A 98415-nucleotide genomic window follows, 5' to 3' on the forward strand; every position below is an offset into this window, starting at 1 on the left:
TCTTTTTATCATAGCACGAAAAAAACTGCCGACAAGCTCTAAAATGAGAGTCATTGTCGACAGTCTGAGCCACCTTCTGCCAGGCAGAGGGTGGTTTTGTTATACTATAAAAAAACAAAGATTGGCGGCGGTACGATGAACATGTTTCCTCTATTGTATACTCCGATCATGCAGTCGGTGGAAAAACAATTTCTTTATGCACTCCGGCAACAACACATTCCCTCTCTCTCTGGCCACGTACTCGAGATCGGCTCCGGTCCCGGAGCAAATTTTCCTTACTACCGGGCAGCCGCAAAAGTAACTGCCATCGAGCCGAATGACCGGATGCGCAAGCAGGCTATTCCCGCGCAGCTCCATGCGCATGCCCCCATTCGCACACTCGGTTCTTCAGCTGAACGGCTGCCCTTTGAAGACAATACCTTCGACAGTCTTGTCTGTACACTCGTGCTCTGTTCTGTCGAAGACCCCATCCAGGTACTCGAGGAATTAAAACGGGTATGTAAACCGGGTGCCGCGGCCTATTTTCTCGAGCATGTCCAGCTGCCCCAACCAGCGGCAGCGCGTGTCCAGCATAATATAACTCCGGTATGGAAGCACTTTTGCGACGGCTGCCACCTCGATCGTCCCACCCGTTCGCACATTGAAAAGGCCGGATGGAGCATCACCGGAACCGACAGTTATTTTCAGGGATTTTTACTATCCATGCAGGCTGTTCTTCCTCCAGACCCGTCATCCTAAAAACAAAATGCCGTAGATGATGGCAAGCACAACGACCAGCGCGGGATGCAGCTTCGTTTTTTCAAGCAGCAGGTAGCTTGCCACAAGCATCCCGGCTGTCTGCCAGCCGCCCGCTCCTTCCCAGGCATTGGTGAAAAACTGCAGCGTTAATATGCCGAGCAGTACTCCAATGACCGGACGGACGTAGGCGGTGAGCCGTTTCACCTTCGGGGAGTGACGGTATTTGTACAAAAAGCCCATTAGAACGATCATTAAAATTAACGACGGGGCAACGGTCGCAAACAGACCGGCAGCGAGCCCCGGCCAGCCGGCGACTTCATACCCTATGTAGCCGGCCATTTTTGTGGCAATCGGTCCGGGCAGGGCGTTACTGATGGCCAGCACTTCGCTGAACTCACCCACGCTCATCCATTCGTACCGGTTCACCACTTCATGCTGAATGAGCGGAATGGAGGCCGGTCCGCCGCCGTAGCCGAGAATACCCGGGATAAAAAACGCCATAAAAACCTCTAAGTAAATCACGTGGAGGTTTCCTCCTCTCGTTTAGCAGGATCCTTCTGAATCAGTGCTGCAATCAGAAGCACCGCGATAACGATCGCCGGATGCACGCCGAGCACGCCAAGCACCACAGCGGCCCCGATAATAAATGCTATTGTCTTCGTCCAGCCCAGGTCGCCGCCGGATTTTTTAATAAATCCCCATGTCAGCACTCCCATCAGTACCGTCACTACGGGCAGTACTCCGTTTGCAAGTCCGCTCACCCACGAAGCGTCCCGGTATTGGGACAGGATGCTGAAAAACAAAATCATTAACAGTGCCGTGGGGGCGACAATCGCCGCCACTCCGTTCAACGCCCCAAGAACACCGCCGCGGCTGTAGCCGATGTAGCCAGCAAGCTTTGTGACGATTGGTCCCGGAAGCGTATTGGCAATCGCGAGTGTATCGCCGAATTCCTCGTCGGTCATCCATTTGTAGTGCTCCACCACTTCTTTTTGCACGAGTGGAATCGACGCCGGGCCTCCCCCGTAGCCAAAAATGCCGACCCGGAAAAAGGCGAGAAAAATTTTCCACTGCATCACTTCCACCTCTTCTCTCTTTATTACCAGGCAGCTACGTTGCCGTCTGTGCGGGATTCGCTTCCCCCGCAGAGTACTCCGGTTTCCGGATCTCTCCATATAATCTGTCCACGGCCAAAGCTCGAGGATTCTGTTTCTATTTTCACCGTATGTCCTTTCCGGTTCAGCGCCTGAGCGGCTGCCGCAGAGAAGTCAGGCTCCACCGTAACCAGCTTATCCCGCTTCCACTGCCATCTCGGTGCATCCAGAGCAGCCTGCGGATGAAGGCCGAAATCTATGGTATTCATAATCATCTGCATATGGCCCTGGGGCTGCATGAATTCCCCCATCACCCCGAACGGTCCCACGGGTTCACTGCCCTTAGTCAAAAAGCCGGGAATAATCGTATGATACGGGCGTTTTCCGGGCATCAGCCCATTGGCGTGCTTTTCATCCATGGAAAAATTGTGCGCCCGGTTATGCAGGGCAATTCCGGTTTCCGGCACGACCATTCCCGAGCCGAAGCCCATGTAATTGCTCTGGATAAATGAAACCATATTGCCTTCTTCATCAGCCGCTGCCAGGTACACTGTGCCTCCGCTGCTTGGATCCCCTGCTTCGGGTACCTTCGCTTCGTTTCCAATTTCACCGCGCCGGGCCTCCCCGTAAGTATCCGAGAGCAGCTCTTCGGTGGTCCGGGTCATGGCATCCGGCTGGGCGACATATTTCTCTCCGTCCGCAAATGCAAGCTTCATCGCCTCCATCTGATGATGAAGGGTGTTGATGCTGTCGCGATCCTGAAAATCATATCCCTTCAATATATTCAGTGCCATTAAAGCAACAATCCCCTGGCCATTCGGCGGAATTTCCCAGACGTCATATCCTTTGTAATGCACCGAAATCGGCTTCACCCAATCCGGCTTGTACAGCGCCAGATCCTTGGAGCGCAGATAGCCACCCTCTTCCCTCATGTAGGTGTCTATTTTTTTCGCCAGGTCTCCGCGGTAAAACGATTCTGCATTTGTTTCAGCAATTTCCTTTAACGTCTCCGCATGCTCCTTGGAGCTCCACAGCTCTCCCGCTGTTGGCGTGCGGCCCTCCGGCGCGAATACCCGGCTCCAGTCGGCAAATACTGTCGGATCAAGCTCTTGTTCCAGTGTTTCAAAGGCAGACGCCCACAGCGTTGCAAGCGTGGACGCTACCGGATAGCCTTCCTCAGCGTAAGCCACAGCTGGAGCGATCAATTCGGAAAATGGAAGCTTACCGAAAGCACGCGACAGCTCGGCCCAGGCGGCCGGAGCCCCGGGCACGGTAATCGGAACCGGCCCCCGTTTTGGCATCTCGTCGTAGCCGTCTTTGTACAGCCCGTCGATGGAAAGCTCCTCCGGTGCGTAGCCGCTGGCATTCAGGCCATGGAGCTCGCCGTCCACCCAGACGAGCGCAAAGGCGTCACCTCCGATGCCGTTGGATGTCGGCTCGAGTACGGTCAGGCTTGCCGCTACAGCAACAGCTGCATCCACAGCGTTGCCTCCTTTTTTTAAGATGTCGAGACCTATCTGGGAAGCAAGCGGCTGCGATGTTGCCACCATACCTTTTTTACCATATGTCGGTGTACGGTAGGATGCATATGGATGATGGTGCGGATCAAATGAAATCATGATAATCGCTCCCTTTTATGAATCATTGTATTGAAGATTTCGGACGACATGCTGGATAAATGAAAGCAGCCGGCGGTCATCGTTCCGATTGGCGATAATTGAAATCGAGATTGGGGCTTTCCCCGACATTTCCACTGGAATGGTCACCTGGGGCAGCCCGCCGATACCCGCAATACAGGTCAGCTGCATCGTTCGTTTCCGCACCGCCTGGATCTCGTCTTCCCCGGCCTGAATTTTCGGAGCCGGCCCGGGCACGGTCGGAATAACCATCACCGTGTCTTGTCCGAGCCTTTGCTGCAATTCATCTCGCAATTGTTTCCGTTTTTCAAATATGTGGCGATAATCCTCCCTCCGGGTGCCTGCGGCAAATGCAAACCGGTCCCGGACGCCGGGTCCAAACGTCGGTTTATGCTCCCTGATCCATTCCCGATGCATTTCTCCAATTTCCACTGCCTGCTGCAGTCGAAAAACCTCGGCCCATTCTGCGAGCGAGTTTGCCGCCAGTCTGTTTTCATTCAGCGTTTCTGCCTGCGCCTGCACGGCGGAAAACACCTTTCCAAGCGCCTGCTTGTATTCATTGGCATATTCCGTCCACGCCTCTTCTTCCCACCAGATCGTCCGGTACGGGGCCTCTTCCTCCCCCGCTGGAAGCAGCGCATCTCCTACCTGCTGTAAAACCTTGGGGTCTCTGCTCATCCAGCCGACAGTGTCAAAGCTCGGAGCGAGCGGAACGACGCCTTCAAGCGATACAGCCCCGTGTGTCGGACGTATGCCGTACAAACCGCAATAGGATGATGGCACGCGCACCGAGCCGCCTGTATCGGTGCCAAGGGCAAAATCAGTGCTGCCGGCCGCTGCCGCTGAGGCCGAGCCGCTCGATGATCCGCCTGGTATTGCTTCTGGATCGGCCGGATTGACCGGCATGCCGTAATGCACATTGTCACCGTGCAGGCTGTACATTAACTCGTCGCTGATGGTCGTTCCCGTCAGCGCAGCCCCGCTCCGAAGCAGGCGTTCAATCGCCGGCGCAGTAGCTGTGTTTTCCGGGTGAGTTCGAAGCCATTCCGGATGGCCTGCAGACGTTTTTTCGCCGTGAATCGCGAACACGTCCTTCACTGTAAACGTATAGTCGGAAAGATTCCCACTCATCGTAGGTTCGAGCCGCAGGTTCTTATTCATAAATGCTTCCTGTTTATTCATTTGTCGAATCCTCCTCGGAAATGGCCTGGATAATGGCTTCGGCCGTTTTTTCCGCATGCTTTCCGTTCAGCCGAAGCAGTTCTTCACGCTTGTTCTCCTGCAGCAGCACAAGCATCTGCTTGTGTTCCTGCTGAGACATATGGATCGAGTGTATGTCTGAATCAATATTTGTATAGATATTCATGTACGCTTCAATTCGACTCCATACGTATTCGAGTGATTTTAGCAGCGGTTCGGAGCGGGAAGCCTCGTACCAGATCTGGTGAAACAACCGATTCTGCTTTCTCCACTCCACCGGCTCCGAAGCGTACTGGTCCATTTCGGCAATTCGTTCCTGAAGCCTGCGCAGGCTCTCTTCATTCATCTGTTCAAAGGCCCAGGCTACCGCCAGTTCTTCGAGTTTATTACGGATCGCAAACAGCTCTCGGACTTCACTGACAGACAGCGAACTCACATAGACACTTCGTTTTTCTTCGAACAAAAAGCCTTCTGTTTTCAGCGTCGTAATCGCTTCCCGTACCGGCATTGTGCTTACCCCGAAATCCCCCGCAATCTGCCGGATGGTCACCTTCTCCCCAGGCCTCCGCTCTCCCTGAATGATCTGCTGCTTCAGCAGTTTGTATACTTCTGTGCGTAACGTTGAGACATGCAAAGACGGTTGATTCACAGCACTCGCTCCTTTGTGATCTGTGATCACAAACATTTTTTATTATTTTAGCAGAAAAATCCTCTTCTGCAAACTAGTTTTTAGTTTACTTTATCGACGCCTTTCCTTCATATTTAAATGAAGAGAAGCTCAAGGAGGACGATACAATGACAACACTAGTAACCGGAGTGAGCCATGATCAGGGAATAGGTGCTGCCGTCTGCCGTCTGCTTGCCGAGCGGGGGGAAAATATTATTTTCACTACCTGGGGCTCAGACATCGACTGGGCTGCAGAATTTAAACTGCATCTCGAAAACCGTGGCATCGAAATTTATTATATCGAAGCTGATTTCTCGAACCCGGGCGCACCGGATGAGCTCCTCGAACAGCTGAACGAGCTGCCTCTGTTTCCGACCGCACTCGTCAATAACGCTGCCTATTCAGCCAACGACAGCTACGAGCGCCTGAACGGGGAATCGCTTGATGAGCATTATTACGTTAATATGCGTACCCCTTTTCTGCTTACCACGAAAATTGCCCAGCGGTGGATTGATTTTGGTATCACCGGAAAAATCGTAAACCTGACCTCCGGGCAGGATCTCGGACCGATGGTAAATGAGATTGCCTACGTATCTACGAAAGCAGCGGTTCGGGCATTTACCGAATCCCTTGCTGCCGAGCTCGCCCCGTATGACATCAACGTTAACGCCGTCAACCCGGGTCCGACCAACACCGGATGGATGGACCCGGCTATGGAAAAAGAGCTGTCGAAAAAGTTCAGTAAAGGCCGGATTGGGCAGCCGGAAGACGCAGCCAAAGCAATCGCCTTTCTGCTGTCAGACGAGTCGGAATGGATCGTCGGACAGGTCATTCACTCCGAAGGCGGATTTTTACGCAGCTAAGGCCCGCACGACGCGGGTCAGTTCGACGTTGCTACAGGACGTAGCGGTTTTAGTCGAACATCCTTATAAAACCTAAGCTTTTCTATTGTCCAGCTCCGGGTGTTACCATCCCACTCCGTTCGTGATTTCAGAGCATTTGTGACTTCGTCTCAACTGCCTGAAACCGACGAGCCGTCGGAGATGGTGATCAAACACCCTTCGCATTTCTATTCACCTTGCACAACATTTCTTTTGTTAACTTTGTTCAGTTTGTCTATATTAATCTGTAAGCGTTTTCTTTAATATGAACAACAGATAACATAAACCTTCTTCAAAAGGAGCGAACATATTATGGCTGGTATCCGTATGAATCACATTACAAAAACTTACGATGGTAACGTTACTGCAGTAGATGACTTTAATCTTGATGTCGAGGACAAGGAATTTATCGTATTCGTCGGCCCATCCGGTTGCGGGAAATCCACTACCCTCCGCATGATTGCCGGGCTCGAGGATATTACGGACGGCGATTTATACATCGGGGATGAGCGCGTCAACGACGTTTCCCCAAAAGACCGCGATATCGCGATGGTGTTCCAGAACTACGCCCTGTATCCGCACATGAACGTATACAACAATATGGCTTTTGGCTTGAAGCTCCGTAAGTTCAAAAAAGAGGACATTGATCAGCGTGTGAAAAACGCAGCCGATATCCTTGGATTAACGGATTATCTTGACCGTAAACCAAAGGCGCTCTCCGGCGGTCAGCGTCAGCGTGTTGCTCTTGGACGTGCCATTGTCCGTGACCCTAAAGTCTTCCTGATGGATGAGCCGCTTTCCAACCTCGATGCGAAGCTGCGTGTGCAGATGCGTACAGAAATCATTAAGCTTCACCGCCGCTTAAATAGTACAACAGTTTATGTAACACACGACCAGACAGAGGCTATGACCATGGCGACCCGTATCGTTATTATGAAAGACGGCGTTGTACAGCAGGTCGGCTCCCCTAAAGAAGTATATGATCACCCTGCGAATGTTTTTGTAGGCGGTTTCATCGGTTCCCCGGCGATGAACTTCCTCGAAGGACAGATCAACGGCAATATTCTTGAACTCGGCGAGCACAAACTTGAAATCCCGGAAAACAAACTACAGACGCTGCGCGACCGTGGATTCGCAGATGAAAAAGTAACCTTCGGCATTCGTCCGGAAGACATCCACCATGTAATGGGCGGAACAACTTCCTCGAAAAATAAACTTACTCTTGATATTGAAGTAGCTGAAATGAACGGGGCAGAGTCTATGCTCTACACCAACGTTAACGGCAAGCAGGTTATTGCCCGGGTCGATGCAAACAGCAGTATCCATGCCGGCGATAAACTCGATCTTTTCTTCAACATGGACCGCTGCCACTTCTTCAGCCCGGAAACGGAAGAGGTCCTAACTCCGGAATTAAAAGAACTTTCCGCCACTTCCGCCACTCAGTAAAGCAGAATCAGGCATCTGTTCCCATTCGGAACGGGTGCTTTTTTATGCTTTTTTAGAAAAATTTTGCTCCCATTAAGCACAGTTTTATGTTTCCGGCTGTATAATGAAGGGAACGTGTACAAACGTCTTGATTTTCGTTTATTCCTTATTTATTTAAGAAAAGAGTGGTGATCGTAAAACATGTATCAATACAAATGGTTTCGTGTCTGCTTAGGTATTTTAGTCGTTTTAGCCATCGCCTTTATGGCTCGGCAGGTAGAATATATTTTTCAGCCATTATTCGTATTAGTAGGAACACTTGCTGCACCCATTATTATTTCGGGCATTTTAAGCTATTTGTTCCGGCCTTTTGTGACCCTTCTCTCCAAGTACATACCCCGTTCATTGTCTATTCTGCTATTGTACGGCGTGCTTGTTGGCGTCATAGTTCTGATTGTAAATCTGGTCGGCCCGATTATTGCCAGCCAGTTTAATCAGCTGATTAACCAGATTCCAAGGTACTTTGAACAGGTTCAGTCCTTTATCATGAACAATCAGAATCATCCGGCTGTGCAGCCGATCATGCAGGGGAACAATATTTCCATGGATTCTCTAGGCTCCCAGCTTCAGAATCAGGCCAGCACTATCACGGATTCTCTTGTTTCCACTATTGTTTCAATCGGAAGCGCCATTGTCAGCTTCTTCGTCATCCTGTTTGTTATTCCGTTTGTGCTTTTCTATATTCTGCGCGAAGGCCACAAGCTTCCAGGCTTTATGCTGAAATTTGTAGACCGTGAGCATCGTCCAGAGGTACACAAAATCCTACAGGACATGGACCGAGCCCTTGCCAACTATATTCAGGGACAGATTACCGTCAGCTTTATCGTAGGTATTCTTTCCATGATCCTTTTCTGGATTATCGGTCTCGACTATGTGCTCATTCTCGGTATCATCTGCATGCTGACGAATCTTGTACCTTTCGTTGGGCCGTTTATCGGCACTATACCAGCAGTAATCGTCGGCTTTTTCCAGTCGCCGGTAACCGCACTTCTGGTTATTATCGGTGTCATTGTGATACAGCAGTTTGAATCCAACCTGATCTCGCCGCAGGTCATGGGACGAGTGCTGAAGGTACATCCCGTCACCGTCATTTTCGTTTTGCTGTTTGCAAGCGGCATGTTCGGCCTGCTCGGGCTCATTCTCGCAATACCAGCGTACGCCCTCATAAAAGTGGTCGTTACCAACCTGTACCGGATTTGGCAGATCAACCGGCGCGGGCACAAGCACCGCCGCGAAGAAATGATTTAACCATAAGAAGCCGGCAGCCGCATGATTGTGCGTGCTGCCGGCTTTTTTCTGCCGTTACATATTAAAACCAGCCGAGTCCGAGCTGCATCGATCCGGCAATGGCAATGCCGTAAATTAGAATACTAGTACTGGTGGAGAGAAACAAGGTCCGCTTTGACATGCCGATAGCTTTAGCAATCACGGAAATGGCCCAGACGCCTGCAATAGGCGTCAGAAGCAGAATAACCCAGCCTCCGTACTGCTCTATTTTACCCCGAAACCGGTTCGTAGCTAATTTTTCCATCCAATTGGAGAAAAAGCTGACTCTCTCCAGCTGGCGGTAAAAAAATGTCACAGTCGGCACCGCCATAAAGTTTCCCACAGCCGCCCACAAAACAGCCGATACAGGATCAAACCCTGCCCCCATCGCTACGGGTACTGCAATATAAATTTCAAACAGTGGAAAAAACCCCATAAACCAGGCCAATGAAGCCATCGAGATGTATTCCATTATTTCTCCCCCCTTCCCTGCCAAAAATTTCACACAAAAATTATATTAACACGCATTATTTCGGTTGGGAAGCGAGAAAACCTGTTAAGATGAAATCATCTCTCTATATGTATTAATATATTCCAATTACTAAGTATAACTATATATATCGATCACATGAAAGCTTCTTATGAAATACTCTGCTTTTGATGCTGCTCTTTTACAGCTTACTCTTCTAAAGTACTAATATTTGTAAATTTTTTGCACATTTTAACTAAATCAGACCTTTTTCAATTAAAAGTATGCAAAAAACCTTCAACTATCGTTTTTTTCAATAAAGAAAAAGATAAAAACAGGCGAATAGTCCTTTAAAATGCATATTTAATACTTTTTACTTTCTTTATCTCAAAATTACTTATATACCAGTATTTTCTCATTTCACTATGCTTTAACATGTTTTTCATATGCCTGAGAAAAGATAGGGCTTTATTCTTGAAAGCGGGACCTAGTTCCCGCCTGCGCTTTTTTACGATTACTGTATTCCGTTTTTCTTCCAAAACAGTAAAGTGTTGATACTAAAGCATTTAACGCATGCATTTTATTACAATATTATAAAAGCGGGCTGCATCTGCTATCTCTCTTAACAGACCGTAACCCCTTAAAGCACGCTATCTGTAATTAGAATTGTTACTTATTTAGCATTTCTTCCAAATCTGGATCATGGTACGGTAAGTGTAACGAACTTTTCCTTTCGACAATGGTGTAAAAAGTGTTAAGAGGGGGCGAATGGCAGTGTCGGAGAAAAATGAGACGCTTTATGTAGAATTGCTTGAATCTTCTGATGATCCTCATCAGAGTTTCATGGATTTATCCCGTACGATTCTGGATCAGGGCGTCGACTCGGAGAAGAAAGTGGAAGTGATGCGAAGGCTTTTGCAGGCGTATGATACTGTGTCAAGCAGATACAAGACCGTCATACCACTCCGGAAAGTAACGTAAATAAAGATATAACAGGGGGAAGCCGGCAAGCTTTTGAATGTCGGCTTTTTGTATGGTTTTTTAATCTATGCAGGCATGCAAAAAGCCCGGGCGCACAGCCCGGACCTGATTTATTACTGGAGATTGGCAGCGGCAGCTTTTACCGCCCGGATGATGCCGCTGTAGCCGGTACATCTGCATATGTTTCCGGACAGTCCTTCCCGGATTTCTTCATCGTCCGGGTCCGGCGTATGCCTGAGCAACGACTCTGCGGCCATAATCATGCCCGGCGTGCAGTAGCCGCACTGAAAGCCTCCTTCGTTCATAAATGCTTCCTGTACTATACTGCATCGCTCCTCTGTGCCCATGCCCTCGATAGTCGTCACTTCTTTTCCTTCCACCTGGTAGGCAAGCAGCAGACAAGAGCTTGTTAGCCTGCCGTCCACCCAGATCGAACATGCACCGCACCGGCCGATGCCGCAGGAAATTTTCGTGCCTGTTTCGTGCAGCCGGTCTCTTAAAAGATCGACGACCCGGTCCATCGGGGAAGCATCGACACTCACCTCTTCTCCGTTGACTCGAAAGGTACACGCGTATGTGCCCTGCCGGTGCTCTATCCCCCGGGAATCTTTTCTGGTTTGTTCCAAGGCAGAAGCCCCCTTTGCTGAATCTGTTGTAGTACCCATTCTCTTGAAACAGGAAGCTTTTCCGGACGGGCTCCAATAGCCTGGTAAATAGCTTCCGCAATGGCCGGAGCCACTGCAATGGTCCCTATTTCACCGACGCCCCTCGGTCCGTGAATGTCCCCTTCCATCACTTCTTCACGCGGTTTTACCGTCACATTATCCGGCAGGTCCTTTACTCCCGGCATCAAGTACGTATCGAAATTTTCCGTCTGATAGTGTCCTCCGTTCATCACGGCGTCCTCCATCAACGTGTACCCGAGCGCCATGATGCCGCCACCTTCAATCTGTCCCCTGTACCCCTGCGGATACATGACCGGACCCGCGGATACTGACTGTTTCAAATCAAGCACCCGCACGGTGCCGGTTAAAAGGTTTACCTCCACCTCTGCGCTCACACCGCCGAAGGAATACAAATAATGACCGGAGTCAATTTCATCCGGGGTCACCGGAAAATCAAACGACGTGTGCGTCTCAATATCCCCGTCCTGTACATATTCCGCCAGTGCCCTGTAGCTTAAAAAGAGCGAAGGCTCTGCGCCTCTTTTATGAATGCCTCCGGCCTCCAGGTATAAATCTGCTGCAGTCGTCCCGGTTACTCTCGATGCTTCGCTAAGCAGCTGTCTGCGAAAAGAGGCCTTCATGTTTTCCACCGCTGTCCACACCATACTCGTGCCGCGTGAAGCGGTCGTTGAACCCGAAACCGGCACTTTATTTGTATCACCGATTGTTATTTCAATATCCTCTTCATTGCAGGAAAATGTGTTTTTCATCACCGTTTCAATCACGGCTACAATGCCCTGGCCGCATTCTTCAAATCCAAAAGCAGCTTCAAGCTTTCCATCCTTCGTAAGAGCAAGCCGCCCGCCGGAAGGGTCCAGCCGTCCATAGCCAAGACCTCCCCCATGCATGGATACAGCCCCGCCCCGGCCGTTTTTCACCCACGGGGTTTCTTCCGCATTACTCAGCGGCAGCTGCTGCCAGGCGGTGACGTCTTCAAGTATATTTCGTCCACCGTCCGTCGGAGCAATTCCCTGACCGAGCGGGCCGGCGTCTGTAGGCTTTCTCATATTTTTGGCCCGCAGCTCCATTCCTTCCATTCCAAGCTTTGCCGCCAGCCGGTCCATCTGCCCCTCAAGCGCAAACGTTACCTGATTGCCCCCAAAACCGCGAAACTCCCCAGCTACACCGTTATTTGTAAACACGGAAACACCGGTGGTCGTAATGTTTGGGATGGGATACAGCCCGCTGGCATGCTCGACAGCAAAGTCCAGAATCGCCGGACCGAGCGTGGCATACGCCCCGGTATCCGCATAAATGGTCGTTTCATGTGCGAGTACGCGTCCGCTTTCATCAGCGCCTGTCCGCATCGTAATTGCCATCGGGTGGCGCTTTAATCCTGCTCGTATCGACTCCTCCCGGGTGTTATGCACCCGTATCGGATGGCCTGTTTTCAGTGCCAGCAGCGCTCCGTACGGCTGGAGGTTCAGCTCGTCCTTACCGCCAAACGATCCTCCGATTGGACTTGAAATGATGCGTATCTTCTCTTCCGGAGCGTTCAGAATTCTCGACAGCTGAAAACGATCCTTAAACCCGTGCTGGGTAGCCATGTATACGGAAATACCCCCATCGCTTTCCGGGACTACAACTCCGCCCTCCGTTTCCATGTAGCCATGCATCTGACGGGGCAGCTGATACTTCTCTTCGACAATACAGGCGCAGCCCGTAAAGCCCTCCTGCAGATCCCCACGTGTATAGGAAGCTTCATGCAGAATGTTCCCATTTTCGTGCAGCTGTTCCGCTTCGGGAGCCAGCGCTTTCCCGATCGAATCAAGCACAGCCAGCGGCTCGTATTCCACCACTACAGCTGCCAGCGCCTGATCTGCCGTTTCCTTTGAGTCTGCTGCCACCGCGGCTATTGCATCCCCCGTGTAGCGTACTCTGTCTTCACAAAATACGGGCTGGTCCGGCATAACGATGCCAAAGCGGTTTAGCCCCGGCACGTCGTGATGGGTCAGCACCGCGTAAACGCCTGGCAGCACTTTGGCCGCTGACGTATCGATTCTTTTAATACGGGCATGCGGGTATTCGCTTCGCAGCACTTTACCGATCAGCATATTTTCTTCAAAGCGGTCAGTTAAATACTTCAAGGAACCGGTTACTTTCGGCACAGCGTCTGGCCGGCGCTGATGTTCTGGCTGTTTCATGTTTTATGCACGCCTCCCTTTTCTGCGTTATCTTCAAGCCACAGGTGGGACAAAAATAAGTGAGCGGCCGCCTGCAGACGGTAGTTTCCTGAAGAAAACGGTTCATCCTCCGGCTGATAATCAGCTGCAAGAGCCTCAAAGAATGCTTCCGGCGTCCATTTGGGTTCGGCCACACATGCTTCTGCATAACGAAGCCGCACCGGGGCGTCTTTTCCGCCTACTAACGCAAGCCTCGCCCTCACGCTTCCGTCTCCCTGCCTGCGGGCACAGCCGCTTACAGCAAGAAGCGATGCGGTAAATGCTTCCCGGCGTCCGATTTTTTCAAAAAAATGTACTTCGTCCGGGTCTTTTTCCAGCGTTTTTGGCAGCAGCACAGCTGTTAATAGAAACACACCGTCATAGGAAGCTGCTTCTTCCACCGGAATACGGGCATACGACTCGCCGTTCCAGATTTCCAGCTCAGCCTGCAGCGCAATCAGTGCCGGCAGGGTGTCTCCGTGTCCATACATAATGTTGCCGCCGATAGTTCCGCGCGTACGTACAGCCGGAGCGGCAATCCGCCGCAGCGTTTCCCCCAGTATTTCCCGGGAAATGACCGGCTCCTCTATTAACTGTTCGAGTGTCATGCAGGCTCCGATCCGTACGTACTTTTCTTCCTCCTGCAGAGAAGCGAGCCCGAATATACGCTCAAGCACGATCACATTGCCGTTAAACGCCCTTCCTTTTTCCCGCTCGACCTGCCGCCATGTGCCTCCGGCGATCCATTCGGCATCAGGGTAGTAGTCCTGATACAGAGCAAAAGCTTCCTGTACCGTCTCCGGCATCCATACCACCGGCGTTACTGGTGTGTGTGCAGCATCCATCTGTATTCCTCCTCGGTATCGACGTCAAGCTGCTCGAATTGCCTAAAGCTTACGTAAGGGCTTCCTGTCCACGTATGAGTACTCCGCAGAATAGAAGCAGCCCCGCGGTCGCCCTCCACACTCTGCAGAGCAGCAAACATCTGTTTTTTAAACAGCATAGGCGGCTGGTAATACCTGCCGGTCCACATCCCGGTGAAATCGCATGTCTGAGCCTGGGACTGCGCTATTAACCGGTCAATTGTCTCCGCTGTCAGGCCGGGCTGATCGGCAAGTACAACGAGGACCGCCTCCGCTCCGATACGTACCGCTTCGTTCACTCCGGCCCTGAGGGAATATGCCTGCCCTTTCATTGCCTGTGGACTGGCGGCAAGACGCACCGAACGTTTATTTTGTTCGAATATTCTGTTATCTATCCATACAGACTGGTTCGTCACGACGATAACTTCCTCTGCGCTGCTCTTTAGCACCTGCTGCAGCGCACTGCTCCCGAGCGTCGTATTTTTCCACGGTTTTTCGAGTTTGTTGTGGCCCATTCGGGAGCTTTTCCCTGCTGCTAAATAAATCACCGCCGTTTTCATGCCATCACCTCTCCAGTTTTTGCGGCGTTTTGAAGAGCAATCAGCTCGCCGACCACGCTCACCGCAATTTCTTCAGGGCCTTCGGCTCCGATCGACAAACCGATTGGAGTTGTAACAATCTCCGGCAGTGCCCCTGTCTGCAGCAGACGTTTCGTTCTCGTCTTTGATCCGAGTACACCAATATACGCCATTGGCTGCTGCAAAAGATGCGTCAGCGCTTCTCTGTCCCTCTCAAAATGATGAGTCATAATCACCGCCATATCTCCGCGACGAAACGCCGTTTCCGCCCACCATTCATTCGGAAATCCGAGCACCCTTTCGGCCTCCGGCACCTCATTTCTGACTGTTTCCAGGGCGGCCGGGCGCCAGTCGAGAACTGTTACCTCGTACCGGCACCGCAACGCCATTTGTGCTAGCGGCAGGGCATCCGTCCCGGCACCGAAAATAAACAGCCTCGGTCTTGGGCGGATCGTCTGGACAAATATTTTTTCGCCCCCGCTATCTGAAACAGAAGAACGGCCGCTCCCACGCTTCATCACGGCCGCCTGCCCGACTAACTGTTCTGCCTTTTCGTCCGGTCCCCCGCCGCAGACGAACCATCCGCTCTCAGTAGTCGTTGCCCACCTCAGCACTGCTTCTCCCTGATTTACAAAAGCTTGCATACTGCGCATAGATGCGGCCAGTTCTTCCGTTATTGGTTCAAGCAGTACTTCAATTACCCCGTTGCATCCTGTCCCTTCTCCCCAGGAAAGCTCTTCGTAGCCCCGCATGTCATAAGAAACCAGTTGCGCCCCCTGTGCATGCACGTCTTCAATCCGGTAATGCAGATCCCCTTCAAGGCAGCCCGAACTCAGCATACCCACGGAGCTTCCGTCTGCCTTTAACAGCATGGACGTGCCTTCCTTCCGGTACGCCGACCCTTCCACATTCGTAATCGTCGCCAGTATTTGTTTTTCGTCTGCAGAAAGCTGCGGAATAATATCATGCAGATGATCCATGCATCTCGCTCCTTTTATAAAAAAAGCCGGAGAAAGGCACAGGTGTCTGCTCCTGCGTTTCTCCGGCCTCTTCATTCCCGTCTAACAGGAATCAAGCTTCCGTCTGGATGGAAAGAGAAGAGCTGCCGTTCTACAGCAGATCTTCTTCTTAACTATTTGTATTTATTTTACTTCTGTCCAGGCAGCTTGTAAGGAAAGATGTCATATAATCTAACGCGATTTTTCTTCCAGGTAAATTACGGTCGCCGCAGCCCCTGATACAGGATCAAAATCCTTCAATACAGTTCTTACCGGCAAATTCAGCTCCTGGACCAGCAGACGATGCAGCCTCTTTTTGAATTCGTCCACCAGCGCCGCATCCACCTGGCCGGTCAGAGCTTCATTGCGCTGTTCGAGCGCCCGCAGCGCGGGCACTCTTTTATGCTCCCCAAAAATAATACACTTGTGCTGTAACAGCTCCACCTTTAACGTTTTTACCCCAACATCATACATCTCCTGGTTCACACTGTTGTACAACTGAGCAATTTGCTGCTTGATCCATTTTTCACTTTCAAACTGTTTTTCCCACACCATTACCCCGTCCTTTCGTTCATGACTTATTATAACTAATAACGCGGTCTTAGCCTATTTTCATGAAAGATTTTTTGTCGCCGGAATTATTAACTAGTAGTTTCGAACTAATTTAGGTTTCTAATCTACTGTTATGCAACAATTTTGGATTTTTTCTGACATTTTCGATTGACGGAAGCGCTTTCATATTATAAGTTTAATTTGTCTCCTTCCTTTCACTGCACGTTGCTCCTGTCGATACTTTTATCATACTTATGAGGAGGAAAAAATATGGCTGTCAAAAAAGAGTCTGATGCAACTAACGAAACGTTCACCTCCGGCGGCGGAGTTAAATATTCCGAAGCCGTGGAAAATCCTGCCTTCAAGGAACTCATGTCGAAAAAGAGAAAATTTATCGCACCTTTAACGGTGTTCTTCCTGCTCTTTTATCTAGCTCTTCCGGTTTTAATTCTTACCTCGGACGTGCTGAACAACCCGGCAATTGGGCCAATTTCCTGGGCATGGATGCTTGCTTTTGCACAGTTTGCCATGACCTGGACGCTCTGTATTCTTTACGTACGCAAATCTGCAAAATTTGATAAAGATGCTGAAGCTATCATCGAAGAAGAAGAACGCAAAGCGAAGGAGGATCATTCATGAATGCAACGGTCATAATCCTATTTCTTGCAATAGTCAGCCTCACCCTCGTCATAACATATTATTCAGCGAAAAAAACCAGCTCGGCCAGTGACTTCTATACAGCCGGAGGCGGCTTGACCGGCTGGCAGAACGGTCTTGCAATTTCAGGGGACTACTTGTCCGCCGCATCCTTTCTCGGGATTGCCGGTGCTATTGCCCTATACGGCTTTGACGGTTTTCTTTTCAGCATCGGTTACTTAGTTGCTTACCTTGTCGTTATGTTTGTGGTCGCCGAGCCGCTTCGTAACCTTGGCCAGTTTACGCTAGCTGATATGCTGAATGCCCGTTTCGATGCGAAAAAAATCCGCGGGGCAGCGGCGTTCAGTACAATTACCATTGTTATTTTCTACATGATTGCCCAGCTTGTCGGTGCAGGGGCCTTAATTCAGCTCCTGTTTGGAATCCCTTACATTTGGGCTGTTATTCTTGTAGGTGTCATGATGACCACATATGTGTTGTTTGGCGGCATGACTGCCACCAGCTGGGTACAGATTACAAAAGCTGTACTACTCATGATTGGTACACTGATTATTTCCATCATGGTGCTATGGCAGTTTAACTTCAATATTCTTGCCATGTTCCGGGAAGCAGGACAGGCAACGCCGGCAGGAGGCAATTTCCTGAACCCGGGTCAGCAGGATAACCTGCCGCTTGATTCATTATCTCTCATGATTGCACTTGTGCTTGGTACAGCCGGCCTTCCACACATTCTCATGCGCTTTTTCACTGTTAAAGATGCGAAAACAGCGCGGAGTTCGGTTGTTACAGCTACTTGGATCGTTGGTATCTTTTATCTCTTAACGGTCTGCTTAGGCTTTGGCGCAGCAATTTTTGTCGGACAGTCAGACATTGTCGCTGCCAACCCGGCCGGAAACATGGCTGCACCGCTTCTAGCTCAGGCACTCGGCGGCGATCTGCTGTTCTCCTTCGTCTGTGCCGTTGCCTTCGCAACGATTCTCGCAGTGGTAGCAGGGCTCGTGCTTTCCGGAGCCAGTGCCTTCGCCCACGACCTGTACGGACAGATCATTAAAAAAGGGAAAGTCTCCGAACGCGAGCAGGTAGTCGCAGCCCGTACTGCTTCACTGACAGTGGCTATTCTCTCCATTGCGCTTGCGATCTTTGCCCAGAACTTAAACGTAGCCTTTCTAGTGGCACTCGCCTTCTGTGTAGCCGCCAGTGCGAACCTGCCGGTTATTGTGTACACAATTTACTGGAGACGCTTTAATACGAATGGAGCTATTACCGCGATTGCGGTTGGCCTCATCAGCGCAGTCGGTCTGGTTGCCATCAGTCCGAACGTTATGAACCCTGACGGAAGCGCATTTATTTCCGCTCAGGCGATCTTCCCGCTCACCAATCCGGCGATCGTATCCGTACCGCTCGGCTTTCTCGGCGGCTGGATCGGAACGCTTGTTTCCAAAGAGTCGAGGTCCGGACGCTACGATAAGGTTCTATTTAAAGCCAACACCGGCTACCGCGAATACGACCTGCAGGGTCGCGCCATTAAAAAAGGTGAAGATTAATCATACAAAAAGCCCCGGAGCGACCGCTCCGGGGCTTTTTTGTATTGATTCTCTATGCGGGGGAGCACCTGAAAGTAAAGACTGTGTTCTTTCATCCAACGATATGCTGCGCGATAAACACGGTGATCGGCAGTAGAAGCAGGCTGACCACCGTGGTCGCAATCAGCGCTACGATACCGAGCTGCTTGGATCCGCCGTGAATGTAGCGTTCAAATAATACAGTCGCAAGTGTAAAGGTGGGCATCGACGCCTGCACGATAATAATTTTACCGAGAAGCTCCGGGATCGGCAGCAGCCAGACCAAAAGACAGGCCACCGCCGGCACGGTGAATACCTTCACTAGTACGGCTGTGCCCATAAAACGCTTGTACCCAGTCTTCACCATTTTCCAGTTCGAAGACGTGATCGTCGGAATCAACAGGCCGATTAAAATCATCGCAAGCGGCGCGGCCAGTCCCGAAATGGTGTTTACCGTTTCGAGAAAAATCATTGGAAGCATCACACCGGCGGAGGCAAGCATCACCGAACTGACAAGCGTCAAAAACGGCGTATTTAAAATGGCTGTCAGCTGCCGGAACGAAAAGCGCCCCGGCTTCAGCAGCAGAATACCAATCGTGAACACACTCGTCATGGTCCCGGCGTCATACACTGCCGCATACGACCCTGCTTCTGTTCCAAACAAAATTGTAATAAGCGGAATACCAATAAACCCAGTATTGCCGCACCCTGACACAATCGCAAGCTGGCGGGCTTCCATGTCAGTATAATGAAACGAGCGCCCAATCGAATAACCAAGAGCCATCCCGGTCCACGTAAGCCCGAGCGCGCACGCATAAACCATCGAAAACGACGCCCAGGTGGAGCTGTTGAATTCGAGCTGAAAAATGCTGTATACGACTACAGCCGGAAGTGCGAAATTAATAGCCACAAAGGAGATAAAACGGCGAGTTTCCACCGATACGTCGATCATTTTAGAGGTGACAAGACCGATTACCACCATCACGGCCATCATAAACACCGGCGTAATTATATCAATAATAGACATCCGTCTCGCCTCGGTTCTTTCATTATTTTCCTGAAGCTGCACGTGTTCTATCTTAATACAAATCGGCTGGAATGAAAACGAATGAAAGCTTGCTGTATCAATAAATTCTATGCAAACGCTTCCCATAGGCCGAAAAAGCTGCCCTCCTATCGGAAGGCAGCGGTCCGTTACGATGAGGTTTTGGGCTCCGGATGTTTTTTGCGGTTTAACAGCCGACGCAGATCGTCCTTTTGCTGTCTGGAAACAAGAATGTACAGAAAATCTCCTTCCTGGATCTCGGTATTGCCGCCCGGCGTTACGAGTTCATTGTTTCGCACCATGGCGCTTACGGTCGCGTCATTGGGAAAATTGATTTCATACAGCTGTTTCCCGACAATCGCCGATTCCTCGCTCGCCTCAAACTGCACCATTTCCGCATTCGCCGAGCCCATGCTGACGAGTTCGATGGAATGGTACGGTATTTCCTTCTTCGGACCAACCAGATGCAGAAGCTTCGCCACATAGGAGATGCTCGAGCCCTGAATAAGCGCGGAAGTCAACACGATAAAAAATACAAGGTTAAAAATCAACTGGGCATTGTCGAGACCGGCGACCACGGGAAACGTTGCAAGCACGATCGGTACCGCTCCGCGCAGGCCCGCCCAGGATAAAAACGTTCGTTCCTTTATCGTATAGCCGAGAAATGCTGTAGATATAAATACGGCGAGTGGCCGTGCGATAAACATCAGGATAAAGGATAAAGCAATACCGGCAAGCATCACATCTGTCGTAAACACCTGCCCGGGAAAAGCGAGCAGACCAAGAATAATAAACATCAGAATCTGGCTCATCCAGGCGAAACCTTCATTAAACTGAAAGATCGAGTAGCGGAACGTAAGCTCAGAGTTGCCGATTACAAGCGCAGCTATGTATACTGCCAAAAACCCGCTCGCTCCAACGGCCGCCGTCACGCTGTAGGCCAGAAGCGCAAAGGCCACCGAAAAAATCGGGTACAGACCACTGGATTCAAGACCGATATGGTTGATCGAAAACGAAGCGAAACGTCCAAACAGCAGTCCGAAAATAATCCCCGCACCAATCTGCCAGAAAAATGACGGAATGAGCATCCAAATGTCAGCATCCGCATTTGTCAGCAGTTCAATAAAAGATATAGTTAAAAAAACAGCCATCGGGTCATTCGTTCCTGACTCGGCTTCAAGCGTTGCCCCGAGCTTAGCTTTAATATTTCTTTCCTTCAGGGCAGCGAAAACGGCCGCCGCGTCGGTAGAGCCGACAATGGACCCAAGCAGCAGCGCTTCGTACCACGTAAAGTCGAGCAGCAGGTACGCCGTGCCTCCCACACATAAGGAGGTGATTACTACTCCCGCAGTCGCGAGCGAAATGGAGGGTACCGCTACTCGGCGTACTGTTGCCCATTTTGTCTGCAGCCCGCCCTCAAACAGAATAATCACGAGGGCAAATATACCGACCAGTTGGGCGACTTCGGCATTATCAAAATAAATGATTTCGAGGCCGTCGCTTCCGATCAGCATGCCGATCAGAATAAACAGCACCAGTGCCGGCAGCCCGAGTCGGTTCGAAAATTTAGCAACAATAATTCCGGCCACCAGCAGTAAACCGACAAGCAGAACGACTCCATCGTTTGCTTCCAAAAAATCCAATGTGTTTCGTTCCTTTCATGGCACATGCATCTGCACGCGTTATGTTTTATAGTTTTACGGTGATTTAATAGGAGAACAGGCGCCGGCTGTAGAAAAGAAGGCCGATGAATCAAACGGGGAAAATGGTACATAATAATATACTCTTTCTATTTTAACATTGATTTTTTATTCTCCATAGCGATCAGCCCTTTTGCGTTTTCATGCGTAACGAAACCATTTACAGGGAAAAGACGTATAGTGGTATATGCATATCAAAAGGAGGCAACCATTCATGGAAATATCCCGGATACTCAAATGGGTTACCGGCGGGATCGAACTGTTTCTCGGCATCCCAATTATCGGTGGACTCATTATTGTTGGCACAGGGTACCTGCCGCTGCAGATTATGCTTGTTGTCCATATTATCGCTCTTATTGCGTCTATTTATGATAAGCAAAAGAAAAGCGGCAACATTCTTGGGATCATTACGTCCGTCGTCGCCTATATCCCGGTTGTCGGTATGTTTATGCACATTCTTACCGGCATCTGGCTGCTTGTGGAAGCCTTTGGATATCAGCGCGAGAAAGAAATTTAAAGCGAGGCACGCCTCACACGGGCGTGTCCTGTTTATTTCTGCCTGAAAACAGGAATATGATTGTTAATACTTTTCAGGAAAGGAAGCAGTTACTTATGACCAAATGGAAAACGTCTACGCAGGCAGCCATGCTGCGCTCTTTTCAAAAACGCGTCAGTCAGCAGTCTCAGTCGTATATTACACCGCCGGCGGCGGATTCGGTCAGCATCTCCTCCTACCTGGTCGAAACGACGCCCGGAGCCACACCGGTACATATTTATTATCCAATTGCGGACGTTTCCAAAAAACTTCCGGTATATATCAACCTGCACGGAGGCGGCTTTGTAATGGGCAGCGCCAGCGAAGATGCGGGCTGGTGCAGATATATTGCCGCTGAAGTACCGTGTGTGGTGGTAAACATTGACTACCACCTGGCGCCGAAAACTCGTTTTCCGGCCCCGGTGCTTGAAGTGTTTGAAATTGTCGAATGGCTAACAGCACATGCTGGGCGCCTCTCGCTGCAGATGGATAACTACGTACTCGGCGGTCACAGCGCCGGAGGCAACCTTGCCGCTACGGGAAGCATGATGCTGCGTGATACCGGTCACACGCTTCCGAAGCTGCAGATTCTTGACTATCCCGTCCTCGATCTGCAGACGGATCCTTATGAAAAACCGGCGTATTCGACTGCCATTCCGCCGTACATTGCGCAGATTTTCAACGACAGCTACCTGCAGACACCGCAGGATGCCCGTCATCCCTACGCTTCACCATTATATGCTGAACAACTCGAAGGCCTGCCTCCGGCGCTCGTCATTACCGCTGAGTATGATTCGCTCGCCCGGGAGGCAACGCAATACGTGAATCGTCTGGAAAAAGCAGGCGTCGCTGTGCAGCATTATCCTTTTTCTACGACCAGCCACGGATTTACCCATATGGGAAATGAAGAAACCGCGCTTGAGGCGTGGGCCACAATCATTCATGCGCTGAAACGTGCCTTCAAATAAAATAAACCGCCCGTTCGTAACGGCCGGTTCATGAGCCGCCCTTCAAAGGGGCGGCTTTTTAGTTACAGATCGTGTCTTCACAGATGTCGCGGTTTTTCATGTCAATCTGAATAGTTGTATGGTGGATGCCGTGCTCCCTGTGCAGCAGCTCGTTGGCATTTTTCAGCGCCTCCTGCTGGCTCGTGCCTTCTTCAACGACCAGGTGACAGCTAAGGGCCGGAAAGTCTGACGTAATCGACCAGACGTGCAGATCATGAATATCTTTGACGTTCTCAACAGTGAGCAGTTGTTCCTTGATCTGCTTCGTATCGATTCCTTCCGGCGTGCCCTCCATGAGTACGTGCACCGAGTCCCGCAGCACCCGGAGACCGCTGATAAAGACAAGCACCGCAACGACCATGCTTGCGATCGGGTCCGCAAGGCTCCAGCCAAACAGCATAATCAGAATGGCAGCTGTAATGGCACCGACCGAGCCGAGCAGGTCTCCGAGTACGTGTAGAAACGCGCTCCGTACGTTTAAATTTTCATGGTTGTCTCCGCTGTGAAGAATGCGGGCCACAATAATGTTGACGATCAGGCCGATAGTGGCTACGATCAGCATCCCTGTGCTGACCACGGAAGGCGGATCCATTAAACGCTGAATGCCTTCATACGTAATATATACAGCAATTACCACCAGCGCAAGACCGTTAATAAACGCCGCCAGCACTTCAAACCGGCGGTAGCCGTAAGTTTTCGACGAGGTCGCCCTGCGGCTGCCGTACCATATGGCTGCAAAGCTGAGGCCGAGCGCTGCTGAATCACTCAGCATATGCCCTGCGTCAGAAAGCAGTGCCAGACTGTTCGTCCACAGACCTCCGATCACTTCGACGACCATGAAAACAGTAATTAAAATAAATGACCATTTCAGGGCCGTCTTGTTTGTCGTTCCGTGATCATGGCTGTGCCCTTCATGCGACATAATGTCTCCTCCCTGCTTCTATACCTTTTATATTCAAATCACCTTTTGATTATATTATACCACTTTCATTTTATTATTCAAACGTCCTTTTGAATAATAAAATGTCTAAATTTTTCTTTAAAAGGGAATACAGTAACGTACGTAGAAGTTAACGTTACAAAACCCACACAAGGAGAAGATGTTTATGCACAAACTCGTCAAACAAGCAGGCCTTGGCGCCTGCGGTCTGATCGCCGCAGCAGCTGCCTATGCATTCTTTTCACCGCGGCCGGCTGCGTGGTATGTAAAGCAGGCCTTCGAAGGCGGCCTCGAAACCGAAGCTCCCGATTTTGCCGAAGCTGCCGAAAATACGGTACAGTATAAGGATATTGACTACGAATCCCAATACCGTAACGGACGGCTTGATATTATTTTGACGACAGAAAAAAAAGAAAAAACGCCGGTTATTTTTTGGATGCACGGCGGCGCCTACGTCGCAGGCGACAAGCAGGATGCTTCCAAATACGTCACCTATCTGGCTGCCTCCGGCTATAATGTGATCAACATTAATTACGCACTCGCACCGGCCGCCGCTTACCCGGCACCGTTAATCCAGCTCGATGAAGCGTACCGCTATATTAAACGGCACGCCGATGAGTATGGGATCGATCTGACCAATATTTTTTTCGCCGGCGATTCTGCCGGGGCGCAGATCGTCTCCCAGTATGCGGCCATCCAGCTGAATGAGGGGTACTCCCCGTGGGTGCCGGTAAGACGGCATATTGACCCGCTTTACATTAAAGGGGTGCTGCTGTTCTGCGGCCCGTACGACCTTCGCCAGATCGCCGGCGCACCGCTCGGCTGGTTCAACCGCTTTCTTTTCAAGCGTATCGGCTGGGCATACATCGGCACTTACAACTGGGAGGACGCTCCGGCACTTACGGAAATATCGATGCTCCAGCGTCCACCGGAAAAATTCGCACCTACGTTTATTACAGACGGCAATAAAAACTCCTTCGACACCCAGGGGCGCCGGCTTGCTGCCCTGTTAAGCCGCCGCGTGCCCGTTCGGGACATCTTTTACGATAAGGACGAAACGCCGGTCGAACACGAATATCAATTTATTATGGATAAGCCTGCCGCCCGGCAGACGTTCCGTTCCCTGACTGCTTTTATTGATACGTACAGCCGTACGTAAACGATGAAAAGGGCCTGCTGCGCATACATGCGATCAGGCCCTTTTTCTGCGCCGGCTGTTATACGTCCAGCAGCGTCCTGAGACGATTCATGATTTCCCCGCCGTGTTCGCCGACAATCACGTCGTCCTCGAGACGAATGCCGCCCCAGCCTTCAATATACATGCCCGGCTCAATGGTGAGTACCATCCCGGCTTTAAGCAGATCGTCGTTTTCGCCGTGAATCGACGGCGCCTCGTGCACATCCATACCGAGACCGTGACCGACGCGGGTGATGAAATAATCGCCGTACCCGGCTGCTGTAAGCACGTCCCGCGCGGCTTTATCAACGTCTCCGATCCGTCCGCCGTCCCGGCATGCCTCTATCGCTGCTGCTTTCGCCTCCGACACAATCTCAAGGCGCCCCCGGGTAATTTCATCAGCTCCGCCGAATACCCAGGTGCGCGTCATATCAGAGCAAAAACGTCCGTAGCGGGCGCCGAGATCCACCAGAATCAGGTCACCCTTTTGCAGCCGGGCTTCTGAAGGAACGCCATGCGGATAGGCGCTTTTTTCTCCGAACAGGACGATCGTATCAAACGCCGCACCATCCGCTCCCTGCTTTTTCATTACCTCTTCAAGCTGATGAACGACCTCCCGTTCAGTCACTCCTTCCCAAAGCCCTTCTGCAACGGTTTCAAGTGCCCGTTCAGTGATATCCACTGCGTGCTGAATCTGCTTCAGCTCCTCCGGCGATTTTACCTGGCGGCTCTGCGCAACCACGTGCTCAAAATCTGTATAGCGGATCCCCGGATAAATCTGTTCCAGCTTTTCGAACCGGGCCACAGATAAATGATTTTTCTCCACTGCGACCCGGAAAGGATTCGGCATCTGTTTATGAAGTGCTTTTTTCACACTTTCCCACGGGTCCTCGCTGTCCGTGTAGGTAACAATGCTTCCATGCCAACCGCTTTTTTTCGCCAGCGCCCCTTCCATTTCCGGGCAGACAAGCAGAGGCTCTCCCTGCCGAAAAAGGATAAGCATTAAAAGCCGTTCATGCGGGTCTGTGTAAAAGCCGCTAGCATAGTAAATATCAGCCGGATTCGTAATAACGGCTGCGTCCTCCTCGCGTTCTATTAACGCTCTCGTCCATGCTTCAATTATCGCATTCATCTTTTGGCCCCCCTTTTCTTTAGTATCGCATAAGTTTTCAGATGCTTTCCAGCCGCTCCTTGTTTTGCCCAAGGTTTGCCTGGAGGCAAAGACGGGAAATAACGACAACAATAAGTGAAACGACGCCCTTTTTGGCTGCGTACAAATATATAGATAAACAGCGTGGTGGTTTCGCGCATATTGCGCAAACCAGGAAGGGGGGACAACATCTATGCAGAACCAGGAATGGGTCTTTAACGATATACTTTTCTTTTCCTCCCACAATTCAGTTCCAGTTTACAACAACGGAGGGGAAACGGTCGGCCTTCTTGAACGGGCCGACGCCACATCCATCGACGTTAACACCGATCATATGCGCACCGGGGACGCTTACCGGTTTAAAGATACGCACGGCCGAACGCGGATGGCCATGGGTGTAAAAAAAGGCAAGATGCACCGGCGCCTCCGCTATCATTATATGTTTCAGCCATGCAGCGAAGAAGAAGAAATTGAGCTGCGTGATCAAATATTTTTCCCTTACTTTCGTTTTCATGTAAAGGGACGCATTAATGATGAACAGCTCGAAATCTACCAGACCCGCCACGAACAGCTGATTGTACGGTGCGAAAAAGTAACTGTCGCTACGATTACCTTTAAAAATTCCGGATGGAAGGTTTCAGCCTCCGTTAATAAAATCCAGGATTCCTGCGTAACAACTCCGGAATTTCTTACTCTCGCCTACTGTATGTTCCGCCTGAACGACTTTGAATCCTCCGATATTAAAACGCTGTAAGCAAAGTCCGCAACAGAAAATTTTCTTCGTTAATATAAGATTGACGCATAGCCCTATATGAAGGCTGATTAACAGGAGCACTGAACGGTGCTCTTTTTTATGGCTTAAGCATATTAAAAAACCGCCTTCCCTTTTGAGGAAGACGGGTTCTGTTCATTTATTAATTAGTCTACTACTGTTACTTCCAGATCCTGACGCCCGAATTCATAAGCATCCGATTTTGTCGGTACGTGGATGTCGATGCGGTCGTTATTGATGGCACCGCCAGTGTCGGCTGCTTCATACGTGCCCATGCCTTCAATTTTCACAGTAGATCCGAGTGGGATCACATCCGGATCTACGGCAATAACATTAGCGTCACGGTCGTTGTTCAGGTTTTTGCCCGTAGCGGTAATGCCGCTGCAGCCGGCACATTCAGCCGTGTAGGCGGTAGCTTCCATCGTCATGGTTTCGCCGCCTGTGCTGGCGTCACCGCTTGTCGATTCTTCCGAAGAGCTGCTGCTTTCGCTTTCAGAGGAGCTGCTTTCCGAGGATTCGGAGGTGGAAGCTCCTTCCACTGCTTCGCCGCCCTCTACGTCATCAAGCGCCGCGCGGGTGTTTGGTCCGATGATGCCATCTACAGTTAAGCCCTGATCACGCTGGAAGCTTCGTACAGCGCTATCAGTGATTGACCCGTAAATGCCGTCAACGGCGTAGTCATAATAGCCTTCATCCTCGAGGACGGACTGTGCTTCGGATACGTCGTCCCCGCGGTCCCCCTTATTTAATAAGTCTGCTGCGTCCGATACGGCCGGTGCTGCTGCAAGAAGTCCCGTTCCGAGTGCGAAACCGCCGGCCCACTTCATCGATTGACTTACAGAAAACATATGTGAATACCCCCAACTGTTTGAATTTCTCTCACAGCAAGAACTATAACGGACCACCATGGGGGTCTTCAAGCTTATTAGTTAATTGTAATTACATTGTAATTTCTATGTAATTATTACTAATGAATGATAAATTCCCGTAACAAAGTCTCTGTTTTTCCGAATGTTCATGAATTTTCCGGGCAGAACGGCTTAGATACACCCTTCTATTTGCTATTCGTTCCAGTCGGCTCCGATCCCATATTACAAAAGCTTTTTAAGTCTGTTACAGGAATTCTGCTTTTTTTCACGAAAGTAGTAAGTAAACGACCCGGAGATTTTCAAACTAAACCGAAGGGGTGCTTCGGCATGTTTACTGGCAGTCTGATTGTCCATATCACTGCAGGGTTTCTGGCTCTCGGCGTGTTTTGGATACCGCTGGTTACGAAAAAAGGAGGACGCACGCACAGGCGCGCAGGCTGGGTGTTCGTTTTTGCTATGATGACCGTCGCTTTTACCGCCTTTCATCTTTCCTTTTACCGCTTGTTTGTCTCTGCCGGCCGCACACCCGGCGAAGACGCCTTTTCCTACTTTCTCTTATTTATCGCTGTATTGAGCATTGCCACCGCCTGGCACGGCATACGGGTGCTCCGTTTCAAAAAACGAAAAGCGATTCACCGTCAACCTGTCGATATCGGCATTTCCTTTCTTCTTCTCGGTTCCGGACTGGCAGCCTGCCTCTACGGCTTAGTGCAGGGCATTGCTCTCATTACCTACTTTCCCCTCATCGGCATCGCTCTTGGCAGTCTGCAGCTGTACTACTGGCTTCGTCCCCCGGCCGAACGCATGCACTGGCTTTACGAACATCTAGGCAGTATGATCGGCTGCTCCATTGCCACGATTACGGCTTTCACGGTATTCGGGGCACCGCAGCTGTTAAACATGGAGGAGGTGTCGTTATTCATCTGGCTGCTCCCGACGTTTTTACTGGTGCCATTAATTATCGGCTTCTCCCGTCACTACCAGCGGAAATTCAACCCACCCGTCAGCAAATAAGTGATTCTTTCCTTTTATGTCTTTATGTCTGCAAAAACCGGGCCGTTCTCACATAAAAAAGCTGATCCTGAAAAGAATCAGCTACTCGTCTGTCTGTTGTCTGATCAGCATACGCCTGATGCGAAGCGTACGGTTTGTCGGCACGTAAAATACCCTAGCCGAACCCTCTTCCTTCAAAAGAGGAAAGGTCGGAAGCTTATCATCAATCTTAATAATGGTCGCAGTGCGTCTATCTGTGAGCTCCACCGTAGCTCCCAGTGGAAAAATCTCCAGGGTTTCACACAATCTCGCCACATATTTCACGTCCACGCTTTCCTCCTGCAGAATAATCCGAATGGCTTTATGGGGACAAACTGCATTTCTGTAAGGCCGGTCGAGCGACAGCGCGGAATATATATCCAGTACGCCGATCAGGCGTGCCTGCTGCGATATCTCATGTCCGGCAATGCCATAAGGATATCCCCTGCCATTTAAACGCTCATGATGATCACGAGCCATCACAGCAATATTTTCCGAAAATTTAAACTCTTTAAGCAATTCGTATCCGGCCAACGGATGCGTCTGAACCATTGCCATTTCCGAGCCGTTCAGTGCACCTTTTTTCCATAGAATCTCCTGTGGTACCTTCAGCTTGCCCACATCATGAAGCAGACAGCCGATCGCTGTCTCCCGTAAGTTCGGAAAATCCGATTCGTAAGCCAGCAGCGACCCTAGAATAAATACATCAAACGAGTGCTGATAAGTATACGGATCCCAGTCTTCCAGCTTATCCATCAGCGCCTTCACTTTCGTTTCTTTCATAATAGAGCAGAATAAGTTTTCCAGCCATTCATAGCGCCTCTGGTCATTCAGCGCAAAGCCAAAACGATATTCATTGCCCAGGCCAATCACGTTTTCCAAAAACAGGCGTTTTAACTCCTGCTCACTCATCTGCGCTCCTTTTTCCACTGGTTCGTTACCGTGTTGAATTTCCACTGCTTCAATGCCCCATCTGTGTAGCCTGTCGATCCATTCCTTCGTTAATACCTTTCCCCTTTTCAACGCCAGAGCGTTTCCTTTGTACACATCCTCCCCTAAGACGTCTTCCGGCCGTAAGTCTCTAACTAATACCTCTGCCATTCCGTCCACCGCCCATCCTCGTATTTAAAATAAAGTATTCCAAGTACTTATTAGGTATATAATCATAGTACTTTAGTTTGTTATTAAAATCAATATACAATTTGCAAATTATTCCATAAAAAAGACTGGAAGCTCCCGGCTTCCAGTCATACTACTTTTCTTCTTTACTATCCACGATCAATATATCGCAGTTGGCCGAACGGACGACGGCTTCCGAGAAACTGCCCATCAGCGTGCGGTCCATTTTATTTTTGCTCGTCTGCGGAAGCAGCACCAAATCAATCTGATAGTCCGGCACTACCTTCTGCAGCAGCGTCTGCGTCGGGGCCCCGTGCTCCACAATCAGCTTCGCATCGAGCTTCCCGTGCCCGTGAGACTCTGCCTTCCGCTTCACGGTATGAAGTGTTTCGGTTGCTTCTTCTTCAGCTTTTTTTAAAACATCTTCTTCATAGCGGGCAAACGGCCCGTAGCCCTTTTCCTCGACCATGGATGCTAAATAAAGTTTCGCTCCGTGGAGTTCGGCCAGCTGGCAGCCTTTTTGGACGACATGCTCCGGCACGCCTGCCGTCGGATGTACGCCGATTAAAATGTTTTTGTATAGTTCCATATTTATACGCCTCCTTATTAAGTATATGGAATGCGTAATATGACTATTCCCATCTACCTGAAAATGTATGCATCAATTCGTGAAAACAGGAAGCGTTCCGGCGATTACATGCAGCTGAGAAGACCCTTGGATTTCCGCCCAGGCAGGGCTCGTGCCGTTTTCAATACGCGGAAAACTGCTCAAATATATTTCTACACGCAGGCGGCTGCCCGCCGAAAACCAGTACGCCGTTCTGCCAATATCAATGACTCGCTTTCCTGCCGCTTCCGGCTGTCCCTCCAAGGAATCCATGACGTTCCATGCACTCCCGTCCGGCTGCACCTCGCTTATTCGCAGGCCGATCGGAAGTTCCGGGCGGCTCGCATTCATCCAAAGACGCGCCTGTGCGGTGCCAAGCATTTCCCAGTTTTCCTGCAGTGGTGCGCTCGTATAAACCAGCACGTCACTTCGAGCCTGTACCTCCTGCTGATCAAAGCTTCCTGCCGGAAATCCGCTCATTAAAATATTTCCGCCGATCGTCGGTACCGGGTAATCCGGATCATGCTCTATCCGGATACTGGAGGCCTGCTCCGGGGCATCCCCGAAAAGCAGGCCGTCAGAGTGCATGTAAAACACTGTCTCCGAATTCCCCTCCGGTATTTTCGTTCCGCTTCTCCATTTGCCGGCGTTCATCACGTAATAGTGCACTGGGTTCCGAGGTGGGGCTTTTTCGTCCCTCAGCCAGCGGTCGAACCATTGCAGAAACAACGCGGTACGATCCACCTGTGCATCAGGGAAAAACACATCTCCCGCCTGTCCGCTCTGGTCTTCGTGCGTCCACGGACCAATCCAGAGCTCCACGGGTCCGGCCGTTCTCTGATACAAATCAATGGTTTCTTCAAGAAAACAGTCGTACCATCCGGCCAGAAACAGTGCGGGTACTTTAATGCTCTCCGGGTTCACCTGCATGCGTTCCCTGGTTTCTTCAGAAACATTTCCAAGCAGGAAGTCGTTATAGTACGACGGCAGACCGGCAGCTGTGACTGGAGGCCATGTGAGCGGGTTCCCTTTTCCGAGCCAGGCCGGCAGATCTTTAAGATACCTGCTGATACGATCCGGTCCTTCGGGATCTTCCAACCGCTCCAGGTGATCCGGAAGCATTGACTCGGCGACCCACGTCTGCCATTTGCCGATCTCGAACACGCCCCGGTCTCCCCGCATCGTGCTCCAGCCGTCCGCAAAGGCCATCATCGGCGCTATTGCCACAAGCGACGGCGGCTGTCCGGCGGCCGCTGCCACCTGAGTGAAGCCGTGATACGACATACCGATCATGCCGACACGCCCGTTCACCTCCGGCAGACGTGCTGCCCATTCCACCGAATCATAGCCGTCTTCGGCTTCATATATAAATGGATAAAATTCTCCCTCCGAGGCAAATCGGCCGCGCACGTCCTGAATAACGACCACGTAGCCGGCCACCGTCAGGCGCTCCACTTCGGCAAATGTCTCCCGGTAGTGGCGGGTCGTTTTGTCATACGGAAGCCGGAGCAAAAGAGCCGGCCAGCTTCCGGACCCGTCCGGGCGGTACACGTCTGCGCGCAGCACGGTGCCGTCGCGCATCCGGCCTTCCACCTGCTCTTCGATACGCATGCTACGAACGTACTTCCTCGTGGCCAATCGAAAACGTTCCGCCTGATACGTCCTTGACGTTGTGAACAACGATGAACGCATTCGGATCCACTTCTTTAATAACCCGTTTGAGGCGAAGCAGGCGGTGGGAGTGAATAACAATATACAGCACGCGGCGCTGTTCCTTCATATACTCGCCCCGGCCGTCAAAAACGGTCGCACTCGAGGCAAGCTCCTTTGTAATACGCTCCGATATCTGTTCGGAGTATGGAGATACCACGTTGAGTGCTTTTTTCGAGTCAAAGCCGCCGAGCACAAAGTCGGTGACAACCTTTCCGATGTAGAGTGTAATCAGGGTATACATCGTAGATACCGGCCCGATAATGAAAATCCCTGCAATCACGACGAGCGCATCCAGGACGAGCGTCATGCCGGTCAGATCCCAGCCGAGCTGCTGATTAAAGGCACGGGCGATAATGGACGTGCCGCCAACAGAGCTTCCGGCCTGATAAATAAAACCAAAGCCGACACCGGTAATCGCCCCGGCGAAAATCGCCGCAAGCATCGGGTCCTCCATCGGACGGGCGTACACCCCTTCAAAAATCCAGATGAATACCGAAAACAGCGCCACGTTAAAAATCGTTTTATACACCATATGGCGTGGAAGGTAACGGATTCCGACACCAAGCAGCAGAAGAAAAATAATCGGTGTTGAAATACTCGGCGAAATGTCGAGCCCGTAATAGATCAGAAGAGACATCCCGACAATACCGCCCTCGGCAATGGAGTTTGGCATCGCAAGCTGCGTTACCGCGAGCGCAAACAGCAGCGTGCCGATAGTAATATACATTATATTTTTCATACTTTCTTTTCCCCCTTATATACATATTTTCAGACAAAACTATATTATAACGTAAAAAAGAGCAGGAACGCAGCCTGCGTTCCTGCCCACGCTTATTTGCCGCGTTTTTGGTCGAGGTTTAAGGTCTTGACAATGCCGACGCACATTAAAATGACAATGACCGACAGCGGCAGCGCGCTGACCACGATGGCAGTCTGGAATGCGCTCAGGCCGCCAACCACTAATAGAATCGCGGTGACGGAGACGAAGAACACGCCCCACATGATTTTTATCGACACCGGTGGATTCAGGCTGCCTCCGGTCGTCTGCATCCCGAGCACAAACGTCGCAGAGTCGGCCGTGGTCACGAAGAAGATCGTCACCACGATGATGGCAAACACGGACATAATGCCTCCGAGCGGATACGTCTCGAGCACGTAGAACAGTGCTGTTTCAAGCGACTGCGATGATACCTCGCGTCCCTCGAACAGCTCGAGGAAAATCGCGCTTCCACCAAGCGTGCTGAACCAGAAGAACGAAACGATCGACGGCACGAGCAGCACCCCGGCCATAAATTCACGAATTGTCCGTCCCCTTGAAATCCGGGCCACAAACATCCCGACGAACGGTGTCCAGGAAATCCACCAGGCCCAATAGAAGACGGTCCAATTCTGCGTCCACGATGCTTCCTGCTCATCAATCGGATCCATGCGCAGCCCCCATCCGAGGAAGTTCTGCACGTAATCCGACAGGCCGGAAGCAAACATGTTAATTAAAAAGAGCGTCGGTCCGGCGATCAGCATGAACAGAAGCAGGATGCCGGTCAGACTCAGGTTGATGTTACTCAAATACTTGATGCCCCGCTGAATTCCCGTGCTTGCGGACGTCACGAAAATGATTGTAACAATCGTCATAATAATGAACTGGACGCCAAGATTGTATGGCACGCCGAAAATAAACTGCAGGCCGGCGTTAATCTGCTGGGACCCGAGCCCGAGTGAGGCGGCGACTCCGAACAGTGTAGCGAATACGGCGATAATATCGACAACATTTGCGACCGGTCCGTACGCATATTTTCCGAGTACCGGGCGGAGCGTCGTGCTCATCAGCCCCGGCGCCTGATAGCGGAACTGCTGCAGAGCGAGCGCCAGCGCCACCAGCGCATAGATCGCCCAGGCGTGCAGCCCCCAGTGAAGCCACGTCGAAGAAACGCCCCGGATGGCATCACTTTCTGCACCGCCCTCGCCGTTTGGCGGGCTCGAAAAGTGCCCGATCGGCTCGGACACGCCGTAAAACAGCAGCCCGATACCGATACCGGCAGAAAACAGCATCGTAAACCAGGTGAGCCGGTTAAACTCAGGCTTTTCGTCCGGCTTTCCGAGCCGCACCCTTCCGTATTTACTGAATCCCAGGTAGACGGCGAAAATTAACAGAAGTGTCACTAAAATCTGAAAATACCAGCCAAAATTCACAAATACAAAGGCCTGGGCAGCAGTCATTGCTGCTTCAAGCTGCGCGGTAAAAAACACGCCGAATGCTAAGAATAATAGAATAAGAACGATCGACACTTTTAAAACAGTCGTCATTTGTCTCATTATGTATGTACCTCCTCCATAGTCTTTCCGCTGTAGTCGTTCACAACGTCCCTCATTATAGAGAAAGCCTCTTGAAAAGGAAAAACGCGTAAGCCCGCAAAAACCGCCTTAAACTCTGTGCAATTTTTATTGCACAGAGTTTATAATTCATTATCTTAAATTTCCTTCCCTTTCCGCTGCCAACGACCCCTGCCTGCGTTTTTGCCTTTTTTTTGAAACATGATAAAGTTAGACGCGTGGAAAATAGAGAAAGCTTGATAAAGGGGGAGAGCCATGAGTGCCTCAGGGGATAACAGCCAGCTGCTTGAACAGTTGAATGAAACCGAACGGCAAATTGCCGACCGCATTTCCGACAATATGAATACGTTTGGCGTGTCATCGACGATCGGCCGGCTGCTCGGCATTATTTACATGAACCGCGAGCCGATGACGCTCGACGACCTGGCTGAAGCGACCGGAATGAGCAAGACCCGGATGAGCCAGGTAATGCGCCAGATGATTTCGTTAAACATTGCCGAAAAAGAGCATGTCAAAGGCAGCCGCAAGGAGCATTACAATGTGGAAAACGATTATGTGCAGACGTTTGTGTCCCTGTTTACAACAAACTGGCGGGAAGTGATCAGCAAAAACCGGCAGTTTGCCAACAAGCTGCAGCGTGAAATCGATGAAATCGCCGCTGCGAGCGACGGTTCAGCTGAAGTAGACCAAAAAATTGCCGAGCTCCGTAAAGAGCTCGACGAATGGGTCGCGTATTATAACTGGATCAACCGCCTCGTTGAATTTTTCGAAAGCGGAGATATTTTCGACGCCGTTCCAATAGAGAGAAACAATAAAGGAGAAGATAACTAATGGGCCAGAAAACAATTATTACAAGCGCCGTCACCGGTGCCGGAGAAACGACAGACAAAAGCCAGCATGTGCCGGTCACGCCGGAAGCTATCGCCCGTGACGCCATCGAAGCAGCCAAAGCAGGAGCCGCTGTTGCCCACATACACGTGCGCGACCCCAAAACAGGCGCGTACAGTTTTGACCCCGCCCTCTTCCAGGAGGTGGTGGAACGCGTCCGCGAAAGCGACACCGACGTGGTGCTGAATCTTACAGCCGGAGGTGGCGGCGATTTTGTGCCTGACCAGAAACACCCTGCCATTGGCGGCGACGGTACATTTGTGCAGACGCCGGAGGAGCGCCATCTCCCGGTCGGAAAATTTCTTCCGGAAATATGCACGCTAGACTGCGGAAGCCTCAACTTCGGCGATCAGGTGTATCTCGGCCCGGCCGGCTGGCTGCGTGAGCAGGCATCGCTGATCCAACAGAGCGGCGTGAAGGCGGAAATGGAGTGCTTTGATACCGGCCACGTCCGCTTTGCCAATCAGCTTGTGCGCGAAGGCCTCGTGGACGGCGACCCGCTCTATCAGTTCTGCCTAGGCATTCCGTGGGGCGCAGAAGCAGATGCGGAAACGATGCTTCACATGAGGCATCACCTGCCGGACGGCGCCAACTGGTCGGCGTTTGGCATCGGCCGCCTGCAGATCCCGATGGTCGCCCAGGCAGCCCTTCTTGGCGGCAATGTCCGCGTCGGCCTCGAGGACAATCTTTATCTCGAAAAAGGCGTGCTCGGCACGAACGCCCAGCTCGTCGACAAAGCCGTGCAGCTGCTGCAGACGCTGAACGTAGAACCAATGACCCCGCAGGAAGCACGCGATACGCTCGGCCTGACGAAACAATCTTAAATTTTTAGGAGGACCTCATGAATCCAACAACCACTACTATTGCCGTTATTGGAACCGGCGTGATCGGAAACGGCTGGATCGCCCGTTTCCTCGCGCACGGCTTTCACGTCATTGCCTGTGATCCGGCGGACGGCGCCGAAGAAAAAACACGCAGCACTGTCACATCGCTTTGGCCGAAGCTGAAGGAAAACGGCATGCACGACGATGCCTCCACCGATAAGCTTACATTTACGACTGACATTTCAGACGCTGTGTCAGACGCTGCCCTTATTCAGGAAAATGTGCCTGAACGCGAAGACATTAAACGAAGCGTGCTCGCTCAGATTGATGCACTCGCCCCGGCCGAAAGTATCATCGCTTCGAGCACGTCGGGCTACAAGCCGACGACGCTTCAGACCGACTGCACCCGCCATCCGGAGCGCGTCATTGTTGCCCACCCGTTTCACCCCGTCTACCTGCTTCCGCTTGTGGAGCTTTCCGGCGGGGAACAGACGACAAGGACCGAAATGGAGCGCGCACAGGCGATATATGAGCTTGCCGGCATGAAGCCGCTAGTGATGAAGGGCGAGGTGGACGGCCATATTGCCGACCGCCTGATGGAAGCCCTCTGGCGCGAAGCCCTTCATATTGTGAACGACGGCCACGCCACCACCGAAGAAGTCGACAAAGCGATCGTCTACGGCGCCGGTCTCCGCTGGGCGCTCATGGGTCCGTTTTTAACCTTTCACCTGGCCGGCGGGGATAAAGGCATGACCCACATGCTCGAGCAGTTCGGTCCGGCCCTGAAAGCGCCTTGGACTAAGCTGGAAGCCCCGGAGCTCACTTCTGAATTGAGCGAAAAAGTGATCGAAGGCACAAAGGAACAGTCCGGGGACAAAAGCGTCGCCGAGCTTGAAGAACGCCGCGATGAATTTCTTTTAAAGCTGATGAACCTGCTGCACGATGGCAGCTACTGGCCGGCAGAAAAGGTGCACAGCCATGACAGATAACCACATAGTCTGGAACGGCCGCGTGGAAAGGGAATGGGTGGACTATAACAGGCATATGAACGATGCCGCTTACGCTTTGGTTTTCAGCCGGGCGCTCGATGCGCTGCTTGAAGACGCAGGCCTGACCGCCCGCTTTATCGAACGGGAGCAGTACACCGTATTTACCCTCGAAACCCACCTGATGTATCTGGCGGAGGCCCACCAGGATCAGCCGCTCGCCGTATCAGCGGTAATTCTCGACCAGGACGCCAAGCGGCTGCACCTGTGGCTTGAGATGCAGAACGACAAGAACGGGACAATCGCCACGAGCGAACAGATGGTCATGGGGATGGATCAGGCCGCCGGACGGCCCGCCCCATTTCCAGAAACGCTTCAGCAGGGCTTTGCCAAAGTTCCGGTCCTCTCTCCAAAGAACTGGCCGGCTAAAGCCGGGCGTTCGATTGGAATTAAACGTAAATAATGCAGCATCAGCTGGTACTCTCCGAGGGAGTGCCGGCTGATTTTTTATACCAATGAATTTTTAGCTTAACAAAAGGCGTCGGCAGGAATAGGCACGTAGAGAGAAGAAAGGAGTGGCACCGATGCCTGTATGGAGAACCTACCTGTTGACCTCACTATTGCGCGCGTTTCAAATACGGCTGCGCCGATATTCACCAACCCACATTACCCCGCCCACGGCAGATGCCGTCCGCACAGACTCCTATATGGTGGAAACGGCTGCCGGCACCACACCCGTACACATTTATTATCCCGAAGCAGCTGAAGGAAAAGCTCTGCCGGTGTTTGTGAATCTGCACGGCGGCGGCTTTTTCATGGGAAGCTACGCTGATGATGAAGGCTGGGGCCGCTATGTAGCCGAGCTTACGCCCTGTGTGGTCGTAAATATTGATTACCACCTGGCTCCGCGCAGCCGGTTTCCATTTTCTTTGTTTGAGATCCGGGACGTGATCGCATGGCTGCACACCCATGAGGATTGGCTCGGCCTGAATATGGAACGCTTTGCCCTCGGCGGACACAGCGCTGGCGGCAACATTGCAGCATCGACGCTGCTGCTTTTGCGCGACACCGGGGCGCCAATGCCCGCAGTTCAAATTTTGGATTCGCCGATTCTTGACCTTGCGACCGATCCCCGCGAAAAAGCATCCTTCCCCGGAGCGATTCCCATTTTTGTGGCGGATCTGTTCACGGCAAGCTATCTCGAAACGGGTCAGAGCGCTGCGCACCCGTATATTTCCCCGCTCCGTGCGGAATCGCTCAAAGGCCTGCCGCCGACGCTCGTATTCACGCCGGAATACGACTCCCTCGCCCGGGAGGCATTCCGGTACGCGGAGCGCTTGAAGCAGGAAGGCGTGCCGGTGGAGTATCAAATGTTTCCAAAAACCATTCACGCGTTCACCCATGTCGGACGAAAAAGCACCGCAAAAAAAGCGTGGAGACTTGTCGTCTCCACGCTTCAGGCCCGCCTGCTGTAGGCGGGCTTTCATATTACTCTTCTGGATGCGCCGGCTGCTGGTCGAGAATTTCCTTCAGCACCCAGGCGTGATTTCGTTTTACGTCCTCTGACGAAAACACGAGCGTCACATCCTTGTCCTGCATCCGTACAATTTCTTTCAGGCGCTGCAATTCTTCGCGTTTGAGCTCATCCTGCTCAAGCTCTGCCTTGTACGCCTCTTTGAAGCTTTCGAACTTTTTCGGTTCGTCCTCAAGCGCCTTCTGCAGCTCCTTCGACGGGGCAACGCCATCCACCCATTCATGAATATCGGCACGCACCTCTTCGACTTCATTCGGCCATTCCTTCTCGACGAAAATCCGGTAGCCGTCGTCTGTATCTGCTTTCTTATGGAGCCGTTTGCAGTATATTGGCATTGGTATCATCCTTCTTCTGCATAGTTTAAATCTCTCTTCTCCGCTCTTTCCTTTCCCGGAAGGCGGGCAAACGTGCAAGCGAAAAAATCGGTACATTTAAAATAAGTTTTTATTTCTATTAATATTCAAAATATTGATTGGCCTTTGATACTATTATAGTAACAGCATGCTGTAACTCAAAGGTGGTCGGCGCTCCCTCGCGAAAGGGGGGGATGCCGTGATGCTAATAGACGCCGTAACCGTTGCCGCTTCCGTTTTAACAGCGATCTACGCCAGCGTGATGTTAGCAGACTATTTTAAGCAAAAAAAATAAACCACCTTTGAGTTTACGCGGCTCATGTGGTTTATTTTTCCTCTAGGCCGACCCCTTTGAAGGGTCAGTACTGCTGTTGGCGGTCCGTGTGTCGAGCACGGACCTTTTTTTGTTAAATGAATTATACCACAGGCGCGCGAAGCTATTCAAGTTCCTTCAGCTTTGACGCTCAGAGTTAAGTTTATTCATACAACTCCGGCACACGGCTGTCAAAAACGGGCACGTTTTTGCGGACTTCTGCCACATTGGAAAGATCCAGGGTTTCCCGGAGCGTTTCCTCGCGGTCCACGCTCCCCTTCTGCAGCAAGTTGCCCCACGGATCGATAAAGGCCGAGGAGCCGGCGAATGTAATGCCATCGTACGAGCCCGGACGGTTGCAGGTCACGACATACATCTGGTTTTCCACCGCCCGCGCCACACTCAGCACGTCCCAGTGACTCCGGCGGCTGTCCGGCCATTCCGCCGGAATAAACAGAAGCTCACACCCCTGCAGAGCAAGACTTCGGATAATTTCCGGAAAACGAAGATCGTAGCAGATCACTACTCCCATTTTGACGCCCCCCAGCTCAAATACTTTCACCGGCTCGCGGCCGCCGCTTAAATACGCCGGCTCGTTCAGCATCGGCACGAGATGCATTTTGTCATACTCGTATATGACCTCTCCCCTGTTATCTATCACAATGGCCCGGTTATACACCTTCCTGTTTTCTTTTACCGCAATCGACCCGCCCATGATATGCACCTGATAATGTACCGCAGCATTTTGCAGAAATCGAATCGTTTCACTGTCCGCGGGGTCCTCTGCGATCTCCCCGAGCTCCGGCAGCGTATACGCCGTTGTCCACATTTCCGGAAGCATAAGCAGATCCACCTCGCCAAGCTCCTGCTCCCTGAGCCACCTGCGTACCTTTTCCCGGTTCAACTCCGGCTCTCCCGCCACAATGTCCATTTGATATACCGCAATATTCATCGTTTTCCTCCTCCTGTATATGTATTCTATTACGTTTTAATATACCACCGGGCGCTGACGGAGAAACAGAGCCTATTTTCCGGTACTCATTTCATTTCCCGTCCGGAACCTTTATGCTTAACTGTAGCGGAAATTATACAAATGCTTAAAAAAGAAAGCGGGTGATACAATGCTTCATATGCTGTTTCGCATGATGCCGGCTCCTGTAAAACGGCTGATCAGCATGTCCTCCCGTCAGCGCTGGCACGAAACGCGCGCCAGCCTGTGGGTGCTGCCGGCTATTTATATTATTATCGCTTCTCTTTTATCTATTCTTTCGTTTTGGATCGAATTCAGCCTCCGGCCCGGATGGACACTTTTGTCAGCATTCACGACGGAGTACTCGCTCACTCAGACGATGTACAGCACTATGCTGTCCGGGGTGCTTACGCTCAACGCGTTCACCTTTAACTCGATGCTGATGGTGCTTACGAATATGTCGAACCAGTTCACGCCGCGGGTGCTGATCAACTTTATTTCCAACCGGCGCACCCAGCACGCGATCGGTATCTTTAACCTCTGTTTTTTCTATCTGCTGATCGTATTTTTCTTTTTGGATTCCTCCATCAGCCAGTACACGGTTTTTCCGATTGCAGGTGTGCTCATGACGGCCTTTTCGGTGCTGAACTTTATTTTATTTATTAATCACGCTACCAAATGGATGCAGCCGCCAAGCATTACGACAGACATGAAAAAACAGTCCGAGGAACGGATTTTAAACACGCTCTACTACGATCTTGAAAAATACCGGGCCGACAACCCGGATCACCTCAGCCTTTCCTATCTGCCGCAGGAGAAGCAGAACCAGGCAACAAAGGTGGCCTGCGAAACGTCCGGCTACCTGCAGATTATCGATTTTGGCAAGCTGATCCAGGAAGCACAAAAGGACGGCCTCGTGATTCAGCTGCACTGCAGTATCGGCGATTTTCTTCTTCCGGATCTTACCTTTTTTTCCTACTGGACGACCGAGGGCACCACTGTGGACGAAGTGGATGAGCAGAAATACCGCCGTATGCTGTTTCTCGGTGACCGGCAGAACGAAATTCAGGACCTCGGATTCGGGGTTCAGAAGCTGAAGGACATTGCGGTAAAAGCAATAGCCAACGATGAACCCGGCACGCTGAAGGACACGCTGTATCAGCTGATTGACCTGCTGCTTTCCATTGCCAAAGTGACCTCGTTCACCCCGTATTTGTCCGATGGGGAAAACACGCTACGTGTCGTCATGAAGCAGGAATATTTCGACGATTACCTGTATACAGCATTTGGGCACATCAGTGTTTATGTGAAAAACGACCCCGTCCTCACCAATATGCTGCTTGAAACGCTCGTGCTGCTCGCCCGCTCGCTTCCGGAGGATAAAAAACAAATCTGCTGGAGCTATGGCCAGGTGGTTGCGCAGTCGTTCGCGGAAAAATTCGCCTATGAATTCGAACAGCGCTCCTTTTACAGCCACCTGCGGACGCTTTCGATCGAAGCCCGTGACCCGAAGACGTTCCAGCAGCTGGTGCAGGACTTCATTGAAAAAGGGACGCTGCCAAAGACTTACGGTGAGAACAAAGGCTCCTAAAAAGAGCCCAGCTTATATAAGGAGGTGTTTTTATGACTACTGCGGACCAGTGGATTACCCAGCTTGCGCTTGAACCGCACCCGGAGGGCGGCCTTTTCCGGCAGACGATGAAATCGGAGGAGACAGTCACGACACCTGATGGTAGAACCCGTGCCCAGTACACGAGTATTCATTTTCTCGTCCGCTCCGGTGAGCCTTCCCGTCTCCATCAGCTGCAGTCGGACGAAATGTGGTACTACCATACCGGCTTCCCGCTCGATGTGCATATGATTCACCCGGAGAGCGGGCACCATGAAATCCTGACGCTTGGACCGAACCCCGCCAATGGCGAAGTGCTTCAGGGTGTCGTGCCGAAGGGAATTATTTTCGGTGCTGAAGTCCGCGAACCGGAGCAGTTCGCGCTTGTCAGCTGCGTCGTCGTCCCCGGCTTTGACTTTGCCGACTTCGAGCTGCTCAAGCGTGACGAGTTGATCACTAATTATCCTGAACACCGGGAACTAATCGGGCGGCTGACTTGATCAAGCACAAAAAAGCCCGTGCAGATTTTTTCTGCGCGGGCATTACCATATTATTAAGACGTATATTTTTTCTCCAGGCGTCCTCCCTCATCCATCGCTTCAGCCGGAAGCGGCGGGCTGTAATAATAGCCCTGGTATTCCTGACACGCTTTTTCCGACAGGAGGCTCAGCTGCGAGCTTTTTTCGATGCCTTCTGCGATTACGTTAAAGCCGAGGCGCTGGGCCATATGGATAATGCTTTCCACGATTGCTTCCTCGCGCTGGCCGTCTTCAATATTATCCATAAACGATTTATCAATCTTGAGTGTATTCAACGGAAAGTCCTTCAGGTAGCTGAGCGACGAATAACCGGTGCCAAAATCATCAAGAGAAATACGGATACCCTTTGCGCGGATGCTTTCCATTAAAGGGACAGAGTGTTCAGGGTTCTGCACGATACTTTCGGTCAGCTCGATCTCCAGGTATTCCGGGGGCAGACCGGTACTTTCAAGAATTTCCATAACCATATTCAAAAAATCCGGCTGCTGGAACTGCAGGGTGGAAATGTTCACGGACATTCTGGTTACCGTGCTTCCGGCTTTTTTCCATTCTGCCATCTGCCGGCATGCCTCCTGAAGAATCCAGCGCCCGAGCGGGATGATGAGCCCGGTTTCTTCGGCAAGCGGGATAAATTCTCCCGGCGGCACCATCCCGAGCTCCGGATGCCTCCAGCGAACGAGCGCTTCATAGCCCTTTATTTCTCCACTGACAACGTCCACCTGCGGCTGATAGTACAACAGAAACTCTTCACTGATGATGCCCTTCCTAAGTCCGGTTTCGAGCAGCATTTTTTTGGATACCTCTTCATCCATATCGGCGGTAAAGAAGAAGTACTGATTTGCACCGCTGCTTTTCGCTTTGTACATCGCCGTATCGGCATGCTTTAGCAAATCCTCCGCTGTTTCCCCGTCCTCCGGATACACGCTGATGCCGATCGAGGCGGAAATAAACAATTCATTTTTTTCTATCGTGACCGGCTCATTCAATACCTGTACCAGCGAATGAGCCGTGTTCCCTGCCCGGTAGCCGGTAGACTCCGGCAGAATAATGACAAATTCGTCCCCGCTCTGTCTGGCCAGAAAATCCGTTTCCCGCAGATGCTTTTTCATCCGTTCGGCGGCAATAATTAAAAGCTCATCGCCAATACGGTGCCCGTAGACGTCGTTTACATTTTTAAAACGGTCCAGATCAACAAATAACACGGCCAGATTCATCTGAGACAGCTGCTCCAACATATGGGTGAGATGCTCGTTCAGCATACGCCGGTTCGGTAGCCGGGTTAAATCATCCCGGTAGATCAGCTCCTGAATACGCTCATTCTGTTTAACCCGCTCCGAAATGTCGCGAATAATGCCGGTATATACTTTTTGAGTTCCAGCCCCCTGCCGGGAAAAGGAAAGCTCAAGCGGAAACGTCCAGCCATCGCTGTGCAGCCCTTCAAGCTCCACGAGTGAAGCACTTTCCACCTCTTCGCCGGTTTGATGAAAATATTCCACCCTTTTTTGATAGGCACTTGGAATAATCATTGAAAGCGGCTCGCCGATAATATCTGCCTGCCGGTGTCCGAAGATACGTTCTGCCGCATCATTCCAGGATACAATCCTCATATCCATATTGGACGTAATAATTGCGTCGTTCGCTGTATGAATAATGCCCCGGTACAAATCATCGATGTAATTCAGCTCGTCTTTTTTAAATTCGATCTGTCTATTAAAAACAGCCACAATCGTCGTGATAATCAACATACTCATAATTCCGATACCGATAAAAATGGACAAAAGCTCCGTATGAATAGCGGTACCCTCCATTGCCACCCCGGCGCTTTCATGGTCAAACGATGCACCGGCCATTCCTGTATAATGCATCCCTGAAATAGCCGCCCCCATCAAAAGCGAGCTACCAATAAAGCCGATCTCCTTCCAGAGGCGTTTTTGAATGGAAGGCACGACCGAAAGCAGCCGGAGAGCGGTAAACGATGCCAGATAGGCGATTACCACAGACAGTGCTACAAGCCGCGGATCGTACTGAATCTCTGCATTCATCTGCATCGCCGCCATGCCGATATAGTGCATCGAAACAATGCCGCTTCCGATAAACACAGCTCCCAGCAGGTGCCATGGAATACGCGGCTTAAAAAATAAAAGAATTAAAAAGGCTAGCCAGCTGGCAGCTACTGCAAACACGATGCTAAGAATGAGCAGCAGCGGCTCATATGTAACCGTCATCCCCATATCGAGCGCGAGCATGGCAATGAAATGCATCGACCAGATGCCCCCGCCAAGACACAGGCCCCCGCTCATAGCCCAGACAGCTTTATGCTTTGGCCCGGAAGCTTTCAGGCGTCCGGCGGCGTGAAAGGCTGTATAGGAGGCAAGTACTGCAATCACTACAGACAGCACCACCAGTCCGGGGCTGTATGATTCATAAGTAGGGTCCACCACGTTCACCTCGAATTAATGATATTTTACGAATATCCCGCATTATATATCTTTTATCGGCAGACCCATGAATATAGTTGAATGCCAGTCAAGGCAGGATCGTGTTAGTGCTTTATAACTAACGCATCCGCTTTTCACCTTATCGTACGTTTTTACTTATTTTTATCTTTTCGTACCTTCTTATTTTTTTGTGTCGTAGAGGTGCTATCATTAGGATAAAACTCTTACTTGAATCTAAAGCTCAGCTTGGGCCAAGCAGCGACGGGGGATGCTATGCTGTCAGGATTTTTTATTAATATAACCATTCTTATATCGTTTATCTATTTGTTTCACCGCCTGCTGTATAAAACACCTTTAAGCACGGCTTCACCAGTAAAACAAAAAATAGCGGCCGGCACCGCCAGCGGACTGCTCGGACTTGTCCTGCTTGCATATACCATCCCGCTGAACGACACAACGATCGTCGATCTCCGGCTCGTGCCGGTTACACTGATGGCTGTCTTTGGAGGCTGGGTGCCGACCATTATTACTGGAACTATTGTGGCAGGCGGACGGCTGCTTATGGATTTCAGCCCTTCTGCTGTACCTGCCCTGCTTCTTATTGCTCTCAGCGTTGTTTCAGGCGGAATCATCCATACTGCCGTGAAAAATATCTGGCGGCGGGCGGCCTGGATGATTGTACTCACCAATCTCTATATGACAGTGCTTCTTTCCATACTGATGCCATTAACGGTCTCGCTTCCTGCTTCGACGTTTTATTTCCTCGCCTCTACTACAGGTACAGGTGTTTCTGTTTACATGTTTGTTCATCTGAATAAAGTGAACCAGATGTTTAACCGCTACCAATACCAGGCGTATCGGGACAATTTAACGGCCCTATATAATCAGCGCGCCTTTCAGGAGCTGCTCGGGCAGGCAGCAGAGGAATATCCGGCAAACAGCCGCTCTCTGTCGCTTTTAGTGCTTGATATCGATTATTTCAAGCATATTAATGACTCCCATGGCCATCTCGAGGGCGACATGGTTTTAAAGCAGCTCAGCCATGTAATAGTTGCTTCTATTCGTCCGGATGATGTCGCCTTCCGAATCGGCGGCGAAGAATTCGGAGTCATTCTTTATGACTGCGACGAAACCCATGCGCTGACGATCGCAGAGCGTATCCGTGCCGATGTCGCCCGTACCCCGTTTATCGTTGCCGGACGCCCCACTCCCCTGTTCATCACCGTTTCGATTGGAGTCGGAGCCTATCCGGCATCCGGCAAAAACGTCCACGCTTTGTATGAGCTGGCGGACCAAGCACTGTACCAGGCAAAACGGGAGGGACGAAATTGTGTTTGTTCCGCTGGTGCGGCGGGATTAATATAACAAAAAGCTGCCCGTTTAACGGACAGCTTTTTTTAAGCATTCACTTCTTCATTATGCCCCAGGCGTATCCTCAAGATCATCCACCCGTTTTTCCAGATACTCGGTATCCTTGCGGGCGTTGAACTTTTCGGCTTTTTCCACCTTTACGCCGATATTGTAGTCCGGAATTTTGGCGAACTGCTCGTAGCGCCCCTTCGGAAGCAGGAAGTTGCCCTCCGGAAAATGGACGCCCAGGTTGCCCTGCGCCATATCGGCGATCCGTGCCCGGCCCTGGAATACGCCGTACTGATTGTACAGCACGACCGCCTCGCCGTCGGCAATACGGTTATCCCTCGCATCCGCTTCGTTCATGAGCACATCATCACGCTCCGCGCCGTTGATCGGATCGGTTTTTTTGTACACCATCGAGTTAAACTGCTTGCCGCGCCGGGTCGTTAGATAAAATTCCCCCGGCTGCCGGTTTAAATCCGGAATCTCGACCGGAATCAGATTGCCGCGCCCGTCCGGCGTCGGACAGACCCCGCCTTCACACAGCCATGCACCTCCCCACTGAAACACGTCGCCCTGCTTTTTCAAATGCTGCACGCCGTCGTAGTTCGGGTTTGCTTTAGCCATTTCCTCACGCACCTCATAGCCGTCCTTAAAATCAACCAGATGCGCGGTCTCCGGCTTCACGCGCTTCGCGAGGTCAATGTAGATTTTCCATTCCGCCCGTGCTTCCTCGATCTTGTTTTTGTTGCCTTCGATTTCCGGGGAAAAGTAGACCATCCGCTCGGTCGAGGTCGACGTGCCGCCGTCCTCCTGCTCGTACCGCGTTTTGGCCGGCAGCACAATCACCGCCTCCTTCGCATCCACGAGCGTCGACGTGTTCAGAATGATGTCCTGATGCACGCGGACGTCAAGCTCCGAGAGCGCCTGTTCCACAAAATCCGGATCCGGCATCGTTTCCAGGAAGTTACCGCCGGAGAGGTAATACATTTTGATTTTGCGCTCGTGATCCTCCGGCAGCATAATGTTTTCAAGCGTTACGCCGACAACGTCTCCCTGCCATTTCGGAATGTCGAAGCCCCACAGCCTTTCGATCCGCTCGATGTTGTCGCCTTTAAAGTCGCCGCCCGGCAGCACAAACGGATCCGCGCCCATTTCACCGCTGCCCTGTACGCTCGAGTGGCCGCGAAACGGCATCAGGCCGCTGTACTGCCGGCCGAGAAAGCCGCGCAGAAGCGCAAGGTTTGCCACCTGCGAAATGTTGTCGGTCGCAAACGAATGCATCGTAAGCCCGAGCGCCCAGGCAAATACGGCGTTTTTGCTGCGGGCAAGCAGGTCGGAGAGCTCAATGATCCGCTCGCGGGTCACACCGGAGGACTCGGTGATCTCCTGCCATGACTGCCGCGTCACCTGCCGCTTCAGCTCCTCGTAGCCATTTACATGCTCATCCACAAAATCATGGTTAATTGCAGATCCCGGCGCTTCCGCCTCCATATCAAACCAGTGCTTCATGATGCCGTGCATAAACGCAATGTCGCCGCCGATATTAATCTGGTAAAAGTCATCCGCCACCTTAGTGCCAAACAGCGCCGATTCCGGATTCGACGGAATCCAGTACTCATCCATCGACGGCTCGCGGTACGGATTGATGACGATAATTTTCGTTCCCTTTTTCTTCGCCTCGAGCATATATTTCGTGGAGACCGGGGAGCTGTTGGACGCCACGCTCCCCCAGAACATCAGCACGTCGGTGCCGATCCAGTCCTGGTAGTTGGCTGTTGATGCCCCGACGCCGACCGATCGCTTCATCGCGGTCTTGCTCGGCGAATGGCAGATTCTTGAAGCGTTGTCGATATGATTCGCCCCGAGAAACCGCGAAACCTTGGCAGCCACGTAGTACGATTCGTTCGTAATGCCGCGCGACGTTAAGTAAAAGGCGTACTGCTTCGGGTCGAGCTCCTTCATTTTATCCGCGATCGTATCCATCGCGTCGTCCCAGCTGAGCCGGGAAAATTTGCGCTCGCCCTTGCGGCGGATCATCGGATAAGGCACCCGCCCGAGCTCCCGGAGTTCGGTGCTCGAGTATTCGCGCAGCTCATCAATATCCTTGTTTAAAATTTCATCCTCCACTGCCGGCATCGTGTTCAGCCGAAGCACGTTCAGCCGTGTTGTACAGATGTGCGGGCCGCTGAGCGTCTGGTCGTACAGCCCGGACACCCCGAGCGCACAGCCGTCACAGACGCCCTTCGTAATAATGTTTTTCGCATAGCCGAGGTTATCCTTGTTGTCCCAGGCGATTTTCATCGAATCCCGGATATGCTTCGGCTTTACCTTGCCGAGGCCGAACGGAATCGGGCTCACCCAGTGCTCCGGTGCCGGCATTTTTGCTTTTTTCATTGGCCCCTGGTGCTTTGTCTCTCCCATCATTCACCACTCCTCTATGTGTAATAATAAAAAAACCACCTCACGCCCCGGAGCCTGAATCGCCCGAAGCGCAAAGCGGTTGAGTCTTTTGCAGGATCGCTGCGAAGTGCCTAACCGGTGTATTTAAGAAAATTTCTCCTGAATGTTGTCGCTGAACACAAAGATCGACATGCCGAAATCCTTTTCGATATCAATATCCACATACAAATCGACGAACGTGCTGCCGAGGAATTCCTCCATCTCCACGGGATGGTTCTTTTTGTACATGTCCTTCACCATTTCGGTCCGGGCCGCCCGCAGCATCTGTTCGCCGTTGTCGGCAGCGGCGATAAACTTCTCCACCGGCGACAGGTTGCCCTCCATCTCGCAGATCGCCCAGTTTTTGCAGAAGGTCGTGTTGATTTTGCCCGGCCCTTTGCCCATATGCCGTTTGCGGAACGCTTTGACCAGGTTGCTGAACTCAGCTTCGTATTTGTTCATTTTTTTCACCTTTACTATTGTAAGCTCTCTAAATTTTATGCGTCGCGACCGCAAAAATCAACTCGAAAGTTTTTCAGCCTTGGCCGGCTCGGCGTTCGCCTGCTTCAGCTGGCGGATGTCGACACGGATCAAGAGCGATACGAGAAGCGCGACGATAAACATGCTGCCAAAAATTGAAAGCGTGAGCGCGTAGCTCTCGGTGACCCCGCGGATCCAGGAGGCAAGCAGCGGACCGACAAGCCCGGCGGCCGCCCACGCAGTCAGCACGTAGCCATGAATGGCGCCGAGCTGTTTGGTGCCGAAAATGTCGCCAATATAGGCCGGAATGGAAGCAAAGCCGCCGCCGTAGCACGTCATGATCAAAAACAGTGCCAGCTGGAACAACAGCGCAACGGTCAGATTCGGCAGCGCAAAGAATGTCACGATCTGAATCAGGAAAAACGCCGTGTACACGTTCGGGCGCCCGAGGTAATCGGAAATGCTCGCCCAGGCGATGCGGCCGGCGCCGTTGAAAAAGCCCATCAGGCCAACCGTGGTAGCCGCAGCAGCTGCCGACAGACCGGCGATTTCCTGTGCCATCGGAGAAGCAACGGATAAAATCGCAATCCCGCAGGTCACGTTAATGAACAGCATCACCCACAGGTACCAGAAGCGGCGCGTTTTAACCGCTTCATTCGCCGTCAGCTGCGCAAGATCCGGCTTCTGCTTTCCAGCAGCCGTGTATTCCTTCATGTATCCTTCCGGCGGACGCTCAAGGTACAGCGCCGAGCTCATCATGATCACAAAGTACACAGCCCCTAGAATGAAAAACGTCGCTGGAATGCCGGCGCCTTCAATGAGCGAGGCCATGACCGGGCTTGCGATCATCGCCGCAAAGCCAAATCCCATAATCGCAAGACCCGTAGCGAGCCCCCGGCGGTCCGGGAACCATTTTACGAGCGTCGACACCGGCGTGATGTAGCCTATACCAAGACCAATGCCGCCAAGCATGCCGTACGTTATGTATAAGAGCCACAGGGACTCAAGCATCGTCGCTGCCCCGGAGCCGATCATGCCAAAGCCGAAAAAGCTTGCGGCAACCATCCCCGATACCCTCGGGCCATGCTTTTCAACGAAGTGCCCCATAAACGCAGCCGACAGCCCCAGAAACAGGATCGCAATACTGAACGTGAGTGACACTGCGCTTAAATTCCAACCGTAGGCGTCAATGAGCGGGTTGGTGAATACACTCCAGGCGTAGACTGATCCGATCGAAATGTGAATCCCGACAGCCGCGAGCGCAATCAGCCAGCGGTTTTTTGTTTTGTTCATTCCTCTCACTCCCCGATATGTAATAATAAAAAAGCGCCGCCTGCTCCGCCGGGAGAAAAATCCCCAGGCAGAAACAGAACGACGCTTAGCTTCAGGCAGGACCTCTGCCGAAATACCAATGTAATCGTTTCCATAATTACGCCCATTTAAAACCGCCTGCAGGAGCGCTGCCGCGATGTTTAAATGTTACAGCTTTTTGAACACCTTTATCATAGCTTTTTTTGCGCAGAATTTCAATTGTTTTTTACAATAGATCCTTTTACTATGACGGTCAGCGCTCGAAATGCTTCGTCCGGTCTTCGCCTACTTTGTCTTCCTGGATATCCTTTCTAACTTTAGGAATCAGTTTTTCATAATTTAGAAAAATCATAATGATAAACATAATAATAATCACCAGAAGCGGGAAGTAGATGAGCATCGCCTTCATTGCAAAAGTTGCGCTATCCGGCTGCGTATCTGCATTAGCTGCGTAGTTGCCCAGCTGCAGGGACCACCCCACCAGCGCAGCTGTCAGGCCCTGGCCTATTTTCATGCCGGCGCTTGATAAACTGAACACAGAGCCCTGCACCGGAACCCCGGATTTCCAGTATACGATGTCGCCAACGTCAGCGACGATAGCACTAAGAGCAGCCTGCAGCGCCACCAGACCTATCGCGTTAATTACGGTGCCTACAATTAATCCAATGAGATTCTCCGAAAACAGCATCATAACGCCCGAGCCCAATAAAGAAATAAGCAATCCGGCATTAACACTTTTTCTTACTCCGAATTTGCCGGCAATGGTCGGAGCGAAAAACAAACCAACAATCAGCGGTGTTAAAGATGCCGCGCTCAAAATCCCAACAAGGTTTTCATTATCAAAGATATAGGTAGCATAATAAACGCGGATGCCGTTTTCCGTCTGTCTTAAATACCAAAATAGATACAAAGCAAAAGCCAACAAGAAGTATTTGTTCGTGAATAAAGCTTTTAAAATAGGAAGGAAACGAAAAGATCCCTTATCCTCTTCCCGCTTTTCCGCTACATTTCTTTCTTTTACAAACCGGCCCGTGTACATCAACGGCAGCACACATAATAACGAAAAGATAGCCGCCGTATACGTCCAGCCCTGCTGGCCGTCCCCAAAGAAATTAACCAGTACAGTAGTACCTGCGTTGATGGATAACACAGCCACATTCGCAAAAATAAAGCGGATACTCCCTAATGCGACACGATCCTTTTGATCGTTGGTCATAAAGGAAGTAAGGGAAGAATACGCTACATTATTTGCAGTGTAAAAAACAGCGGAGATGAGCAAATATACAGCAAATACATAAATGATCTGCCCGGATCCTCCAAGCGAGGCAGGAACGTTAAACAGCATAAAGGTTAAAACGCCTAATACAGGCGCCGTCCAAAACACCCACGGCTTTGCTTTGCCCATCTTAGGATGCATGTTATCTATAACACTTCCCATAAAGAAATCGGTAAAGCCGTCAGCAAAACGGGCGATTAAAATAAGGGTGCCAATTATTCCAGCGCCCATGCCTACAGTATCTGTCATATAAATAATGACAAACGAAGCAATGAACGTCCAGCTGAAATTGGCACCAAAATCCCCAACCCCAAAAGTGAGCTTTTCGGTCATTTTTAATTTTGGCGTTTTTCCTGTTTTTGTTTTCTCGTAATTGTTGTGATAATCATGTTGCATCTTACTACCTCGCCTTCAAACATAATTGTTCATTTTTCCATGCTTTCTATCCCCCGGAATTTCAAATCACATCATTTTTGATAACGCTATCATTTTATTAAAAATTTCAATTATAATCTAATTAGTATGAGGACGGATAGCCGATTCAGCCAACATTCCCGGGTCTATGTTTAATTTTTTATTTGTTTCAATGGCTGTAATTTAGTAGAAATTTTCAAACGCTCTTTCGTTTCACGAAAATAAAAATTCGTATACCCCCTTAAAGAAAGCGTTTTCAAAATCCCACCTAACAAATTATCAGAGAATTCTTAGTTTGTCTAGTAAATAAACAAAGTTTTCTATTAGTAATTATTTCCTGCGCAAAGATAAAGAAGCGGAGCCAGACACCCCCTTCTATACTATTTATAAAAAAACAAGCAAAAATAAATAAGGACCCTTAAACAATGAAGAGTCCTTATTTTTTCTTATACGATTTTATTTAGTGCGGCTTTGCTTCACTTTCCCGCACCCGTGGCGCCCGGTACGCCATAAGCGCGATCGCCATCGCAACAACAACGAGCGCACTCCCGGCCCAGGAGGTGGCGGCAACGACGGCCTGTTCTACGACGATGCCGCCGAGAATGGAACCGATCGCAATGCCAACTTGAAGCGCCGACGTGTTGACGCTCTGCTGGATGTCTGAGGTTTCCGGTGCGACCGCAATCAGATAGCTCTGCTGTGCCGGAGCGATCGACCAGCTGAGAATGCCCCAGATGATGACGGCCGTGATAAAGAGCGACATCGAATTGGTCGCAAACGGCAGAACGAATAAAATGACCGCAAACGACGCGATGAACGTGAGCGACATTTTTTTGGAGCCGAACTGGTCGGTGAGCCAGCCGCCGACGCCTCCGCCGGAGACCGCTGCGGCCCCGAAAATAAAGAACATGGCGCTGATCCAGAATGAGTTCAGTCCCATCGTTTCCTGCATGAACGGGTTAAAGTAGCCGTACAGCGTATAGTGACCCGCAAGCACGAGCAACGTCACGCTATGGATGCCGACGATCTTGATATCCTTGAGCGAGCGGACCTGTTGGCCGACCGTGACCACCTGCTCGGGCTGCATGCGCGGCAGAAAGCGGATCATGGCCGCACCGATCAGCACCGTCAGCGCCGCAATCATGACGAAAATAATCCGCCAGCCGAACGCGTCCCCAATGAGCACGCCAAGCGGCACTCCGAGAACGAGCGCCGAGCTGACCCCCATCGTGACAAGTCCGATGCTGCGGGAGCGGTATTTCGCCTCCACGAGCTTCGGCGCCATCGTGAGCGCGAGTACGATAATGAGTGCGGCACTGGCCGCGGTGACAAACCGGGCCGCCATCAGCACCGCGAACGTCGGGGCAAAGCTTGCACCGATATTCGCAACGGCAAACACGGCGAGCGCCCACATATAAACAGTTTTCCGCTCCACGTTGGACGTAAACGAGAGCAAAAGCGGTCCCGCCACCGCAAACACTAGGGCAAAAATCGTAATCAGCTGGCCGGCAACGGCAATCGAAACCTCTAAATCTTCCGAAATAAGCGGGAGAATCCCGCTGATAATCAGCTCGACCATGCCGACGATAAACGCCGACACCGCCAGTAAGTATACACGTGAATTCATAAAGCAATGACCTTCGAAAGACGCTTTCGTCCTCCGTCCCTTTCTATCCTAAAATCTTCTATTTCATTCTAACACGAACCTCACACCGAAAACGATCATCTGCCTGTACGAAAAAGGCAGCACCCGAAAAACGGGCCCTGCCTTCTCTCTTATTATATCAGCTGCACATTTGGTGTCGTTTTTTCGTGATTCTGGTACTGCCTGGCCATAATGCCTTCCGGGGTAATCTCCCAATCGGTAATCGAAAGCACCAATTCGTGGCGAAAACCGGTCAGACGGCAGGAGGCAAGCTCCTCTATGTGCACCGGGCGCCCCTGCAGCTCTTCCAGCAGTTCATACGTTTCCGGCTTCCACATCATATATTCGTCGTAAAAGAAGGGAATAAGCAGTCCTTCTTTGCGTTTCTTCGCCTGTTCGAAGTTTACAATTGCACTATCACGAAAAAGAGAGCCGATGTCTTCCCAGCGATCCGAGCGGACCTGGGCTGCAATGAATGTGTTTCTCATCAGTGACAACTCCTTTCCCCTCTCTATTCCCAAAAGAAAGGAAAGTTAGTCATGAATGATGAATGTTTTCATGAGAAACGCCCAAATTCCACGGAAAAAAGCCCCTGCCTCCCGCCCGCCGCGAACTGGGCAGACGGGAGGTCAAACAAAGCACGACGGATCCTGACAGCGGCTATTACGTCAAAGATGAACGGGAGAAAATGTTTGCCTACAGCTGGCATACCGCCTGCGACCGGCACGGGTTTGTCCTCGGAGCGATCGTGACCGGAGCCAATGTTCATGACAGCCGGATCTTTCATGAGCTGTTGGCGCAGGTGATGGCCCGGGCGGGCCGTCCGTACGCCGTCGCGGTGGATGCCGGCTATAAAACCCCGGCCATTGCTCATCTGCTTCGCGAGCAGGCCATTCGCCCGGTTATGCCTTATACCCGTCCCAAGGGCCCGCCGGGACGCTTGCGCAAACAGGACTTTGTGTATGATGCCTACCTGGACGCGTATCTCTGTCCCGAGCATCAGGCCCTGCGCTACCGCACCACGAATCGGGACGGTTATCAGGAGTATGTCTCGGATCCCGTCCTTTGTCAGTCCTGCCCGCTGCTCGAGACCTGTACCCAAAGCCGGGATCACCGGAAGGTGATCCTCCGCCACGTCTGGCAGGACGATCTGGACGAAGCCGAACACCTTCGGCACACCCCGTGGAACCGGAGGACCTATGCGGAACGAAAAGAAACCATCGAACGGATTTTTGCGGATCTCAAACAAAAGCATGGCTTGCGCTGGACGCTCCTCGCCGGAGGGGCACGAAACACCGCGCAGGCGATGCTTGTTTATGCGGTGATGAACCTCAAAAAACTCGCCACCTGGCGGTGGCGACAGACGTGCGCCGGCCGTTGGATGCTTCTTTTTCCCTCCATGGCACAAACAAAGGCCTCCGAAAATGAATTTCGGAGGCCTTTGCCTACAATCTGAAATGAATAATATTATATTTATTTAAATTTAAAAGCAGCCAAAAACTTTTAAGACAAAATATATAAAAATTCAAACTTTCATTATAGAAATTAATTACTTTTAAATGCTTTTAATTTCAAAATAAATTTATAATTTACATATGATAGTATATACAAAACAATTGCTGTCATATTGGGCTTATTTTTAAAATGGCGCCATATATATTTTCTTGCTAATTTTTTATTATTATTTCTTAACCCTTTATTAGCTAAAAGAAGGTTATTAGATTGTTGTTGTTTTTTGATAATCTTTTTGTCTAAATTTGAATAGTGCTTTTTATATTTTTCATTTATATATATAATGGCTTCTTCATATTTTTTAACGTCATCAGATATTTGTGCAGTTGCATTATTATTATAATATTTTATCAAAGGTAACTTAACCGCTCCTATTTCTGTACGATTACAAATTCTTATCCATAAATCATAATCTTGGCACGCTTTCAATTTTTCATCAAACAAACCAACTTCATTTAAAATATCAGCTTGAACCATAACACTTGAAGTAGAACCTATAAAATTTGCAATTAAAATTTCATTTGATAGATCCCCTATTTTTTTAGGAAAAGAATTGTACGTAATACCACTATCAAGATATTTAATTTGAGCTCCAGTATAAACTAAACCAACATTGGGATTTTTATCAAACTCTTTTAATTGTAATTCAATTTTCTCTTTAAACCATTCATCGTCATCATCTAGAAAAGCTATGTATTTTCCATTTGCTGCGTTTATTCCTATATTTCGAGCATAATTACCACCACGACCAGGATGATATGAAATAAACTTAATCCTAGAATCGTTTTTCTTATATTGATTAACTATTGAATTAGTTTGATCAGTAGAACCATCAGAAACTACTATAATTTCTAAATTCTTATAGGATTGGCATAAAACACTTTCTAAAGCTCTGGATATCAAATTCTCTCTATTATGAGTAGGCAGTACTACACTAACTTTCATTTAAATTCTCCTTACATTATTATTTTTTGTAATAGATTCTATCACTAAATTATTAGTAATAATTAATACCGCCTTGATAAATATTTTTTCAATTAATGGTATAAATAAAGTTTTCTCCGTGAACTAGCAGCACGATTTCTTCCGGCAAAAAGTGGGAAATTTGCCGACAGATTTCCTAACCGACGGCGCCGCCGGCCACCTGTTACCAGCACTCGTTTATTAGAAATGAAATCGGCAATTCCTTCCATTTCCAACTTAACGGGTCCAAGTCCCAATAAATACTCTATATCTACCTCTTTAAACTGTGTAACCTCTACTTGGCCAAGCACGATTTCTTCCATACATGGTAGCGCCTGAGTTCTTAATTCCGTCTTTAAACATACATTGACTATGCGATTTAACTCTTCACTTTCCAGTGAAGGTACCGTAATAATGATATGCTCAATTGAAAAATTTTCTACGGCTTTCTTTACATCTTTTTATGTTGCAGTTTTTTAACAATTATTTCCATCATTAATAAAAAAAGAGACAGAATCCTCGTTGGTACGGTACGATGACATCGACCAAAACAACATCGAGAAAGGGTTCTGCCTCATGTCCACCGTATCATATTCCTCCTGCATCGCCAACGTCTTTGATCAATAGAACCTCCGGTTCTTTATGTCCACCCCGGCTGCCCGGCATATGCAAAAGCTACGGAAGGCTGGACCCAGGAGTATCGCCACGGGAGCGTGAAGGCCCTTCAAGAAGCCGCTAATCATCACGCCCACCATCCGTCGGTGACCCGGTTTTTTCGCACATCCCAGGTGGACGACCATGCCCTGGAGCGCAAGCTCCAGCGCTCGGTGCTGCAACACATCCGGGGGCAGGCTTCTTCCTCCAACCCGGTGCTAATCGCCATCGATGATACCGTCGTTCCCAAATCGAAACCTTCGTCACAGGCGCACCACCCGATCGACGACGACGGGCATCAATGGCTCGCCATCATGGCAGGCACGAAAAAGCGCCTGTATCCCTATCATATCGAGCGATATGACAAAGAACCCGGGCCCAGTAAAATCGATCTGGCCCTTCAGCAGCTTCGCACCATCGACGTGGGCGATCGTCCCGTCTATGTCCTGGCTGACAGCTGGTACGCGTCGGAAAAACTGATCCGTACTGTCCGGGACCGGGGCTGGCATTTTATCGGTGCCATCAAAAGCAATCGCGTGCTCGAGACGGCCCCATGCCGTTACCAGCCAGAGACTGGGCCCAGCTGGCCCGGAAGGTAGAAAAGCCGGACCTTGTGACCGTCCGGGCCACCACCTATGAAATGGTTCAGTTTCAGGGCCGGTTGAAAAGCGGCCTCTCGGGCGTGGTCGTTGGTTCCTGGGCTTCTGCTTCCCACGAAGCATACCGGTTTTTCTTTTCCACCGACCCCTCGATGACCGCGGAGGACGTCTTATTCTGGTATCAGCACCGGTGGGCGATTGAAACCTTTTTCCAGGAAGCCAAGGACAAGCTGTCGATGGGCGGATACCGGCTGCGGAGCGTCCCGGCCATCCGACGCTACCTGCTTCTCCTCCAAACCGTCTGGCTGCTGCTTGCGTGGGCATTTGCGGGCACCATCAGCGAAGCCTTTCATGCCAGTCACCAGGATCACCGGCGGCGAGAGATTGCGGATATTTATCAGCGCGCCCGGGCGGGCGCGACCCTGGAAAGCGTGTATGAGGCTTACCGCGTCGCCTGACCCACAAAGCCATCGGTTGGATGATATTGTCGATGATTTCCAATATTTAAATCCATGACCAACATTTGTTTTCAACACTGCAACATTAGAGTTTACATCTTTTATTTTTCTATAAAAAGGGAGATCCATAATTTCCAGCTCCCTATTTTGAGGGATTACCATCTAAAAAAGCTACCGGAAAAGCCCAGAACTAATTTTTTGCTTTAACTACCTGGCTCTCATCGTTCCCGCAGAGCCAATCCCTACGATTAATATCTATTTTAAATTTATGTTGGTAATATATACGTCTCGGTACAAACGCCAGGCCATTCTTGATCCGCCGATGAGGATAACATACGTCATCCACGTCATAATCAACGTACGAATATAAAACTCTTGAAATACTATCATCTGCATAATTGCTATAATAGCTATTGAAACGGTCAATGTATAAACAATCGATTTAATCTTTTTCGTACTCGAATACTCCCATGTTTTTTTGTACAGTTTAAAATAATAAGTGCAGATGTAGTGAACCATAAATAAAAGACCGAACTCATAACTAAGAAGTTACCCCCTGGATGTATATCAACTGCCAGTATAAAATTACAGATGATTATAGAAAAAATAACAATAGCTTAATCTAAACATACTAAAGCCAACAGTCTCTACTTTAATCCCATTTACTTCTCTAGTCTTTCTTAATAAGTAGTAATTTATCTCCTAATTTATTTCCACACTTTGATTGAAATGAGTTCTATTTATGTATTTATGATTTATCTATATTTAATGGACGGTATTAATTAACAATCTCGCTTTCATTGATTAAATACATTAAATTATTATACATTAATTATTTCATTATGTAATGTAAATACATATTCTATAAAGCTCAAAAGTATAATTGAAATCTTAACACAAAATCATTTTCCTCTTAACTAAAAATAATTTCAACAGTTAAATTCAATTTTTAAGAAAAACTCCTGAATTATTGTTTTGTACCATTTCCCCAAACTCATGATTCGTAATATAATTTTCCTTTATTCATATAACAAAAGAAGACGTTTGTTATATGATAGATATATCTTCTCCGCCATTGAAACAATGTAGTAGTTAGCATAATAAGTAAAACTCAGCAAATAATAACGGTGGTATACGTAATGATACCAGTCACTTTTAATGCGCCTCTTCTCGAGCGAAGAAAACGACTCGATTTCTTCGCTGTATTTATTAAGAAGATATTGAATGGCTCTCCCGTGCAGGTCTTTGCGGCTGCTTATCTGCTTGCCTTTTTGCTTAGATACCGTATACCGCACATTGCAGCCTATATCATAGTCAACCTCAGCAACCCGCACAAGCCTTATCCAAAGATCGTAGTCCTGCCGTGCAACTGCAGAAGTATCAAAGCCGCCCACCTGTTCAAACAGGTCTTTTCTAACGGCGACTCCCGAGGTCACGCCGATAAAATTATTAAACAGGATGTCCGGCCAGCCGTTACCCCGTTTTTTGGGTTCAATACTACGCAGTACTGTATCGCGGTCCTCAGCATCAACGACTTTCCGGCCCGTATAAACGAGGCCCACTTCCGGATGGTGGTCGAAAATAGTTATTTGATCTTCAATTTTTTGAGGCTCCCACGTACCATCGTCGTCCAAAAACATCAGTACGTCTCCGGTGGCTTTGGCAGCTCCTTCGTTTCTTCTGGCCGCTCCGCCGAGGCTTTCTTCATGGTAAAAGTATTGTACAGAGGACAAAAATTCGCTGTCTGATGTTTGGGACAGATCATAGGAGGAACCGTCATCCATTACAATAATTTCAGCTGGCTGGCGGCTCTGGTTCAGAACGCTTTGAATGGCAGCCTGAAGTTCTTTTTGTCTGTTTTTGTCGTAATAATTACAGATGTTTTCACATAGACACCGCCTTAAAAGTAATATGTATTATCGGCCATAGTATAACACGTGGAATAAAAAGATAGGCACCCGGAAATCAGAAAGTAAATGCAGATTACCCAGTAGTGCTAATTCATCTATCCATCTATGCTGAAATTCGTTAAAATGATATGTACAGCAAAGTTTTTATTTTTTCTCTGCTTCTTTAAAATAAACGAAAAGAAAGGAAAAATTATGGCCCAATATAGTTTTATTGAAAAGCGACTGGCACGATTGATCGAATCCAACCCGAAAATCAAAAAAACGGCTAAATTTTTGTATCAGCGCATGCAATACGCGCTTCACCGGAAGAAGGATTTTACATATGAAACGCACCCGGAAGTAAAGCTCGAAACTCCTTATGAGCATCTCGGGCTGGAGGCTTCTGATGCTCCATTATTTTTTGGGTATTACGACAGAAAGCCCTGGAATCCTTCGCAGACACGTCTCGCTTATCATCGTTTAAACGCAGCATCAGATTGGGAGATTGTAGCGCTCGACGGAGAAAAGCAGCAGGACATTACTGCAGAAACTACGGCAGCTTTTAATTTTCAGCAGGGCTCCATGACCTGCTGGGTCGATGAAGAACGTCTTTTATACAACAATTTTGTGGATGGAAATCTTGTGGCCCGCCAGTTTAATGTAAAATCGGAACAAGTGGAAGCCACGTATCCCATGCCCCTGCAAACACTTCATCCAGGTGAAAATACATTTTTGTCTATTAATTTTAAAAACTTAACCCGCCTGAATCCGGAGTACGGCTATGAAGGCGAATCCATGAATCTTCATCCATTTCTTCCAAGGGAGGAAGACGGAATATGGAAAGTGAACATGGATACGCAGAAAACCGAACTCATTATTACTATCAAACAATTAATTCAACATAAATTTAGACCAGAGATGGAAGGGGCGGAGCATAAAGTCAATCATGTGATGTATTCTCCTTCCGGTAAACAGTTTATTTTCATGCACCGCTGGATTGGAAAGCAGGGGCGATACACAAGGTTGTACGCCGCAGCGGCAGACGGGAGCAACGTGCGTCTGCTTCTGGATGACCGCATGGTCTCTCACTGCTGCTGGTATAACGACGATGAAATTATTGCCTGGGCGCGGACAGAAGCCCGGGGAGACCATTACTACTGGTTGAATACAAATACTTCGAATATTTCTATTTTAGGGGAAGGGGTGCTGGACCAGTACGGGGACGGGCATCCTTCGATATCGCCGGATCAGAAGTGGCTGGTCACAGATACGTATCCAGACAAATCCCGGATACGTCATCTCTTTTTGTATAATTTAAACTCCGGGGAATTTGTGGAGGCAGGACAGTTTTTTGCCCCGTGGGCCTTTGATTTGAGTAAACGAGCAGATCTGCACCCAAGATGGAGTCTGGACGGAAAATACATTTCGATCGATTCTTCCCATGAGGGAGTTAGAAAGTCATATATACTCGACGTGTCTTCGCTTATTGGTAAAAAGTGAAAAGCGTGTGAATAGAATAATAATACCAGGCAAGCAGAGCTTCCTGATGACTAACGGAGGAACGCAATGATACTAGTAACTGGAAGCAGCGGTTTTATAGGAATGTATGCAGCAGAGCGATTGCTGCAGGAGGGAAAAGAAGTCGTTGGTATCGATAATCATAATGACTATTATGACATTAATTTAAAAAAGGCAAGGCAGCAGCGGCTGGCTTCATATGAGAACTTTCATTTTCACGAAATCGATCTGGCGGACACCTCCGCCATGGAAAAAGTTTTTTCTGAACACAAAATAAAAGTAGTCATTAATTTGGGTGCCCAGGCGGGTGTCCGCTACAGCCTGGATCGCCCGGATAAGTACATTCAGTCCAATATTGTCGGCTTCTCCAACATTCTGGAAATGTGCCGGCACCATCAGGTCGAGCACCTGATTTACGCGTCGTCGAGCTCAGTGTACGGGGCCAATAAAAAAATGCCATTCTCGCCGGAGGACGGGGTGAATCATCCCGTCAGCCTGTACGCGGCGACGAAGAAGTCGAACGAGCTGCTTGCCCACACATATAGCCATTTGTATAACCTGCCGACCACTGGCCTGCGGTTCTTTACGGTGTACGGCCCGCTCGGACGCCCGGATATGGCTTATTTCAAATTTGCGAATAAAATCGTAAACGGCGAACCGATCCAGGTGTACAACAACGGGGACATGATGCGGGACTTTACGTATATCGATGATATCGTGGAAGGCATTGTGCGCCTGATTCCGGCTGCCCCGAGTGGCGACCCCGAGTGGGACGCGGAAGATCCTGACCCGTCAACAAGCTATGCTCCCTACCGCGTACACAATATCGGGAACAATCAGCCGGTATCCCTGATGGCGTTTATTGAAACGCTTGAAAAGCATCTGGGCATGGAAGCCCGGAAGGAATACCTGCCGATGCAGCCGGGCGATGTGCAGGCTACGTACGCGAACATCGACAGCCTGCAGAAGGCCGTCGGCTTCAAGCCGGTCACCTCGCTCGATGAAGGTATCGGCAAATTCGTGGACTGGTATAAAAACTATTACCCGGAGTATTTCTCCGTAGACGCTGCTCCGAAAAATAAATCCAATCATTAAACACAATAAACCAGCCTGCCGACGATTGTCGGCAGGCTGATTTTTATCTTCTATGTAATACTAAATGGGCAAGCCTATGACAACTGCGGCCTGATATTAGCTCTTCCAAGATCAAATCGGTGCACCATAATAAGCGTCTGTGCCATCGAACGTATCGTATCTGGAGGCACAAAGTTAACTTTTATACTCTCCCCGAGCAGCACCTGCTTGCCTGCATACTGGGAGCTTTCTTTGACCTCGACGATATATTCCAAACCGTGCGGCGGTTGTTCTTCCGAAGCCATGTAGACTTTCTGCCATTTGGTTTCTGCGAGCAGCTCCTGCATTTGATCCCACTGCACGTAGTTCCGCACCAACCGGTTCATATCCTCGTACATGTAATGGTCTTTATTCACCTTGTAGTAGCGGCGGTTCTGCACCGGGCGGCCGGTAATAAGCTCCATGTCGCTCAGGCGCTTCAGCTCCACGCGTATCGCGTTGGCCGAATCGTTGAACTCGCGGACAATTCTCCGCAAATATGTTTCTTCCTCGAATAAAAAAAACTTTACGATTAACCGTAATCTGGTTTTCGATGTAACTAATTGATGCAGCAACAATTTTCCTCCTTCGGCGGCAATGTTTTTAACAGGCATCTTCAAATGAGCAGGAAAATACTTGAATCCGATTTTTATTTCCTATTTATTGCATCGGCTGTTTTGGCAGGGTTTTAAAGGCATTCTGAAAAGTAATTTCACTTTTCTCACAAAAAACAGCCGGTCATTATTTATATGGCAGGTACAATGCTTCTGCGCTTCTTCCTGTAAAGTATGACTAAAACCACCGTCATTGTCATCGTCCGGGCGATCATGCCCAAAATCAGGGCCCATCCTGCTCCCGTTATACCAAACGCAGAAACGAAATACAGGGAAAAGCCTGCCGTTACTGCGAAGGAGACCGCATAGATAATTACCTGGTGCTTGAACATCCTGGTTGCAAGGAGCGCAATGTTTAAAAACCCTCCTGAATACCAGAAGAAAGCCGCTATGGATGCTAAGACAAAAATATGGTGGTAGGCTGTAAAGCTTTCATCGTAAATAACCGAAAGCAGTACGTCTCCCGCCATGACAACGACTAAGACAAAAGCTGCGCCGAGAAGTGCCGACACGACAAGCAGATTACGCAGAAGCCTTACATACTGTTTTATATCCCCGCTCCACTGGGTGCGAAGCCTTGGCAGGCATGCCTGTGACAGCGCGCCGATAAACATCTGGCCGGCCATTATAATGTACACAATTGAGGCGTAATAGCCGAGTTGCTCGAGCCCGTTCACCTGCTCGATGATGACCCGTTGAATATTAATGTTTAATACATCCAGGGCCCCTGCAATACCGAGCGGAAAGCCGAGCAGAAGAAAATGCCGGAACATCGAAAGCTTGCGCCGGCTGAGGCGCATGTCGGCCAGGCGGAAACGGTGCACTTTTTGTACGTTTTTCATGTCCACCAGCCACAGCGTTATTATATTTGCTGCAGCCATTGTGCATAGTGCAGCCAGCAGGCTTTCTGTCATCATCAAAACGATGAAAAAGCTGAGCACATTCACCGTTCCTCTGGCGAGTTTAGAAAAAGCAATATACTGCATGTTTTCTTTCTTTTGAAACAGGCCGTGGCAAATATCACTTTGAGCTTCGAGAGCCTTCACGAGACCCATGATAGCAATGATCCATACCAGACTGGCTTCATAATTCATTACGAGCGCCGTTGCTGCTACAAACAAGAAGGCGGCAGTGGATGTAACCATCCGGAATAAATGATAGTCTTCAAACGTATACTCGCTCTCCTGGTCCGTTACCTGCACGGACCGTAAATTTAAATTAAAAAACAAAAAGAACGGGGCGGCGAGCCCAAGCGCAAGTGTATAAAGGCCGGCAAGCTCGACGCTGCTGAAATGAATAATTAAGGCAATTAATGCCCACTGCGACATGCCGTAAAAAGCGTCTGCAAACACGACCCACGTAAAGTTGACCTTCAGGGATTTTGGGGCAGCTTCTGTTTTGCCGGTCCCGGAATTATCCACCTGCATTCTCCCGTCTCCCTTCTACCCTGCGTCCGGGTATTTCCCGCTGCGTGGGCTGTTTTTCTCCTGGTCTGCCTGAATCGTCTGGATAAATTCGAGGTAATCATTGCCGGCTTCCTTTACTGTCGGCGCCTGCTGGCGTGTGTTTATTTCTTCGAGTTCCCGGAAGCTCTGCATAATGCTGTCCGTGCTTCGGGGATTAAACAATAATGTTTTCCCCTTCCCGTGGTGCTCGCGCCCGTAAGGTAAGTCTGCCAGAAGCACCGGAAGACCCGACTGCCTCGCTTCTACGACCGGCAGGCCGAATGTCTCCATCAACGACGGAAACACCAAGGCGTCCATAGAGGTATAGAGAGTATACATTGCTTCGTAATTCACTTTGCCGAGATAATGAATTCCTGTTTCATTATTTCCTTCCACTGTTAAAAATAGATCAATCGGCTGTTCAGCATGCTTATTGTACTTTCGTATTGCCTCAATGAGCCGGTCATTGTTTTTGTATTTTTCCTGGTTGGTAACGTACACAAGTCGTCTCCCCCGGCTCTGTTTAATCAATGTTTCCTGTCGGGCGGTCAGTGGGGCCGTATGCTTTTTTATATCCACTGCCTTCGGGCGCATCACATGAACGGCCGGATGGGCGCCGTACCGCTTTTGCACCGCTTCTTTCATCCATTCTGTCTGTACGAAAATACCGGCCATGTTCGGCAGCGCTCTTTTGACGACCTGTGGCATGAGCAGCTTGTATTTGAGGAGGTTTTTCCATTCAAGCTCACCCGGGCGCACGTCGGAAAAAGGAATCGGCTGATGGATCAGGCAGTACTGCGGCTTGTTGATGCCGCCAAGCGGCGTATTCTGAAGCGACAAAAAAACGTCATGATCTTTCATTTCTTTGCGAAGAACCTGGCGTTCAAACCACCACTGATGACCGGGGCTCTTTTTAGGCTTTTTCGTTACGATCACATCAATCCAGCTGCGCCTGTATTCGAGCAGTTCCTCCCGGGAGACGTACGCTGTAACACGGATATTGTTTTCGTTGAAATAAGCCTCCGAGCCGGCTAAGTCTTCCAGACAGGCAGCAACGACGCTGAAACCTCCACGGTCACTTAACGCTGTGGCGTTGATAAGGACCTTCATCACTTCACCCTCCCTATACTTTTTGTTTAATCTTTTCCCCGGCCTCGGATTTGATTTCACTGCGAAGGGGAATCACCGGCACCGGCTGTGGGCTCATGTCCTCCTCCGTTTTTTCCGCAACTTCCTTGTCGGACGGGGTGTTCACAGAGCCGAGTATTGGCAGGCCGAGCACAGAGGCCAGTTCCTCTTCGGTTTTAATTTTGTTGTTCATCATTTCAAGCAGCAGCACCAGTCCCAGGCCGCCAAGCAGACCGCCGAACAGCGAAGCACCCATATACAACAGCGGCTGCGGCGACACCGGTTCCGATATGTCTTTCATTTCTGCTTCGGATAATATACTGACATTGTCCACACTCATAATAGAAGGCACTTCCTGTTCAAACGTCTCTGTTACCGTATTTACAATTGCCACCGCAGCTTCAGGGTCCGTGTCCCGGACCGTTACTGTCGCAATCTGGGATTCATTTTCTGCAGCAACGGTCAGCTGGCTTTGAACAGCTTCTTCGGTACGTGCCACACTCAAATTCTGCACGGCCGGCTCAATAATTGCCGGGCTTGTAAGCAGCGTATTGTAGGTGTTCACCAGTTCCCGGCTGGATTGCCAGTCTTCAGATGCCGGCGTCTCGCTCTCCCCGACATCCGGAGTGACCAGTATCTGGGTAGATGCTTCGTATTCAGGCTCTGCGATGAACCAGGTGTATACCGCTCCGGCACTTAACGCAGCAAGCATTACAAGCGAAAGCAGCTTTATTCTTTTTTTCACCATATGCATCAAGTCTTGAATGCGGAATGAATCCTTCATCATGCCCTCCTTTTTTAGTGCCGGCTGCCTGGCGCCCGCTATAGTTTCATTCTGCCCCTTCAGCCACTCCATCCGTGTCACTCTCCAGGCCAGCAGAAACCACAGCAGCGGCTCCACAAGCAAGTAAGATGACGAGGAGTAGCTGTAGACAATAAGTGACAATGCCAGCAGGTTAGCGAAAATGAGCGAATGATCGTCATACTTCACAGCAGTCGTAAACAATCGCCAGACCAGCCCCGCCACCACCGCCAGTCCGAACAGTCCGTACCGGAACAGCAGCGCACCGTGCAGAAAATGCACGTTATGCACCTCGGTCATGCCAAGCAGCGCCGCACTGGTGACGGATGGATCCAGCGACCCCGACATATCAATCGTGCCGCCCGCTCCGTAGCCGAACAGCCAGAACAGCGGATTGCTGCCGAGCGTTTCTACAATGACTTCTACTTCATACAGGCGCTGGCCGATCGTAACGTCCTCTCCCAGGCTTATTCCCGACGAACCGCCGAGGCCCATCATTACTTCGATCCGGCGTCCAAGAGCGGTCGCGTAAAAATCGATGCCCAGTATGGCCATCACGTTATCCCCGGCAAGCACCGCCACCAGGCCAAGCAAACTAAACCCAAAGACGAAATGGAGTATCGGCTTCCAGCGGTTTTTTATCAAAAGCACCAGTAAAAGTACCAGAACCATAACGATCACTGTCAGGAGAAGAGATCGGTTGGAGCTGATCAGTAAAAACACGAGAGGTCCAAGCTGCAGAAGAAGTGCTCCTGTATGCACGGTGTAAAGTGCGTATAAAAACAAACCGACAAATACGATAAGAAGCGTCACCGGCACCCAGCTGCTTAAAAAATAGAGTCCTAGCAGAAGCGCTGCCAGTAGCGCGGAGGCCGGGACCAAATACCGTTCGCGCATGTGAAGGTGAATATCGCCAAACCTCGTTAACAAATATATGCCGAGACCAGCCGCTAAATAGGCCGTATCCGACAGAATATACGTCCACGTGTTGGCATTGACCATACCGATAATAGTACTGTAGCCGATAAACATACTTACAATAACGCCGACAGCCAGATCCCCCCGCCTGATTTCCACCTGCTGGTTCATCATATAAAGCGGCAGCCAGATGAAGGTGATGCCGAGGACGAGAAAGAGAATGAACATACCGCGGATATAGGGAGTGTGGGAAAACCCGCCCATGCCGAGCATTTGTTTAAAGATGACGGCGCCGGCAATATTTGTGATAAAGTAAATGCCCCACAAATAATACAGCCACATCTTCCCCGTATGATTATGAATGAACAAAGGCTCCCGCCCTCCTATCTCCAGCCTGCTTGATAATTTTTCCCGGCCGGCATTTACACCTGCTGAAGCACTGCTTTGTATTTATCGATGGACTGTCGGCGCGTCAGGTGCTGTTCCAGGTACAGCCTTCCCTTTTGTCCGATTGCCTTTCTGTCTTCCTCCGGCAGGTGGTAATACATGTAGACGGCATCGATGATCTCCTCATACCGCCCGGGCTCTATTACCACACCTGCACCGGAACGCTCGATGATCACGGCTGCTTCGCTGCCATTTTCGAGCACGCCGAGTACAGGTTTGCCGACAGCGAGCACCCCGTATATTTTACTTGGCACCGACACTCCTTTAATCCCTTTTTGATTCACGACCAAATGCACATCCGCCGCATTCAGGGAATATTTAATGCGTTCTTTCGGCTCGTACGGAAAGAAATACACGTTCTCTAAACGATTGGCCTGCGCGTAGTCTTCCATCTCTTTCTTTTTAGCACCCTCGCCGATAAACACAAATGCAATATCCCGATACTCCCGGAACGCTTCCGTAATACGGATGATGTTTTCCAAATCGTAAAACAATCCGAGGTTGCCGGAATACATGACAATGAATTTATCCTCGAGCTGTTTTTCATGCAGGAAGGCAGCCACACCTTTGTCTGTACGGGGCTTCGGTACTAAATCCTCTTCGTCCACCCAGTTGTGAATCACTTCGTAATCCGGAGTGCCTGTATTGAACCGGTTCTGCAGCGTCGCTGCCATATCACTCCCTACCACGATATTCATGTCGGCATAGCGGCAGTTTAATTTGTCCACCTCGGCGGCAATTTTCGTTACTATCGGGCTCGGGGAGTAGGAAACGGCTTCGGCCTGCTCCGGGTTAAAGTCCTGAATATTGTATATATGCTTCGCTTTTTTCATCCTTTTTCCAATCGTGCCAATCAGCCCACCGAGAATCGGCGGCTGGGAAACGGTATAGATAACATCCACCTCCGTCTCTTTTACTAGCATCCGCAGAGCTTTAAAAAAATAAGCAGCCATATACGTAATGCGGCTGACTTTGGACTGCTTATTCACTTTAGGAAGCTTCATTCTGATCACTTTTACGGAGCCATTCCATTCCAGACGGTCCGGCAGCGCTTGCTGCAGGTCGTCTGCATAATGCGGATGTGAAGTAATTACGGTAATATTAAAATCCTTCTGCAGGTCAACGCAGAGGTCGCCCATCAGCTGTCCCAATGAGGCCACATCGGGGGAAAAGTAATTAACGACAAATACAATGTTTTTCATACGCCTGCTCCCTCTGCCTGTTTTATGAATTCCTGGCCGGTCTGAGGCACAGAATCAAAGCGGTTTTTCAAAAACCTGGCCGGATTGCCTCCGTGGATCTCGTTAGCCGGCACGCTTTTGATGACGTTGCTGCAGGCAGCGGCTACCGCATACTCCCCGAGCGATACTCCCGGATGGATAAATGCTCCTGCCGCCGCCCAGGAGCCGTATTCAAATATAATAGGCGCTGTAACTAAATCAAAGGCAGCGCTTTGTATACGGTGAGACCCTGTACACAGATACGTTTTTTGCGAAACGACGCAGTGGTCTCCAATCGTGATTTGATCGAGGCTGTAAAAAACGGCTTCGTCCCCGATCCAGGAATGCTCACCGATGGAAACTTTCCACGGATACGTAAACTTGGCGCTCGGGCGGATTTTTGCTCCTTTTCCTACCTGCATGCCAAAAGCCCGGAGGACCCGCCTGCGGAAGGCATACATCGGATGCAGCGAAAAGCGGAAAACTGTCCCCTGGACCAGCCACCAGAGCAGAATGAACCACCCCGGCCGCCCCCGGTCATAGTCTGATTGGTCATAACGGTCAAGCTGAACCTTCATGCATATCTCCCTCCTCTTTTGGCTCCCCTGGAAACACGTGCTTCAGTTTTTGTTCCCAGCTGAGGTGCTGTTCTGCATAGCTTCGAATGTATGCGGGCGTGTTCCGGCTCCGGTACTGACGGTATTCAGCAAACAGCCTTTCAATATCCACTTCAGCGTCGTCTGCCGGCGTACGGAAGACAAAAGATAGATGAACCGGAAAATCACTGTCTTCGGAAGAAATCATAAATGGTAGGCCGCGGGCACAGTATTCTCTGTTTTTTAACGAAGAATCACCGAAAAAATTACGCCGGTGGTTTCCAAGAATCCCGACCCCGACGTCCACATTTTCCATCATTTGATTAAGTTCACTGCCCGTGAGCGTACCGTGAAAAATAACACGGTCTTCCACCCCCTGATCGGCTGCGAGCTGCTTCAACTCTTCTTTGACCGGACCATCGCCAATAATATGAAATTCGGGATTTACATATTCCGGACACCCCTTTAATCCGCGGATCACCCGGTCGTACGCGTGCCACGGCGCTAAGTTCGCCACCCCGGCAAGTACAAAGGCCGAGGAGCGGTTACGCTGCTTTTTCTGCACCACGGGCGTAGCGGTAAGATCAATACCGTTTTTAATGCCTATCACTTTCGGATCCGTCACCGGAGCAATCGACACCGCGACGATTTTTTGCACGAAGGGATAAACGCCAAGCCGGAAAGTCATTTGATCCAGCACATATGCACTGTAGGATGTCCAGTTCTTTTTGGCTGGAATCTCTACCGGATAATCCGGAATTTCATAATACGTCTTCCGATCGCGGCGCCTGCATTTGCGCAGCCATACAGACAGCTGCGGGGTCACAGGCTTTATTCTCCGGATATAGACTTCCTGCACTCCAAGGGTGTCACTCAGCAATTCGGCCGCCTGCAAATATTCTTTCATCCGGAAATAGCTTGCCGTTTTCCGCTTCCATGCCGGTGTTTCGACAAAAACCGCCTTCGGCGAATAGAATGTTTCCTGCATCATTTCCTGTCCGTTCAAAGTATCATAGCAGACGACCCGATCCTTCCGGGAAAGCAGCAGATACGTATGACGGCCCAGGTTGTTCATTGCCTTGCACTGGGCATAAACCTTTTTAATAAAACCAACAGCGTCTGAATCTTCACGAAGAAAAGCAACGTACAGCAGTTTTCGTTTCACAGGCGCCTCCTCCGCTCGTTAATCTTTTTTTAATACGCCCCTTGCTTTTTCAGGACCGCTCCTGCCGTTTTGAACAGAATGAGAATGTCGCTGGATAACCGTTGATTCCGGATATAATCAAGCTCCAGATTCATCCGTTCCGCATACGTCAGATCACTTCTGCCGCTCACCTGCCATAACCCTGTCATTCCGGGTTTGACCGATAAGAAAAGCTGCTTGTTTTCGGCGTATTCCTCCAGCTCCTCTGCAATAACCGGCCGGGGCCCGACCAGGCTCATTTCTCCCTTTAATACATTCAAAAGCTGCGGCAGTTCATCCAGACTCGTTTCCCGTAAAAATTTGCCTGTTTTCGTAATACGGGGGTCCCGGTTGGCCGGCAGCTTGTACCCATTCTGCACAAACTCGGCATACAGCTTCGGATCGCGCTGCAGCACCTCCTCAGCGTTAACCACCATCGTCCGGAATTTATAAATATAAAAAGGCTCTCCTCCGGCGCCAATTCTCTTTTGTTTGTATAAAATACGTCCCTTTTGTTCTTCCTGCGTATTCATGAGACCAATCGTTAAAAACAATGGAGATAACAGGACAAGCAGCAGAAAGGCCAGGGCTGCATCCATAGCACGTTTGGTCTGCGTCTGATCCATGGTCTTCTTCCCAGCTTTAGGCGGCATGGTTGATCTCTGCATTATTTTCCCCCTCTTTTTTATTCAGGCAATTAAGACGTTTCACGGTACAGCCCTGGCGTTTGGGATTGGCTCCGATAATGATTCAAATCGCTCTCCACCATCATTTCCACGAGCTCTCGGAATCCGACCTCAAGCTCCCAGCCGAGCTTTTCCTTCGCCTTCGTGCAGTCACCGAGAAGAAGATCCACCTCCGCCGGCCGTACAAATTTCGGATCGGTCACGACGTAGTCGCGCCAGACGAGGCCGACGTATTGAAAGGCAATATCCACCAGCTCCTCCACCGTATGCGTCTCTCCGGTCGAGATCACATAGTCATCGGGCTCATCGCTCTGCAGCATGAGCCACATTGCCTTCACGTAGTCGCCGGCGTAGCCCCAATCGCGCTTGGCGTCGAGATTGCCCATCCGAAGCTCACTCTGCAGTCCGAGCTTGATACGGGCAGCGGCGTCGGTCACCTTCCGTGTCACAAATTCCATTCCGCGCCGCGGGGACTCGTGGTTGAATAAAATACCTGCGCAGGCGAACATATTAAAGCTCTCCCGGTAGTTGACGGTAATCCAGTGGCCGTACGTTTTCGCCACGCCATACGGGCTGCGCGGCCAGAACGGCGTCGTTTCCGTCTGCGGCGTCTCGAGCACCTTGCCGAACATCTCCGAGCTGGAGGCCTGGTAAAAACGGGCGTCGGGCTTGGCAATGCGGACCGCTTCCAGCATGTTCACCACGCCGACAGCAGTAATCTGGCTCGTCGCAATCGGCTGCGGCCAGGATGTAGCCACAAATGACTGGGCGGCCAGGTTGTACACCTCGTCCGGCTGCGCCTGCTGAACGGCGCTGATGAGAGACGACAAATCGGTCAGGTCGCCGTCGATCCATTCAATTCTGTCTCTTACGTGTTCAATGTTTTCAAAGTTCGGGGTGCTCGTCCGGCGCCGGAGGCCGTAGACCGCGTAGCCTTTGTCGAGTAGAAATTCCGCCAGGTACGATCCGTCCTGGCCGGTCACGCCGGTAATAAGTGCTGATTTTGTCATAGGGAAGCAGCTCCTTTGTTTGATTGTGCTTTGTGGCCGGTGTACCAGTCGTACGTTTTCTCTAGTCCTTCAGAAAGCGGCGTTTCGGCCTGCCAGCCGAGGCCGTGCAGCTTGGTGACGTCCGTGCGTTTCCGGAACGTGCCATCAGGCTTACTTGTATTAAACACAAACTCGCCGTCGAAGCCGGTGACGGCTTTGAGCGCTTCGGCGAGCTCCCGGATCGAAAGGTCCCGGCCGGTGCCGATATTCACCATATCGGTGCCGTCGTACTCGTTCATCAAAAAGACGCACGCATCGGCCAGGTCGTCCGCGTACATAAACTCCCGGCGCGGCTCGCCCGTCCCCCAGATTTCAACGGTTGCATCCCCGTTTATTTTCGCTTCGTGGCACTTTCGCATCAGAGCCGGGAGCACGTGCGACGTTTCCAGGTCGAAATTGTCGTTTTTTCCGTACAGGTTCGTCGGCATCGCGGCAATAAAGCGAGTGCCATACTGACGGTTGTACGACTCGCACATCTTCAGGCCGGCAATCTTTGCGATCGCGTACGGTTCGTTTGTCGCCTCAAGCTCCCCGGTCAAGAGCGAGTCCTCTTTAATCGGCTGCGGGGCATGTTTTGGATAAATGCACGTACTGCCTAAAAACAACAGCTTTTTCACGTTGTACTTGTAGGCCGCATCGATCACATTTGTCTGAATATATAAGTTATCCCGTATAAAATCCGCAGGATACTCATTATTCGCAGTAATGCCGCCAACTTTCGCGGCTGCTAAAAACACGTAATCTATCGAAGAGGATTGAAAAAAAGCGTCTACCTCGGTTCGGTTTCGTAGGTCGAGCTCGCTGCTCGTCCGGTGCACCAGGTTCGTATAGCCTTCGCTCTGCAGCTTCCGCATAATCGCAGAGCCTGCCAGCCCCCGGTGCCCGGCTACATATATACACGCATGTTTTTCCACTCAGGGTCCTCTTTTCCAATAAGATTTTGGCGTTTTGTAATACCTGCATCTATTCAAAACAGATGACTGAAGTCTGAATGCCAATGATTTGTCTTTTCATCTGCAGCAGCGTTGTATACGCAGCTGCCGCAGGTAAACCGGAGGCATTGAACCTCTCCTCACGCAGCGCTGTTGACGATCAACGTCTAAGGCTTCCAAAGAAGCCCTTAGCACTGCCGAGTGTCTCCGCGTGATACCGGTTCAGGAGACATGACCGAAAATTTTCAGGAAAGCTATTTAATGAACTTGGCGGCGGAGCCATTGTGGGCGCGAAGCACATCATCCCATGTGTCATGGATCCGGACGGTGTCTTCATCGCTGATGTCCACGCCGGTCTGGACCTCTACAATTTCCAGGTCGATGGTGGCCCGGAGTGCGTGCTTTGTGCCGGCCGGCAGGTGGACAACGTCGCCCGCTTTGATGCGATACATATGATTGTCTACCGCAATTTCGCCCTCCCCGCGCACGACCGTCCATACTTCATCGCGGTTATGATGGTAGTGAAGTGTGGAGTTTTTGCCGGATTCGAGCAGGATGCGCTTTGTGATCATCATCTGTCCGTCCGGGTACTTGGCGTAGTCGAGTACCCGCGACCATCCCCACAGCCGCTCTTCGTACATCTGCGGATAGCGGAAATCCTTGATGAGCTCTTTAATCTGCGAGCTCGACTCCTTGTTAGCAACGATAATGCCGTCAGGACTCGACACAATCACCATATTGCTCGCATCGATAACGGCGACCGGGATATCGAGCTCGTTGACGAGGTGGGTGTTAACCGAGCTTTCGGAAATAATGCCTTTCCCGGTCTGGTTGGAGGCCATTTCCTCGGTGAGTGTGTTCCAGGTGCCAAGGTCCTTCCAGTCGCCTTCGTATTTTAGAACGGTGACTTTTTCCGCCTTCTCCACGACCCGGTAGTCAAAGCTGATCTCAGGGATCGTGTGGTACTGGCTTTTAAGCAGCTCGTACTCAAACGGCAGCTTTTCCTCCTCGAGAATCCGGAGCAGGTAGCCCATCGTAAAGCCGAATACGCCGCAGTTCCACAGCGCCTGTCTGTCGATGAGCTGCTTCGCTGTCGCTTCGTCCGGCTTTTCCGTAAAGGCTTTGACGGTAAAGGCTCTGGTGTCCTCGTTCCACCCGTCCGGAACGATGTAGCCGTATTTGGTGGATGGATAGATGGGTTGGACTCCCATCAGGGCCATATCGCTCGAACCTTCATGAATCAGCTGCTCCAAAAGTTCAAAATTTTCAAAAAAAGTAGTGTCTACGAATGCATCTACCGGCAGCATTACAATCACTTCCTCCGGAGACGCTTTTTCCACAGAAAACAGGTAGCTCGCTGCAAGTGCTACCGCGGCGAATGTATCCCGGCGCTCCGGCTCCATGACGAGCGGAACGTTTTCCCCGAGCTGTCGCCTGATCAAATCCTTCTGTGATTCCGAGGTGGCGATCACCGCCGAGGCGGCAAGGCCGCATGCTTCAAGCTGTCTCCATACCCGCTGGACCATCGACTCCTTTTCGCCGTCCGGCCCGTCGAGCACCTTCAGAAACTGTTTGGATCTCGTGTCATTTGATAGGGGCCACAATCGTTTTCCCGAACCTCCGGATAATAGGACTAACCGCATCTGTCTTCCTCCTTGTTTCCTGAAATTTTGGACAGAATTTCCTTACATTCGTTTAAAAAAAACACGTTTCTTGTGCAGTGGCTCGGGGGGTTCGACAAACGCCGGTGAACCGACGAGAAGACGCTTTGTATTTTCCTGGAGCTCCCGGGCCTTTGCCAGGCCGAGAACGGCTGCTGTCTGTTCGTAGGCAGGCTTTAAACGGAAAGGCACACTATCGGCCTGCGAGGCGATAAAATGAGCCAGGTTTTTCCGCAGGAGCTTCAGGGCGAACCTTTGTCTTCTCCATCCCTGTCTGCCGGCCACCGCTTCGGCGCTTACCTGCGCGAGCGCCCCGTGGGATACAAGATAATAAAGCGGTTCATCCGTTTCTTCGCTGCTCTGCAGCCGCTCCGGGTGTGTCATGATCGGAATATAGCCCTCGAGCTGCATCGAGTAAAAGAGCGCTTTGATTTGCATGAAGGTGTCGCCGGTCTGCATTTCCACGAGGACGCAGTTGGTATCTTCGAGCGGCAGCAGCTGTCCGGATAAAAGGTCATGTACCATCTCCTTATACAGCGTAATTTCGTGTCCGCTCTTTACATGAAGCGGAATACTTTCGGCCCGGAGCTGCACATTAAAGTCAAGCACGGATTCTTTGACGGCAAGGCCGTCGTTGTCATAGACACCTGGCCGGTAATGCGGGGTCGCAAAAACTGTCTGGATATTGTTGGCGGCTGCTTCTTTGGCAATGGCGATGCTTTCACTTACCGCCTCCGGCCCGTGATCAAGGCCGGGGAGTATGTGAGTGTGTATGTCGATCATACGGCGTTCCCCCAGGTATTTGTTTCGATTCGTTCCTTGCGGGGATCGCCTTTACGCCCGGCCGGCGCGGTCCCTCTCTGTTTCCCATTGATACAGGGCCTGCAGCCCTTTGGCCAGTGACACTTCCGGGTACCAGCCATACCGGTTGATTTTCGACGTATCAAGCGTTTTCCGCCGGATGCCCCCCATTCCCGAGCCGGTGAAAAACACGGCGCCCCTGTAGCCGGTAACCCGCTTGATCAACATAACAAGCTCCTTCGCGCTGACTTCGCGCCCGGTACCAATATTGACCGGCCCCTTTTCGTTGTAATGGTTCATCACAAACACACAGCCGGATGCCAGATCTTCACCGTAGATAAGCTCCTGGAAGGCGGGTTCTTTTTCCGGAATCTCCACCTTCGCCTGCCACTGATCCCTGGCCTGCATACACCGCTGCAGCGCATCGGCCACCGTGCCGGACCGCCTGTTCATATCCTCCACCGCATACATCCGCGGAGCCACCGCAACGTGAAAATTCGTGTTGGATGCCCTGTTATAGGCCCGGCAGAGAGCGATACCTTCTCTAGTCACCTGCGTCTGTTCTGCGTACACCTCGTCAATGATCCCCCGCTGTAGAAATGTTTCCTTCAGCGGCTGCGGGGTGTATTTCGGGTACACGTGAATATCACCGACGTACAGCAGCTTCTTCACGTTGTAACGGGCGGAGGCTTCAAGAACGTTCGCCTGCTGCCAGCGCCTCGCCTGCAGTCCCACTTTTGTATTTGATTCCGCGTATTCATAGCCGTCGGTCATGAACACATATTCAATATTTTCCTCTGCAAAAAACATATTGACGTCCCGGATACTCTCCATGCCGGTGTCGACACCGCTGCGCACGACCACGTTTTCGTACCCCTGCTTTAATAGGTAGTGATAAATGGCGCTGCCTGCCCGCTCCTGATGATTGGTTACGTAAATCTTCGCCTGTTTATCCAACCCGGCTTCCCCCTTTTATGATACTTTTTCTTTTTGTCTGCCTACGCTGATCAGCACCTGCTCGATATGATTCAGCATTGAAGTCGTCGCGAATGTCACCGTCGTTCCCTCTCCGAGATAAAACTGCTTCCCCCAGTGCGGAGAATTTTCCTCCACTTCAATCACATATTCCACCGGCGAGCTCCGTTTCGGGTCGGGCGTAATATAGATCGTTTTCCAGTCGATGCCCTTCAGCCGCTCGTGCAGCTCGTCCCAGTATAAGTACTGTTTAATGAGGGACTCCATCTGCCCGTGCAAATAGTAATCTTTATTGATTTTGTAGTAGCGGCGGTTTTTGACCCAGCGGTCGGTAATTAAATTCATCTCATACAGCCGCCGCAGTTCGAGACGGATCGCATTTGTTGACTCCTTGCATTCGCGCACGAGCTCACGCAGGTACGTTTCTTCCTCGGTCAGATAAAACTTCATTACGAGACGCAGTCTTGTTTTGGATGTTACTAATTGATGCAAAATCATCTCCCCCTCCATTCCTTCATCTATATCAATGATTGCTTTGCCGGCGGTGTAATCCTCCCCCCGTTCAGCAGCAGGTGCGTATTTTTCTGCATTCGCTCCCATTCCCCCAGCCGCTGCATCCGGACAAACTGCCAGTATGCTTGATCCAGGCAGAACGGCTGATCATAAGCACTGCATGCGTTCGAGGCCACAAAGTGCACGAGCCGCTTTTTTATAAAATATTTTGCCCAGCGCCTGTCGCTTCTTCCGTCGCGGCCGAGCAGTGCTCCGGCACTGATCTGCACGGCTGCCCCTTCATTCACAAGCTTCTCAAGCCCCCCATGCCTTTTCTGAAACATCCGCAGCCGCTCCGGCGATGAAAGAATGGGAATGAACCCGTGATTGTACAGTTTTTTGAGCATCTGCCGGACGTATAAAAAGCTGTGAGTCCCATTCATATTAACGAGTACATAATTGGTATGCTCCAGCGGCAGAATCCTTTTTCTTTCCAAATCGGTTTCCATTCCGTCATACAGGGTGATCTCCTGGCCTGAGCGGACGCGAACCGGAATCCGGGCTTTCAGGAGCTGAAAATTCAGAAATTTTACCGCCTCCGTTACGAAAACGGCATCGAAATCGTACGATGGATACCGGTATCTGGGCGTTGCGTAAATAATGCTGACACCGGCTGCCGCTGCCTGCCTGGCCATTTCCAGGCTTTCATTCATTGTGTTTGGTCCGTGATCAAAGCCGGGAAGAATGTGGGCATGCATCTCAATCATGTACTCACCTCTTTCCTCTCCAGTAAGGCAAATGTCCTATGGGATATTTTTTAGAATATTTTGCCTGTTGCCGTTTCTTTTATATTAATAGTCCAGTATAATTATTAATAGTAATTACCTAGTCATTAATAATCACACAAATGTTAATAGTCATATGACCTTTTCTAGGAAAATGGGACCCCGCGCGGGATTGCCCCGGCGAAAGGGAGTGGGCCTGAATGAACCGCCGCCAGCGAATCTTCATGTATACGATCCAATTCATAGCCATCATCGCAGCCGGACTGTTTGTATACATGGAGTCGCCGGACGAGCGGTGGCTTGCTGCAGTCCTCTGCTGGGTATTTGGTATTATCCAGGTGACCCGGCTCGTGCTTTTATCCATACCGCTTGCCCGCTTTTCCTCGGTAATGGTCATCAGCCTCCAGTTCGTCATTGCCTGGGTCGTCCAGGCGATTGCCGGAGGGTTTGTGCCCCAGACGCTCTTTTTCGTCCTGATTGCCGAGCTTGGATACCGGGCGCCCAGGCGCTTCAGCTTTCCTTTTATGCTTTTCTGCTACGCGGGGTTTGTTAGTGCCACAGCCTTTCACGAAGAGTTTCCGGCGACTGCCGGTATTGCCTTTGTGCTTCCCCGTTTTATCGAATATGTGCTGTTCTGGGGATTCAGCTATCTGGCCCAGCGCTCCACCCAGCAGCGCAATGAACTGCAGCGGGCTTACGACCGGCTGCGCCTGTATCACCGGGAAATGGAGGACAAGTCCATTATGCAGGAGCGGCTGAAGCTCTCCCGGGACATTCATGACAGCGCCGGCCATTATTTAACCACCTCCATGATGGCACTTGAAACAGCCAGACGGCTGCTCGAAAAAGGCGAAATCGAAAAAGCCCGCACCCAGCTGCAGACGTCCAAGCACCAGGTGCAGGAAACGATGAAAGAAATCCGGAAAACGGCGCATTCCATGGCACATACCGACGGCTTCATCGATCTTTCGGCTGCGCTTGAGGGACTTCTCGTTTCCACACGAGATACGTCGGATGTACGAATTGAGTGGGAGTTTGACAAACCGCTGCCCCTGCTCCGGGCGGAGCAGGAAATGCTTTTGTACCGGATGCTCCAGGAGGGGCTTACCAACGGCCTCCGCCACGGTGGATGCACGTTTTTTTCCTATACACTCTCCACGAAGGTGCCCGGCCAGCTGATTGCCCGGCTCGAAGACAACGGACGCACTGTCACGAAAAACGTGAGCTACGGCTTCGGCCTGCGCGGGCTTTCCGCCCGGGCTGAAGAGCTTGGCGGACTTCTGCGCTTTGAAGCCATTGGGGAAGACAGAAACGGCATGGCGCTCGAGCTGCGCCTGCCTGTTAAGGACCGAAGCCCTTACACCCCGTCATAATACGAACTGACTATTTATATGCATAAATCTCAGGATAAGTATCAGAAGGAGGATTCGCAGATGGAAACCGTTCGGATAGGGATTGTCGATGATCATGCCATTGTCCGGGACGGACTGGCCATGATCATGGAGCTTGAAGAGGATTTGGAAGTGGTCGGTATTGCGAGAAACGGGGCGGAAGCAGAAATGATGCTTACGAACGAGCTTCCGGACGTAGTGATGCTTGATGTGTACTTAGAAGGCAATAACGGCATCGAATGGCTGCCGGATTTTCAGCTGACGTCGCCACAGACGAAGTTTATTATGCTCAGCTCCTATGTGGACGCTGAAAACGTCATCCAGGCGCTCGCCAACGGCGCGAAGGGATTTCTCCTTAAAGACTGGGAAAGCGATGAACTCGTCCGCTGCGTGCGCCAGGTGGCCCGTGGCCAGATGGTGCTTCCGACATCGGTATCGGAGACGCTGAGCGACCAGCTCGCTGCCCGCAACCGGAAGGACGGCGCCCCGCTTTTTCAGGAAACGGAAGACACCACCGGGCTGTCCCTGCAGGACCGGCGGATCATGGATCTGCTGCTCGCCGGCTACTCCAACCAGGAGATTGCGGATACGCTATTTTTAACGCTCGGCACCGTCAAAAATTACCTGACCGCCATCTACCGGAAAATCGGTGTCCGCAACCGCCGTGAAGCAATTGCCTACTTCCAAAAAAGACACAAACAAACCGGCTCCTGAATTTCAGAAGCCGGTTTGTTTTGCAGTGGATCAGGCAGGCATGGTCAGCCCCACACTTTAATGTAGTTTTCTCCTGGTTTCAGATCATTAATGGGGCCCACTGCTTCTTTTTCATTTTTCTTATTACCATAGTAATCCTCGTTTAATATTAATTCGCTGCCATCCGGGCTCTCGAAATCGGCATCAACAATACGGGTTCTGGGCAACGTTTCCGTCGATTGAATGTCTCCAGGCATTTGTTCAAAATCCTCCGGAAGTTCACAGTAGAGATACACTTCGCTGCCTTTTTCAATAATCTCTAATTTGGGGTCGAAATGGTCTGCCGTTAATTTTTGCTCCTCTCTTTCAAAGGGCTCCGCTCCATTTAAATAAGCATTGTTATTAATATATACCGGCTGCTCGACGTTATTGAATGCTTTATGATCTGCAGAAAAATCATTTACTGTATCAATATATTCCTCGAGCGACGCCGTATATCCGTTATAATGACCTGTTCCTACGCCTTTAAGGTCTTTATCACCTATAAACAGATTATTGAAGTAGCGGTCGTCCCCGCCATAGGTGACAGCAAAACCAGCCATTTCTGTACTATGTGGAGTGTGGTATGGAGTAGCTCGGTCCAGCATTTTCTTATGCACCATTTCGCCCCGGATCAAATTATTAACATAAGCCCCGCCCTGGGCGTGGTTATCCAAAGCGTAATCCGCAGTTAGGATATTATGATCGACCACATACGGGCCGCTGCTTACCTCCACAAACAAGTCCCGGTTATTCCGGTAAAATAAATTACTGCTGACTCTGGTGCCCTGGGTTTGCCAGTCCAGCCAAACGCCGAGGGAGCAGTCATGAATACGATTGTGGTAAATTTGCACATCAATCGCAGCATGAAGCTTAACTCCCGCAATTTCATGCCCGAAAAATTCGCGCTTTACGCCTATGTTATAAATATGATTGTTATATATTTCACTGAACACGCACCCCAGGTGCCCGACAACAGCGTTTTGGCCGCAGTCGTAAATTATATTGTGGCGGATAATATGAGAGCCAACTTTTTCTTTCGTCCATCCCGCCTGCTGGGCCTGAAAGATTGATTCCACCTGGTATTGATACCCGGACTTATCCTTTCGTGTTGTGCTGTAATTCTCTCCGGTGGAAGCCTCTTTTCCAATGCTGATCGCACTGCATTTGGAATCATGGATGATATTGTTTTCAATAATCCAGCCTTTGCTCCAGTGCGGCCCCACAAGTCCTGGCTGGTCAGCCGTAGGCGGTGTCCACGGGGTAGCTGCCTGAGCCATTTCAAAGCCGCTGACGGTGATGTAATCAATACCTGTATGCTCAGGATAAAAGCAGCATTTGCGCACATTTATTTCCACAAGCTCCTGTGTGGGGTCCATGCCGTGGCAATTAATATAAATCGTTGTTGTATGCTGATCCACTTCTGCAAACCATACATACTCCGTCTGTTCCGGATCTTCGACGGAAACGGTTTGTTCCGTCCAATGATCCACAATCTCCGTTTGCACCGTTGGACTGTGCAATTCCTGAATACTTTCCGCCTCGTAAAGTGACTTTCCGTTTATATACACATCACCCAGGTGCCTGCCGGGATTGTATTTCACCCAGTCTCCAAAGATTTTTTCTTTGTATGGATTATAATCCCCGAAAAAATCGTTTGGCAGCGTCGTTTTCCAGACCGTGCCTTCCACCTGCTTCCAATCTGTTATCTGCTCCGAGCCCTTGATGACCACCTGCTCCCCGTCAGCTGCTTGATACGTAATTCTTCTCGTGTTGCTCAGTCCTGCATGTTTAGGCTTCACCCATTCCCGGTACTCTCCTTCATGCACAATCACTGCATCGCCTGCTGCTGCCACAGCGGCCGCCTGGTTAATGGTCAGGAAGGGGTTTTCCCTTGTCCCCTCCTGGTGATCTGCTCCATTTTTCGCTACATGGTACTCCTTAGCCATCGTATCTGCTCCTTTTGCATCGTTTCTTTTTTCTTATACTACTGTGACCCTGTTTTCCGAGAAAAACTGTTCAATTGAAAGTGCAGCGCAGCCGAGTGCGCATGACAGCATACCGTGTTCGGAGAATTTCAGTTCAAACGAATTATGATAATAAGGCAGCAGGCGCTGTTGAAGCACACGCTGAATCGGATTGCGCAGCCACGGTTCTAATACAGCAAACCGGTTTCCGATAATAATTTGCTCTGGATTAAAAGTGTTTACTATATTAGTCAGTACAATACCAATATATTCACCAATTTGATCGAAGGCATTCAGCACCCCGGGGTGATTTTCCATAGCCATTTTAATAAGCATCTCCAGGCTGATTCTGGTGCCAGGCGGGAAAATGGGTCTTACTTTATCCATTAACGCTGCCTCGGAGCTGTACATTTCCCAGCATCCCTTGTTCCCGCAGGGGCATTTCTTTCCATGGGAATCAATTGAAACATGTCCTATTTCCCCGGAAATACCCGTCGATCCTTTGTGAAGCTTATCATTAATAATAAGGCCTGCTCCGATACCCATGCCTATGCTTAAATAAATCAAATGAGACATGTTCTGCCCGGCGCCGTATATTTTTTCCCCATGAGCTCCAGCCTTTGCTTCATTTTCAATTGTCACAGGCAGCCGGAATTCTTTTTCCAGATAGTCCTTTAAATCAACCCTGTGCCAATTAAGATTCGGGGCAAATAAAATCAGGCCGTCGTTATCAATCATGCCAGGCACCCCGAGACCAATACCGATGACACCGTACGGGCTCTCGGGTGCTTTCTGCTGCAGGACTCTGATCAAATTTTCTACTTTCGGGAAGATAATTTCAGGTTCGGTCTCCTCAATTTCAAGTTTTTGTTTATTGATAATATTGCCCTGCAGATCTGTTATAACGGCAAGAATGTAATTAACACCAAGATCCACCCCGATGGAATAGCCTGCACCCGTATTAAAGAACAGCATCGTCGGCCTGCGTCCCCCGCTTGAAAGGCCCACCCCTATTTCCCCGACAAAATGCTCTGCCATCAGCTCACTGACCAGGCTCGAAACAGTAGCCTTGTTTAATCCGGTAATTTTTGAAATTTGAGCCCGGGAGACCGGACTTTCTGTCTGAATTTTATTTAATACGATGGACTTATTAATTTTTCTTACAAGACCTTGATCACCAGTTTTCATATATGAGTCTCCATGTTTATTTATTTTTACATAAAGGGAGATCCGTTTTATTCATAGAGTTATCCCTTCACAGAGCCTGCTGCGAGTCCTTTGATGATTTTTTCCTGGGCTACGAAGTATACGAGCAGCAGTGGGACGCTTGCCAGGGTTAAGGCAGCCATCAGTCCTGGAATGTTTATCGAGAATTCCCCGTAAAATTCCCGCAGCCCGATCGGAAGCGTCGCTGCTTCATCGGAGTTCGTCAACACAAGAGCGAAAATAAACTCGTTCCATATATGGATAAAGTTATAAATGGCAACGGTGGCAGTTGCCGGAATTAATAAAGGAAATAAAATTCTCCAAAATAGCTGCAAATGCCCGCAGCCATCAATTTTTGCCGATTCGATTAATTCTTTTGGCAAATCAGACATAAATTGAGTGTAAATCACTACTGATATTGGGAGAGCGAAGGCCACGTAAGGACCGATCAAGCCCCATAAGGTGTTGTACAGTCCCATATTCTGGGTAAGAAGGAAAATAGGAATCAGTGTCGTGTGGATAGGAATCATCATCCCTACCATAAACAGCAGCAGGATCGGTCTGTTTAATTTAAATTTCATGCGCGACAGCGGATAGCTTGCCATCGCAGAAAATATGATCGTTAAGATAACTGAAATCACTGTTACAAATAAACTGTTTCCAAAGTATTGAAAAAAGCTTGTTTCAAACAAGAAGGCGTAGTTCTCAAAGGATAGAGCTTCTGGCAGAGCCCAGGGGGCCGAAGAAAATTCCGCCTGCCCTTTAAAGGAGGTATTAATCATGACAAAGAAAGGAAGACCGGTAAATAAAAGAAGAGCAATGGCTACGATATACAGCGGGGTTTGTCTTAATTTATTTATCATTTAAAAATCCGCCTTTCTTTTATTATCCACGGTGATAATACCGAGTGTTACTATAAATGCAATAATGAACATCATGGAGGATATGGTACTGCCGTAGCCCATACTAAAGTTTGTAAATGTCTGGTCGTACATATACGTTGCCATTAATTCCGTAGAGTTGTTCGGCCCCCCGCCAGTCATTACATAAATTAAATCGAAGTACTTTAAAGCACCAATGACGGAAAGAATAGCAGAGGTGATAATGATAGGTCGAAGTAATGGCAGGGTAATTCCCGAAAACTTTCTCCAGGCTGAAGCTCCGTCAATATCAGCGGCTTCGTATAAGTCCTCCGAAATTCCGACGATAGCGGCCCGGAATAAAATCATATAAAACGGGGCGAACTGCCAGCAAATCGTAATGATAACTGCCCAAATGGCGGTATCCTCACTGCCGAGCCATCCTCGCTGTAAGGATTCAAGACCGACGGCGCCAAGAAACTGGTTCACAAGGCCGTAATTTGCATCAAAGATATAGATGAACAAAATACCGATAGCTACCGTTGACATTAAGAAGGGCATAAAATAAACGGTACGGAACAGCCGCATCCCTTTGATCGGGCTGAACAGCAGAAGCGCCATAATTAAGCCGAGCGGAAGCTGGGTTAACAATGAAGCAGCAATCAGCAGCGCATTGTTTCCGGAAGCCTGCCAGAACACACCATCCCGGATAACTTCAAAGTAATTTTGCAGCCCAATAAAAACCATATTGGAATCGATGCCGTTCCAGTCAAACAGACTGTAGTAAAATGTCATCCCAATCGCATAAACCACGTACACTCCGTAGAAGAGAAGCGCCGGAGCCATAAATCCTAATATGACAAGCCAATTCTTGGCATTCTTTTTCCTGGAAGCATCCCGGGATTTTGTGTTCACTTTATTTTCGACGTTGGTAGCCAACAACATTCACCTCAATTTTTAACTATATCAAGCCGGCAGAACCGGCTTGATATAGAAGTTAATTATTCCAGCTCTTCCTCAGCAGCCTGTTCCATCTCTTCTGCCGCTTCTTCTGGTGTAATGGATCCGCCAAACAATGCTTGTGTTGTGTCTAAGTGAACTTCTGCAAGCGCTGGAGGGAGGGTCTGGTCATAGTACGTTTGTACAAAATCAGCTTCGTTCAAGGTTTCGCTCAAACGCTTGATATATTCGTCTTCGTACTCAGCCCCTTCTACTGGAGACACAGCGCCGCTTTCATTAGCAAAGTCAGTTGCTGTTTCTTCTTCAGAAATGAAGTTCAAGAAGTCAATAGCATCTTCCTTATTATCACTTTGCTCTGATACAGAGAACGCCGGACTTACCCCGCCTACAAGGTGATTTTGTGCGCCTTCTCCGCCTTCGATTTCAGGGAACATGAAGTAATCGAGATCTTCTTTAAATTCAGGCATTTCATCATCTACGTTTTTAAGCATTGCGCCGCTGGTCATAATTTCCATCGCAGCGTCCCCGGAATACATTAATTGACGGGATTGGCCTGTGTCATAGTCGCTGCCGTTAATGCCATCCGGAAATGCATTTTTGTCCACCAGCTCCTGGATTTTTTCCCCTGCTTCGATGTATGCTTCATCATCAAAGCTTCCTTCGCGGCTGAAGGCATCAGCGAATAAATCTTCCCCGCCTTCTCTTTCAGCAAGGTACATCAGATAGAAAGCGCCCGGCCATTGTGTCTGGTTTGCGAGAGCAAATGGAGTAACATCGTTTTCATTTAATGTATCGACAATGTCTAAAAGTTCCTCATATGTTTCGGGTTCTTCGAGGCCGTATTCATCGAAGATTTCTTTGTTATACCATACAGGCACTAAATCAAGGCCCAACGGCACGCCATAAACTTCTTCATCAAAAGTAACTGTATCTAAACCTGCATCCAGGAATCTATCTGACTCAACTTCGTCCGTGATATTTACAACCTGATCAGCATCTACAAAATTCTCCAGCCATCCGCCGCCCCAGGAATGAAAAACATCGGGAGCTGCATTACCGCCCATAGAAGTACTAATCTGTTGTTTATAAGGGTCGTTTTGGTACTGCTTTAAATTTACCGTAACTCCTTCTTCCTCCTCAAAACGCTCTGCCGCATCCTGAAGTACTTCTTCTCCTGCTCCTGTTTCAATGTGCCATACTTCTATTGAATTTTCTCCGCCCCCGTCACCGCTGCCGCTGTTTTCGCCTGACGAAGCCTCTTCCCCGTCCGGGCTTTCCGGGTTTGCAGGCTGACACCCTGCCGCAAAGATAAGAAATGCCGGTAAAATTGCTGCCATAGAAAATTTGTAATTCACGTTCAATCAACTCCTCTTTTTAATTGATAACGCTTACATTAAATGGGTAATGAAAACTGAATATTAAGAAAAACGATGATGGATATTTAGTATATGAATCAGCTCCTTTCATGTTTATCCAGCCGTCTGTCTATGTTTGTCGTCTGGATAAACTAATAAAAGTCTGAGTTTTTAGAAGATCTTTATTAGACGCGGTTCAGCCACCTTTTGGCGTCTGGCAGTTGCCCATCCTCTCAAAGAAATTAATAATGTAGGAATGATCTTTTTTACCGTTTCCGTTCGCAATTTCGGAGTGGAAAATTTCTTTCACCAGGTTGGTAACAGGAAGCGGCACCCCGATGGCATTCGCTGAGGACTGAATGTTCTTTAAATCTTTGTAATTCGTTTCAATCCGGCCGCCCGGTTCAAAATTCCGATCGATGATCTGCGGCATTTTCGCCTCCATGACAGCACTGCCCGCGAGGCCACCGTGAATGGCTTCAAACAGTTTATTTAAATCAATGCCTGCCTGGCTTGCATATACACAGGCCTCCGATAATGCGGCGAGGTTTCCGCTGACAATAATCTGATTTGCCAGCTTTGCTGCAGAACCGGTTCCATTCGCCCCGCAATGGACAATGTTCTCTCCCATGGCTTCCAATACGGGCCGTACTTTATTAAAATGATCTTCGTCCCCGCCTGCCATAATGGAAAGCCTGCCTTCAACAGCCATCGGCTCTCCGCCGCTGACAGGAGCGTCGATAAAATGAATATTCATTGCTTCCAGTTTACTGGCAAACAGTCTCGATTCCTCCGTGGACACCGAGCTCATGTCAACGATAATGGTTCCTGGCTTACTTGCTGCAGCCAGCCCTGTTTCTGCAAATAACACCTCGGACACGTGTTTTCCTTCCGGGAGCATCGTGATGATGACATCGCTGTTTTCCGCTGCCTCCTGGCCCGTTTTACATGCATGGCCACCTAAAGCTGCCAGTTCGTTGACCGACTCCGTGTTTAAATCAAAAAGGTACGTCTCAAACCCCTGCTTGATAAGATGCCCGGCCATTGGTTTCCCCATAATTCCTAAGCCAATAAATCCAACCTTCATACGACACGCCTCCATGCAACAGTATTTAAATAAATTCCGGTAACGCTAAATGCTCTCAGCTTCCCTGAATGACAGGCTGGAGGTGTTTATTGACGTAGCTGCCAAGCTCTTTAATGACTTTACCTGTATCGGGCTCTGCTGCCCCGGTTTCCTCTTCGAGCATCACCCAGCCGTCGTAGCCGCCGTCCTTGAGCACCTGCATACACCCGACAAAATCAATGTCACCTTCGCCCATTTTTTTCCATTCATGATTTTTCGAAGCTTCCTTAAAGTGCACGTGCTTAATTAACGGCAGAGCTTCTCTGAAAATGTCCACAGGATCCATATCGCCGAACATAATATGCCCGGCATCCGGCGTATAGCCCATGTATCTTTCATCGAGGCCATCGAAAAGGACTTCATAATCCTCCCGGGATTTCCAGTAGGAGGTTTTATAGGAAATCGGATGAAGCGAGGTCACAATGCCGTGCTCTTCCCGCGCACGCTTTCCCAGTTCATTGGCCCCCTTAATAATCTCCTGCTGTCGCTGCCGTACATTGTCCCTGTCTGTTCCGACTCTAGAAGGTACGTTCATCACTGCCTCCGGAAAGTGCTTTAAGTATTCAAAATAGTAATTTTCCAGCTCTCTTTCCTGCTCGGAGGGTTTTCCACCTTCAAACGCATGCGGGATCGTCAGTGCAGCTAATTGAAGTCCTCTTTTATCAAGCTCTTCCTTGAAGCGCTCCGGCTTGTCCCTATACTTTCCAAGCAGGGAGATCTGCATATCCAGACCGGTCAGCCCTCCGTTTTTTACATCATCCATGATCTGGTCCATCATGTCTGCCTCTACATCATAATCCAGCACCCATGTGGAGCCCTGGCATCCGAATTTCATGACCATTTTTAATACTCCTCTTTAACAGTTTTTAAATTTAATGCTACCGTGACAAAGGTAGAAAATAACAGCTGCATCGATGTCGCCCCCGGATCCTGATGGCCGAGGGAGCGCTCGCCCAGCCGGCTCGATCTGCCTTTTTTGGAGCTCATCTCTTTGGTGGCATCCATTCCATTTTTTGCCGCCTCTGAGGCTTGTTCGAATCTTTGTTCCACCGTGCCCTCTTCACTCTCGAGGACTGCCTGAACAGGATATAAAACATCCATCATCGTTTTATCTCCCGGTTCCGCCTGGCTTCGTTCCTGCACACCACGACTAAATTCAATCCAAAACTGCCTCATATCTTCCATGGAAAGCTCGGTTTTATTTTTAATTGCCTTTGCCCCGGCCATAAAGCCAGAAGCATAGAGCGGCCCTACCGATGACCCCACAGCGCTTAAAAAGGAACGTCCTGCCGTCATGGCGATTTTGCCGCAATCTGTTTCATCCGCCAGCTTTGAATGAATGGCCTCCTGCACAGCTTTCCAGCCGATACTCATCGTGATACCGTGATCGCCGTCTCCGAGCGCCCGGTCCAGCTCGCATAAATAGGTTTTGTTTTCTTCCATTACGCTATGAGCGCTCTCAAAATAATTTTTCCAATCCTCTGTCCTCATGCCGTCATCTCCTCCTGCTTAACTCTGTGTATACATCGGGCACTGGGCCGGAGCATCAATGAATGGTTTTAATTCCTCATCCATTTTTAAAAGTGTAATGGAGCATCCTCCCATTTCCAGGGACGTACAGTAATCCCCTACATAAGACGTATAAATATTTATTCCTTTTTCATGAAGAAGGGTTTCGACCTTGTCATACATAATGTAAAGCTCCATCCTGGTCGTGGACCCGAGACCGTTAATAAGTACAGACACTTCATCCTTTGATTCAATATCCATTTCATCAATAATATTGTTTAAAATACGCTCAGTGACCACGTTTGATGTAGCCAGCTTGCTTTTTTCCACGCCCGGCTCCCCGTGGTGGCCAAGGCCGATTTCCATCTCATCCTCTTCGAGATTAAAGCTTGGCTGTCCGGTTTGCGGAAGCGAGCATGGAGATAAGCCGACACCCATGGAGCCTACGTTCTGGTTTGCCTTCTCGGTTATGCGGTACACCTCGTCGAGCGAAAGACCTTCCTCCGCTGCCGCCCCGGCTACCTTCGTCACAAAGAATTCCCCTGCGATGCCTCTTCGTTTTTCCGCTTCCTCCCGTGGTGCTGATGCAATATCATCCTTTACGACGACCTGTTTTACTTCTATGTTTTCTTCCATGTCTGCAATATCCGCTGCCATTCCGAAGTTCATAATGTCTCCCTGGTAGTTACCGTACAAGAGGAGAGCGCCCTGGTCGGTATGTGTTGCTTTTATTGCCTCTACGATTGGATCTGGAGGCGGGGAAGAAAAGATATTGCCTACCGCGACGCCGTCAGCCATTCCCTTCCCTACATATCCCATAAAGGCTGGTTCATGGCCGGAGCCTCCGCCAATAATTAAACTAACCTTCTGCTTCAGCCCGGCGTCCGCACGGACGATCGTTCTCGGATGGGCCTCTACTCCTCTCACAAGATGAGAATGCGCTTTCAAATAACCATTCAGCATTTCCTCGACAACCACGTCCGGGTTATTAATTAACTTTTTCACCATTAAGCCTCCTGAAATTTATTTTTTCATAAATTCTTTTTCTTTTTCCGAAATCTTATTAACCTTCCGCTCTGAATTGCCTCCCTGAAATTCTACGCTTAAATACGTTTCCACAATTTTTTTAGCATGCTCTGCACCGATGACCAACGCGCCCATCGTAATAATCTGGGCATTGTTACTTAATTGGGCACGTTCGGCAGAATAGGCGTCATGACATTGAGCTGCTCGAATCCCCGGGACTTTGTTAGCCGAGATAGCTACCCCGATACCGGTGCCGCAGATTAAAATACCCCGGTCAGCTTTATTATCGTTAATATCCTCCGCTACTTCAAATGCCACATCCGGGTAATCCACTTCTGTACAGTTATAGCACCCATAATCAATGACCTCGTGGTTCAGTTCCTCCACGTGTTTTTTTATCGTTTCTTTCAGATCGTATGCGACGTGATCACTTCCAATAGCTATTTTCACTATTTCCAGTCCCCGTTTCTGTTATTATTTGATTAAATTTTCGCACTTTTATTTTTGGTTGTCAATTTTTATTTTTATTTACTTTCGAAATTAATCATTTATAATAAAACAAATAAAGAAATTGCGGCATAACAAAATAAAACGAAACACTAAAAAGGAATTTAAACTAAATATTTTGCTAAAAGTGAATTTTTCTTCTACTATGAGGAAGAGAATATGAGTCGAAGGGTGAAACGATGACTAAATTATTTGTAGCGGAACGCCGGCAGAAAATCCTCGAACACTTAAATGTTGACCGCCGCGTCACTGTCCGCGGCCTGGCTGAGAAAATGAAGGTATCAGAAGTGACGCTTCGCTCCGATTTGAAGGATATGGAAAATGAAGGACTTCTTCGCAGAACTCATGGCGGGGCTGTTCTACCAGACGCAGAAGAAAACGAAATTAATTTTTCATCAAGAGAAAAGAAAAATAAAGCCGAAAAAATAACCATTGCCCACATGGCGATAACGTTGATTGAAGACGGCCACTGTATTCTTTTGGATGCCAGTTCAACGGCGCTTGAATTTGCCCGGCTGCTGAAGGAAAGCCATATGCGCCTCACTGTAGTCACCAGCGGTATTTATACCGCTCTGGAATTAAGGGAAAATCCTAATTTAACAGTCATTCTCTTAGGAGGAGTAGTCCGGCACGGGTCCAGCTCTTTGGAGGGGGTTCTGGGGGCTGATATGTTAAATAAAATTCATGTTGATTTTATGCTTACTTCCGCTAGTGGTTTTACAGTTAACACAGGGCTTACGGACTTTAACGTATACGAAGTTGATTTAAAAAAACATATGGTGGCCAAAGCCAGTAAAGTCGTCGCCCTTATCGATCATTCAAAAATTAACAAAAGCTCTATTTCTTCCTTTGCCTCTCTCAGTGAAATTGATTATTTTATTTCAGACGAGCCTGTTTCCGAGGATATCCTTACGGAGCTTGAAAAGCATAATATTCAAACTCTTTTTTCCCTTGTAGACTACAGCTGATTTCCTTCGTCCTAAAATTTAATTCCCCGAAACACAAACGAACCGGCTCCTGAATTTCAGAAGCCGGTTCGTTTAGTTTATCCGTAATAGTAGTAATAGCTCTGATCCATGCCTTTTTTCTGGTTCAGAATACAGCCGAGGATTGGTACACCGCTCACTTCCAGAAGGTCCTTCGCCTTTCGGGCGGCATCGTTTTCGGTTTCACCGGCTTTGACGACGAGAATGCTTCCGTCGCAGTGGCGGGAGATAACCTGAACGTCCGTCACCGCCAGAACCGGGGGCGCGTCAAACAAAATCACATCATACTGCTCACGGGCAAGCTCGACGAGGTGCGCCATCGAACGGCTCCCTAGGATCTCGGATGGGTTCGGCGGAATCGGGCCGCTTGGCAGAATGTCGAGATTCGGCACTTCCGTTTCCTGGACGTACGCCGCGTATTCACCGTGACTTGTCAGGGCATTGATCAGTCCGTGGGTATTCATGCGGCGAAACGTATAATGCACGGTCGGCTTACGCAGATCGGCATCGATAAGCAGAACTTTCTTTTCCTGCTGGGCCATCGTTACTGCCAGATTCGCCACAGTGGTGGACTTTCCTTCCCCCGGGCCTGCCGAGGTCACTACCATCGCCTGCATCTCTTTATCCACCGAGGAATATTGAATATTAGTACGAATCGTGCGGTACTGCTCGGAAACCGGGGATTTACTGTTCAACCAGGTAATGAGCTTCCGCTGATTCGTGTTCGTCTCTTGCTTCTTTTTTCGTGCCAAACGCGTCCCTCCCTTTTGATATTCGCCCACTATTCCTTATATCGGCCAAAGGTTTAGTTTATCGTAGACGTAGTATAGCACACGTAATGAGCGCGAAGACGATTTTTGCAAAATAAAGGACCTTTTCATGACCCGTTTTCCGTTCACTACTCCTAAAAGCTGTGCGGCCAAGCACTCCAGTAGTTCAGATAGGTAATGTCGAACTTGCAGGATTCTTGTTCCACGGATACGATACGCTGATATAGTACGCACTGCCCTTTTTCTACAATGCTTCCTAAATTCGCGGACGCTGCTGAACGCTCTGTTATCGCTTTCTACAAATGGCATAAAGACAAACAGAGCGGCATCAGCCATTTCTTCTTTAAAGGCCCCTCCACTAGCTTCATTTAAAACTTGGAATATCTCGGATCGATGTGTTCTTTCAGCTTCATCATTGATGGTTTTAAAAAAGAAGGCATTCCAAGCATCACTGCAGAAACGGTTAAAGAAACCAATTTTGTTCGTCTCGTGCTTCCAATAAGCTTCGTGCCTCTCCATCTTGTTTTAGCATCAAGCCACCGGTGGCGTATATTTCTTTTTTTCACATGGTGCGCCTCCATACGGTAGTACAGCAGCGTTTCCGGAATATTGTGAAAGCCACTTCCGTTACCCATGAGCCGGAACCATAAATCATAGTCCTGCGCCACAGGATACGTTTCATTATAGCCATCCACTGCCTTTAAAGCGCTGCGCCTGATCATTGCCGAAGGATGAATAACCGGGCTTGCCAGCGGAATCGTCTTTTTAACATCTTTATGGTAAACAGGCACTTTCCGGATATCTATTGGTTCGCTGTCTTTATTAATATTCATGGCGTACGATCCTACTACGTCAAGTCCCTCGTGTTTCTCGAGAAGCTGCACCTGTTTTTCCAGGCGCTCCTCATGCATCACGTCGTCGGCATCCATCCGCGCCACGTATTTTGTTTCTGCCATTTTCCACAACTCGTTCAAGGTAGGGGTCAGTCCCCGGTTTTGTTTATGTATATCAACCAGCTGGAATCGTTTATCATTTTTGATGAATTCCTTTACTTTATCTGCAGTATTATCCATGGAAGCATCATCAATCATATAGACGGTAAAATCCGGATATGTCTGGGCAGCAATACTTTGCAGGCATTCATCAATATAATCTTCGGCATTGTGTGTAGACATAATAATCGTCACTAAAGGATTCATCTTCTATGCTCCTAACTATGTATCTTCATTTTTATATGCCTGTCGGTCAGACAGCCTTTTTCAGTGTATCATAACCGCCCGGCGGTTTGGAGAACCTACTCCAAACCGCTTTCATATCCATCCGTTAAAAGTAAAGATAAGAAACAACCCCGACCGTCACAAGCATTGAAATCAGCGTGAGAGGCATTCCGACTTTTAAATAATCGGAAAACTTATAGCCCCCCGGCCCGTAGACAATTAAGTTGGTCTGATAGCCGATCGGAGTAATAAAGCTTGCTGAAGCCGCAATGGCAATTGTTACCGCGAAGGCCATCGGTTCTACGTTCAAGCTGTCTGCAATGCTTAACCCGATAGGGAGCATCAGCACCGCGGCCGCGCTGTTCGTAATCAGTTCAGTGAATATATTGGTCAGGGCGTAAATTAGAAACAGCACGGCAATTATTCCAAGGGGTTCGCCAAAAGTCAGCAGCCCTCCAGCCATCCAGGCAGCAAGCCCCGTTTCCGTCATCGCGTTTCCCACCCCAAATGCACTTGCAATAAGCAGCAGCACCTGAAACTGCACATTTCGCTTCGCTTCTTCAGGCGTAATAATGCGTGCAACAAGAAAAATAAGCACCGCCAAAGCCATTGCCTGAAACATACTGAGCCATCCGATTGTTACTACGGCAATCATCACCATCAGTACAGCCAGGGAAAACCATCCTTTCGCCGGCGGTTCCTTGATCGTGTCAGGAGTATTCAGCGCCGAAACGACATAAAAATCTGTAGAGCTGCGGTATTTTTGCAAGAAATCTGATCCTGCCAGCAGCAGGAGGGAATCTCCGGGCCGAAGGCGAATATCACCGATCTTGCTTTGAATGCGCTCATTGTTCCTGTGCACCGCGACCACCCCGGCGTCATAAGCCGAACGAAACTGTGCCTGTTTAATGGACTTAGACTGCAGGGAGGACTGATGGGAAACGACGGCTTCCACCAGTTGGTTCGTATTATCCCGGAGGTCATCCAGGCTCAGGTCCGTGCCGGTTTTTAACGTCAGCCCCGGAGAGCGTTGTAAATCCGCCATTTTCTCTATTACGCCGGTAAATATTAAACGGTCCCCCGCCTGCACAATGGTATTTGAACTCACGGGAGAAATCCGTTCATCTTTGCGGATAATTTCAATCAGGAACATGCCCTGTAAATCCCGAAGTCCCGCATCCTGTACTGTTTTTCGTATAAACGGAAACGAAGGCTCCACCTTCATCTCACATAAGTATTCCTTCGCTTCTTCTTCCAGCTGCTTTTGTACATTTTCATATGCAGGCAGCAGCCGGTACCCCACTGTGAACAAGTACAAAAGCCCAACCGCTGTTAACGGCAGGCCTACGGATGCCAGCTGGAACATACTGAACCCCTTTTCGCCATAGTCAAGCAGCATCCCGTGGACCACCAGATTGGTGGACGTTCCTATAAGAGTAATTGTCCCTCCCATAATGGTCGCGTAGGAAAGGGGGATCAAAAATTTGGAAGGTGAATATCCCCGTTCTTCACACCATTTTTTGATAACCGGCGTGAAAGCAACGACAATCGGTGTATTGTTTAAAAACGCCGACATTCCTGAAATGGGAATAAAGGTCCTCACCATAGAAGAAACAGGACCATGGCTCTTTTGCAGCCATCTGGTCATGAACCTCTCCACAATTCCGCTTTTCTGTACAGCCCCGGCGACAATGAACAATAAAGCAATCGTCAGCATACCTTCATTTGAAAAACCACTTAATGCCTGTTCAGTCGAAAGAATTCCTGTCAGCATCAGCACGACAAGAACAGAAAAAACTATCATGTCCGGCCGGGCCAGTTCAAAAAAAAGAGCCAGAAGCATGCCTGCAATTAATACCATGACAAAAACCATCTCGATGGTCATCTATGTATCCCTCAATTTCCAAGTAACCTGATATGTTTAATTATACAGCAAAAGAGACTCCAGCAAAGAGTCCCTTTTGAATATTATTTTACCGTCTGCACAAGAAACCATCCGTTGCGCTGTTCTTCCCGGTTGTAGTCAAAGCGCCGACTATCCTCGTGCCGGATCACTTCTCCTCCGGCTGCTTCCACAATAGCCTGTCCGGCGCCTGTATCCCATTCCATTGTAGGAGCGTAGCGGGGGTAAAAATGCGCCTTTCCTTCTGCCACGAGGCAGAATTTCAACGAACTGCCGGCAGATACAACATCCACAGCTGAATAGGTTTCTTTTAAATTATTGATAAACGCTTCCGTTTCCTCCGACATGTGAGAGCGACTTGCGACAACATGGGCGGCTGTTTCTGGTACAGAGACATTCAATTTCACGCCATGCTGCTTTAATGCTTCCTCTCCAATAGGCTCGAGAGCGGACGCCTTTTCCACTTTATACGCCCCCATCGAGGCGCCGCCAATATACAAGGTGTCCTGCGCAGGTACGTAAATAATACCAAAAACAGGATAGCGGTCTTCGATTTTAGCTATATTCACGGTAAACTCATCATTTTTCTTAATAAATTCCTTTGTGCCGTCAAGCGGGTCTACGAGCCAAAAAGACGCCCACTGTTTTCTTTCTTCGTAGGGATAAGCATTTCCTTCTTCACTGATAACCGGCGTTTCAGGGTCTGCTTCTGCCAGGCCCCGGGCAATAATGTTATGGGCGCGTTTATCCGCTTCAGTTAAAGGAGAATCATCCTCTTTTTGTTCGACCGAAAAATCGCGCCTGTATACGTCCATAATCTCGCGTCCGGCATCAATTGCAATTTTTATAACAGCGCTTGTAATATTTAATGACATTTATTATGTTCCCTCTGCTTTCCGTGTATACTAATTTTTCAAGCACGTTCTATTATAATCATTTTTTAACTCTTGCTCTAGTCCTCCCATTAAATCAAATAGATTATTTTTTAAATAACTAAAAGCGCTTCCGGAAAGATCTCAGACGATAATATACCGTCCTAAGGATCTATCCAGAAGCGCTCATAGACTACTTAGCTTACTTTTTCATTAATTTTTACTAAAATACGTATTCGTGCCCTGATAAATTCCTTCAGCTAGTTTTTCCCTGTAGGAACTTTCCTTAAGGTAGGAAGCTTCTGTGGAACTATCAATGAAACCAAGTTCAATTAAAACTGAAGGGGTTTCTGTTTCTCTGATAACATGGAAGTTACCTTGTTTGTCGCCCCGATCCCGTGCGGATGTTTCTTGGATCATTCCTTCTTGAATGTCCTCTGCCAATTCGTTACTTTCATCACTATCGTACTTACTGTACCAGAATGTTTCAGCACCTTCACCGCCTCCAGCATTTGTGTGAAGGCTGATAAAGGCGTCTGCGTCAGCTCCGTTACCTATGGAGGAACGCTCGGAAAGAGATAAATATTCATCACTTTCGCGCGTCATCACAACTTCAGCACCGGCTGAACGCAATTTGCTTGCCAGGTATTTTGTTGTTTCCAGGTTAATATCCTTTTCCATTAAATCATTCGCAACCGCTCCTGAATCATTACCTCCATGGCCGGCGTCCAAAACGATAGTTTTGCCAGAGACGGCGGATTCAGATGGATATGTTTCATCTACATTCAATGCCTCACGCAGGGACTTCATCGTGCTTGGGCCTGCCACGCCATCAACCGCAAGATTTTCAGAACGCTGAAAATCTTTTACTGCCTGATCGGTTGCAGAGTCGAATTCATTCGAGGGATCATTTACATCCATGAAACCCAGAGCTTGTAGGTCAAGCTTTAGCTGAGCAACCCCATCGTTAGTGGTCCCTACTTTCATAATCGATATCGAGCCATAGTTCCCTGGATCGCCGATATTGTTTTCTTCATCATCTTTTGATTGACTGCTTAAAACCTCGCTCAGTTCGCCAAGCGTATCGTCGTCCGCTACGCCATCAGCCGTCAGGCCGTGGTCCTCCTGGAAGGCCATGACCGCCTCCTCGGTCTGCGGGCCGAAGCGGTCGTTCGGATCGGCAATGTCGAGGTAGCCGAGCTCATGCAGGTCCTCCTTCATGGCCTGGGCCGCGTCGCTGCTCACCCCGTCCTCCAGCACTTCGCTGTCCCCGCTGCTGTCGCCAGCGCCGGTACTCAGGGCGTCGCTCAGTTCGCCAAGCGTTTTGCCGTCCGCCACGCCATCAGCCGTCAGGCCGCGGTCCTCCTGGAAGGCCATGACCGCCTCCTCCGTCTGCGGGCCGAAGTGGTCGTTCGGGTCGGCGATGTCGAGGTAGCCGAGCTCATGCAGGTCCTCCTTCATGGCCTGGGCGGCGTCGCTGCTCACCCCGTCCTCCAGCACTTCGCTGTCGTCGGCGCCGGTGCTCCGGGCGTCGCTCAGTTCGCCAAGCGTATCGTCGTCCGCCACGCCATCAGCCGTCAGGCCGCGGTCCTCCTGAAAGGCCATGACCGCCTCCTCGGTCTGCGGGCCGAAGTGGTCGTTCGGGTCGGCAATGTCGAGGTAGCCGAGCTCATGCAGGTCCTCCTTCATGGCCTGGGCCGC

The 98415-nt window shown here is 49.8% G+C and carries 92 protein-coding genes and 1 pseudogene; 28 read left to right on the top strand and 65 right to left on the bottom strand.

Features of this window, described 5'->3' with window-relative positions; all coding sequences use genetic code 11:
- Positions 1-96: 96 nt before the first annotated feature.
- Positions 97-738, top strand: a complete 642-nt coding sequence (locus tag Q9M42_RS13045; RefSeq protein ID WP_322526906.1) for a class I SAM-dependent methyltransferase — start codon at positions 97-99, stop codon at positions 736-738.
- On the opposite strand, the gene Q9M42_RS13050 is transcribed toward Q9M42_RS13045, so the two are convergent.
- The 5 genes from Q9M42_RS13050 to Q9M42_RS13070 are packed head-to-tail and all read right to left on the bottom strand — an operon-like array spanning position 730 to position 5318.
- Positions 730-1260 (bottom strand): chromate transporter, encoded by a 531-nt coding sequence (locus Q9M42_RS13050; RefSeq protein ID WP_322526907.1) that lies wholly within the window; start codon positions 1258-1260, stop codon positions 730-732. The genes Q9M42_RS13045 and Q9M42_RS13050 overlap by 9 nt on opposite strands.
- Positions 1257-1814 (bottom strand): chromate transporter, encoded by a 558-nt coding sequence (locus tag Q9M42_RS13055; protein WP_322526908.1) that lies wholly within the window; start codon positions 1812-1814, stop codon positions 1257-1259. Before Q9M42_RS13055 ends, Q9M42_RS13050 begins: the two co-directional genes overlap by 4 nt.
- Before the next feature lie 23 nt (positions 1815-1837).
- Entirely contained in the window at positions 1838-3451 is a 1614-nt protein-coding gene (gene ggt / locus Q9M42_RS13060) for a gamma-glutamyltransferase (RefSeq protein WP_322526909.1), read from the bottom strand.
- A gap of 15 nt (positions 3452-3466) precedes the next feature.
- Positions 3467-4651: an amidase gene (locus Q9M42_RS13065; RefSeq protein ID WP_322526910.1), complete on the bottom strand. Its 1185-nt coding sequence runs from the start codon at positions 4649-4651 to the stop codon at positions 3467-3469.
- Positions 4644-5318, bottom strand: coding sequence for a GntR family transcriptional regulator (locus Q9M42_RS13070; RefSeq protein ID WP_322526911.1), 675 nt, complete (start codon positions 5316-5318; stop codon positions 4644-4646). The genes Q9M42_RS13065 and Q9M42_RS13070 overlap by 8 nt, the downstream gene beginning before the upstream one ends.
- A 146-nt stretch (positions 5319-5464) precedes the next feature.
- On the opposite strand from Q9M42_RS13070, the gene Q9M42_RS13075 reads away from it, so the two are divergent.
- The 3 genes from Q9M42_RS13075 to Q9M42_RS13085 all read left to right on the top strand — a co-directional run bounded on the left by Q9M42_RS13075 (position 5465) and on the right by Q9M42_RS13085 (position 8950).
- Positions 5465-6199, top strand: coding sequence for an SDR family oxidoreductase (locus Q9M42_RS13075; protein WP_322526912.1), 735 nt, complete (start codon positions 5465-5467; stop codon positions 6197-6199).
- Positions 6200-6529: 330 nt separating this feature from the next.
- Positions 6530-7663: an ABC transporter ATP-binding protein gene (locus Q9M42_RS13080; protein WP_322526913.1), complete on the top strand. Its 1134-nt coding sequence runs from the start codon at positions 6530-6532 to the stop codon at positions 7661-7663.
- 180 nt (positions 7664-7843) lie between these two features.
- Positions 7844-8950: an AI-2E family transporter gene (locus tag Q9M42_RS13085; protein WP_322526914.1), complete on the top strand. Its 1107-nt coding sequence runs from the start codon at positions 7844-7846 to the stop codon at positions 8948-8950.
- 61 nt (positions 8951-9011) lie between these two features.
- Here Q9M42_RS13085 and Q9M42_RS13090 read toward each other — a convergent pair whose 3' ends face one another.
- On the bottom strand, positions 9012-9440 hold the full coding sequence (locus Q9M42_RS13090) for a small multi-drug export protein (RefSeq protein ID WP_322526915.1): 429 nt from the start codon (positions 9438-9440) through the stop codon (positions 9012-9014).
- Positions 9441-10211: 771 nt separating this feature from the next.
- Here Q9M42_RS13090 and Q9M42_RS13095 point away from each other — a divergent pair.
- Complete coding sequence (locus Q9M42_RS13095; RefSeq protein ID WP_322526916.1) at positions 10212-10418, top strand: hypothetical protein; 207 nt, start codon at positions 10212-10214, stop codon at positions 10416-10418.
- Between the two features lie 113 nt (positions 10419-10531).
- On the opposite strand, the gene Q9M42_RS13100 is transcribed toward Q9M42_RS13095, so the two are convergent.
- The 6 genes from Q9M42_RS13100 to Q9M42_RS13125 all read right to left on the bottom strand — a co-directional run bounded on the left by Q9M42_RS13100 (position 10532) and on the right by Q9M42_RS13125 (position 16299).
- Positions 10532-11014 carry a (2Fe-2S)-binding protein gene (locus tag Q9M42_RS13100; RefSeq protein ID WP_322526994.1) on the bottom strand — a complete coding sequence of 161 codons (483 nt, stop codon included), beginning with the start codon at positions 11012-11014 and terminating at the stop codon, positions 10532-10534.
- Positions 11011-13287: a xanthine dehydrogenase subunit D gene (gene pucD, locus Q9M42_RS13105; RefSeq protein ID WP_322526917.1), complete on the bottom strand. Its 2277-nt coding sequence runs from the start codon at positions 13285-13287 to the stop codon at positions 11011-11013. The genes Q9M42_RS13100 and pucD overlap by 4 nt, the downstream gene beginning before the upstream one ends.
- Entirely contained in the window at positions 13284-14150 is an 867-nt protein-coding gene (locus Q9M42_RS13110) for an FAD binding domain-containing protein (RefSeq protein WP_322526918.1), read from the bottom strand. Before Q9M42_RS13110 ends, pucD begins: the two co-directional genes overlap by 4 nt.
- On the bottom strand, positions 14126-14728 hold the full coding sequence (locus tag Q9M42_RS13115) for a nucleotidyltransferase family protein (protein WP_322526919.1): 603 nt from the start codon (positions 14726-14728) through the stop codon (positions 14126-14128). Before Q9M42_RS13115 ends, Q9M42_RS13110 begins: the two co-directional genes overlap by 25 nt.
- Positions 14725-15726 (bottom strand): XdhC family protein, encoded by a 1002-nt coding sequence (locus Q9M42_RS13120; protein ID WP_322526920.1) that lies wholly within the window; start codon positions 15724-15726, stop codon positions 14725-14727. Before Q9M42_RS13120 ends, Q9M42_RS13115 begins: the two co-directional genes overlap by 4 nt.
- Before the next feature lie 210 nt (positions 15727-15936).
- Positions 15937-16299 carry a Na-translocating system protein MpsC family protein gene (locus Q9M42_RS13125; RefSeq protein ID WP_322526921.1) on the bottom strand — a complete coding sequence of 121 codons (363 nt, stop codon included), beginning with the start codon at positions 16297-16299 and terminating at the stop codon, positions 15937-15939.
- A gap of 267 nt (positions 16300-16566) precedes the next feature.
- Between Q9M42_RS13125 and Q9M42_RS13130 the strand changes: the two genes are divergently transcribed.
- Complete coding sequence (locus Q9M42_RS13130; RefSeq protein ID WP_322526922.1) at positions 16567-16935, top strand: DUF485 domain-containing protein; 369 nt, start codon at positions 16567-16569, stop codon at positions 16933-16935.
- A complete protein-coding gene (locus tag Q9M42_RS13135) occupies positions 16932-18497 on the top strand; it encodes a solute symporter family protein (RefSeq protein ID WP_322526923.1) in 1566 nt (521 codons plus the stop codon). The genes Q9M42_RS13130 and Q9M42_RS13135 overlap by 4 nt, the downstream gene beginning before the upstream one ends.
- A gap of 91 nt (positions 18498-18588) precedes the next feature.
- On the opposite strand, the gene Q9M42_RS13140 is transcribed toward Q9M42_RS13135, so the two are convergent.
- Positions 18589-19668: an AEC family transporter gene (locus tag Q9M42_RS13140; RefSeq protein ID WP_322526924.1), complete on the bottom strand. Its 1080-nt coding sequence runs from the start codon at positions 19666-19668 to the stop codon at positions 18589-18591.
- Positions 19669-19709: 41 nt separating this feature from the next.
- Positions 19710-21203, bottom strand: a complete 1494-nt coding sequence (locus Q9M42_RS13145) for a potassium/proton antiporter (protein WP_440972328.1) — start codon at positions 21201-21203, stop codon at positions 19710-19712.
- Between the two features lie 271 nt (positions 21204-21474).
- Here Q9M42_RS13145 and Q9M42_RS13150 point away from each other — a divergent pair, with 271 nt between their 5' ends.
- Complete coding sequence (locus Q9M42_RS13150) at positions 21475-21777, top strand: hypothetical protein (protein ID WP_322526926.1); 303 nt, start codon at positions 21475-21477, stop codon at positions 21775-21777.
- A 95-nt stretch (positions 21778-21872) separates the two neighbouring features.
- Complete coding sequence (locus Q9M42_RS13155; RefSeq protein WP_322526927.1) at positions 21873-22763, top strand: alpha/beta hydrolase; 891 nt, start codon at positions 21873-21875, stop codon at positions 22761-22763.
- Positions 22764-22821: 58 nt separating this feature from the next.
- Here the strand turns inward: Q9M42_RS13155 and Q9M42_RS13160 are convergent, their stop codons facing one another.
- Positions 22822-23724: a cation diffusion facilitator family transporter gene (locus tag Q9M42_RS13160; protein WP_322526928.1), complete on the bottom strand. Its 903-nt coding sequence runs from the start codon at positions 23722-23724 to the stop codon at positions 22822-22824.
- A 184-nt stretch (positions 23725-23908) separates the two neighbouring features.
- Between Q9M42_RS13160 and Q9M42_RS13165 the strand changes: the two genes are divergently transcribed.
- Positions 23909-24901 (top strand): alpha/beta hydrolase, encoded by a 993-nt coding sequence (locus tag Q9M42_RS13165; RefSeq protein ID WP_322526929.1) that lies wholly within the window; start codon positions 23909-23911, stop codon positions 24899-24901.
- A gap of 58 nt (positions 24902-24959) precedes the next feature.
- Here the strand turns inward: Q9M42_RS13165 and Q9M42_RS13170 are convergent, their stop codons facing one another.
- Positions 24960-26051: a M24 family metallopeptidase gene (locus tag Q9M42_RS13170; protein WP_322526930.1), complete on the bottom strand. Its 1092-nt coding sequence runs from the start codon at positions 26049-26051 to the stop codon at positions 24960-24962.
- A gap of 211 nt (positions 26052-26262) precedes the next feature.
- Between Q9M42_RS13170 and Q9M42_RS13175 the strand changes: the two genes are divergently transcribed.
- A complete protein-coding gene (locus Q9M42_RS13175) occupies positions 26263-26823 on the top strand; it encodes a hypothetical protein (protein ID WP_322526931.1) in 561 nt (186 codons plus the stop codon).
- A gap of 164 nt (positions 26824-26987) precedes the next feature.
- Here the strand turns inward: Q9M42_RS13175 and Q9M42_RS13180 are convergent, their stop codons facing one another.
- Positions 26988-27689 (bottom strand): peptidoglycan-binding protein, encoded by a 702-nt coding sequence (locus tag Q9M42_RS13180; RefSeq protein ID WP_322526932.1) that lies wholly within the window; start codon positions 27687-27689, stop codon positions 26988-26990.
- A gap of 348 nt (positions 27690-28037) precedes the next feature.
- On the opposite strand from Q9M42_RS13180, the gene Q9M42_RS13185 reads away from it, so the two are divergent.
- Positions 28038-28724, top strand: a complete 687-nt coding sequence (locus Q9M42_RS13185) for a DUF2306 domain-containing protein (protein ID WP_322526933.1) — start codon at positions 28038-28040, stop codon at positions 28722-28724.
- A gap of 81 nt (positions 28725-28805) precedes the next feature.
- Here Q9M42_RS13185 and Q9M42_RS13190 read toward each other — a convergent pair whose 3' ends face one another.
- From Q9M42_RS13190 to Q9M42_RS13210, 5 genes are all read right to left on the bottom strand, one after another.
- Positions 28806-29843 (bottom strand): HD-GYP domain-containing protein, encoded by a 1038-nt coding sequence (locus Q9M42_RS13190; protein ID WP_322526934.1) that lies wholly within the window; start codon positions 29841-29843, stop codon positions 28806-28808.
- Between the two features lie 151 nt (positions 29844-29994).
- Positions 29995-30450 (bottom strand): universal stress protein, encoded by a 456-nt coding sequence (locus Q9M42_RS13195; RefSeq protein ID WP_322526935.1) that lies wholly within the window; start codon positions 30448-30450, stop codon positions 29995-29997.
- A gap of 72 nt (positions 30451-30522) precedes the next feature.
- Positions 30523-32079 (bottom strand): CocE/NonD family hydrolase, encoded by a 1557-nt coding sequence (locus Q9M42_RS13200; RefSeq protein ID WP_322526936.1) that lies wholly within the window; start codon positions 32077-32079, stop codon positions 30523-30525.
- 1 nt (position 32080) lies between these two features.
- Positions 32081-32920, bottom strand: coding sequence for a YitT family protein (locus tag Q9M42_RS13205; RefSeq protein WP_322526937.1), 840 nt, complete (start codon positions 32918-32920; stop codon positions 32081-32083).
- A 92-nt stretch (positions 32921-33012) separates the two neighbouring features.
- Positions 33013-34494, bottom strand: a complete 1482-nt coding sequence (locus Q9M42_RS13210; protein WP_322526938.1) for a BCCT family transporter — start codon at positions 34492-34494, stop codon at positions 33013-33015.
- Between the two features lie 273 nt (positions 34495-34767).
- Here Q9M42_RS13210 and Q9M42_RS13215 point away from each other — a divergent pair, with 273 nt between their 5' ends.
- The 5 genes from Q9M42_RS13215 to Q9M42_RS13235 all read left to right on the top strand — a co-directional run bounded on the left by Q9M42_RS13215 (position 34768) and on the right by Q9M42_RS13235 (position 38685).
- Entirely contained in the window at positions 34768-35343 is a 576-nt protein-coding gene (locus tag Q9M42_RS13215) for a GbsR/MarR family transcriptional regulator (protein ID WP_322526939.1), read from the top strand.
- Entirely contained in the window at positions 35343-36224 is an 882-nt protein-coding gene (locus Q9M42_RS13220; protein ID WP_322526940.1) for a 3-keto-5-aminohexanoate cleavage protein, read from the top strand. The genes Q9M42_RS13215 and Q9M42_RS13220 overlap by 1 nt, the downstream gene beginning before the upstream one ends.
- Positions 36225-36241: 17 nt before the next feature.
- A complete protein-coding gene (locus tag Q9M42_RS13225; RefSeq protein ID WP_322526941.1) occupies positions 36242-37213 on the top strand; it encodes a 3-hydroxyacyl-CoA dehydrogenase NAD-binding domain-containing protein in 972 nt (323 codons plus the stop codon).
- Positions 37203-37673, top strand: coding sequence for a thioesterase family protein (locus tag Q9M42_RS13230; protein WP_322526942.1), 471 nt, complete (start codon positions 37203-37205; stop codon positions 37671-37673). Before Q9M42_RS13225 ends, Q9M42_RS13230 begins: the two co-directional genes overlap by 11 nt.
- 121 nt (positions 37674-37794) lie before the next feature.
- Positions 37795-38685, top strand: a complete 891-nt coding sequence (locus Q9M42_RS13235) for an alpha/beta hydrolase (protein WP_322526943.1) — start codon at positions 37795-37797, stop codon at positions 38683-38685.
- Between the two features lie 13 nt (positions 38686-38698).
- On the opposite strand, the gene Q9M42_RS13240 is transcribed toward Q9M42_RS13235, so the two are convergent.
- A complete protein-coding gene (locus Q9M42_RS13240) occupies positions 38699-39079 on the bottom strand; it encodes a DUF488 domain-containing protein (protein WP_322526944.1) in 381 nt (126 codons plus the stop codon).
- A 494-nt stretch (positions 39080-39573) separates the two neighbouring features.
- Complete coding sequence (locus tag Q9M42_RS13245) at positions 39574-40362, bottom strand: carbon-nitrogen family hydrolase (protein WP_322526945.1); 789 nt, start codon at positions 40360-40362, stop codon at positions 39574-39576.
- A gap of 178 nt (positions 40363-40540) precedes the next feature.
- On the opposite strand from Q9M42_RS13245, the gene Q9M42_RS13250 reads away from it, so the two are divergent.
- Both Q9M42_RS13250 and Q9M42_RS13255 read left to right on the top strand, forming a co-directional pair.
- Positions 40541-41971, top strand: coding sequence for a DUF2254 domain-containing protein (locus Q9M42_RS13250; protein ID WP_322526946.1), 1431 nt, complete (start codon positions 40541-40543; stop codon positions 41969-41971).
- Positions 41972-42003: 32 nt separating this feature from the next.
- Entirely contained in the window at positions 42004-42489 is a 486-nt protein-coding gene (locus Q9M42_RS13255) for a cupin domain-containing protein (protein WP_322526947.1), read from the top strand.
- A 53-nt stretch (positions 42490-42542) separates the two neighbouring features.
- Here the strand turns inward: Q9M42_RS13255 and Q9M42_RS13260 are convergent, their stop codons facing one another.
- Positions 42543-44975, bottom strand: coding sequence for a bifunctional diguanylate cyclase/phosphodiesterase (locus Q9M42_RS13260; RefSeq protein WP_322526948.1), 2433 nt, complete (start codon positions 44973-44975; stop codon positions 42543-42545).
- A gap of 264 nt (positions 44976-45239) precedes the next feature.
- Here Q9M42_RS13260 and Q9M42_RS13265 point away from each other — a divergent pair, with 264 nt between their 5' ends.
- Positions 45240-46331, top strand: coding sequence for a diguanylate cyclase (locus Q9M42_RS13265; protein WP_322526949.1), 1092 nt, complete (start codon positions 45240-45242; stop codon positions 46329-46331).
- Positions 46332-46382: 51 nt separating this feature from the next.
- On the opposite strand, the gene Q9M42_RS13270 is transcribed toward Q9M42_RS13265, so the two are convergent.
- The 7 genes from Q9M42_RS13270 to Q9M42_RS13300 form a co-directional block, all read right to left on the bottom strand.
- Positions 46383-48743, bottom strand: coding sequence for an FdhF/YdeP family oxidoreductase (locus tag Q9M42_RS13270; RefSeq protein ID WP_322526950.1), 2361 nt, complete (start codon positions 48741-48743; stop codon positions 46383-46385).
- Between the two features lie 123 nt (positions 48744-48866).
- Positions 48867-49223 (bottom strand): DUF2294 domain-containing protein, encoded by a 357-nt coding sequence (locus Q9M42_RS13275; RefSeq protein ID WP_322526995.1) that lies wholly within the window; start codon positions 49221-49223, stop codon positions 48867-48869.
- A gap of 57 nt (positions 49224-49280) precedes the next feature.
- Positions 49281-50534, bottom strand: coding sequence for an L-lactate MFS transporter (locus tag Q9M42_RS13280; RefSeq protein ID WP_322526951.1), 1254 nt, complete (start codon positions 50532-50534; stop codon positions 49281-49283).
- Positions 50535-50539: 5 nt separating this feature from the next.
- Positions 50540-50680 carry a hypothetical protein gene (locus Q9M42_RS13285; protein WP_322526952.1) on the bottom strand — a complete coding sequence of 47 codons (141 nt, stop codon included), beginning with the start codon at positions 50678-50680 and terminating at the stop codon, positions 50540-50542.
- A 125-nt stretch (positions 50681-50805) separates the two neighbouring features.
- A complete protein-coding gene (locus tag Q9M42_RS13290; RefSeq protein WP_322526953.1) occupies positions 50806-52224 on the bottom strand; it encodes an MFS transporter in 1419 nt (472 codons plus the stop codon).
- A gap of 478 nt (positions 52225-52702) precedes the next feature.
- Positions 52703-53869, bottom strand: a complete 1167-nt coding sequence (locus Q9M42_RS13295) for an MFS transporter (RefSeq protein ID WP_322526954.1) — start codon at positions 53867-53869, stop codon at positions 52703-52705.
- A 152-nt stretch (positions 53870-54021) separates the two neighbouring features.
- Positions 54022-54375, bottom strand: a complete 354-nt coding sequence (locus Q9M42_RS13300) for a hypothetical protein (protein ID WP_322526955.1) — start codon at positions 54373-54375, stop codon at positions 54022-54024.
- Between the two features lie 89 nt (positions 54376-54464).
- Here Q9M42_RS13300 and Q9M42_RS13305 point away from each other — a divergent pair.
- Positions 54465-55343, top strand: a pseudogene (locus Q9M42_RS13305) (transposase); the annotation flags it as partial.
- A gap of 89 nt (positions 55344-55432) precedes the next feature.
- On the opposite strand, the gene Q9M42_RS13310 reads toward Q9M42_RS13305, so the two are convergent.
- On the bottom strand, positions 55433-56344 hold the full coding sequence (locus tag Q9M42_RS13310; protein WP_322526956.1) for a glycosyltransferase family 2 protein: 912 nt from the start codon (positions 56342-56344) through the stop codon (positions 55433-55435).
- A 92-nt stretch (positions 56345-56436) separates the two neighbouring features.
- The gene (locus tag Q9M42_RS13315) at positions 56437-56685 is read right to left on the bottom strand and encodes a hypothetical protein (protein ID WP_322526957.1); all 249 of its coding nucleotides are present in this window, start codon (positions 56683-56685) and stop codon (positions 56437-56439) included.
- Positions 56686-57075: 390 nt separating this feature from the next.
- On the opposite strand from Q9M42_RS13315, the gene Q9M42_RS13320 reads away from it, so the two are divergent.
- Together Q9M42_RS13320 and Q9M42_RS13325 are read left to right on the top strand one after the other, a co-directional pair.
- The gene (locus Q9M42_RS13320; protein ID WP_322526958.1) at positions 57076-57615 is read left to right on the top strand and encodes a transposase; all 540 of its coding nucleotides are present in this window, start codon (positions 57076-57078) and stop codon (positions 57613-57615) included.
- On the top strand, positions 57570-58073 hold the full coding sequence (locus Q9M42_RS13325; RefSeq protein ID WP_322526959.1) for a transposase: 504 nt from the start codon (positions 57570-57572) through the stop codon (positions 58071-58073). Before Q9M42_RS13320 ends, Q9M42_RS13325 begins: the two co-directional genes overlap by 46 nt.
- Positions 58074-59092: 1019 nt before the next feature.
- Here the strand turns inward: Q9M42_RS13325 and Q9M42_RS13330 are convergent.
- Positions 59093-59986, bottom strand: coding sequence for a glycosyltransferase family 2 protein (locus Q9M42_RS13330; protein ID WP_322526996.1), 894 nt, complete (start codon positions 59984-59986; stop codon positions 59093-59095).
- Between the two features lie 189 nt (positions 59987-60175).
- Here Q9M42_RS13330 and Q9M42_RS13335 point away from each other — a divergent pair, with 189 nt between their 5' ends.
- Together Q9M42_RS13335 and Q9M42_RS13340 are read left to right on the top strand one after the other, a co-directional pair.
- Entirely contained in the window at positions 60176-61462 is a 1287-nt protein-coding gene (locus Q9M42_RS13335; RefSeq protein WP_322526960.1) for a TolB family protein, read from the top strand.
- 66 nt (positions 61463-61528) lie between these two features.
- Positions 61529-62575, top strand: a complete 1047-nt coding sequence (locus tag Q9M42_RS13340; protein ID WP_322526961.1) for an NAD-dependent epimerase — start codon at positions 61529-61531, stop codon at positions 62573-62575.
- 74 nt (positions 62576-62649) lie between these two features.
- Here Q9M42_RS13340 and Q9M42_RS13345 read toward each other — a convergent pair whose 3' ends face one another.
- The 15 genes from Q9M42_RS13345 to Q9M42_RS13415 form a co-directional block, all read right to left on the bottom strand.
- Positions 62650-63168, bottom strand: coding sequence for a hypothetical protein (locus Q9M42_RS13345; protein ID WP_322526962.1), 519 nt, complete (start codon positions 63166-63168; stop codon positions 62650-62652).
- A 170-nt stretch (positions 63169-63338) separates the two neighbouring features.
- On the bottom strand, positions 63339-64634 hold the full coding sequence (locus Q9M42_RS13350) for a lipopolysaccharide biosynthesis protein (RefSeq protein WP_322526963.1): 1296 nt from the start codon (positions 64632-64634) through the stop codon (positions 63339-63341).
- Between the two features lie 15 nt (positions 64635-64649).
- On the bottom strand, positions 64650-65762 hold the full coding sequence (locus Q9M42_RS13355) for a glycosyltransferase (protein ID WP_322526964.1): 1113 nt from the start codon (positions 65760-65762) through the stop codon (positions 64650-64652).
- 13 nt (positions 65763-65775) lie between these two features.
- Entirely contained in the window at positions 65776-67869 is a 2094-nt protein-coding gene (locus tag Q9M42_RS13360; RefSeq protein ID WP_322526965.1) for a YveK family protein, read from the bottom strand.
- 53 nt (positions 67870-67922) lie between these two features.
- A complete protein-coding gene (locus Q9M42_RS13365) occupies positions 67923-69149 on the bottom strand; it encodes a glycosyltransferase family 4 protein (RefSeq protein WP_322526966.1) in 1227 nt (408 codons plus the stop codon).
- On the bottom strand, positions 69146-69745 hold the full coding sequence (locus tag Q9M42_RS13370; RefSeq protein WP_322526967.1) for a putative colanic acid biosynthesis acetyltransferase: 600 nt from the start codon (positions 69743-69745) through the stop codon (positions 69146-69148). The genes Q9M42_RS13365 and Q9M42_RS13370 overlap by 4 nt, the downstream gene beginning before the upstream one ends.
- Positions 69729-70928, bottom strand: a complete 1200-nt coding sequence (locus tag Q9M42_RS13375; protein ID WP_322526968.1) for a glycosyltransferase — start codon at positions 70926-70928, stop codon at positions 69729-69731. The genes Q9M42_RS13370 and Q9M42_RS13375 overlap by 17 nt, the downstream gene beginning before the upstream one ends.
- Positions 70929-70957: 29 nt before the next feature.
- Positions 70958-71614 (bottom strand): sugar transferase, encoded by a 657-nt coding sequence (locus tag Q9M42_RS13380; RefSeq protein WP_322526969.1) that lies wholly within the window; start codon positions 71612-71614, stop codon positions 70958-70960.
- 29 nt (positions 71615-71643) lie between these two features.
- Positions 71644-72642, bottom strand: coding sequence for a GDP-mannose 4,6-dehydratase (gmd, locus tag Q9M42_RS13385; protein ID WP_322526970.1), 999 nt, complete (start codon positions 72640-72642; stop codon positions 71644-71646).
- Entirely contained in the window at positions 72639-73595 is a 957-nt protein-coding gene (locus tag Q9M42_RS13390) for a GDP-L-fucose synthase family protein (RefSeq protein ID WP_322526971.1), read from the bottom strand. Before Q9M42_RS13390 ends, gmd begins: the two co-directional genes overlap by 4 nt.
- Before the next feature lie 272 nt (positions 73596-73867).
- Positions 73868-75256 (bottom strand): sugar phosphate nucleotidyltransferase, encoded by a 1389-nt coding sequence (locus Q9M42_RS13395; protein WP_322526972.1) that lies wholly within the window; start codon positions 75254-75256, stop codon positions 73868-73870.
- A gap of 42 nt (positions 75257-75298) precedes the next feature.
- Positions 75299-76057: a tyrosine-protein phosphatase gene (locus tag Q9M42_RS13400; protein WP_322526973.1), complete on the bottom strand. Its 759-nt coding sequence runs from the start codon at positions 76055-76057 to the stop codon at positions 75299-75301.
- Between the two features lie 51 nt (positions 76058-76108).
- Positions 76109-77032 (bottom strand): NAD-dependent epimerase/dehydratase family protein, encoded by a 924-nt coding sequence (locus Q9M42_RS13405; RefSeq protein ID WP_322526974.1) that lies wholly within the window; start codon positions 77030-77032, stop codon positions 76109-76111.
- Between the two features lie 15 nt (positions 77033-77047).
- Positions 77048-77650 (bottom strand): winged helix-turn-helix domain-containing protein, encoded by a 603-nt coding sequence (locus Q9M42_RS13410; protein ID WP_322526997.1) that lies wholly within the window; start codon positions 77648-77650, stop codon positions 77048-77050.
- Positions 77569-78309, bottom strand: coding sequence for a tyrosine-protein phosphatase (locus Q9M42_RS13415; protein ID WP_322526975.1), 741 nt, complete (start codon positions 78307-78309; stop codon positions 77569-77571). The genes Q9M42_RS13410 and Q9M42_RS13415 overlap by 82 nt, the downstream gene beginning before the upstream one ends.
- A 218-nt stretch (positions 78310-78527) precedes the next feature.
- On the opposite strand from Q9M42_RS13415, the gene Q9M42_RS13420 reads away from it, so the two are divergent.
- Positions 78528-79700, top strand: a complete 1173-nt coding sequence (locus Q9M42_RS13420) for a sensor histidine kinase (RefSeq protein ID WP_322526976.1) — start codon at positions 78528-78530, stop codon at positions 79698-79700.
- A gap of 60 nt (positions 79701-79760) precedes the next feature.
- Entirely contained in the window at positions 79761-80432 is a 672-nt protein-coding gene (locus Q9M42_RS13425) for a response regulator transcription factor (protein WP_322526977.1), read from the top strand.
- 44 nt (positions 80433-80476) lie between these two features.
- On the opposite strand, the gene Q9M42_RS13430 is transcribed toward Q9M42_RS13425, so the two are convergent.
- The 10 genes from Q9M42_RS13430 to rpiB form a co-directional block, all read right to left on the bottom strand.
- Complete coding sequence (locus Q9M42_RS13430) at positions 80477-82399, bottom strand: right-handed parallel beta-helix repeat-containing protein (RefSeq protein ID WP_322526978.1); 1923 nt, start codon at positions 82397-82399, stop codon at positions 80477-80479.
- 33 nt (positions 82400-82432) lie between these two features.
- The gene (locus Q9M42_RS13435; RefSeq protein ID WP_322526979.1) at positions 82433-83605 is read right to left on the bottom strand and encodes an ROK family protein; all 1173 of its coding nucleotides are present in this window, start codon (positions 83603-83605) and stop codon (positions 82433-82435) included.
- Between the two features lie 59 nt (positions 83606-83664).
- Positions 83665-84486 (bottom strand): carbohydrate ABC transporter permease, encoded by an 822-nt coding sequence (locus Q9M42_RS13440; RefSeq protein WP_322526980.1) that lies wholly within the window; start codon positions 84484-84486, stop codon positions 83665-83667.
- The gene (locus Q9M42_RS13445) at positions 84487-85428 is read right to left on the bottom strand and encodes a carbohydrate ABC transporter permease (RefSeq protein ID WP_440972329.1); all 942 of its coding nucleotides are present in this window, start codon (positions 85426-85428) and stop codon (positions 84487-84489) included.
- Positions 85429-85484: 56 nt separating this feature from the next.
- Positions 85485-86780 carry an extracellular solute-binding protein gene (locus Q9M42_RS13450; protein ID WP_322526982.1) on the bottom strand — a complete coding sequence of 432 codons (1296 nt, stop codon included), beginning with the start codon at positions 86778-86780 and terminating at the stop codon, positions 85485-85487.
- A 214-nt stretch (positions 86781-86994) separates the two neighbouring features.
- Positions 86995-87885: a 2-hydroxy-3-oxopropionate reductase gene (locus Q9M42_RS13455; protein WP_322526983.1), complete on the bottom strand. Its 891-nt coding sequence runs from the start codon at positions 87883-87885 to the stop codon at positions 86995-86997.
- 55 nt (positions 87886-87940) lie between these two features.
- On the bottom strand, positions 87941-88765 hold the full coding sequence (locus tag Q9M42_RS13460) for a sugar phosphate isomerase/epimerase family protein (protein ID WP_322526984.1): 825 nt from the start codon (positions 88763-88765) through the stop codon (positions 87941-87943).
- A 2-nt stretch (positions 88766-88767) separates the two neighbouring features.
- A complete protein-coding gene (dhaL, locus tag Q9M42_RS13465; protein ID WP_322526985.1) occupies positions 88768-89415 on the bottom strand; it encodes a dihydroxyacetone kinase subunit DhaL in 648 nt (215 codons plus the stop codon).
- Between the two features lie 18 nt (positions 89416-89433).
- Positions 89434-90438 carry a dihydroxyacetone kinase subunit DhaK gene (locus Q9M42_RS13470; protein ID WP_322526986.1) on the bottom strand — a complete coding sequence of 335 codons (1005 nt, stop codon included), beginning with the start codon at positions 90436-90438 and terminating at the stop codon, positions 89434-89436.
- A gap of 18 nt (positions 90439-90456) precedes the next feature.
- Positions 90457-90909 (bottom strand): ribose 5-phosphate isomerase B, encoded by a 453-nt coding sequence (gene rpiB, locus Q9M42_RS13475; RefSeq protein WP_322526987.1) that lies wholly within the window; start codon positions 90907-90909, stop codon positions 90457-90459.
- A gap of 236 nt (positions 90910-91145) precedes the next feature.
- Here rpiB and Q9M42_RS13480 point away from each other — a divergent pair, with 236 nt between their 5' ends.
- Complete coding sequence (locus tag Q9M42_RS13480) at positions 91146-91934, top strand: DeoR/GlpR family DNA-binding transcription regulator (protein ID WP_322526988.1); 789 nt, start codon at positions 91146-91148, stop codon at positions 91932-91934.
- A gap of 77 nt (positions 91935-92011) precedes the next feature.
- Here Q9M42_RS13480 and Q9M42_RS13485 read toward each other — a convergent pair whose 3' ends face one another.
- The 5 genes from Q9M42_RS13485 to Q9M42_RS13505 all read right to left on the bottom strand — a co-directional run.
- Positions 92012-92704, bottom strand: a complete 693-nt coding sequence (locus Q9M42_RS13485; RefSeq protein WP_322526989.1) for a CpsD/CapB family tyrosine-protein kinase — start codon at positions 92702-92704, stop codon at positions 92012-92014.
- Positions 92705-93090: 386 nt separating this feature from the next.
- Positions 93091-93921: a glycosyltransferase gene (locus Q9M42_RS13490; protein ID WP_322526990.1), complete on the bottom strand. Its 831-nt coding sequence runs from the start codon at positions 93919-93921 to the stop codon at positions 93091-93093.
- Between the two features lie 124 nt (positions 93922-94045).
- On the bottom strand, positions 94046-95824 hold the full coding sequence (locus tag Q9M42_RS13495; protein ID WP_322526991.1) for an SLC13 family permease: 1779 nt from the start codon (positions 95822-95824) through the stop codon (positions 94046-94048).
- A gap of 83 nt (positions 95825-95907) precedes the next feature.
- A complete protein-coding gene (cysQ, locus tag Q9M42_RS13500) occupies positions 95908-96717 on the bottom strand; it encodes a 3'(2'),5'-bisphosphate nucleotidase CysQ (protein WP_322526992.1) in 810 nt (269 codons plus the stop codon).
- Between the two features lie 210 nt (positions 96718-96927).
- A partial coding sequence (locus Q9M42_RS13505) for a peptidoglycan-binding protein (RefSeq protein ID WP_322526993.1) occupies positions 96928-98415 on the bottom strand: 1488 nt, incomplete at its 5' end.

The sequence above is a fragment of the Marinococcus luteus genome (genome assembly GCF_034497705.1).
Taxonomy (GTDB): Bacteria; Bacillota; Bacilli; order Bacillales; family Marinococcaceae; genus Marinococcus; species Marinococcus luteus_A.

Bases quoted from the DNA above. Each gene is read 5' to 3' on its own strand.
- Q9M42_RS13460 (WP_322526984.1), bottom strand. From the start codon at position 88,765: ATGGTCATGAAATTCGGATGCCAGGGCTCCACATGGGTGCTGGATTAT.
- Q9M42_RS13370 (WP_322526967.1), bottom strand. From the start codon at position 69,745: ATGAAGGTTCAGCTTGACCGTTATGACCAATCAGACTATGACCGGGGG.
- Q9M42_RS13285 (WP_322526952.1), bottom strand. From the start codon at position 50,680: ATGGGCGTAATTATGGAAACGATTACATTGGTATTTCGGCAGAGGTCC.
- Q9M42_RS13340 (WP_322526961.1), top strand. From the start codon at position 61,529: ATGATACTAGTAACTGGAAGCAGCGGTTTTATAGGAATGTATGCAGCA.
- ggt (WP_322526909.1), bottom strand. From the start codon at position 3,451: ATGATTTCATTTGATCCGCACCATCATCCATATGCATCCTACCGTACA.
- Q9M42_RS13220 (WP_322526940.1), top strand. From the start codon at position 35,343: ATGGGCCAGAAAACAATTATTACAAGCGCCGTCACCGGTGCCGGAGAA.
- Q9M42_RS13430 (WP_322526978.1), bottom strand. From the start codon at position 82,399: ATGGCTAAGGAGTACCATGTAGCGAAAAATGGAGCAGATCACCAGGAG.
- Q9M42_RS13135 (WP_322526923.1), top strand. From the start codon at position 16,932: ATGAATGCAACGGTCATAATCCTATTTCTTGCAATAGTCAGCCTCACC.
- Q9M42_RS13120 (WP_322526920.1), bottom strand. From the start codon at position 15,726: ATGGATCATCTGCATGATATTATTCCGCAGCTTTCTGCAGACGAAAAA.
- Q9M42_RS13490 (WP_322526990.1), bottom strand. From the start codon at position 93,921: ATGAATCCTTTAGTGACGATTATTATGTCTACACACAATGCCGAAGAT.
- Q9M42_RS13395 (WP_322526972.1), bottom strand. From the start codon at position 75,256: ATGCGGTTAGTCCTATTATCCGGAGGTTCGGGAAAACGATTGTGGCCC.
- Q9M42_RS13325 (WP_322526959.1), top strand. From the start codon at position 57,570: ATGCCGTTACCAGCCAGAGACTGGGCCCAGCTGGCCCGGAAGGTAGAA.
- Q9M42_RS13255 (WP_322526947.1), top strand. From the start codon at position 42,004: ATGACTACTGCGGACCAGTGGATTACCCAGCTTGCGCTTGAACCGCAC.
- Q9M42_RS13335 (WP_322526960.1), top strand. From the start codon at position 60,176: ATGGCCCAATATAGTTTTATTGAAAAGCGACTGGCACGATTGATCGAA.
- Q9M42_RS13415 (WP_322526975.1), bottom strand. From the start codon at position 78,309: ATGATTGAGATGCATGCCCACATTCTTCCCGGCTTTGATCACGGACCA.
- Q9M42_RS13065 (WP_322526910.1), bottom strand. From the start codon at position 4,651: ATGAATAAACAGGAAGCATTTATGAATAAGAACCTGCGGCTCGAACCT.
- Q9M42_RS13180 (WP_322526932.1), bottom strand. From the start codon at position 27,689: ATGTTTTCTGTAAGTCAATCGATGAAGTGGGCCGGCGGTTTCGCACTC.
- Q9M42_RS13075 (WP_322526912.1), top strand. From the start codon at position 5,465: ATGACAACACTAGTAACCGGAGTGAGCCATGATCAGGGAATAGGTGCT.
- Q9M42_RS13445 (WP_440972329.1), bottom strand. From the start codon at position 85,428: ATGTTGTTGGCTACCAACGTCGAAAATAAAGTGAACACAAAATCCCGG.
- Q9M42_RS13420 (WP_322526976.1), top strand. From the start codon at position 78,528: ATGAACCGCCGCCAGCGAATCTTCATGTATACGATCCAATTCATAGCC.
- Q9M42_RS13425 (WP_322526977.1), top strand. From the start codon at position 79,761: ATGGAAACCGTTCGGATAGGGATTGTCGATGATCATGCCATTGTCCGG.
- Q9M42_RS13190 (WP_322526934.1), bottom strand. From the start codon at position 29,843: ATGGCAGAGGTATTAGTTAGAGACTTACGGCCGGAAGACGTCTTAGGG.
- Q9M42_RS13205 (WP_322526937.1), bottom strand. From the start codon at position 32,920: ATGAAAAATATAATGTATATTACTATCGGCACGCTGCTGTTTGCGCTC.
- Q9M42_RS13240 (WP_322526944.1), bottom strand. From the start codon at position 39,079: ATGCCAATATACTGCAAACGGCTCCATAAGAAAGCAGATACAGACGAC.
- Q9M42_RS13265 (WP_322526949.1), top strand. From the start codon at position 45,240: ATGCTGTCAGGATTTTTTATTAATATAACCATTCTTATATCGTTTATC.
- Q9M42_RS13480 (WP_322526988.1), top strand. From the start codon at position 91,146: ATGACTAAATTATTTGTAGCGGAACGCCGGCAGAAAATCCTCGAACAC.
- Q9M42_RS13085 (WP_322526914.1), top strand. From the start codon at position 7,844: ATGTATCAATACAAATGGTTTCGTGTCTGCTTAGGTATTTTAGTCGTT.
- Q9M42_RS13290 (WP_322526953.1), bottom strand. From the start codon at position 52,224: ATGCAACATGATTATCACAACAATTACGAGAAAACAAAAACAGGAAAA.
- Q9M42_RS13440 (WP_322526980.1), bottom strand. From the start codon at position 84,486: ATGATAAATAAATTAAGACAAACCCCGCTGTATATCGTAGCCATTGCT.
- Q9M42_RS13435 (WP_322526979.1), bottom strand. From the start codon at position 83,605: ATGAAAACTGGTGATCAAGGTCTTGTAAGAAAAATTAATAAGTCCATC.
- Q9M42_RS13245 (WP_322526945.1), bottom strand. From the start codon at position 40,362: ATGAATATTGCGGTATATCAAATGGACATTGTGGCGGGAGAGCCGGAG.
- Q9M42_RS13080 (WP_322526913.1), top strand. From the start codon at position 6,530: ATGGCTGGTATCCGTATGAATCACATTACAAAAACTTACGATGGTAAC.
- Q9M42_RS13140 (WP_322526924.1), bottom strand. From the start codon at position 19,668: ATGGGAAGCGTTTGCATAGAATTTATTGATACAGCAAGCTTTCATTCG.
- Q9M42_RS13090 (WP_322526915.1), bottom strand. From the start codon at position 9,440: ATGGAATACATCTCGATGGCTTCATTGGCCTGGTTTATGGGGTTTTTT.
- Q9M42_RS13215 (WP_322526939.1), top strand. From the start codon at position 34,768: ATGAGTGCCTCAGGGGATAACAGCCAGCTGCTTGAACAGTTGAATGAA.
- Q9M42_RS13310 (WP_322526956.1), bottom strand. From the start codon at position 56,344: ATGAAAGTTAGTGTAGTACTGCCTACTCATAATAGAGAGAATTTGATA.
- Q9M42_RS13400 (WP_322526973.1), bottom strand. From the start codon at position 76,057: ATGATCGACATACACACTCACATACTCCCCGGCCTTGATCACGGGCCG.
- gmd (WP_322526970.1), bottom strand. From the start codon at position 72,642: ATGACAAAATCAGCACTTATTACCGGCGTGACCGGCCAGGACGGATCG.
- Q9M42_RS13170 (WP_322526930.1), bottom strand. From the start codon at position 26,051: ATGAATGCGATAATTGAAGCATGGACGAGAGCGTTAATAGAACGCGAG.
- Q9M42_RS13210 (WP_322526938.1), bottom strand. From the start codon at position 34,494: ATGAGACAAATGACGACTGTTTTAAAAGTGTCGATCGTTCTTATTCTA.
- Q9M42_RS13365 (WP_322526966.1), bottom strand. From the start codon at position 69,149: ATGAAAAACATTGTATTTGTCGTTAATTACTTTTCCCCCGATGTGGCC.
- Q9M42_RS13225 (WP_322526941.1), top strand. From the start codon at position 36,242: ATGAATCCAACAACCACTACTATTGCCGTTATTGGAACCGGCGTGATC.
- cysQ (WP_322526992.1), bottom strand. From the start codon at position 96,717: ATGTCATTAAATATTACAAGCGCTGTTATAAAAATTGCAATTGATGCC.
- Q9M42_RS13160 (WP_322526928.1), bottom strand. From the start codon at position 23,724: ATGTCGCATGAAGGGCACAGCCATGATCACGGAACGACAAACAAGACG.
- Q9M42_RS13130 (WP_322526922.1), top strand. From the start codon at position 16,567: ATGGCTGTCAAAAAAGAGTCTGATGCAACTAACGAAACGTTCACCTCC.
- Q9M42_RS13155 (WP_322526927.1), top strand. From the start codon at position 21,873: ATGACCAAATGGAAAACGTCTACGCAGGCAGCCATGCTGCGCTCTTTT.
- Q9M42_RS13230 (WP_322526942.1), top strand. From the start codon at position 37,203: ATGACAGATAACCACATAGTCTGGAACGGCCGCGTGGAAAGGGAATGG.
- Q9M42_RS13270 (WP_322526950.1), bottom strand. From the start codon at position 48,743: ATGGGAGAGACAAAGCACCAGGGGCCAATGAAAAAAGCAAAAATGCCG.
- Q9M42_RS13280 (WP_322526951.1), bottom strand. From the start codon at position 50,534: ATGAACAAAACAAAAAACCGCTGGCTGATTGCGCTCGCGGCTGTCGGG.
- Q9M42_RS13300 (WP_322526955.1), bottom strand. From the start codon at position 54,375: ATGAGAAACACATTCATTGCAGCCCAGGTCCGCTCGGATCGCTGGGAA.
- Q9M42_RS13275 (WP_322526995.1), bottom strand. From the start codon at position 49,223: ATGAACAAATACGAAGCTGAGTTCAGCAACCTGGTCAAAGCGTTCCGC.
- Q9M42_RS13355 (WP_322526964.1), bottom strand. From the start codon at position 65,762: ATGAAGGTCCTTATCAACGCCACAGCGTTAAGTGACCGTGGAGGTTTC.
- Q9M42_RS13380 (WP_322526969.1), bottom strand. From the start codon at position 71,614: ATGCAGAGATCAACCATGCCGCCTAAAGCTGGGAAGAAGACCATGGAT.
- Q9M42_RS13455 (WP_322526983.1), bottom strand. From the start codon at position 87,885: ATGAAGGTTGGATTTATTGGCTTAGGAATTATGGGGAAACCAATGGCC.
- Q9M42_RS13295 (WP_322526954.1), bottom strand. From the start codon at position 53,869: ATGAATTCACGTGTATACTTACTGGCGGTGTCGGCGTTTATCGTCGGC.
- Q9M42_RS13165 (WP_322526929.1), top strand. From the start codon at position 23,909: ATGCACAAACTCGTCAAACAAGCAGGCCTTGGCGCCTGCGGTCTGATC.
- Q9M42_RS13055 (WP_322526908.1), bottom strand. From the start codon at position 1,814: ATGCAGTGGAAAATTTTTCTCGCCTTTTTCCGGGTCGGCATTTTTGGC.
- Q9M42_RS13315 (WP_322526957.1), bottom strand. From the start codon at position 56,685: ATGGAAGAAATCGTGCTTGGCCAAGTAGAGGTTACACAGTTTAAAGAG.
- Q9M42_RS13115 (WP_322526919.1), bottom strand. From the start codon at position 14,728: ATGAAAACGGCGGTGATTTATTTAGCAGCAGGGAAAAGCTCCCGAATG.
- Q9M42_RS13200 (WP_322526936.1), bottom strand. From the start codon at position 32,079: ATGCGTATCGAAGAGCAGGTGGAAGGCCGGATGCGCGACGGCACCGTG.
- pucD (WP_322526917.1), bottom strand. From the start codon at position 13,287: ATGAAACAGCCAGAACATCAGCGCCGGCCAGACGCTGTGCCGAAAGTA.
- Q9M42_RS13110 (WP_322526918.1), bottom strand. From the start codon at position 14,150: ATGGATGCTGCACACACACCAGTAACGCCGGTGGTATGGATGCCGGAG.
- Q9M42_RS13350 (WP_322526963.1), bottom strand. From the start codon at position 64,634: ATGCAGGTGGATAATTCCGGGACCGGCAAAACAGAAGCTGCCCCAAAA.
- Q9M42_RS13450 (WP_322526982.1), bottom strand. From the start codon at position 86,780: ATGGCAGCAATTTTACCGGCATTTCTTATCTTTGCGGCAGGGTGTCAG.
- Q9M42_RS13125 (WP_322526921.1), bottom strand. From the start codon at position 16,299: ATGGTGTGGGAAAAACAGTTTGAAAGTGAAAAATGGATCAAGCAGCAA.
- dhaL (WP_322526985.1), bottom strand. From the start codon at position 89,415: ATGAGGACAGAGGATTGGAAAAATTATTTTGAGAGCGCTCATAGCGTA.
- Q9M42_RS13235 (WP_322526943.1), top strand. From the start codon at position 37,795: ATGCCTGTATGGAGAACCTACCTGTTGACCTCACTATTGCGCGCGTTT.
- Q9M42_RS13175 (WP_322526931.1), top strand. From the start codon at position 26,263: ATGCAGAACCAGGAATGGGTCTTTAACGATATACTTTTCTTTTCCTCC.
- Q9M42_RS13150 (WP_322526926.1), top strand. From the start codon at position 21,475: ATGGAAATATCCCGGATACTCAAATGGGTTACCGGCGGGATCGAACTG.
- Q9M42_RS13495 (WP_322526991.1), bottom strand. From the start codon at position 95,824: ATGACCATCGAGATGGTTTTTGTCATGGTATTAATTGCAGGCATGCTT.
- Q9M42_RS13410 (WP_322526997.1), bottom strand. From the start codon at position 77,650: ATGGGAGCGAATGCAGAAAAATACGCACCTGCTGCTGAACGGGGGGAG.
- Q9M42_RS13250 (WP_322526946.1), top strand. From the start codon at position 40,541: ATGCTGTTTCGCATGATGCCGGCTCCTGTAAAACGGCTGATCAGCATG.
- Q9M42_RS13185 (WP_322526933.1), top strand. From the start codon at position 28,038: ATGTTTACTGGCAGTCTGATTGTCCATATCACTGCAGGGTTTCTGGCT.
- Q9M42_RS13195 (WP_322526935.1), bottom strand. From the start codon at position 30,450: ATGGAACTATACAAAAACATTTTAATCGGCGTACATCCGACGGCAGGC.